At 52.2% G+C, this 87,306-nt stretch carries 79 protein-coding genes; 12 read left to right on the top strand and 67 right to left on the bottom strand.

The features are described from left to right. The first annotated feature begins 147 nt into the window (after positions 1-147). Entirely contained in the window at positions 148-459 is a 312-nt protein-coding gene (locus tag ACI7RC_RS19210) for a winged helix-turn-helix transcriptional regulator (protein WP_408109825.1), read from the top strand. A 135-nt stretch (positions 460-594) separates the two neighbouring features. Here ACI7RC_RS19210 and ACI7RC_RS19205 read toward each other — a convergent pair whose 3' ends face one another. Genes ACI7RC_RS19205 through ACI7RC_RS19185 form a run of 5 tightly spaced genes read right to left on the bottom strand, consistent with a single transcriptional unit; the run spans position 595 to position 5,154 of the window. Continuing rightward, a complete protein-coding gene (locus ACI7RC_RS19205) occupies positions 595-1,101 on the bottom strand; it encodes a DUF4358 domain-containing protein (RefSeq protein WP_408109824.1) in 507 nt (168 codons plus the stop codon). A 2-nt stretch (positions 1,102-1,103) separates the two neighbouring features. Further along, positions 1,104-2,258 (bottom strand): DHHW family protein, encoded by a 1,155-nt coding sequence (locus ACI7RC_RS19200; RefSeq protein ID WP_408109829.1) that lies wholly within the window; start codon positions 2,256-2,258, stop codon positions 1,104-1,106. Between the two features lie 47 nt (positions 2,259-2,305). Continuing rightward, on the bottom strand, positions 2,306-3,712 hold the full coding sequence (locus ACI7RC_RS19195) for an MBOAT family O-acyltransferase (RefSeq protein ID WP_408109823.1): 1,407 nt from the start codon (positions 3,710-3,712) through the stop codon (positions 2,306-2,308). A gap of 48 nt (positions 3,713-3,760) precedes the next feature. Further along, positions 3,761-4,432, bottom strand: a complete 672-nt coding sequence (locus ACI7RC_RS19190; RefSeq protein WP_408109822.1) for a GDSL-type esterase/lipase family protein — start codon at positions 4,430-4,432, stop codon at positions 3,761-3,763. A 29-nt stretch (positions 4,433-4,461) separates the two neighbouring features. Next, positions 4,462-5,154 (bottom strand): N-acetylmuramoyl-L-alanine amidase family protein, encoded by a 693-nt coding sequence (locus ACI7RC_RS19185; RefSeq protein WP_408109821.1) that lies wholly within the window; start codon positions 5,152-5,154, stop codon positions 4,462-4,464. 217 nt (positions 5,155-5,371) lie between these two features. On the opposite strand from ACI7RC_RS19185, the gene ACI7RC_RS19180 reads away from it, so the two are divergent. Further along, entirely contained in the window at positions 5,372-5,818 is a 447-nt protein-coding gene (locus ACI7RC_RS19180) for a methyltransferase (RefSeq protein WP_408109820.1), read from the top strand. 49 nt (positions 5,819-5,867) lie between these two features. Here the strand turns inward: ACI7RC_RS19180 and ACI7RC_RS19175 are convergent, their stop codons facing one another. The 9 genes from ACI7RC_RS19175 to ACI7RC_RS19135 all read right to left on the bottom strand — a co-directional run bounded on the left by ACI7RC_RS19175 (position 5,868) and on the right by ACI7RC_RS19135 (position 16,810). Next, positions 5,868-7,691 (bottom strand): sensor histidine kinase, encoded by a 1,824-nt coding sequence (locus ACI7RC_RS19175; RefSeq protein ID WP_408109819.1) that lies wholly within the window; start codon positions 7,689-7,691, stop codon positions 5,868-5,870. Further along, positions 7,688-8,365 carry a response regulator transcription factor gene (locus tag ACI7RC_RS19170; protein WP_408109818.1) on the bottom strand — a complete coding sequence of 226 codons (678 nt, stop codon included), beginning with the start codon at positions 8,363-8,365 and terminating at the stop codon, positions 7,688-7,690. The genes ACI7RC_RS19175 and ACI7RC_RS19170 overlap by 4 nt, the downstream gene beginning before the upstream one ends. A 194-nt stretch (positions 8,366-8,559) precedes the next feature. Continuing rightward, positions 8,560-9,912 (bottom strand): M20/M25/M40 family metallo-hydrolase, encoded by a 1,353-nt coding sequence (locus tag ACI7RC_RS19165; RefSeq protein ID WP_408109817.1) that lies wholly within the window; start codon positions 9,910-9,912, stop codon positions 8,560-8,562. A 28-nt stretch (positions 9,913-9,940) separates the two neighbouring features. Next, positions 9,941-11,053, bottom strand: coding sequence for an o-succinylbenzoate synthase (gene menC / locus ACI7RC_RS19160; protein ID WP_408109816.1), 1,113 nt, complete (start codon positions 11,051-11,053; stop codon positions 9,941-9,943). A gap of 32 nt (positions 11,054-11,085) precedes the next feature. Beyond that, positions 11,086-12,342 (bottom strand): MFS transporter, encoded by a 1,257-nt coding sequence (locus ACI7RC_RS19155; protein ID WP_408109815.1) that lies wholly within the window; start codon positions 12,340-12,342, stop codon positions 11,086-11,088. Between the two features lie 188 nt (positions 12,343-12,530). Further along, positions 12,531-13,892, bottom strand: a complete 1,362-nt coding sequence (locus ACI7RC_RS19150; RefSeq protein WP_408109814.1) for a helix-turn-helix domain-containing protein — start codon at positions 13,890-13,892, stop codon at positions 12,531-12,533. Positions 13,893-13,992: 100 nt separating this feature from the next. Continuing rightward, the gene (gene menC / locus ACI7RC_RS19145) at positions 13,993-15,099 is read right to left on the bottom strand and encodes an o-succinylbenzoate synthase (RefSeq protein ID WP_408109813.1); all 1,107 of its coding nucleotides are present in this window, start codon (positions 15,097-15,099) and stop codon (positions 13,993-13,995) included. Positions 15,100-15,110: 11 nt separating this feature from the next. After that, positions 15,111-15,944, bottom strand: coding sequence for a GNAT family N-acetyltransferase (locus ACI7RC_RS19140; RefSeq protein ID WP_408109812.1), 834 nt, complete (start codon positions 15,942-15,944; stop codon positions 15,111-15,113). A gap of 23 nt (positions 15,945-15,967) precedes the next feature. Continuing rightward, on the bottom strand, positions 15,968-16,810 hold the full coding sequence (locus tag ACI7RC_RS19135) for a MurR/RpiR family transcriptional regulator (RefSeq protein ID WP_408109811.1): 843 nt from the start codon (positions 16,808-16,810) through the stop codon (positions 15,968-15,970). 206 nt (positions 16,811-17,016) lie between these two features. Between ACI7RC_RS19135 and ACI7RC_RS19130 the strand changes: the two genes are divergently transcribed. Together ACI7RC_RS19130 and ACI7RC_RS19125 are read left to right on the top strand one after the other, a co-directional pair. Further along, on the top strand, positions 17,017-18,429 hold the full coding sequence (locus ACI7RC_RS19130) for an MBOAT family O-acyltransferase (RefSeq protein WP_408109810.1): 1,413 nt from the start codon (positions 17,017-17,019) through the stop codon (positions 18,427-18,429). Positions 18,430-18,441: 12 nt separating this feature from the next. Continuing rightward, positions 18,442-19,794, top strand: a complete 1,353-nt coding sequence (locus ACI7RC_RS19125) for a DHHW family protein (protein ID WP_408109809.1) — start codon at positions 18,442-18,444, stop codon at positions 19,792-19,794. A gap of 12 nt (positions 19,795-19,806) precedes the next feature. Here ACI7RC_RS19125 and ACI7RC_RS19120 read toward each other — a convergent pair whose 3' ends face one another. From ACI7RC_RS19120 to ACI7RC_RS19045, 16 genes are all read right to left on the bottom strand, one after another. Further along, complete coding sequence (locus tag ACI7RC_RS19120) at positions 19,807-20,751, bottom strand: LLM class flavin-dependent oxidoreductase (protein WP_408109808.1); 945 nt, start codon at positions 20,749-20,751, stop codon at positions 19,807-19,809. Between the two features lie 13 nt (positions 20,752-20,764). Next, complete coding sequence (locus ACI7RC_RS19115; protein ID WP_408109807.1) at positions 20,765-21,637, bottom strand: succinylglutamate desuccinylase/aspartoacylase family protein; 873 nt, start codon at positions 21,635-21,637, stop codon at positions 20,765-20,767. A 78-nt stretch (positions 21,638-21,715) separates the two neighbouring features. Beyond that, positions 21,716-22,459 carry an ABC transporter permease gene (locus ACI7RC_RS19110; protein WP_408109806.1) on the bottom strand — a complete coding sequence of 248 codons (744 nt, stop codon included), beginning with the start codon at positions 22,457-22,459 and terminating at the stop codon, positions 21,716-21,718. Between the two features lie 54 nt (positions 22,460-22,513). Continuing rightward, complete coding sequence (locus ACI7RC_RS19105) at positions 22,514-23,212, bottom strand: ABC transporter ATP-binding protein (protein ID WP_408109805.1); 699 nt, start codon at positions 23,210-23,212, stop codon at positions 22,514-22,516. Beyond that, on the bottom strand, positions 23,209-23,601 hold the full coding sequence (locus ACI7RC_RS19100) for a GntR family transcriptional regulator (RefSeq protein WP_408109804.1): 393 nt from the start codon (positions 23,599-23,601) through the stop codon (positions 23,209-23,211). The genes ACI7RC_RS19105 and ACI7RC_RS19100 overlap by 4 nt, the downstream gene beginning before the upstream one ends. 356 nt (positions 23,602-23,957) lie before the next feature. Beyond that, a complete protein-coding gene (locus ACI7RC_RS19095; protein ID WP_408109803.1) occupies positions 23,958-24,272 on the bottom strand; it encodes a dihydrofolate reductase family protein in 315 nt (104 codons plus the stop codon). A 61-nt stretch (positions 24,273-24,333) separates the two neighbouring features. Then, positions 24,334-24,744, bottom strand: a complete 411-nt coding sequence (locus tag ACI7RC_RS19090) for a DUF4064 domain-containing protein (RefSeq protein WP_408109802.1) — start codon at positions 24,742-24,744, stop codon at positions 24,334-24,336. Between the two features lie 340 nt (positions 24,745-25,084). Further along, on the bottom strand, positions 25,085-25,792 hold the full coding sequence (locus ACI7RC_RS19085; protein WP_408109801.1) for a GNAT family N-acetyltransferase: 708 nt from the start codon (positions 25,790-25,792) through the stop codon (positions 25,085-25,087). Positions 25,793-25,884: 92 nt separating this feature from the next. Next, a complete protein-coding gene (locus ACI7RC_RS19080) occupies positions 25,885-26,457 on the bottom strand; it encodes a TetR/AcrR family transcriptional regulator (RefSeq protein WP_408109800.1) in 573 nt (190 codons plus the stop codon). A 167-nt stretch (positions 26,458-26,624) separates the two neighbouring features. After that, positions 26,625-28,199 (bottom strand): Vga family ABC-F type ribosomal protection protein, encoded by a 1,575-nt coding sequence (locus tag ACI7RC_RS19075; protein WP_408109799.1) that lies wholly within the window; start codon positions 28,197-28,199, stop codon positions 26,625-26,627. 348 nt (positions 28,200-28,547) lie between these two features. Next, positions 28,548-29,366: an SPL family radical SAM protein gene (locus ACI7RC_RS19070; protein ID WP_408109798.1), complete on the bottom strand. Its 819-nt coding sequence runs from the start codon at positions 29,364-29,366 to the stop codon at positions 28,548-28,550. Between the two features lie 58 nt (positions 29,367-29,424). Further along, positions 29,425-30,138 (bottom strand): 2OG-Fe(II) oxygenase, encoded by a 714-nt coding sequence (locus ACI7RC_RS19065; protein ID WP_408109797.1) that lies wholly within the window; start codon positions 30,136-30,138, stop codon positions 29,425-29,427. A 218-nt stretch (positions 30,139-30,356) separates the two neighbouring features. Beyond that, on the bottom strand, positions 30,357-31,463 hold the full coding sequence (locus tag ACI7RC_RS19060) for an acyltransferase family protein (protein ID WP_408109796.1): 1,107 nt from the start codon (positions 31,461-31,463) through the stop codon (positions 30,357-30,359). 258 nt (positions 31,464-31,721) lie between these two features. Beyond that, complete coding sequence (locus ACI7RC_RS19055) at positions 31,722-32,870, bottom strand: hypothetical protein (protein WP_408109795.1); 1,149 nt, start codon at positions 32,868-32,870, stop codon at positions 31,722-31,724. Positions 32,871-32,933: 63 nt separating this feature from the next. Next, on the bottom strand, positions 32,934-35,129 hold the full coding sequence (locus ACI7RC_RS19050; protein ID WP_408109794.1) for a hypothetical protein: 2,196 nt from the start codon (positions 35,127-35,129) through the stop codon (positions 32,934-32,936). A 218-nt stretch (positions 35,130-35,347) separates the two neighbouring features. Next, complete coding sequence (locus ACI7RC_RS19045) at positions 35,348-38,623, bottom strand: DEAD/DEAH box helicase (RefSeq protein WP_408109793.1); 3,276 nt, start codon at positions 38,621-38,623, stop codon at positions 35,348-35,350. Positions 38,624-39,061: 438 nt separating this feature from the next. On the opposite strand from ACI7RC_RS19045, the gene ACI7RC_RS19040 reads away from it, so the two are divergent. After that, a complete protein-coding gene (locus ACI7RC_RS19040; protein WP_408109828.1) occupies positions 39,062-40,402 on the top strand; it encodes an MATE family efflux transporter in 1,341 nt (446 codons plus the stop codon). Between the two features lie 52 nt (positions 40,403-40,454). Here ACI7RC_RS19040 and ACI7RC_RS19035 read toward each other — a convergent pair whose 3' ends face one another. From ACI7RC_RS19035 to ACI7RC_RS19005, 7 genes are all read right to left on the bottom strand, one after another. Then, complete coding sequence (locus tag ACI7RC_RS19035; protein ID WP_408109792.1) at positions 40,455-41,792, bottom strand: CapA family protein; 1,338 nt, start codon at positions 41,790-41,792, stop codon at positions 40,455-40,457. Positions 41,793-41,861: 69 nt separating this feature from the next. Further along, positions 41,862-42,656: an ABC transporter permease gene (locus tag ACI7RC_RS19030; RefSeq protein WP_408109791.1), complete on the bottom strand. Its 795-nt coding sequence runs from the start codon at positions 42,654-42,656 to the stop codon at positions 41,862-41,864. After that, positions 42,657-43,610, bottom strand: a complete 954-nt coding sequence (locus ACI7RC_RS19025) for an ABC transporter permease (protein ID WP_408109790.1) — start codon at positions 43,608-43,610, stop codon at positions 42,657-42,659. Then, positions 43,574-44,662 (bottom strand): ABC transporter ATP-binding protein, encoded by a 1,089-nt coding sequence (locus ACI7RC_RS19020; protein WP_408109827.1) that lies wholly within the window; start codon positions 44,660-44,662, stop codon positions 43,574-43,576. Before ACI7RC_RS19020 ends, ACI7RC_RS19025 begins: the two co-directional genes overlap by 37 nt. Before the next feature lie 74 nt (positions 44,663-44,736). Next, a complete protein-coding gene (locus tag ACI7RC_RS19015; RefSeq protein ID WP_408109789.1) occupies positions 44,737-45,834 on the bottom strand; it encodes an extracellular solute-binding protein in 1,098 nt (365 codons plus the stop codon). Positions 45,835-45,898: 64 nt separating this feature from the next. Beyond that, the gene (locus tag ACI7RC_RS19010) at positions 45,899-47,098 is read right to left on the bottom strand and encodes a M20 metallopeptidase family protein (RefSeq protein WP_408109788.1); all 1,200 of its coding nucleotides are present in this window, start codon (positions 47,096-47,098) and stop codon (positions 45,899-45,901) included. Positions 47,099-47,128: 30 nt separating this feature from the next. Then, positions 47,129-48,445 carry a transcriptional regulator gene (locus tag ACI7RC_RS19005; RefSeq protein ID WP_408109787.1) on the bottom strand — a complete coding sequence of 439 codons (1,317 nt, stop codon included), beginning with the start codon at positions 48,443-48,445 and terminating at the stop codon, positions 47,129-47,131. A gap of 169 nt (positions 48,446-48,614) precedes the next feature. Here ACI7RC_RS19005 and ACI7RC_RS19000 point away from each other — a divergent pair, with 169 nt between their 5' ends. Then, positions 48,615-48,869, top strand: coding sequence for an EamA family transporter (locus tag ACI7RC_RS19000; protein ID WP_408109826.1), 255 nt, complete (start codon positions 48,615-48,617; stop codon positions 48,867-48,869). A 57-nt stretch (positions 48,870-48,926) separates the two neighbouring features. Here ACI7RC_RS19000 and ACI7RC_RS18995 read toward each other — a convergent pair whose 3' ends face one another. From ACI7RC_RS18995 to ACI7RC_RS18965, 7 genes are all read right to left on the bottom strand, one after another. Beyond that, on the bottom strand, positions 48,927-49,838 hold the full coding sequence (locus ACI7RC_RS18995) for a Gfo/Idh/MocA family protein (RefSeq protein ID WP_408109786.1): 912 nt from the start codon (positions 49,836-49,838) through the stop codon (positions 48,927-48,929). A gap of 10 nt (positions 49,839-49,848) precedes the next feature. Further along, positions 49,849-51,174 carry a GGDEF domain-containing protein gene (locus tag ACI7RC_RS18990; RefSeq protein ID WP_408109785.1) on the bottom strand — a complete coding sequence of 442 codons (1,326 nt, stop codon included), beginning with the start codon at positions 51,172-51,174 and terminating at the stop codon, positions 49,849-49,851. A gap of 19 nt (positions 51,175-51,193) precedes the next feature. After that, the gene (locus tag ACI7RC_RS18985; RefSeq protein WP_408109784.1) at positions 51,194-52,435 is read right to left on the bottom strand and encodes an Nramp family divalent metal transporter; all 1,242 of its coding nucleotides are present in this window, start codon (positions 52,433-52,435) and stop codon (positions 51,194-51,196) included. A gap of 33 nt (positions 52,436-52,468) precedes the next feature. Then, a complete protein-coding gene (locus ACI7RC_RS18980) occupies positions 52,469-53,533 on the bottom strand; it encodes a dihydrodipicolinate synthase family protein (RefSeq protein ID WP_408109783.1) in 1,065 nt (354 codons plus the stop codon). A 1-nt stretch (position 53,534) separates the two neighbouring features. Beyond that, positions 53,535-54,551 (bottom strand): NAD-dependent epimerase/dehydratase family protein, encoded by a 1,017-nt coding sequence (locus tag ACI7RC_RS18975; RefSeq protein WP_408109782.1) that lies wholly within the window; start codon positions 54,549-54,551, stop codon positions 53,535-53,537. Positions 54,552-54,894: 343 nt separating this feature from the next. Next, positions 54,895-55,401, bottom strand: a complete 507-nt coding sequence (locus tag ACI7RC_RS18970) for a DinB family protein (RefSeq protein WP_408109781.1) — start codon at positions 55,399-55,401, stop codon at positions 54,895-54,897. Positions 55,402-55,489: 88 nt separating this feature from the next. Then, positions 55,490-56,449, bottom strand: coding sequence for a helix-turn-helix transcriptional regulator (locus tag ACI7RC_RS18965; protein WP_408109780.1), 960 nt, complete (start codon positions 56,447-56,449; stop codon positions 55,490-55,492). A 229-nt stretch (positions 56,450-56,678) separates the two neighbouring features. Between ACI7RC_RS18965 and lhgO the strand changes: the two genes are divergently transcribed. Then, on the top strand, positions 56,679-57,905 hold the full coding sequence (gene lhgO, locus ACI7RC_RS18960) for an L-2-hydroxyglutarate oxidase (protein ID WP_408109779.1): 1,227 nt from the start codon (positions 56,679-56,681) through the stop codon (positions 57,903-57,905). Positions 57,906-57,924: 19 nt separating this feature from the next. Then, on the top strand, positions 57,925-58,614 hold the full coding sequence (locus ACI7RC_RS18955) for a FadR/GntR family transcriptional regulator (RefSeq protein WP_408109778.1): 690 nt from the start codon (positions 57,925-57,927) through the stop codon (positions 58,612-58,614). A gap of 14 nt (positions 58,615-58,628) precedes the next feature. Here ACI7RC_RS18955 and ACI7RC_RS18950 read toward each other — a convergent pair whose 3' ends face one another. The 7 genes from ACI7RC_RS18950 to ACI7RC_RS18920 all read right to left on the bottom strand — a co-directional run bounded on the left by ACI7RC_RS18950 (position 58,629) and on the right by ACI7RC_RS18920 (position 65,318). Next, positions 58,629-59,966, bottom strand: a complete 1,338-nt coding sequence (locus tag ACI7RC_RS18950; protein WP_408109777.1) for a polysaccharide deacetylase family protein — start codon at positions 59,964-59,966, stop codon at positions 58,629-58,631. Positions 59,967-60,068: 102 nt separating this feature from the next. After that, positions 60,069-61,154 carry a GerAB/ArcD/ProY family transporter gene (locus ACI7RC_RS18945; protein ID WP_408109776.1) on the bottom strand — a complete coding sequence of 362 codons (1,086 nt, stop codon included), beginning with the start codon at positions 61,152-61,154 and terminating at the stop codon, positions 60,069-60,071. A gap of 15 nt (positions 61,155-61,169) precedes the next feature. Further along, positions 61,170-61,403: a hypothetical protein gene (locus ACI7RC_RS18940; RefSeq protein ID WP_408109775.1), complete on the bottom strand. Its 234-nt coding sequence runs from the start codon at positions 61,401-61,403 to the stop codon at positions 61,170-61,172. Between the two features lie 143 nt (positions 61,404-61,546). Further along, on the bottom strand, positions 61,547-62,620 hold the full coding sequence (locus ACI7RC_RS18935; RefSeq protein WP_408109774.1) for an ABC transporter substrate-binding protein: 1,074 nt from the start codon (positions 62,618-62,620) through the stop codon (positions 61,547-61,549). After that, positions 62,617-63,420, bottom strand: coding sequence for an ABC transporter permease (locus tag ACI7RC_RS18930; RefSeq protein ID WP_408109773.1), 804 nt, complete (start codon positions 63,418-63,420; stop codon positions 62,617-62,619). Before ACI7RC_RS18930 ends, ACI7RC_RS18935 begins: the two co-directional genes overlap by 4 nt. A gap of 1 nt (position 63,421) precedes the next feature. Next, positions 63,422-64,222: an ABC transporter permease gene (locus ACI7RC_RS18925; protein WP_408109772.1), complete on the bottom strand. Its 801-nt coding sequence runs from the start codon at positions 64,220-64,222 to the stop codon at positions 63,422-63,424. Beyond that, positions 64,212-65,318: an ABC transporter ATP-binding protein gene (locus ACI7RC_RS18920; RefSeq protein ID WP_408109771.1), complete on the bottom strand. Its 1,107-nt coding sequence runs from the start codon at positions 65,316-65,318 to the stop codon at positions 64,212-64,214. The genes ACI7RC_RS18925 and ACI7RC_RS18920 overlap by 11 nt, the downstream gene beginning before the upstream one ends. Before the next feature lie 176 nt (positions 65,319-65,494). Between ACI7RC_RS18920 and ACI7RC_RS18915 the strand changes: the two genes are divergently transcribed. The 4 genes from ACI7RC_RS18915 to ACI7RC_RS18900 all read left to right on the top strand — a co-directional run bounded on the left by ACI7RC_RS18915 (position 65,495) and on the right by ACI7RC_RS18900 (position 69,034). Then, positions 65,495-66,757, top strand: coding sequence for a copper amine oxidase N-terminal domain-containing protein (locus ACI7RC_RS18915; protein ID WP_408109770.1), 1,263 nt, complete (start codon positions 65,495-65,497; stop codon positions 66,755-66,757). Between the two features lie 392 nt (positions 66,758-67,149). Beyond that, positions 67,150-67,929 carry a TrmB family transcriptional regulator gene (locus tag ACI7RC_RS18910; RefSeq protein ID WP_408109769.1) on the top strand — a complete coding sequence of 260 codons (780 nt, stop codon included), beginning with the start codon at positions 67,150-67,152 and terminating at the stop codon, positions 67,927-67,929. A 126-nt stretch (positions 67,930-68,055) separates the two neighbouring features. Continuing rightward, positions 68,056-68,850: an inositol monophosphatase family protein gene (locus tag ACI7RC_RS18905; RefSeq protein WP_408109768.1), complete on the top strand. Its 795-nt coding sequence runs from the start codon at positions 68,056-68,058 to the stop codon at positions 68,848-68,850. Positions 68,851-68,878: 28 nt separating this feature from the next. Beyond that, positions 68,879-69,034 carry a hypothetical protein gene (locus ACI7RC_RS18900; protein ID WP_408109767.1) on the top strand — a complete coding sequence of 52 codons (156 nt, stop codon included), beginning with the start codon at positions 68,879-68,881 and terminating at the stop codon, positions 69,032-69,034. Between the two features lie 111 nt (positions 69,035-69,145). Here ACI7RC_RS18900 and ACI7RC_RS18895 read toward each other — a convergent pair whose 3' ends face one another. The 16 genes from ACI7RC_RS18895 to ACI7RC_RS18820 form a co-directional block, all read right to left on the bottom strand. Continuing rightward, positions 69,146-70,378 (bottom strand): MFS transporter, encoded by a 1,233-nt coding sequence (locus ACI7RC_RS18895; RefSeq protein ID WP_408109766.1) that lies wholly within the window; start codon positions 70,376-70,378, stop codon positions 69,146-69,148. Between the two features lie 582 nt (positions 70,379-70,960). Continuing rightward, positions 70,961-72,298, bottom strand: a complete 1,338-nt coding sequence (locus ACI7RC_RS18890) for an MFS transporter (protein WP_408109765.1) — start codon at positions 72,296-72,298, stop codon at positions 70,961-70,963. A gap of 18 nt (positions 72,299-72,316) precedes the next feature. Then, the gene (locus tag ACI7RC_RS18885) at positions 72,317-74,461 is read right to left on the bottom strand and encodes an acetate--CoA ligase family protein (RefSeq protein WP_408109764.1); all 2,145 of its coding nucleotides are present in this window, start codon (positions 74,459-74,461) and stop codon (positions 72,317-72,319) included. 40 nt (positions 74,462-74,501) lie between these two features. Then, complete coding sequence (locus tag ACI7RC_RS18880) at positions 74,502-74,894, bottom strand: Zn-ribbon domain-containing OB-fold protein (RefSeq protein WP_408109763.1); 393 nt, start codon at positions 74,892-74,894, stop codon at positions 74,502-74,504. Positions 74,895-74,896: 2 nt separating this feature from the next. Further along, on the bottom strand, positions 74,897-76,051 hold the full coding sequence (locus ACI7RC_RS18875; RefSeq protein WP_408109762.1) for an acetyl-CoA acetyltransferase: 1,155 nt from the start codon (positions 76,049-76,051) through the stop codon (positions 74,897-74,899). A gap of 24 nt (positions 76,052-76,075) precedes the next feature. After that, entirely contained in the window at positions 76,076-77,278 is a 1,203-nt protein-coding gene (locus ACI7RC_RS18870) for an MFS transporter (protein ID WP_408109761.1), read from the bottom strand. Positions 77,279-77,312: 34 nt separating this feature from the next. After that, the gene (locus ACI7RC_RS18865) at positions 77,313-77,738 is read right to left on the bottom strand and encodes a MaoC/PaaZ C-terminal domain-containing protein (protein WP_408109760.1); all 426 of its coding nucleotides are present in this window, start codon (positions 77,736-77,738) and stop codon (positions 77,313-77,315) included. 15 nt (positions 77,739-77,753) lie between these two features. Further along, on the bottom strand, positions 77,754-78,179 hold the full coding sequence (locus ACI7RC_RS18860; protein ID WP_408109759.1) for a MaoC family dehydratase N-terminal domain-containing protein: 426 nt from the start codon (positions 78,177-78,179) through the stop codon (positions 77,754-77,756). 34 nt (positions 78,180-78,213) lie between these two features. Then, a complete protein-coding gene (locus ACI7RC_RS18855; protein WP_408109758.1) occupies positions 78,214-79,383 on the bottom strand; it encodes an acyl-CoA dehydrogenase family protein in 1,170 nt (389 codons plus the stop codon). A 44-nt stretch (positions 79,384-79,427) separates the two neighbouring features. Continuing rightward, complete coding sequence (locus ACI7RC_RS18850; RefSeq protein ID WP_408109757.1) at positions 79,428-80,186, bottom strand: beta-ketoacyl-ACP reductase; 759 nt, start codon at positions 80,184-80,186, stop codon at positions 79,428-79,430. Between the two features lie 5 nt (positions 80,187-80,191). Next, positions 80,192-81,232, bottom strand: coding sequence for an MBL fold metallo-hydrolase (locus ACI7RC_RS18845; RefSeq protein WP_408109756.1), 1,041 nt, complete (start codon positions 81,230-81,232; stop codon positions 80,192-80,194). Positions 81,233-81,396: 164 nt separating this feature from the next. Next, positions 81,397-81,579, bottom strand: a complete 183-nt coding sequence (locus ACI7RC_RS18840; protein WP_408109755.1) for a hypothetical protein — start codon at positions 81,577-81,579, stop codon at positions 81,397-81,399. Positions 81,580-81,594: 15 nt separating this feature from the next. Continuing rightward, positions 81,595-83,271, bottom strand: coding sequence for a sigma-54 interaction domain-containing protein (locus ACI7RC_RS18835; RefSeq protein ID WP_408109754.1), 1,677 nt, complete (start codon positions 83,269-83,271; stop codon positions 81,595-81,597). A gap of 120 nt (positions 83,272-83,391) precedes the next feature. Continuing rightward, positions 83,392-84,240 carry a hypothetical protein gene (locus tag ACI7RC_RS18830; protein ID WP_408109753.1) on the bottom strand — a complete coding sequence of 283 codons (849 nt, stop codon included), beginning with the start codon at positions 84,238-84,240 and terminating at the stop codon, positions 83,392-83,394. A gap of 14 nt (positions 84,241-84,254) precedes the next feature. Continuing rightward, the gene (locus tag ACI7RC_RS18825) at positions 84,255-86,402 is read right to left on the bottom strand and encodes a YhgE/Pip family protein (RefSeq protein ID WP_408109752.1); all 2,148 of its coding nucleotides are present in this window, start codon (positions 86,400-86,402) and stop codon (positions 84,255-84,257) included. Positions 86,403-86,564: 162 nt separating this feature from the next. Beyond that, a complete protein-coding gene (locus ACI7RC_RS18820; RefSeq protein WP_408109751.1) occupies positions 86,565-86,873 on the bottom strand; it encodes an FAD-dependent oxidoreductase in 309 nt (102 codons plus the stop codon). Positions 86,874-87,306: the final 433 nt, after the last annotated feature.

Genomic DNA, 87,306 nt, shown 5'->3' with positions numbered 1-87,306 from the left:
AGCCTGTAGCTCCTGTTCCTTGCGGAACTTTGTCTACAGGCTGAGTACGGTAAACCGTACTTAGTATGATGAATCATCGTACTGTCTTCATTCCGGATACCATGTTAAAATGACGATGAAGAACATCATGTAAACGGAGATGGTGGGATGCAAGAGGAAATTCGCGATTCCAATAAAACTCAGGGAATATTGGCCACTCTGCAAGCGATTGGCGGAAAATGGAAACCGCTCATTTTGTTTATTTTACTGCATGAAGGCACAAAGCGGTTCGGGGAATTGAGACGACTGCTTCCGAATGTGACGCAAGGAATGCTCACCAATCAGCTTCGTGAGTTGGAACGGGACGGGCTGATCGTGCGCCAAGTGTACCAAGAGATTCCGCCCAAGGTTGAATATTTTTTATCCGATCACGGCAGATCGCTAAGTTCGGTTTTGACCGACATGTGCGGGTGGGGATAAAAGCATATCGAATATCTAAAGAATGTGAAGAAGGATAACGCATACACCGTTTGATCATGTCAAGAGCTCGCGGCAGCTTCTTGACTCGTTCGAGGGAGAAAAGCAGACCCTTTGCCAGGTTTCGGTCATGCTGTATTACTTAAGTGCTTTGTCAAACGCCGTCTCAATCTGATCAACGTCCGGCGACACGGCAAACAGAATGTAGTTCCCCTTTGTTTTGACGATGTGATTTTCGATGAAAGCATATTCATCCGGGAGGTAGTCTCTAAATTTTTTCTCTTGTGCGTCTACTCTTTTCATGATGCTGTCGTTTATCTCCTCCGCCTGATTTGCATCTTTTACTTTTACGACGAGCACTTCATCTGCTTTCACATTGGAAGGAGCGAGGTAGAGAAGAAAGTCCTCCACTTCCTCTGCGTTTATGTGATACAGCTTTTGAAGTTTGTCCCCGTCCCCTCGTTTCATCTCATCCAGAGGAACCGCTTGGCTGATCTTTTCGCCCACCTCTTGGACAGTGATGTTCCTCGCTTCCTCTGCTTTGCCGGAACAGCCCGCAACAACTGCGGACATAAGGGCAAACGCGATGAACGCCGGCAATAATGTACAGTTGATGGTACGATCTTTCTTCCACACTTGTCTCACTCCTACTCCTCCTCATCCGATTCAGCTAGACTTTGAATCGACGGATCTTCAAAAAAAGTATTGGCATTGTAGAGAATCAGCATCTCATCGATGTGATTTGATTTGATGAGCATTCGCAGATCATCCTCGTAATACCTCAGGTCGACGACGTAGATTTCGCTAAAATGCGCTGTCAAAAACGGGAGAAAGCTATTGGCGTACGAATCTTTTACCACCAACAGTTTTTTTCCTTCCGGATGGCGGGTGGCGATTTTGATCAAAGCGCGGTTGCCATTCAAGAAAACTGTATATTTATCTTTTTTCTTGAGATTCTCCCTCTCATAAAGAGACTTCGCGCTTTTCTGTTCATCGGCGTACTCTACCTGCAAGGTTTCGCCGTGTTTTGGTATATATATTGAAATGCTGTCTGGCTGCAGGTGCCGAAATCCGCTTTTGGAAGAGAGCGAACCGTAAAATTCACCGGTCACCTGTTCGATGCGATACTCCGACTCTTCTTTCGGTACAAACCCCATCTGTTCGGCCAGCACCCGGTAGGCCAAATAAGCGCCTTTTGTCGTCCAATGGTGGTCTGTTTTATAGAAGATATTCGCCGACCTGTTAGCATGCAGTGCTGGATACACGTCTACATAGCGGATGTCCGGATTCAGCTGTTTCCGAACCATGTCCAGGTACTGAAGCTGCTCTTCGCCCGAGACATATTCCGGCAGTTTCTGCTCCAGTACGCTAACCGCTGTCGGCACCAGCATCAGGTATTTCGGCAAATCAGGGACAGCGCGATCGAAGCGGTTGAGGGCATCTGCCTTCTTTTCCGCCTCCCCGGCTTTCGGCCGAATCCATTTTTGAATGAGATAGCCATCTTTCCCCAAATAGACGTCGTGATTTTCCTTCTTTCCAAGCGCCCGGTCGACGTCCGATTTGACGCCGATCCAAAAGTCTCTAAATGCAAACTGGTCGGACAGGTACCTTTCAAATACGGAAGCAAATCGGCCGCGAATCAATTTTTCCATCGAGAAAGCCGGCGGCTGCTCCAAGGTCCGATTCTCCGATTCGGAAAACGCCTTTTTCGGCGTGAGGATGCTAAGTGCGGCCATCCCCCCGATAAACAGGCAGAGGGAGACGGCCATCAGGTATTGATGCCATTTGTCATGACGATTCAGGAACACCACCTCCTTTCAACGGACGCCGTCTTTTTCGACCCCCGTGTTTAGAATCTGAAGTATAAAAAGGGATTGTACGTATCATTGACCAGATAAGCCGTAGAAAGCAGCATGAGACCGATGTAGACCGCCGGAACCGCGAGGACACCTGCCAGTCTCAGCTTTTCTTTCAGGTAAGAGAAGGCTTTGGCCGGAATCGGGGTCGAGCAGATGGCGAGTACGATCAACAAGACGAGATTTGTCGACAGGTAGTATAGCGTCTGGTTGTCGAAAAGCACATGTGTACCCAAGCCAAACATCGTACCGAGGAAGCCCATAGCCTCGGCAAGACTATCGCATTCAAACCATACCCACCCTACGATCACGATCAAGAGCGTGTACACATGTCCGACAATGGCCGCTCTCGCATGGAGCCATTTCAACAGGAAGAGCTTTTCGATCGTGACAAACAAGCCGAAATAAAGTCCCCAGATGACGAAGTTCCAGCTTGCCCCGTGCCATAATCCGGTTAAAAACCAGACCACGAGCAGATTTCGGAGCTGCAGTACCAGGCCTCTGCGGTTGCCGCCAAGCGGAATATAGACGTATTCGCGAAACCAGGAGCCAAGCGAGATGTGCCACCTGCGCCAAAACTCCGTAATGCTTTTGGATTGATAGGGATAATCGAAGTTCCTCATAAAATCAAAGCCAAACATTTTTCCCAGTCCGCGAGCCATGTCCGAATACCCGCTGAAGTCAAAATAGATCTGAAAGGCAAACGCGATGATGCCCAGCCATGCCGAGAGGACAGTCAAGTCTGCCGGCGGCGTCGCTTTTACGCTCATCCACAAGAGACCGATCTGGTTGGCGAGCAGCACTTTTTTTGCCAGTCCCCTGATGAATAGTTCCGCTCCTTCGCCAAACCGGTCCAGCGTCACTTTTCTTTGCGCCAATTGTCCTGCAATATCGCCGTATTTGACGATCGGTCCGGCGACAAGCTGCGGGAACATCGCGACATAGGCCCCAAACGAGATGATATTTTTTTGCACCGGTACCTTGTCCAGATACACATCCACGATATATGACATCGTTTGGAACGTGTAAAAGGAAATCCCTACCGGAAGCGGCAGCTCCGGTGTCTGTATGTGCAAATGAAACAGGCTGTTGAGATTCTCCACGATAAATCCGGCGTATTTGAAAAACCCGAGAATCCCGATGCTAACGGCAAGGGAACTGACCAATACGGATCTGGCAGCGGCCTTGCGTCTTCGGTACTTCGCTATCAAGAGGCCGTTGGCATAGTCAAATACGGTGGAAAAGATCATGAGGAGAATGTACACGGGCTCTCCCCAGGCGTAAAACACCAGGCTTGCCAGCAGCAGGACCGCGTTTCGAAGCCCCTTCGGCGACAGATAGTAAAGGGCAATCGTCAGGGGCAAAAACAGAAAGAGAAAAATGAGACTACTGAAAACCAACGTCAGTTCCCCTCCCCGCAACCGGTTTATCCAGAAAAAGAGGAACCGTCAGCTTTTCAGGTACTCTTTCAAATAGTCCAGCCAAAGCGGATAAAATTCCGGCTTAAAATGTATGCCATCGGTGTCGAACAGATCAGGATTGTCCGCAAAGATCGGCGCCAAATCGATCCATTCCACCTGTTCCTTTGCAGCCAGTTCTTTTAAGCCCGCGTTAAACTCGGCGATGTTTCGGTAACGCGGCTCTTCCTGCTCCGCTGCTGCTGTTACCGGTGTCAAAGACAAAACGCGGATTTTCGCTTTTGGCAGCTTCCCCTTTATTTTCCCAATCAGTTTCGCGTACTGGGTCAAAAAGTACTCCTTCGGATCGTCTACCGGCATGTAGAGGTCGCATCCTCCTAACAGGATAAATACGTCATCCGGGTGCTTGCTTGCCAGATTATCCACTTCGTCTTGCGAATATTCGGCCGTTGCTCCTGCATTCCCGATTACATGCGCTTCGTCCAGTACATCGTGGTAGGACAGCCCTTCTGTAATCGAATCTCCTAGAAACACGCTTTTTTGGAACAGTGTTTTATATGGCACGTCCGCTTGTTCTGCGGATGGGGTTCCGCTTTCGTTTGCCCCGGCGGCAGCTTCTTTCCCGCCCTCCGGCGCTCCGCAAGCTGCCAAGGATAGTGCGATGATCCCTGTAAACAGGATCGAAGTCATTTTTTTCTGCATGGTACTCTTCCTTCCTCAACCTTTATTCTTTAAAAACGCTTCGGGTTTTCCGTAAAATACTGCTTGAATCCGTCTACAATTGCCTCTGCGGTTCGCCTTTGGCCATCGGCACTCCACATCACTGCTTCCTCGCCGGGATTTGTCAGATAACCGACCTCGGTTAAAACAGCCGGAACCTCGCTGTATGTCAGCACGGTCCAGTCGTATTTGCCCACGCCGCGGTCGCGAGAGCCCTGCGCTTGGATCAGATGTTCATGCAGTGCTTGAGCCAATGGCTTGCTGTCAGCGGAAAAATAATAGGTTTCCGTCCCGCCCACATCCGGATCAGCGTACGTATTGCCATGGATCGAGATCAAGGCGTCAGCATCCAAGTCGTTGGCTAATAGCGCCCGATCTTGCAACGCGATAAAAGTATCATCACTTCGGGTTAGATAGGGGTCAAACATTGGTTCTTGTTTGAGCAGCTCGTATATTTGCTGTGAGAGAGCACGTGTGAACTCCTTCTCCTCTCGCCCGCTGGCACCGGCAGCACCTGGATCTTTACCTCCATGTCCCGCATCAATGACGACCTTGTAGACATGTTCTGGACTTGCCATTTGCGGTGACTTTGCCATCGTTTCCAATGCGTCCGGAAACATCGCTGCCGCGGCACAGAGCCCAAAGACTATCGCGAAAAGCAACACCAAAGACCGGAATTGCCAAAAACGCTTCGTGCGACTCATCCTCTTCTACCTATCTTTTGTGTGATCATGATGTTTGCGTCAATTCCTCCTTTTTCTTTAGAACCCGTCTCTCACAGAAAATAGTGTAAGGGGGACAGATAAATATCAGATGCAGATCAGATCGAATTCTCATAAAAGAAACGCTGAGCCTGAGTGTTTCGTCTTAACATCAGGAAATAAAAACCAATTGTCGATGTAAAAAAGGAGAGAACATGCTATGAAACACTGGTACCTCGGATTGTGTTTGGCCATTTTTTCGCTTGGTTTCCTGCAAGCCTGTGCGAACAGCAGCGGGGATGCCCAAACCACTCTGTACGAAAACACGAGCTATCACTTCACGCTGCAGCTTCCTGCCAGCTGGGAAGGAAAGTATGACGTGGATGAAACGGATAGTGCGATTACCTTTTCCAGTACGGCAAATAAACCCGGGGGCGTGCTGCTTCAGATCGGAATATGGACGAAAGAAAAATGGAAGGAGGAAGGAGAAGAACTGACCCAGATTATTCACATCGCCAAAATAGGAGAAACAGAAGACAAGATATTTTCGTTCAGTACGCCGACAGACGTGCAGTACATTCCAGATGATGAGGCGAAGAAGCAGGAATACCTTCGGATGACGGAGGATATCGAAAAGATCAAAGCCTCCTTCGAGATAAAAAAATAACGGTGTGACCTGTTTTATCAGGGAAATGAAAAAGTGTAGAACCGCAGCTCTACACTTTTTTCGGCAGGGTGAAGAAGAACAAAACGCCTGCTTCTGTATTGGTAACGCCGTACGCTGCCTGGTGCAAATCCAGAATCTTTTTGGCGATCGCCAGGCCAAGTCCGGTGCCCCCTGTCGAACGCTTGCGGGAAGGTTCGCCGCGATAAAAACGATCCCAGATTTTTTCCAGCTGTTCTGCTTGGATATGAACGCCGGTATTTTCCACGCACACCTTGACAAACTCGCCTTCATCGATGGCCGAAATGGAGATGGATTCTGCTTCCGGCGAGTAACGAATCGCATTCGTCACGAGATTGGTGATGACCTGTTCAATCCGATGCTGATTCGCCACTACTTCGACGGCAGCGAGCCGGGTGTGCAGATGCAATCGCTTGTTTGCCATCTCCAAGGCCAGCTTCTCGCAGATTCTCTCAATGACCGTGTCGATAGGAAATGAATCGACTTTCAGTTTATATGTGCCGGACTCGTATTTTGCCAGCTCAAGCATATCGACGATCAAGAGGTCCATCCGGTCCACTTCCTGTTCCATCGCGGCAAAATAATACTCTTTTTTATGGCCGGCAACCCCGTCTTTCAAGATCGAAATACAGCTTTTGATCACACTGAGCGGCGTCTTCAACTCATGCGACACGCCGGCGATAAATTCTTTCCGCGTATGCTCCAGCTGCTTTTCCTTTTCGATGTCTTGCTCCAGCCTGGAGATATGAGAATGCAGCCGCTCGGAAAGCTCGTTGATGTTGCGGGACAGGTCGCCAATCTCGTCCTTGGTCATGATCGGAATTTTCTCGGAAAAGTCCAAGCCGGCCATTTTTTGCGTCGTACGGTTGATTCGCAGCAGCGGCCGGGCAATCCGGCGGGAATAGTAGAACGAGGCCAGCAGCACGAGCAGCAGCGTGGCGATGACGACGTACACATAGTAATCTTTCATCACTTCCGCAGCTTCGTTCACTGGCTGCAGCGATGTCATTGCGAAGATGTATGCGGGATTCCCGTCCGGATCTTCGAAGCGGTCCACGAATATTTTGTAGTTGACGTTGTTTTCTTTAAAATCCATGATCTGATTCGCATTCACGTTGTGATCATAGTCTCCGTACAGAAGATCCGCTTGAAAAGCTTTGACCCGATCCAGAAATAGATGGTTCGTATAACGCGCTACACCGGCGCCTTCCGGTGTTTGGACTTTTGCAATCGTACCAGTGACAAGAACAGAGGGATACTTTTCGTGATATTTTACCGGATTCTCAAACCTGGGGACGACTTCATACTCTTTGTTCACCATCTGATGATTTTCCAGACGGCCTTCCTCTCTCAGTTGGGAACCGCTCCTTCCCATTCGCTGCGCAACCAGCTGATTCTGCATGAGTAGGCCTTCAATCGCGATCCGTCCCCCTGTATTCACCCATGTCTCGAGAAACGGATTGTCTTGGCTAAAGTCTTCCACATTCATGACACTGTACAGCGGGATGGCAATTGTTTGATGGGAAAGAGCCGGGGTATCGTCAGAACGATCCAGACTGACCTCCATGTAAAAATCATCGGTATTCTTCAAGTTGCCCCTGGCGTCCAATTCTGTGACCCAGGTGTTGTATTTTTGATAAAAATCCTGTTCCATCCTGGACACGGCCTGAGCATCCCCGGCCCGTTTCAGATAGTCCTGTTGATAAGCTTGCAGGGCTGCCTGCACATCCCCCACCTTTTTATGCACATAAAATTGTTTAAAGAATACGGTTTGTCCCATAAATATGAATGCAAGAATGAACATGCACAATCCGGTCGTCAATAGAAACAGCTTGAGTACGATGCCTCGTTTCATGGCCGATCCTCAAATTTATATCCGGAACGAACGACGGTGACGATGTACTTGGCATGTTCCCCCAACTTGGATCGCAGATTGCGAATGTGACTATTCACAGTGCGGTCATCGCCCACGAAGTCATAGCCCCAGATTTTGGTGATTAATTGCTCTCTTGTGATGATCATCCCTTTGTTTTTCATTAAATACGCCAAAATTTCAAATTCGGTATGCGTCAAATTAACCAGGTTTCCGTCAATGGTGACGTTCCGGGAAGGAATATGAAGTGCAATGCCGCCTCCGGATATGAAGTCTTGTGCCGCCTCGTGAATATGCCGGCTCTCTAAGAGCCTTTTCGCTCTTGCCAGCAAAATGGGCGGACTGTACGGTTTGGTGATGTAGTCGTCGGCCCCCAGTTCAAACCCAAGCAAGGTGTCGTCTTCATCCGACCGTGCCGTCAGCATGATGATCGGGACATTGGAACTCTTGCGAATCCGCTTGCAAACCGACCAGCCGTCCAATTGCGGCAGCATGATGTCCAGAATAATCAAATGCACGTCATATTGGTGAAACAGCGACAAAGCTTCCTTTCCGTCGCTCGCTTCCAGCACTTCGTATCCTTCGTTCAGGAGGTAATCTTTGATAATTTCGCGCAATATGTCTTCATCTTCTACAATCAAGATGGTTTTAGGCATAGCTGTTCTCCTATAGTCGTTATTCATTATTAGCATCCTACCACGAGTATGAACTGGGTTCAAAGGGAAAGACAGGATTACCGGGAGCCCGACTCCATTTTACCAGCCGCAGATAAAGATAAGATGCAGATGAGAACAAAAATCCCGCTCTTCCTCTGCTTCGCATCGGAAAAAACGGGATGATAGACGTGTTTTTATAGCTGTGACAATTTGTGAATCACATAACAGGTACTCTTGATGCCCGTAAAAAAGTTCTCCAGCTTGATATTCTCATTGGGGGAATGGTTCCCCTGATCAAAATTGGCATAAGGAGCGTTGATCGACGGCAATCCTAACAGCTTTGTCCAGATATAATCGGGCAGACTGCCTCCGAGGCTTGGCTGAATGATCGGTTTCCTTCCGGTTGAAGCCTCCGCCGCTTCTGCCACCACCCGCACGCAATCCAGGTCGGACGCAGTTCGCGAAGGCGGCACGGCGTAAAGCGGTTTACTCAACTCAATGTCGGGAGCATGCTTTTGAATATGGCGGCTGATGCAGTCGTAAATATGGTCGGGGTCCTGATCTGGCACCAGGCGAATGTCGATCTTTACGGTAGCTGTAGAAGGAATGATAGTTTTTACGCCCTCTCCCGTATACCCGCTGTGAATCCCGCAAATGTTGAACGTAGGCTCAAACATCAGTTTTCGCTGATACGTTTCTCCGTCCATGTTTAAAGCGGGGTAGCCGATCTTTTCTTTTACTTCGTGCAAGTCGAAGGGAATCGCTCTCATCAGCTGCTTGTCTAATTCAGAGGGCTGCCGAATGCTGTCATGGAAGCCCTCGATTAAAATGTCTCCCTTTTCGTTTCGCATCGTGCCCAATAGATCGATCAGCTTCCAGACGGGATTAGGGACGATGTTGCCCTTATTCCCCGAATGATTGTCCCATTCCGCTCCTTTGGCGGTCATCTCCAGGTAAAGCAAGCCTCTGACGCCAAGCAGCAGCGACTGTGCTCCGCTTTCATGGGAGGATCCATCTGCTGTATAAACGAGATCCGCTTTGAGCATATCCTGGTGCTCTTTCACGAAGGTAGGAAGGTTGAGGCTGCCGATCTCTTCCTCTCCCTCGATGATAAATTTTACATTAATGGGAAGGTCTCCATATACGTCCAAGTATGTCCGGATTGCCAACAGGTGCGCCACAAACTGTCCCTTGTTGTCCCCCGCCCCGCGACAATAGATCCTGCCTTCGCGGATTGTCGGCTCAAAGGGATCGGATAGCCACTTTTCCAGCGGTTCTGGCGGCTGTACATCGTAATGGCCGTATATGAGAAGCGTAAACCTGTTTTCCGGTCTGCTGATCTCCCCGTAAACGATTGGCATCCCTTTCGTCTCGTAAATCCGGGATGGAATGCCGCATTCCGTAAACAACTGCTGCACCAGGCTTGCGCACTCCTTCATGCCGATGTTCTGGGCACTGATGCTCTTTTGGCGCAGCAGTACAAATAACTTTTCCAAATACGCTTCGCTTCTTTCCCGTATCAGTGCTTCCACTGTACTGAGATTCATTTCTCTTCCCCCCGTTCTATATTGTTTCTCACCGCACAAATTCTTTTTTGTCATAAGTGAAGCGGTCCAGCAGTTCAGGTACCGGGTCAAAGCCGATGCCCGGTTTCGCGGGAACCTGGACCATGGAATCCCGGCTGATGGTTACCTGAGGTGTGACAAAATCCTCGTTCCAGTAACGGTCTGACGCCGGAATGTCGCCGGGAAATCGATAGTTTGGCAATGTCGCGATCGCGATATTGTGAGCCCGGCCGATTCCTGTATCCAACATCCCCCCGCACCAGACGGGAATGCCGTGTGATTCACACAGATCGTGAATTTTCCTGGCTTCTGTCAATCCGCCAACGCGGCCTACTTTTATGTTGATCGTTTTTGTGCTGCCCAGTTCGATCGCTTTTCTCGCGTCATCCACGGAGTGAATGCTTTCGTCTAGACAAATTGGCGTCTTCATTACCCGCTGGAGCTTCGCATGATCCACGATATCGTCGTGGGATAGCGGCTGTTCAATCATCAGCAGATTCATTTGATCCATTTCCCGAAACAAGTCGATGTCAGACAACGTGTAGGCGGAATTGGCGTCGGCCATCAGCGTAATATCGCCAAACCGCTTCCGTACCGCTTCTACATACGCAATGTCTTTGCCTGGCATGATTTTTATTTTGATACGGCGATAGCCTTCTTCCAGATGGTTCTCGATCACTCGCAGCAGGTCATCCGGACTTTTTTGGACCCCGATGCTGACACCTGTTTCGATTTGTTCCCTCGTTCCTCCCAGTGCTTTGGATAACGGAATGCTTCTCTCTTTGGCATACAGATCCCAGACCGCACAATCAAGGGCAGCCTTCGCCATTTTGTTTCGCCGAATGTGGGAAAACAGCGAATGAACTTCTTCCGGATGTGAGATGACATCTTTGCTGTAGAGCAAAGGAATCAGGAAATCCTCCATGATGTGCCAGGCAGTTGCGTTGGTTTCCTCGCTGTAATAGGGAAAAGGAAAGGCTGAACAGTCACCATACCCGACGAAATCTTTTGTATGCACCTCTGCCAATGTAAAATGTTTTTCTTTCATTTCAGCGAAACTGGTCTTAAAGGGGGTCTTTAAAACCATTTTCATTTTCCGCAGGACAATTTTTTCTATTTTCATGTCGTTCTCTCCCCTTCTTTTCCTAAAAAAGCTTAATTAAGAGCTGCATCCAAGTCGGATGAGCGGTCGTTTGTTTTGCGTGACCGAATCGTCAGGCTGGCAGCAGCAGACAGGCAGGCAGCGCCGATCAGAAACCAGAACGCTGCATCGTACGAACCGCTAAATGCCGTGATCATGAACCCGATGATAACAGGAGATACAAATCCGGCAGCTTGCCCGCCGAAATTAATCATGCCCGCCGCCGTTCCTACGACTTTTTCAGCGAGCATTTTGACTGGCAATGCCATGCTAGCCGCAAGCACGAAGGATTTGAAAAAATAGACGATGCTCTGGAAAGTGATCACCATCGCTACGGTTTGGGCGGTGTACATAAAGTACAGAAAAAACGCGGTTAAAGCAGCACTTATCACAAGCAAGTACTTTTCTTTCCCGTTAAAATAGCGAATCATCACCCAGCCGCCAATCGCCGTCGATATGCCCGCAGCAATGAACGGCAAAGGTGTAAGAATCCCAATCGATTTCAAATCAAGGTGCCGCACTTGCAATAAATACGTCGGCATCCATGAATCCAGCCCTTTATTCACAAGGCTGAGACCGAACCAGGCGATGACGAGCTGCCACATAATTGGCATTTTCAGCAGTTCTTTCATTTGCTGTTTTTGGAGCGCTTTTTCTTCCGCTTTTTCCGTTCCTGCCGCAGTCCGTTCCTGCGTTTTTGCGGGACGGACAATCAAGCCGTAGACCAGGACAAACAAAACCCCGGCAACACCGATGACAAGGAACATCGTTCTCCAGCCAAAGGATATCAACATAGGGGCAATCAATAATGGAGCAAGAGCGCTTCCGATATAGTTGGAAGACAGGAGGGCTGAAGTCATTTTCGGACTATCCTTTTTCGGAAAGACTTCGGCAACGCCTTTAATACTGGCTGCCGGAAAAGCGCCTTCCCCAAGGCCAAACAACAGGCGGATCACAATCAAAGAGGTTAAGGACCAGGCAAGGCCGGTGGCAACCGTAAAAATCGACCACATCAAAATAGCGATCATAATCACTTTTTTTGAGCCGTATTTATCGGCCAACCATCCGCCCGGTATCTGCATGATCGCATATCCGACAAAAAAGGTGCTTAATACAACACCAAGCACAGAAGCATCTAATTGAAACTCTTTTCCAATCGAGGCCAGAGCAATGCTGATAGCCGCTCGATCGATGTAAGAAATACACCAACTCAGATACAAAAGGATAAATATGACATACTTCCCGGTTCCTTTCCTCGAGGCAGCCTCCATCCTTTTACTCCTCTCCTTCGCCTTTTATCGGTCCGCCGAACCGTTTGCCCTGGTTCAAATTACGGCCACTATTATTAAGTTTGATATATAGACCGTAATTAGAAAGTATAGTAGATTCATTATTTTGTCAATTGAAAATTAAAAATTGTCGGTAAATGTAAAAGGGTACCATGTACGGCACCCCGATCCTATTTATTCAGTTCCTGATACAGCTCTTCCGGTAGGGAAAGCCGATACAACTGCCGCGGTCTGCCGCGTCCGGGAGGCTGCTCTTCCCCTACCACCCGGGCTAGCCCCGAAGTTTCAATCTGCCGAAGAAGCCTCCTGGCACTGCGAAGCGATATGTCAAAAGCTTTGGCCACATGATGAACGCTAATATCGGCCCTTGGATGATGGCTCTGTAAGGACAGAAGTCGGGTGAGGGTTACGGCGCTCAGATTGGTTTGCTCAGCCAGTTTCAACAGAGCCGGATGATCGGCACTGGTTGAAAACTTGAGCGGCATACGATCAGACTGAAGCAATGGCCCCAGAAGCTGACCATCCGTAAACATCACATAAGCACATGGATTGGCTTTCGCATCGGTAAACTGAATCGCTTGTTCGGCATTGTACTCTGCCTTCAGCGCATCCATGCCGATACCGATACCTGCAAAGACTTTATTGCCCGTTTGCTCCCCCAGGGATTGAATGAGTGGAAAATAACGGAAATTGTTGGTGATCTCTTTGACCACAGACATCGTCGTATAAATGATAGCCTGGTTATCTGTTGAAAAGGTTAGGGAAGCTTCCCAAGACTCGCAGAAATCAATGATGCTCTCTTGCAGCTTTAAGTTCGCTCTGTAAGCGCTAAAGCGGTTTTTGGGACGCCTGTCAGGCAGACGCCACTTCAGAAGAATAACCGCCATTTGAGATTGGCTTTGTACCAGATTCTCCACTTTTGCATAGACGATCTGCAATGCAGACTGAATGGACGAGTAAGTCGGAACCACTCTTTTAACCGGGACAGAGCGAAGTGCCAGTTCATTCGCAACGCTTGTCAAACACGTAATGGCATACTTGCTGTGACCCGCAAGAAAATGCTGTTCGTGGATATCGCTCCAATCATAGGTGGAAGAAGACGCAAGCTCATTGATGACGATCACTTTTTCGTTCTGCAGCTTTACCTCTTGGAGTGTTTCGTTTATTTCATCCGGAGGCAGCCGATCGATTGTAAATGGGGTAAATCGACTGGGATCCCCTCCGCTCTCGATCGCCAATTCATACAGAATCCGATAGAGTGCTGACCCGTCGTACCGGACGTAGACCGAAACGGGTGGCATTTCCAGGTTCATTTTCGCCTCTTCCGACTTGTAGAGTTCGTAAGCACCCGGTCCGGTAAAAAGCAAAATGTCACAGGATTCCGCAAGTTCCTTAGCAAGCTGCTTTATTTCTTCAAAGAGATGCGTGTGAAAGGGTTTGATTTCGATGAGTACCGCACTGGTAGACCGTACTTGCTCTTGAACTCGTTTTACCAGGTCTTCTGGGCCAACGATTCCTAAAATGATTTTCATCAAACAACAAATTCCTTTCCCTGTTAAAGCTCGTATTCCACATACTGATTCTACAGGGATTGTACCACACCGATTGTCCTTCGATCGAATGATTCATGGATTATGCATATAACTTGCTGTACAAGGTCCTCTCTTCGATACGCTCGCGATTCGGTTCATATCCGATGCCGGGCTTATCAGGAACGGTAATTACGCCGTTCTCGACCGTCACCTCGGGATCGATGATGTCCTCCTTCCAGTAGCGCGAAGACGCGGCCGTATCGCCTGGCAGCACGAAACCCGGCAAGGTGGTGATGGCGATATTGTGGGCGCGGCCAACTCCCGCCTCCAGCATGCCGCCGCACCAGACGGGGATATCGTGGGCCTGGCACAAATCGTGAATCCGCTTGGCCTCCGATAAACCGCCGACACGCCCGATTTTGATGTTGATCACCTTGCAGCTCCCCAGCTGAATCGCTTTCCGCACGTCTTCCGCCGAGTGGATGCTCTCATCCAGACAGATCGGCGTTGTCAATCTCTTTTGCAGCTCGGCATGGTCGATGATGTCATCATGGGAAAGCGGCTGCTCGATCATCATCAAGGAAAATTCATCCAATTGAGCCAGCCGATCGATATCCTTCAGGGAATAGGCACTATTGGCATCGGCCATCAAGGGGATGGACGGATAGTGCTGGCGAATTTCCCGTATCACCTCTACATCCCAGCCAGGCTGAATTTTCACTTTGATGCGCTTATATCCTTTGACGAGCGCATCTTCGACGAGATGGAGCAGATCCTTGACCGACTCCTGGATGCCCAGGCTGATGCCGACATCGATCTTCTCTTTGGTGCCGCCCAGCGCCTTGGCCAGTGACATGCCCTGCTGCTTGGCGTACAGATCCCACATCGCTCCTTCCAAAGCGGACTTCGCCATATAATTGCCGCGGATATGGCGAAAACGTTCGTACACTTCGTCCGGGTGCTGGACAGGTTTTTGCAGCAGCAGCGGAATCAAAAAATCCTCCATGATGTGCCAGTTGGTCTTCACTGTCTCCTCTTTGTAAAGCGGATCGATCGCCGCCACGGACTCGGCCCAGCCGGAGATGCCCTCTTTCGACTTTATCTCAACGAGAATAAAGTCCTTATCGTATTCCGTCCCCAGGCTGGTGGTGAATGGCTGCAGCAGCTCCATCTTCATGTGGCGCAAAATGATGTGTTTGATTTCCATATGAACCTCCCCTACTCGCTTTTTTGGAGCAGATAATAATGTGCGGGTGCCTGGCCATCGCTTTTGACAAATTGGACGACCTGCCAACCCTGTTTAAAATAGTGGGAAAACACGGCGCGCGTCTGCAGGCGCCAGCGCAGCGCCAATTCCATGTCCGCCACTTTCACGTTTTGAAAATTCGCCGGTACGGCTACGGCCAGTGTCCCGCTGGGCTGATCAAATCTGAGATCGATGTCCACCGGAACGGCAAAACCGCGATCATCTACGGCCAGTTGAACGGCTTGCGGGAAGGAGACGATATCTTCCTGCCCGTTTCGATCGCCCTGCATCCTTCGGCTGACATGTTCGCTTTGAATCCGCCACTCGACTTCAAACCGGTCGGAAGGGATGCCGGCATTGAGGATGTCGGTCATCTCGCCGTAGCAGTTCTCGATGTACTTGGAGCAGACAGCGCCTAATTTTCTGATGTTTAAATTTCCATTGACGGTTTCCAACGGATCGTATGTCCAGGTGATCAGGTCGTAGCCGATTCGCAGGGCTTCTTCCCGCTGTACCCGTTTTAACTGCTCGCCGATACCGCTTTTCCGGTAGTCGGGGTGAATCCCCAGCGTGTGGGAGCAGAGGTAGGGCTTTTTCCCGTCGAAGCCGGCAAAGCTGTACTGAAATCCAATCAATCGCTCTGCGTCAAATGCCCCAAGTACCATGCCGCCGTGCTTGACGACGGTCATGGTCTGGTGGACAGGCACCGGATCGTCCGATTCCCATACCAGACATTCCAGGTCTCTCACCATGCCGAGCTCTTCTGCCGTGTGTAATGATCTGATCGTAAACGAGTTTTTCTCCAACGTTCACTCCCCCTTCTCATTGCTTATTCAATATATACTTCGTTCCTGGAGTAGATCTGTTCCAATCGCTGCTGACGGGCACGTGTCTTGTCCTTGTATTTCAGATGGATTCCGGTGATAACCGCATAAAGCAAGCTCATCACGGGTGCAAAGGAATTGGCGTCTTCGGTTGTCAGAATGTAATCGGATATCCGCCCGATCGGCGAGAGGATGCGGTCTGTAGCGGAAATTAACGTCGCTCCTAGTTCTTTTGCTCCCTTCGCAACCTGCAGGGTTTCCTTCGAGTAGCGCGGGAACGAGATGGCGAAGACAACCGATTTCTCCGTGAGGTCGCACAGCTTTTCCATGACATCGCCTGCAGGGGCATTGCCTTCTACATTGTCACGCAGTGTGCCAAGCGTAATGGAAAACCAGTAGGCCGCCGCGTAAGATGTCCTCGACCCAACAACCAGCACTCGATCGGCCTGGATTAACGCATCCGCTATTTTCTCGATTTCCTGCACATCCAACTGAAGCATGGTCTGGCGCATGATCTTGATGTCATGCTCAACTGCCCTGGCGTATGCGCTTCTTCCATCTTCGACATCTGCGATGCGGTCCGGACTGCTTGGGGCGTGGGGATAGCTGTTGTTCAGGATTTGTTTTTGTATGTTCTCCTGCATTTCCGAGAAACCGCTGAAGCCGAGCGCATAGGACAGCCGGATCACCGTGGTTTCGCTGACGTCTACTTTGCGGCCGATTTTGACGGCAGTGCTGAATGCCGCTTCCTCCAGCTGCTCGATCAAATACTCCGCCACTTTTTTCTGTCCGGATGACAAACTGTTAAACTTTTCCTTTACCAGATTCTCAAATGTTTTCTGATCCATAACCCTCTCCACGAAAAAGAAGAAGTAAATTCTTCATTATTATAAAATAATGCAGGTACTCCGTTGATTCATTTTTAGCATGACTCTCAAAAAAATACAATGAATTTTTATAAAGGTCCCCTGGCTGGGTATTTTTGCAAATAACTTTTTCTCTGTCTGGATATCCTATGTATCGCGTATAGCGGGTAGATGTGAGGTGGCGTGGTGTGGTTTTTTCGAGCTTTGTGTTTCTTTTCGGATTCCTTCCTCTGCTTCTGCTGATCTACTTTACGGTCCGGGGCAGAGCCAAAAATACCGTACTGCTCGTCTTTTCCGTCCTGTTTTACGCCTGGGGCGAGCCTTTGTGGGTCCTGATCCTGCTCTTGAGTGTATTCGTCGGGTGGATCGGCGGCAGGCAAATCGAAAAACACCGCGGCCGTCCGGGAGCTGCGGCAGCGATGGCGCTGTCTGTGGCCTTTCAAATCCTGCTGCTCTTTCACTTCAAGTATACGGGGTTTCTTTTGGAGACAGTGCGGTCCCTGACTTCGATCGACATCCCTTTTTGGGATCCGGGACTGCCGCTCGGCATCTCCTTTTTCACTTTTCAGGTGATCTCTTATTTGGTTGATGTCTACCGGAGGGAAGCTCCCGCTCTCTCCTCCTATACCAAACTGCTGCTCTACATCTCTCTGTTCCCGCAATTGGTTGCCGGTCCAATCGTTCGTTACGCAGACATTCAGCAGCAGTTGACGGATCGCCGCGTCACGATGGAAGGATTTAGTCTGGGAATCGTCCGCTTTGCCGTCGGACTGGGGAAGAAAGTGGTACTGGCGAACTCCCTGTCTGAAGGCTCTTCGCTGTTTTTGGACGGCAGCCTGCACGATCTCTCCTTGCTCGGCGCCTGGCTGGGAATCGTTCTGTTCGCGCTCCAGATCTATTTCGACTTCTCGGGTTATTCCGATATGGCGATTGGCCTTGGGTATATGTTCGGCTTTTCATTCCGGGAGAATTTTGACTACCCGTACCTCTCGCGAAGCGCCACGGAGTTTTGGCGCAGGTGGAACATCTCTGTCGGCCAATTCTTCCGGGATTACGTCTACATCCCGCTGGGCGGCAACCGGAGCCGCCCCCTGCTCAATCTATTCATCGTCTGGTTCTTGACCGGGCTGTGGCACGGCGCCAGTTGGAATTACGTGTTGTGGGGACTGTATTACGGACTGTTCATCGCCATCGAGAAGAAGTTTCTGCTTCGGGCCTTGTCCCGCCTGCCGGGAGCAGTCTCCCACGTCTATTTTACCGGGATTGTTTTGGTGGGGTGGGTGTTGTTTTACTTCGAATCATGGGATCGCGGTGCCGCATACCTGAAGACGATGTTCGGGCTTGCAACGGTGCCGCTGGTCAACACAGAATTGTTGATCAACCTGCAGAATCAGGCGTTTTTGCTCGCTGTCGCCGTCTTGGCCGCAACGCCGCTGACACGTCGGCTGCACCGGGCGATGTCCGGCTCCCTGCGCCTGCCCCTTGCCGGCTCGCTTTACGCGAATGTCCTTCTCCCCAGCCTGTGTCTTGGGGTATTGGCTGTATCCACCCTGCTACTCGTTGGGAAAACGTATACACCGTTCTTCTACTTTCGATTTTGACGGAGGGGAAGCATGATGCGCATGCGCCATCTCATTCACATCGTCTCGTTTCTTGCTTTTCTCTACACGGGGATGTTTTTGAACGTGGCCTTTGGCGGAACCGGTTCCGTTGACGAAACCGAAAACCGCGCTCTCGCCCCCTTCCCTGTCTGGTCGGGAACGGCGCTTTTGTCGGGGACGTATCTGCAAGCATTGGAAAACTACCTGGCTGATCATGTGGCGTTTCGCGATAGATTGGTGCGGGCCAGCAAGTTGCTCACTTCCTGGCGGGGTCTTGCGGGGAGTGACGCGACGCAAATTGTCGCTTCCGCGGCAAATAACGATGCCCAGTCGTCGGGCCAAACCGTCCCGGAGGCAGGTCCGGATATCGAAGCAGCTCCCTCCCAGCCGCTGCCTCTGCCACCGTCGGCCAGCCCGGGACCGGCAAGCAAAGCGGCCAAGCCCCGGCGCCAAGAAGAGGGACGGGTGATCGGCAAGGTACTCTTGACCGGTGATCGGGCGATGTTCCTGTATTCGTACAATCCGGCGGCGGGCAAGGCGTATGCCGGCGTGATCAATGCTTTCCAGAAGCAAGTCGCCCGCCGTTTCGCCGATCCAGTCCACGTCTCTGTTCTCCTGGCGCCATCGGCGATCGAATTCGTCGAGAATCCTGCATTAAAAGGCTTGTCCGCCTCGCAGGAAAAAGCGATCGCGGCGGTGTACGAGCAGATCGACCCGCCGGTGACAAAAGTAGAGGCAGTGCCCTTCCTGCGCGAACATGCCGCCGAGGAGGTGTTTTTTCGCACGGATCACCACTGGACGGCAACCGGCGCTTACTATGCCTATCAAGCGTTTATGAACGCCCGCGGATTGACGCCCCTCCCGCTGTCCCGCTACGAGACGGAGAAGGTACCCGGCTTTCTCGGTTCGCTCTACTCCGCGACGCTGAACAAAAAATTGGCGGCCCATCCGGATACGATCGTCTTGTACAAGCCATTTATGCAGCACGAATACGTCGTGTACTACCAAGGGCCCTTAAAGATGAAGCTGCTCGACAAGTACCACGCCGACAAGAAGAACAAATACCGCATCTTTTTGAGCGGGGATCGTCCGTGGGGCAAAATCACCACCGACGCCGCATACGACAGGCGGATTGCCGTCATCAAGGACTCCTACGGAAACGCATTTATTCCGTTTTTGCTTCCCCATTTCAAGGAGATCTACGTGATCGACCCCCGCCAGTTTCATCAGCCGCTGTACGATTTTATTGAAAAGCACCGCATTGACGAGGTCTTGTTTATCACCAACATGACGATCACCACCTCCGACGGCTTTACCAGGCTGATCTACAAGCTGATGGACGGCGATGCGAAGCAGCCGCAATGAAAAGCCTTGATGCTACAGAAGGACTGCCTGTGCCAGCAATTCATAGGAGCGAATTCGCTTGTCATAGTCAGGAATGGTCGTGACGACGATAAATTCATCTGTGCCGTATCGCGACTGCAAGTCGGAAAGCTGCTGTTTTACCTGTTCGGGATTCCCGACGATCACCTTTCGGCCCTGGGTTGGCTTGTCTGCGGCACTGCTGCTGGACACTGGCGCAGGGGACCAGCTCCGGGCTTCTTCGAGCAGGCGCTCTGCCTCCGCCGTTGTCTCTGCACAGATCACCCCGACGGCTGCGATTGCCTTTGGCTGCCGCTGGAGAGCCGAGCTCCGAAATTCGCGCCGGTAGGCCGCCATCACCGCTTGTCCGTCCTGTTCGCTCATAAAGTGGCCAAACACGTATCCGGTTCCGAACTGGGCGGCGTACCCGGCGCTTTTCATGTTGGTGCCAAGCAGCCACAATTCCGGCTGAATCGGGGGAACCGGCCGGGCTGTCACGAATTCTCCCTCGACCCGGAAGTCACCGGACAATAGCGCCGTCAGATCTTTGAGGAGCGCAGGCATTTGCCGGACCTGTTCCAGATACCGTTCGCTCAAGGCGAGTGTCGCATGGGCCGAGCCGCCGGGAGCGCGTCCGATGCCCAAATCGACGCGCCCCGGATACAACGTGGCCAACAGCGAGAAAGCTTCCGCCACTTTGTACGGTTTATAGTAAGGCAGCAGTACGGCACCCGAGCCGATTCTGATCTGCTTCGTTTGTGCGCCGATATGGGCGAGCAGCACCTCCGGACACGAGGAAGCCAATTGCGGCATGTCGTGATGTTCCGCGACCCAGTACCGCGTATACCCCAGGCCTTCTGCCGTTTGAGCCAGGAGGACGGCTTGCCGAAGGGCCGTTTGCGCCGGGACGCCTTGAAAAATCGGGGTAAGATCCAATACCCCCAGCTTCATCGATGTCATCTATCCTTCTCCTTCAATTCTTCTCCAGTGGCGCTACACCGGCCAGTCTTTCTCCGGCAAAACAGTAGCTAGCCTGCCGCAGCGTGGTGATGACGCCATCGAACGGTGCCGTCACCGGCGCTTCTTCCAGCGTCCCCAACACCTCTCCTTGCACACAGTGGCTGCCGGGCTTCGCTCTGGGCAGGAACAAGCCTGGCCGAGGTGCACATAGGGTGGAAATTTTCCCGTAGAAGCGAACCGGCGGCCGAGACGCTTCACCCTCCAGTACACCGAGATGGATCAGATACCGGAGCACAGCCTGACAGCAATCCTCGGCAGCCTGAAGATCAATCGTACCCCCGGGTTGTCCGCCGGGCAGCTCGATGATCAATGCATCCTGACCAGTGCGGCAGGATTCGACGAAAAGCTGCCCAGATGTACCGCCAGATTGAACGACGACAGGAATGCCTAGTGCCTCGGCAGCTTTTCGCAGATGCGGGTACTCCTCGTAGAGAGCCAGCGTATAAGTGGAACCGCCAACGCCGCAGCAGTGAAGATCGATCATGTGGCCAAACCCGCGTGTCTGCTGCCACAGCGACTGGGCTAATTGCTCCGTCGGGCTTCCTTCAGCAGAGCCTGGAAAAATCCGATTCAGATCCAATCCGTCAAATGGTGACCAGCGCGTTCTGTTTCGAAAGGCAGCGGGGTTGCAGACCGGAATGATTTTTACGCGTCCGCGGACATTCCGGCTCTCGATCGCCTTGACAAGCAGAAAAGAAGCATGGACCGCCGTCTGCTCATCGCCATGCACAGCGGCAGTAATGGAGACGCCGGGTCCGTCCCCCTCGCCGAACTCATAGACGGTATAACTGGTGACGCTGGTCGGTTCGAATGTGATCTCCCTCATATCAAAAACCTCCTTAGCAGGTTCGTCTATTATGAGTTCGTCACTTTCTCTTTCAATCCTTGGGCCGAGCTGGCGTGCTTACAATCTTAATTGCTTCTCGATAATCTTCGCTGACGCAGCCAGCATCAGCCCTGCTGCCGCAAAACTGGCAAGGATCCCCCACCAGCTCCAAGCTTGAGGAGCGAAGTGCAGCGGATTAGGCCCGTCTTTAAAAGCCTGCCAACTAGTTGTCAGCCAGATAAACACGTTTCCCGACAGGCCAAAGCCAACCCACATGAGGGGAACCAGCGGTTTTAAGTAGGACATGCTCACGAATGCCGTCAGCAGGCCGTACGCTGCCATAAACGGGATAAAACAGAGAAGGTATCCGTACCAGACAAACTCCGCTTTGAAAAACTGTTTGAAAAAATCTCCCCCGAACATGGGATTCAAGAAGGTGGCATACCCCGAGAACAGCGTAGTCAGGACAAAAGCGATCAGGACGAAGAAAATACCGTATAAAACGGAGGCTGTATACTTGGCAGATACGAGCAGAAAGCGTGAATACGGAAGCGACAGCCACCATCCGAAGGTGCCGTTCTGCTTCTCCCGATGGGTCCGCGTAAAGGCGATCATAAAGAAGCCGTACGGCAGGGCAAATGTCCAGAACAGCAAGTACTGCGGCTGAAACTCTCCGCTCGACACGTAAATCGTGAAATAGATAATGCCCACCAGAGCGGCAAGTACTGGATATGCCAACCACCAGCGGCTGTATTCTTTCGACCTCGCCCGACGTTTGATCGTGTCGTGCTTGACAAGATACATAAAAACATTTTGGGCCATCTTGATTCCTCCCTATACCATTTCAAGTGCTATCAGTTGAGCCAATCGCCGATTTTACCGGTACAAACTGCGGTACAGCGTTTCCATCGATCCATGCTCTGCCCGCAGCACCTCGGCTTCTCCCGCCAGCCGCACCTGTCCGTTCTCCATAAATACCACATGGTCGAACAAGCTTTCCGCTTCATCTATTTCATGGGTACTGAGCAAGATCGACTGCTTCGTTTCGCTGATGTTGTCGATCAGCGTTCCGATGATGTGCTCCCGCGAAATGATGTCGATACCGGAGAACGGTTCATCCAACAAGATCACCGGCACGTCTCGCGCGATGCACATCAATAGCATCAATCTCGCTTCCTGGCCGAGCGACATGCCGGCCACTTTCATCGAACGATCCAAGCCCATAAAATCGGCCAGCTTCTCTGCCCGCTCCCGGTTAAATCCTGGCAAGAGATTTTCCGCCCACTGCATCGCCTTCACAACCGTATGATCGGCATACCAGCGGGCGCGGTCCGGCAGGTAAGCGATATCTTTGTTTGTCTGCCACCCTGGTCTGCTGCCGAGTACTTGCATGCTGCCTTGATCGGGACGAATCAGCCCCATGACCATGCGGAAGAAAGTGGATTTGCCCGCGCCATTCGGTCCGAGTACGCCGGTTACTTTCCCGGCTGGTATCGATACAGTGAAGTCGTTTAAGGCAAACTTGGAGCCGTATTTTTTTACGATATGCTGACATTCGATCACGTGGTTGCTCATCGCCGACTCCCTCCTTTTTCTTCGATCAGCGCCTGAATGTCGGGCAGGTAATACCCCAAGCTGTTCATCTTGTTCAAAAATTCCTCAATGGCTTTTTCCGCCAAATCCTGCCGAATCGTCTGCACCTGTTCGGCCTTGGTCGTAATAAACGTTCCCTGCCCTCTTCTCGTTTCCGTCAATCCGTCCCGCTCAAGCTCCTGGTACGCCCGCATGACGGTATTGGGATTTATTTTTAACGCTTGTGCAAGCTCCCGCACGGAAGGAATTTTCTCTCCCAAGTCAATCTCTCCTTTCGCGATCGAACTGCGAATCTGATCCAGTACTTGCTCGTACAACGGTTGGCTTAAATCGATCCGGAACCGCATTTTGCCCACTTGTGCCTCATTCAAACGACTCCCTCCTTCCTATGGACCGTTCGGGGAAAACAATGTCGATGTTTTGTTTCTCTATGTGTATTATATCACTTAATACACACAATACAATAGGACTATAAAAAGGGATGATAAAAGCGTAACTGTCACGAGAAGCAAATGTATGGATATAAATGCAAAAACCCTCCGACTGGAGAGTTTTAATCTAAAGTGTGTTTCACATGAACCATTTGGCAGAAATATCGGTCTGAAAGCGGAATGTTTACATAATAATAGTTATGGTTACTATATTCACTTTCCTTACATATCAATCTACTTTTCTTGGAATGTACAAGCAAAGCCGGAACAAATGATACCCCGTTATCATCTATTTTTTACTTATTATGGGTTTCGGACCGATGAGGCTGATAAGTTAAGACAGTAACACCTGAACAGAATGTCTTTGTTTCAACATGTTTTAAAACCTTCCTAACATTATCGTCTCTAAAAAGTCGTTTTCCATTCCCTACCACAATAGGAAACACCATGAGTCGAAACTCATCTATAAGATCATGTTGCATCAACGTGTTTACTAATTGACAACTGCCGGCGACTAAAATATCCTGACCGGGCAGCTGCTTTAACTTAGAAACTTCCTCCACGAGATTTTCCCTTATCAGCCGGGAATGATTCCACGAAACCTCTCGCAAAGTCGTGGAAACAACAAGTATGCCAGTCTGGTCACGCAGGACGGCCTGACTTTATCATTCCTTACCTAATGGCTTGTTTCTGTCTTACATTTGGGTTTCTAACCAACGCCATAATTCCGGCTAAAATAAAGAACATGGCAGGGATGCACCCGAACACCGAAATCATACAAACCGCCACTGATACAATCATCAGCATCCATCCTGTGAGCTTCTGGCTACCTTTGCCTTTCAATAAAATCATGGCAATAATACCTAGAGCAGCGCCGATAATTCCGGGGAGTACCCACATCGTTCCAGCTTGGTTCATCTGATCGAGTGTAGCAGCAACTTCACTATCACTCCAATTCGCATGCAGATAGTTCAAATAAGCTTCATTATCTTTGCGGTATAAGAAAACTAAGCCAATCACAACCATGATGAGACTCGTTGCAGTTCCCATGATGTTTAACACGATTTCCCCTGTTCGTTTCATGTTTGACCTCCATTGTAAAATATTGATATTTTTCCCACGGCACCAGTTTCACGGCTATCCGGAGTCTTAATGGTGTTCCAAAAGCATTGTCGATGACGCAATTTTAGAACCTTTGATCTATCCTCCAATTTGGATGATAGTGATGTATAAGATTCACTTGAATCACCCCCTTTTTTCATCCTCACAGGATGCTTGGAGTATCTTTGCCCGGTAAAGTATCTTGGTCTTGGATAATCCCCAACATGAATGAATATTTTATAATTCATTCATGTTGGGACAAAAAAACTGCGTATCGATGATGTCGAGTTTCGAAAGATTCCATTGTTGTGATCTCCACACGTTAGCTAAAATGTAAATCTATACCGTACTGTCTCAGATTCAACTTTTTTGCTACAGCTTGTGAGGCAAGATTATTCCATGCTGTGCTATATAAAGCAATCCGCCCCTGATTTTGTATCTCGGCAGCCCAGGCTGTCGATACTTCCATACCGTAGCCGTTGCCACGGAAATCCCGAGCGGTGTGCAAACTCGCTTCAGCAGCAATAGATGAGTTTCTGGCACTGCAGCACAAGGACACAGCAACTTGATTTTGAACAATTGCGAAAACAGGTTGCCCATGGGTAACATCATCGACAAAATCAGAAAAATACTGTCTTAAAAGTTCTATGTTCTTATGCGTAATTCGTACCGCTTGCGTAGAACGACCTCTCAAGTCAGGGAATACATAAGCCGGGCCTAAGTAGACACGATCAAGTGGTCTGTCCTTACTTAAAACTTGTATAATTTCAGCCATATTCACTTGATTGGGAGCATCCAACCACGATGCTTTTTCGACAAACTGTTCCAATTCATTGATAACACCTTCATCAAGTGTTTCATGGTACCTTACAACATTACCCTGCTTGGTGATACCAAGGAAAAATCGAGGTGCGCTCCCAGCACTAGATTCGTTTATCGTGGTCATGCGACCTACCTCATTGTGCTTAAATAGGACGTTTACTTGCGTTTCCATAAGTTCATGGTCAGACTGTAGAAATGGATTATTCAACTGAAAGTACTCCTTTTTGAGGGGAAAACGCTGGTTTGTAGGCTAGTAGGCGCTATCCCCTGTGAATGTATTCGTTTCCCGATGTATTCATCCTATTTTTTGAAATCCGTTAAGCCTTTCATGATAAACTCCGCCAAATACTGTATCAACTGTGGAAAATGGCGAAGCCCAATTTCTTCCTTGTGTGCATCGATATAGGCTAACGAGTCGAAAAAGGCGGGCAAAAGCTCATCATCAATATCGTCTCGTATTGCTCCTTCCGCTTTCCATTTTTTAAATAATCCAGAATATAGGCTGCGGATGGAATCATCATCCCCTTTGACTTCTTCATAATAGTGTTCCAGTTCCCGGAAGAGATCCTGGTTGTACCATTCTTTAAGTATTTTATTTGAGTTCATAGCACTGATGTTCTGCTCCACGATTTGTCTCACAAGCGTTACGGGATCTTGATTCATGTCAAGGGATTCGAAAATACGCTTTTTAAATTTCTCGTTTTCTTTCATATAAATCTCAAAGAACAATTTCTCTTTCGAGGAATAGTAGTTATAAAAAGTACCTACCGCTATTCCCGCCATTTTTGCAATGTCTGAGATATTCGTGTCTTTGAATCCTCTGGAATGGAATAATTCCCAACCGCAATCAAAGATGATCTTTTTTTTATCCATTTAATAACGAACCTCTCATGAATGAATATTTTTTAATTCATTCATATTAGATCATAATTGTAATTTCTTGTCAAGGTTCTGATGCTGCCATACATATTTAAAAGGGCGATTCTCCTGTGTCGAGGCAAGAAGAACCGCCCATTGTCATTTAGGACATGTTTGTTAACCTATCCAGACGTGTTCAGTTTCCGTTTTTCTTCTAAAAGGAATTGAAACTCCTTTTCCAGTTCTTCACTTGGTTCGATACTTAATCGACTGAGAACTTCTGTGATTCTCGTTTCGAGCACGAGCCGTTTATCTTCGGTTGTATTTCGGTTTTTTTGAGGTTCATCCTGTTTATATTGGGCATAGGTTCCTTCGAAAAGCCCAACCTCTCTATTGCGAATGGCCAAGATCCGTGTAGCGACATTTTCGATGAGTCGGCGGTCATGGGAGACGAAGATCACGGTTCCTTCGTACTCTTTCAAGAGCGATTCCAAAGCGCTAGCAGCTTCAATATCAAGAAAATTCGTCGGTTCATCCAAAATGAGCGTATTGCTGTCACTCAAAAAGATTTTCGCAAGTGCTACTTTTACCCGTTCTCCCCCGCTCAAAACCCCAGCCAGCTTATATACATCGTCCCGAAAGAAATGCAGTCTTGCAAGGACCGTTCGAATGGTTGTTTCATCCTGTTTGGAAGTGGAGCTGACATTTTCCAAAATCGACTTTTCAACATCCACTATGTTTACGTTTTGGCTAAAGTAACCCATTTTCACGGCCGGAGAGATCGCGATACCTTCTTCTTGATCGATGACCTTTTTCACAAGCGTGGTTTTTCCGCTTCCATTCGGGCCGATAATCGCCAGTTTATCGCCGCCGCGCACATGAAAACTCGTTTTGTTCCAAAGTACTCGTTCGCCAATGGCACCAGAAACATCTTGCACGCGGAGAATGATGCGGTCTTTAAACGCGTCTTTATTGGACAAATTCATTTTAATTGCGGGGATTTCTTTCGGTTTCTCCACTTTTTCCAGCTTTTCTAATCTCGTTTCAATGGCCTTTGCCGTTTTTTGCAGCTTCTTTTGTTTTTTGGCAAAGTACGGCTTGGCACCCGTTATTTTGGATTCCGATCTGCTTACCTGTTTTGGAGCCTTTGTCGCTTTGTCGGCTTTTCTCTCCTTTAATTCCAATGCATCTTCCAACTGTTTTTTCTTCAGTTCATATTTTTCATAAGCTGCTAACCTTTGACGATGCTCCAGCTCTTTTTGGGCTGCGTAATCGCTGTAGCTGCCCTTATACTCTTTGACCTGGCCTTCACTGACCTCCCATATCGTGGTGCAGAGGGCATCCAGAAAGGCCCGGTCATGAGATACGACGACGAATGCCCCTTTCCACTGGTCCAGTTTCTTTTCCAGCCATTCGATATGCTCCGTATCGAGATTGGTGGTCGGTTCGTCTGCAAATAAGATTTCCGGCGCCTTGACGATGGCCTCATTGATGTAGGCCTGGGTCACTTCTCCGCCGCTTTTTGTCGTATCCGTTCGTTTTAGCTGGGGCAATAGCTCACATTGAGCATGGCGGACCACTGTCCCGTTATCCGGAGATAACGTTCCGGCCAATACGTTTAACAACGTCGTTTTTCCGCTGCCATTGCGGCCAACCAATCCGATCCGGTCATGTTTATGAATCTGCAATTGATCGATATTCAGCAACAGACGGTCCTTTACATAGTGCTTGATGTTGCGCGCTTCTACTAACATCATACGGATCACCCCTATTTTTACCAATTACAGGGGCAATAAAATTGCCCCCTATCTGCATTCAGAATAGGAGGCATAAGTATAGGTGAACGCCAAAAAGAGACTGCTCCTTTTGGGTTCAACTACAGAAATCCAATCCTATTCCGAAGCGCTGATCGAAGGCATCAAGAAGAAAGCAGAGACGTTCATCTGCTAAAAAATGCCTTCAATGGTTGGCTTGCGTAAATAGGATTAGCACTTCATCGTAGTCGTTTCACCCTTCCGTTCTTCGTATTACCTGCAACTTTACACGATCTGTGAAAAATAGTCAAATCAAACCTTTGCTACAACAAAAGCTGGCTAGAAAGTTCGCTATGGTGCGAAACCCTGCCGGCTAACATAGATCTGCTCCTCGGGAAAAACGCGTTTCAGCCTGTCGTACACGATCTGATAGGCAAAAGGATCATACCATTCTTCCAAGCCCCACTCTTCGTACAGGGAGCGGATCCCCAGATTGCGCGTGCGCTTGCCGCCGCTGCCGTCCCCCATAAAATAATCATCCACACAGACGCGATCGACCAGCGGCCGCAGCTTGTCTGGAAATGCTTCACTGCTCGGCAATACCGGTGCGATGGCAGCCTGCGTAGCGATGCCTGCATCAGCGAGCAGTTGAAGCGTCTGCAACCTTGCCGCAATGGGCGGCGCATTCGGGGTAAATCGCTTGCGGATCTCGTCCAGGTCCGTCTCTACAGTCATGCTGACGCGAACTTTATCTCCAAGGAGCTGCAGCAGGTCAATATCTCTGCGGACGAGCGGGCTCCGGGTCTGAACTAACAGTAAGTCGGGCGGATCTTCTGCCATGACCTCGAGCAAAGATCTGGTCACCTTCTCTTGATGCTCAATCGGCTGATAAGGGTCTGTACTGGAGGACATAAAAATTGTGACCCTGCCTTTTACCTTGGCTCTGCGTAGTTCTTTGCGCAGCAGTTCAGCTGCTTCCTGCTTGATGTCGACCCACGTCCCCCATTCCCGCTGGCGAAAAGTGGATACCGGCATTTGCCGCACATAGCAGTACGAACAGCCGAAGGAACAGCCTGTATAGGGATTCAGGGAATGGCTGTAATCCGAAAGAAATCCTGTACCTTTATTCAGAAGCGTCTTGGGCTGCTTGTAAAATAACTCGCTATTCATGCTGCTCCCTCGCCTTTGCCTGTCCGGTATGTGATCTCACGCCCATCCTCAAACGCTGTCACTGCGCATCGTGAAAAATAATCCCCAAACTGTATCTCGTTCCCGATGTAATCGTGCTGACTCCGTGTCGAAGCGTGGTCTTGTAGTAACCGCGCGACCCCAGTACCGGACGGTGGTTGGTTGGAAAGATAAGGCCTGCGCCTTGTTCCAAGTTTATCACATGACCCCTGCTTTGTGCCCTCGGACGCTGTTCCACAAGCAAAAACTCTCCGCCAGTGTAATCCGTCTCCCGTTGATTCAAGGCGAATACGACCTGAAATGGAAAGAAGACCTCGCCGTACAGATCCTGATGCAGACAATTGTACCCGCCCGCTTCGTATTTCAAAATCAGCGGCGTTGGACGCAATTGCCCCTGCTCGTGGCAGCGGTCGAGAAAGTCCGGCAGTCCAGCGGGATACATGGCATCTTGCCCAAGCCGCTCGCGCCAACGATTTGCCGTTTTCGCAAGATCGGGATAGAAGCCTTCGCGCAGCTGCTGCACGATATCCGGCAAGGGTGCTTTGTAGTACTTGTATTCTCCTGCGCCGAACCGGTACCTGGCCATATCGATGGTGCTCCGAAAAAGCGCTTCTTCCTCGTAGGTGCCGATGATTTCCCTGCATTGATCAGTATCTAATAAAGCCGGAATGGCGGCATATCCCTGCTCGTCCAGCGCCTGTTGCAGCGAATCCCAGTCCAGGGCGGCAATGCGTTCAGACAGGCGGTCAGGCATACAGCTTGCTCCCTTCGACTGCAGCAATGTTTACGTTCCCATAATCGCGGTCCAACGGCGTCCCGTAAATCGCCGGATTCCATTTTGCTTCCATCTTGTGACACCTCTGTTTACTGATGAGTTGAACGTTGAAATTCGGTTCATCCCCAGTATACCCCTGGCAGGGGCTCTGTGTACTTGATTGCGAATGTAATAGCAAGATATCGAAATGTAAATGATTATAACACGCGTCTTGTCCCTGGTATGATGCGAATCAAAGCAGAAACCGCAAAACAGGATATCGTCGCCAGCAGACCGACTATAAAAAACTTCAACCCTGCCGGACTTTCGACTTCTTTCATTAACAGACTAATTCCCACCACGATCGGCGGGTGAATGATGTATACCGTAAAAGCGTGGTCGGACAGCCACTGGGACAACCGGCTTGCCCGATTGAACCGCTCCCTGAACCAAACAAGCAGCCCCATGATGATGCCAAACGCGATAAAAGGTTCCCACAATGCATAGATGAATGCTGTCAAATTGACTCCGCCATTCAGTTCTCCCGCACCGAAAAGCACCCCCATCGGCAATGCAGGCAGAACGGCCAGAGTCACCCATAGCCACCTTCGCGCCATACGGGCCGAAAGCTGCTCCAGCCATTTATTCCGGTATGCGATGACTCCGACCGCGAACAATAGAATGTAGGCTGAGAAATAACCGATCTGCAAACCGAGGACTTCGGTCCCGACAGGAAAAACAAGTCGAATGATGAATGCAGCAATCCCAACCGCAACTGCGGCTATCAGGATCTCTGTATGACTCGGGACCTTGCGTATTTCTGTGTACGCGTTGCTCTTTTTTCTATACCAGCGATAACCGACATAGATGATGGCAAAATAAAGCAGCGCCTCCGCAAACCATAGCGGACCAAAGTTGATTAGCTTAAACGTCAATACCCATTTCTTGTAAAAAGACCAAAATGGTGTTGTATCTGCAAAATTCAGCGCATAAACCAACCCAGGACCGATCACCGCCACATAAATAAAAAGTGGAATACCGAGACGGATGAATCGATCTGTCAAAAATCGCGCCGGTCCCTTTCTGTCGTATGCGCCAGGCGTAAAATAGCCCGAAATCATAAAGAAAAATCCCATAAAAAAGGCCTGGTTCACTCCCGTAAATAAACTCAGCAACGCTTTGGTCGCCGTCAGATCGCCGCCAACCGCCTCAACGTAATACCAGCTCCCCTCTCCCCCATATGTAATGGACGTATGGTGAAAGACAACCAGAATCGTCAAAAGGACCCTTAAGCGATCGATATAATACAAACGAATATTCTCCATCTTATTCCCCCTCGTTAGCTGTAAGCCTATTGCTCCGAGCTTTTCGAAAAAGAGGCGGCAGCATAAACCAGTAGCCTATTGCGGGCGTTTACATGGCAGGTATAACTGTCGGCAATTTTTTGAGCCCATATATTTATATGTAGGGGTACCGCCAACTTTTTCACCTTTGTTGGCGGTACCCCTTGAAGGACAACCGTATGCAGATTGTATCAGCGAAGCGGGCATCCCTTACTCCCGGATTCGAGATCAACGACCGGTCTATGGTTTGCCTGGGCCTTGTATACGATTCGGTCCATGCCATGTCATTTTCTCATCACGCCAAAAGAAATCGAATCCGTGCTGATTACGCTGCCGCGCAATCATCTCCAGGTTGCCATGATTCGTCGAAGAGAAGTTGCTCTGGATCAGCGAGACCTCGTCATACCGATCACCGGGGATTCGGACCGGCCCCGACCATTTCTCATGAATCGGTTTGGGAATATAGTATGGCGCACCGCAATCTCTCCAGAAGTGGAGAATGCCGCCGCGGTTGCTGGGGACCACGAGTTCCAGGTTTCCGTAATGGCCGTAGTCAAAAGGGCGGTTGCTTGGCTCTCTATATCCGTAATCTCCTTGTATCAGACATGGACGCCCAACGAATTCCCCTGCCACTTCCGGAAATATATCACGCCCGATTACCGTTTGATCGATCCAGCCGCGGAGTTTCACCGATGCGCTGTCCACACCGTTGACGTAGAGACACAGCCATCCAAGATGGGAGGCTACACCAGCTACGATGTGATTGCCCCCCGGACCCGTATACTTATACCCGGCACTCGCGCTGGCGGCACCGATCGTCGTCATGACGAATCCGATTCCATCCAGCTTGACGGAGCCTGTTCCGCCCAAGTCCAACCACTCGATGCGGCCTGTCTCGCTATTGCGGCGCTGCCAGTAGGCGAAACCGGCATATCGATTCGGCGCCACCGCGTAGAAGCTGCTCCCCCCGTGCTGTGTGCCTCCCAGATTCACAGCGCCGGTATAGGCCATACTTGGATTGCCTCCGGCACCATCGAACACCCGATAGGGTCCGTTCCACACGTATTGCCCGCCATTCTCGCGCCAATAATGATCCACCGTCCCGTCGGAACGGGTGGCCAGCACTTCCAGATTGCCAAGCCGACCGGAGAAGGCGCGAAAATCGGATTCGATGACCGTTGCGCCGACATAATCGCCGCGGCCGAAGAATGTCGGACCATGCCAGCGAAATGCGGAATGATCGTTTTCGCGCCAGAAATGCGCGAGTCCGCCGGAAGGCCAAGCGATCACGACTTCGAAGTTGCCGGATTTGCCTGCCCGGCTCTGAATCAGAAATCCGCCCAGAGGCGATAGCATCGGTCTTTCCCGCCAGTCCAGTTCATATCCCATCAACCGAACCCTTCTTTCATCGCTTACTTGCTCGCAGCCTATTTCGTCAAGCGTACACTTCCGTCAGCGGATCAGCGGCGGACGGAAGTACCTGATCTCCTCGGCAACCAATTCCGGCTTTATGCGCATTGCTTCCTGGATAAAGGCAACGCCGTTCTCGATCTCCAACGCCCGGCGGTTCCAGGCTGGATGGGGGTCCGGTTCGAACGTATCGGGCACCAAGTCCTTCAGGGAAAACTTGTCGTCGATGCCGTTGATCGTCTGAATCATCCGCAGCAGCGCCTTCCAATGGTCATCGAGGAAGTCCTGCCCGACGATCAAATAACTCGGAGTCATATGGATCGTCATCGAGTCGGCTACGGACTCGAAAGGTTCGCCGTCAAATCCGATGATCGTTTCAAAAACGGTTGCATTTAGAATGAATGCATCTGGAAAGGCGTTCGGTTCGAGATTGCGGATCTTCACGATTGCTTCCCCTGCATGGGCATCGCCGGCGCCGCCAGCGAGCGGTTCGAATTGAACGGAGATCCGAATACAACCGCGGCCGGTCCGTATATTGTGGAAGATCCGTTCACCGTCTTCACCATCCCTCTCGAAGCGATCTTCGTCACTGGCGCTAAAGTGGCGGATTTGACAGCAATCATAGACCTTCGTATCAAAACGGTGCTCCACTTCGATCGGCGTACTCGGAAACGGCACTGATGGGGCTCCTTCAGGCGGTCGCGCCGAGAAGGGACACAACACCAAGTCCAGGTCGGCAATCCTCAAGCGATAACCGAGCTGGATCCGGGACATCTCGGTTCGGCGGGCCATTCGGAACCGGAAAGTCTTCTCCATTTCGCGCCGGTAGCGCACGGCAGGATAAGTCTTGTTCGGGTCTGTTGCGAAATCTTTGAGATTGCCGAGATCGATCGTCTCAGGGGTACCGGTCAGCACGGCGTCAGGGAGCCCGGCAAAACGGAAGCGGGCATCTGGGAGCCTGACGAATTGGGATTCCGTCGGTGGCGAGGCTGCAATTCTGAACTGTGATTCCAGCCTGGCAAGTGAATTGATGCCGCAGGCGCGGATCACGTTGTCGACCAAAGCCGCATGCGCGCTCATGGCCGCAGTAAGGGCTTTGTCGGGTTCAACGGCTCGCGACGTGTCCCAAATACCGCCCCATGCCGCCCATGGTAAACTGGTCCTGGAGTATTCGATCTTAAAGCCGCCAAATGTCTGGATAGACGAGATCCCCGTGACCGGATCGACAGCGCCGATGAGAATGCCGTCGGCAGCTGTGTCCGGTTGGGTGAACGGATTATAGAGCGCCTTCCCGCCGTTGATCCCTGCGGCAGGATTCGCAACCAGCAGCGCAGCTCGCCACGCTGCAATGAATGAACGTAATCCATTAGCGATGTCAAGGAGTGCCGGGCGATCGTAGCCAGTCGAGCGAAAGGCAGGCTCCAGTGCCGTGGTCAGGATCAGCCGTTCCCGGAGCGCTAAGAACAGTACGTCGATATAGTGCCCGGCATCCCAAATGCTGGTCTGGAGCTCCTGATTCGGATTGCTGTAGTTTGGCAATGTACCGCCGTCAGCGCGAGCCATGACCGATCCTTTGACCGCATCGATCCAGTGATTGGTATTCTTCTTGTAGCCGTAGGCCGCACGTTGGAAGGCGATCTCGGCATTTCCCTTCGCCAGCATTGCCCTTATGGCATTATCCAGTTCGCCCGCTCGCCGCTTAAGCGCCTCCAGATTGGCTGGAGATCTCGAGAGCCTGACGTTCCATTGCTCGGCCCGCGCCCCTTCATACGCGATGCGCCAGGCGAGCGATTCCTGATAAAGCCCTCGTCGGTTCGCCTGTGCCAGATAGCCGTAGATCTGCTCGATTCGCTCGCCGAGCTCCTGCAGCCTCTCCTGGGTTGTCTTTTCCTTCGACCCGAACAAGCCGAACTGCTTCGCCAGTTCCGCGACGGAGCTGACGATCCCGACAACAGTAACGACACTCGACACCAGCTTGATCGTCCCGCCGATAAGATTGTAAAGTTCCTGCGCTTCTTCTTCGGAGTATTTCAAAAATTGCAACCCCTTGCTTAGTGCCTTGAATTCGTCTTTGTCCGGTTTTAAGAAATCCATAAGACCGATATCTTCTTCCTTCATCCCGCCTCCGAGGAACGGCATTTCATCGTAATGAGCTAATCGTTCGGTCTCGAAAAGCGGGTCTCCCTGCCGGAAGGGGATCAGACCTGCGTCCCTTGCCTGGAAGCTTCTGGGCATCACTGGCCAACCTCCAATCTTTTTATATCGGAAAATTCTGACTTCATCTTATCATAATCGTAAAATCTGTGTGTAGAATTTTTCCTTGCCGCATCCGCCAAATCAGGAATTTGATCGGTCACACCTAAAAACAACCACGATCTTCCCCTGGTCAAGAAGATCGTGGTTGGCAGCAGGCTAGCTGGCTATCTTGCTGGCAAATCTACAGGTCAAGTCGTCATTTACCCGATCATCAGAATCTCCCGGATTTCCTGCTCCGTCAATGCGGACAATGCTTCGCGGCCTGGTTGGATCACTTCCTCGATCAGATTCCGCTTTTTTTGCTGAAGATCGTACATCTTCTCTTCTACCGTATCCTGGGCGACGAGGCGGATCACTTGCACGACGTTCTTCTGTCCGATGCGATGAGCACGGTCCACCGCCTGATCCTCCACGGCGGGGTTCCACCAGAGATCGTAGAGGATGACCGTGTCCGCTCCCGTCAGGTTGAGTCCCGTGCCTCCGGCCTTTAAGGAAATCAGAAACAATTCCCGTTCGCCTTCGTTGAACCGGTTGCACATCTCTACCCGTTCAGAGGAAGGAGTACTGCCGTCCAGGTAGAAAAACGGAACTCCCCGATAGCCCAGCTCCCGCTTGATCAGACCCAGCATTTCGGTAAATTGCGAGAACACCAATGGACGCTTCCCTGCGCTTCGGCAGTCCTCCAGAATATCCAGCAACTGTTCAAACTTGGCCGAGCCGCCTGTATATCCTTCAACAAACAGGGCAGGGTGGCAGCACAACTGCCGGAGCCGGGTCAGGCCGGCCAGTATTTTGATCCGGTTTTCCTGAAAGCTGTCTTCATTCAAGTGCTTGAGTGTTTCCTGCTGAAGCTTTGCCAGATAAGCCACGTAGAGTTTTTTCTGGTCGGGAAGCAGCTCTGAGGCCTGTAAAGACTCGATCTTATCCGGCAGCTCCCCTGCTACTTCGGTCTTCAACCGTCGTAAGAGAAACGGACGGACGCGCCCTGCTACGGCCTCCCGGGACAAGTTATGAAATGCTTTTCTGCCCCCGAACAAATCAGGGAACACGGCGTCAAAGATGGACCAGAGCTCCTCCAGGGCGTTCTCTACCGGAGTTCCGGTAAGGGCAAAGCGGTTCTCGGCCTGCAGCATTTTTACTGCCTGCGCGGTCTGCGTGGCATGGTTCTTGAAAGCCTGGGCCTCATCCAGGATCAGCGTGTGGAATGATCGCTTGGCGTACAGCTGGATGTCCCTGCGCAGCAGCGGATAGGAGGTGATGATGACATCGGCCGGAAACTCATCCTGCAAAGCATGGATGCGTTCCGCTCTGCTGCCGTCGGCGATGACCGCCCGAATCTGCGGGGCGAATTTCTTCAGTTCATTGCGCCAGTTGTACGTGACGGAAGCGGGCGAGACGACCAGCACGGGCTGTTTCCGCTCTCTGATCTCGGGCAGCACGGAGACGATAAAGGCAATGCTCTGCAGCGTCTTGCCCAGGCCCATATCGTCAGCCAAAATGCCGCCAAAACGGTAGCGGGCCAGCGTCTTCATCCACTGGAAGCCGTACTTCTGGTAATCGCGAAGCACAGGAGCAAGCTGATCGGGCAGGGCAAATTCCAGATGATCCGGATTCCTCATATGTTCCAGCAGACGGCGCAGCGCTTTCCCCAGCTCTACACCGGTTCCCTGTCTCTTCGTATCAATGAAATGAAGCGCGCGGGCAGCCGGAAGGCGGATCTCCGCTCCCTTTACGTCCCCTGCCCGGATGCCCAGATCTCCCATAAAGCGGCTGATCTCCTGAAAAGGCTGACTCTCCAGGGGAAGCAGCGCCCCGTTGGGCAGACGGTAGTATCTGCGCTTCTCTTCGAGCGACTTCAGCAAGCTGCGGATGTGGGACTCGGGAATCCCGTCCAGATCGAACCGCAATTCCAGCCAGTTGGTCCGCTCATCCACGTTCGCTCTCACCTTGACTGGGGCATGTCCCGTGTGAAGTCTGGCTTTCACTGACGAGGTAGCGTACACTTTTACCCATTTCTCCAACTGCGGGACGATATGATAGAGAAAATCGTACTCTGCTTCCTCGTCATTCAGGAAGTATCCGCTCTCCGTTTGGGTAAAAGCGCTTTGCTCCATCAGCTCCAGGATTCTGCGCTCCTGATCCCCGTCCCGCAGCAGAATCCGGTCGGTACCCCGCTTCTGCTCGTCCCCCTCCAGCGGATTGATGACGATATCACCGTACTGAAACTCCAGCCCGGCAAGCAGCCGGTCCTTCACCCGGTCCAGATACAGCCTGGCCTTCAGCTGTGTTTGCACGACACGCTCAGAAACACTCCGGGCGATGCTGACCCGGCCCAGCTTCATCAGGCCGGGAATGACATTCACCATAAAAGGTTCCATTTGCTCCGGTGCAACCAGAACGTGATTGGTGCGATACGCCTCCAGCATGCGCTTCAGCTCTGAGAGGCGCTTGCACTGATCGACTGGCAGCTTTACCAGCTTCCCGTCGATCAGCACCATACCGTACGACTCCATCACTGTAAGCTGCTCCAGGCCTTGGACGTCTAATCGATAGCCGGTCGCCTGGGCTTCGTCAAATGCAAAGTGGAGCGGAACCGGTTCGTCGGATAGACGGATTCCTTCGAAGACACTCTCCCCCTGGACCAGCCGTACCGCCGGAGCTGCAGTGAGCAAGGGCAGAAGCTTTTCCCATGCAAAAGGGGGGATTGGGAGAATTCGCTGCTCCCCCCTATTTTTTGTCTGAACGGGGTAGGTGTTAGATGTTTCCATGTACATCTTTTCGTAGCGGCAGATTTGGATGAACTGCCGGATAAGGGCATCATTTTCGCTTTGAAAGCAGTGCAGCCCAGGATCATAAGTAAAATGCCGGGAAAATACGACGGACTCCCGCCGGTCGATCCGTTCGAGAAACTCCCGGATGTTCTTTACGATGTACAAACGTTTGGGTCCGGTCTTTATCTCGACGCCAAACATATACTTTCCATGGCCGTAGGGATAAGGGCTGAGCGTAAACTCCACATCGAGGAGTGCCCTCGTGTCAAAGCGGCTGCGGCTGCTGCCGGGGCGCTGCGGCCGTTCATTGAACAGTCCCAGCACGTTGGCGGTCAGCTGCCTGTCCCCTGCCAAGGCATCACCGCTTACGCCAAGCTTTGAGGGAACGGTACGTATCGGCGGCAAGCTGTCACTGTGCTGCCTGTCAAGAAGACAGTGCAGCACCGCGGCGATATGCTGGCAGTAATTGTCATATGAATGAAGAGCCGGGCAGGTGCACTCCGCCTCCACTTCCCCGCTGCGATGGATTTCGATGCGAACCTCATAGCTGACACTGGCGCCCTTGACCGCGGCTTCATAGACATTCATGTCTGGATCAAAGTACGTGAGGGTTACCTTTCCTGCTCTGTAGTGTGTCTTGCCTCTTTGATCGGAAGTGTGGCCGCACAGTGACTTAATGATCCGATGGTTCAACTGAACGTTCATTTTTTGATCCGTCCTTTGATATCAAATGTGCTGCCGCAAAAAGGACCGCTTCATCGAACTGACTACCTGAAAATGATAAAACAACCGCCGCAACAGAAGCAACCATCTGAAGCATACAGGAAAGAAATACAGTTGCTTGTTTATTTTTGATACAGTTTTTGGAAACCTATTGCCTACTTCCTCCGTCATAATTGACAGGGGGTTGTGTCGACTGTCTAACGCGCAAAGAAAAACTTGAATTTTGTTAGACCAAACAGTAAAATGTCTATTGTGATCTAGACAAAAAGGGGATGTGTTTGTTTTGTGAAAATGTAACCTATTTGACGAACACCCTGCTAAAGGCATTCGCTTGAAAAGGAGAAATGGAATTTGAACTCATCCAAACAGATAAACAATGATGGCGTGAATTCGCAGAGTGAGCGATTAGGCAGCCGGCCCATGTGGCGGACGATGCTGCTGTTTTTGATCCCCTTGCTGCTCAGCAATGCCCTGCAATCGATCGGGCAACTGGTCGGGAGCATCTTTGTCGGCCGCTCGCTTGGCGTAGATGCCTTGGCGGCCTTATCAGCCTTCTTCCCGCTTTTCTTTCTGCTCGTTTCCTTTGCGATCGGCATCGGTTCCGGCAGTTCGATCCTAATCGGCCAGGCGTATGGGGCGGGCAATCAGGAACGTTTGAAAGAGATAATCGGAACGACGCTTACGTTTACCTTTTTGATTGGACTCTTTCTGGCCATCGTCGGCGGCATTTTCACCTGGGATGTGCTCCGCCTGATTGGAACGCCTGATAACATCATTGACGTCAGCGTCCACTATGCGCGCATCTTGTTCTGGTCCTTGCCGGTCATGTTTTTGTATTTGGTCTACACCACATTTTTGCGCGGTACAGGCGATTCCAAGACCCCGTTTTACACGCTTGTTGTCAGCACGGTGCTCAATATCGCGTTTTTGCCGCTGCTGATCTTTGGCTGGTTGGGTCTGCCGAAGCTGGGTGTCTACGGGGCGGCGTACGCATCCGTGTTTTCAAACGTAATCACCTTCGTGCTGATGCTGATCTACCTGCGCAAGGTGAAGCATACGCTGCAATTCGATGCCTCCGTCTGGAGACATCTGAAAATGGATGGAGGATTATTAAAGCTGCTGCTTCGTCTCGGCATCCCATCCAGTGTCAGCATGATCCTCGTATCCCTGTCGGAAATCGCCGTGATCTCTTTTGTCAACAGCTACGGCTCCGATGCGACGGCGGCATACGGGGCGGTAAACCAGGTGGCCAGTTACGTGCAGATGCCGGCGATCAGCCTCAGTATCACGGTCTCCGTCTTTGCCGCGCAATCCATCGGGGCAGGTCAGCTTGACAGGCTCAAGCAAGTGATCCGCTCAGGTGTCGTGCTCAACTATATCATCGGCGGCATCTTTGTCCTGCTGGTCTACGTGTTCTCAAAAGGGATTCTATCCCTGTTCCTGACGAGTGAAAATACGCTTGGCATCGCACACAGCCTGCTTATGATCACGCTGTGGAGTTACTTGATTTTTGGCCATGCCCAAATCATGGCCGCTACCATGCGGGCGAGCGGCACTGTGCTGTGGCCGATGTTGTTTGGAGTTATCGCGATTTGGGGCGTAGAAGTTCCTGTCGCCTACCTCCTCTCCCATTACAGCAGCCTTGGCATCAAGGGGATCTGGATGGGGTATCCAGCGGCTTTCATCGTCAGTTTTGCCCTGCAGTATGCGTACTACCGCTTCTCGTGGAAGAAAAAGCGAATTGTCCGCCTCGTCAACTAAAAACATGGGAAAGCCGGTATCTATGCTCTCGATACCGGCTTTTTCTGTGCGTTTATAGTTTTACGTTTCCCTCTTGGTCAATCTCAATCCCGTACTCCATGGAGAGTTGGCCGAATTTGCCGATAATATCCTCTGCCTGGGTGCCCATGGCCGCATAGGGTCTGCCTCGTTTGTAGGGTGCATCTCCCTTCGTCAATGCGACCGGCACAATCTTGATTTCACGCAGTTTCCCCGCCTGAAAGCGGCAGATCGGCATCACAGTCTGCCAGTAGAGCTTGTCTCCGGGAAACCCTTTCTTCCCGTCCTGGCTGCGCAGCCGGAATACTTCACTCGGCGTCAGAGTCGGATCGATGTTGAACCGCTTGTACGAATCGTTGGGAAGCTTGTAAACCAGCTCATTTTGGCCGATGAAATTGCCCAGACTGTAGAAGATCGGCCTCCCGCTGTACATCTCCATGCCGCGGAGCAAGTGCGGACCGTGTCCCACGACGATGTCTGCCCCCTCATCGACGATCCGGCGGGCAAAGCTGCGAATAAATTCGGCCGGATGCTCCCTCGTCTTGCCCTGTTCGTGCGCGTGCAGGCTGACGATCACGATGTCCGCTCTCGACTTGGCTTCCCTGACCCATTTGCAAATTTCTTCCTGATCCTGTTTGTTGGGCTCCGTTCTGATGGCGGGGGTATCAGCGGCGCGGAAGTTGGCATTTAGCGTGCCCGCTACGCGCAGATTCGTATCGGACAGCGGCAGGATAGCAGGGTCCTGCGGATCCGAGGCAAATCCAAGCCGGACGAACTCCTGACGCTGGCTTTCCAGCCCTAAGTCCAGCGCGATCTTTTTTAAGACTTCCAGCTGGTCTGCTGTGACCTCATAAATGGTCTCGAAACGCAGCGGATTGATTCCCGGACGGCCTTGGACATCAGGTCGCTGCTCTCCCGCAGACTGTTCTTCAAAAAAGGTAGAGGCGCAGGACAGCATGGCAATCGTGCCTGCGTCGGTATCGTAGTACACTGGCATGCGGGCTTCCGTGAGACTCCTTCCTACCCCTGCATACGCCAATTTTCTGCGCTCCAGTTCGCCGATTGTCGTAAGCAGGCCCTCCACGCCGTAATCCAGCGCATGGTTATTGGCACAGGAATACAGCCCAAATCCCATGTCCATGAGCTCATCGAGCACCCAAGAGTGGGCTGCAAAGTGAGCTCCGTCACTGCGGGCTGCCGGGTGGCCGATAAAATCGTTGGGCAGAACTTCCAAATTGGTAAACGCCACGTCCGATTCTTTGATCAGCCGGACCAGCTTTTTTGTCGGCTCGTCGTTGTAGACAGAGATGCGGCGGGCAATAATGCTGTCACCAGTGAGGGCGATGCTAAGGTTATCTGAGTGATTCGACATGTCTACCACCTCTTTTTGCTCTATGCTTTGTTTTGGTTGTATGCGATGTTCCTTGCGTTACCCGCTTTATTACTGCGAGCTGCCAAACAAACGCCCTACCCCGTGGATTTTCTCCAGGATGAGTATGATGATGACCGAGATAAAAATCACTACGCTGGATACGGAAGCCACGAGTGGATCATACGCGTCTTGCATGTGCGAGAAAAGTTCGATCGGCAAGGTGCGCATCCCCGTCGAGACCATAAACAGCGATACCGTCACATTGTCAAACGAGGTCAAAAAGGAAAACAGCGCACCGGACAGGATCGCCGGCCGGATCAGCGGCATGGTGATCCGCCAAAATACTTGCAGCGGATTGGCGCCGAGGATCATGCCCGCTCGCTCCAGCGTGTAATCAAAGCCGCTCAATCCGGTCAGGACAAACCGCATGACGTAAGGAACGCTAATCGTAATGTGAGCGATTAACAAGCCCGTAGACGTCCCGGCCAGCGCCACAGGTGTGAGGTAGATCAACAGGGCTACGCCAAGTACGATCTGCGGTACCGTCAGCGGCGCGGTCAGAAATGAGATCAGGTACGACTTTCCGGGCAGCTCGTATTTGGCCAGCGCAACAGAAGCCAATGTCCCTAACACCACAGAGAAGAGCGCCGTCAACAAGCCGAATTTGACACTCACCCAAAAAGCGCTGATAAATTCAGGCCGGTCAAGCAGCTTGACATACCACTCCAGCGAAAATCCCTTAGGCGGAAAACTCGGATAACTCTCCGCAGTAAAAGAGGCCGGAATCGTGACGAGTATCGGGATCAGGATGTAGAGCAAGGATAGAACGGTTACCAACAATCTCAATTTTCCCAGCACTCGCATTTAACGGAACACCTCCTTGAAACGTCCGGTCTCCATCAAGCGGGTAAAGATCGTAACAAGCACCATTGTGATAGCGAGCAGGACGTAAGAGATGGCCGAACCGTACGTCCACCGAAGCAGGTTGAGGATCTGGTCATAGGCAACCACGGGCAGCATCGGTACGTTTGCCCCGCCCATTAAGGCTGGCGTGACGTAAGCGCTCATGGATAAGCTGAAGACAAGGACCGTTCCCGAGACAATCCCCGGCAGCGTAAGGGGAAACGTAATCGACAAAAACGAACGGATCGGCCCGGCACCCAAGATCGCCCCGGCCTTTTCAAGCGATGGATCGATATTGTACAAGCTCGTCGCGATCGACAGGATCATAAACGGCAAATAGGCATTGGACAACCCGATCACAACCCCTGTCTGTGAGAAGAGAAACTTGATCGGAGAGCTGATGAGGTCCAGGGAGACGAGCAGCGTGTTGACGACTCCGTTTGGCAGCAGCAGCAAAAACCATCCAAAATTTCGCACGATGATACTGACCAACAAGGGTGAAGCGACAATAAGCGCGATGTAACCTCGTATGCGAGGGGAACATTTGGCCATCGTCAAAGCGACAGGATAACCGAGCAACAAGCAGACGACCACCGTATACAGGCTGATTTTGATCGTCAACCACAGCGAAGACAAGTAGTATGTATCTGTAAAAAACTGGATGTAATTTTGCAAACTGTAAACGGCACCCGCTGTATCCAACCCATCTGTGTCGATAAAGCTTAAATACAAGATATACAGCATCGGGACGACGAAAAATCCGACAATAAACAGAAGCAGTGGCGACAGGAGCAGAAGGGCCGGCAGGTGCTTGAGCCACTTTCTGCGCGCCGGCGCAGGCTGCTCGTCCAGATTGGGCGACTGCTGCACAAGTGGCGTCACTTCTTGATCAACATCATGTCTGGCGATTGCCATCCCGCATACACCTCGCTTCCAACCGACCACGCAGGATTAACCGCGGGGCATAGTGACTGGATCGCCTCCCCTGATAGCGAAACTTCGACTTCCCACGCCGAGCCCAAATAATTCATTTGTGTAATCATTCCCTTGTGAGCGTTGTCAAGACTCGGCTGATCTGCTGCCATGTGCAGGCTGATTTTTTCCGGTCGGATGTACAGTTTTACCTCATCCCCTGCCTGCAGGCGGCGGTCTTCACCCATGATGTTGTTGGGATCGGCTGAAACTTGCAAGCCCGTTTGGGTTTGAACTTGGATAGACTGGCGATCGATGGACTTGACTACCCCATCCATACGAGTTGATTTCCCAATAAAGTGGAAGACGAATTCCGTTTTTGGATGCTGATAGATTTCGCCGGGAGTGCCGATTTGCTCGATGTTTCCCTTGTTCATCACGACGATGCGATCAGATAGAGAGAGCGCTTCCTCTTGGTCATGCGTGACGAAGATCGTGGTCACGCCCAGTTCTTTTTGCAGGCGTTTGATTTCGATCCGCAGTTCATGGCGCAATTTTGCATCGAGATTGCTCAGCGGCTCATCCAGGAGGAGCAATTTGGGCTGGACGACAAGTGCGCGTGCGATCGCGACTCGCTGCCGCTGTCCTCCCGACATCTCTCGCGGGTAGCGCCCTTCCAGTCCAACCATTTTAACCAATTCCATGGCATAGGCGATCCGCCGCTTCCGCTCCGCTTTTTCTACCTTGTGCAGGGAAAGTCCGAAATTGAGATTTTCATAGACGGTCATGTGGGGAAAGAGCGAATAGGTTTGAAAGACCATGCCTAAATCCCGCTTATAGGGAGGCACCTTGTTCATCTTCTTTCCTTTGATGTAGACTTCGCCCTGATCGATATCGAGAAATCCTGCGATCACGTTTAAGGTTGTGGTTTTGCCGCACCCCGAAGGGCCCAGCAACGTGAGCAGCTCACCTTGCTGGATATCGAGGTCGATGCCGTTGAGAACTACATTCGAACCAAATTTTTTATAAGCCCCGCGAATCTCTACATCTGGCATGCTGACCGTTTCATTATGTGTAGGAGCCAAATGACACGAACCTCCCTTTCGCAAATCGTTTTTAACGAGGAATGTTACGGTTTGACCTTCTTCCCGAGCTCTGGCGTCACTTCTTTGGCCCAACGGTCCGTCATCGCTGCGCGGATTTCGGACAGCTTCGCAAAGTCGGGTTTAAACAGGGGATCACTCTCGTTCAGGCTGGTGACAGATGCGTATTTCTCCGGAACTTTTGCTCCCTTCAACACGGAGTAAAAACCGCTTTCGGCAACCTGGAGCTGAGCCTCTTCGCTCAGCAGGTAATTGAGAAATTCCTCCGCTTCACTCTTTCGCGGCGTGTTTTTTACAACCGTTGCGTTCATCGCCTGCATCGGAGCTCCCTCTTTGGGAATGACGAGTTTCAACGGCACGCCGGAAACAGCTACCTGAGCGATATCCGCACTGGACATCACAGTGACGTCGGCTGCCCCCTGCTGCAGTGCCGGTCTAATCTGGGTCGAATTCTTATAAAAAGTGTCGGAGTAAGCGGCCAGCTCCTTCGCTTTTGCGATACCCGGTTCCATATCGTCCAGGCTGCCGCCATTTGCCGTTGCCAGATTGTACAGAATCGTAAATCCGTTGTCGTTCGTGATGTCGGCATAGGCTGTTTTGCCCTTGTATTCCGGGCGGATCAAGTCGTTCCAGGAAGCGATCGGGGCGATGCCGTTCGCCTCGAACGATTTCGTGTTGTAAGCAGGGGCGATTACATACCCAAACACGGGGACCCCGACTTTCTCAAAAGCAGTGTAGCGATCATCTACCTGAGAAATATTAGGGATGATCGTATCATCCAACGTTTCGGCCAGGCCTTTTTGCGATGCCCGTTGAACATCCAGCGGCACATACAAAGTCAGATCAATTTGCGGCGCATTCTTCTGAAGTTCTACCTTTGATAAAATTTCACCAGACAGACCGGCCAGGTAATTGACCTTGATTCCTGTTTTCTCCGTAAACTTGGGGCCAATCTCGTCGCGGATCGTCTTCTCGATGACACCGCCGTTACCGGCAACGGTAATTTCCCGGGCGGCTCCTCCCGAAGATTTTTGTTCTTTTCCTGGTTCGGAAGGTGCAGGTACTCCACATCCCGCAAGTGCTGCCACTGAAAAAACAAGCAAGGTACTGACAAATCTTTTCATCGCTTTTCCCCCTGTACACTTTTTATGTATTTGATTGATCGCGAACCCTCTGACACCCGCAGCGTCAACGGATCGGCGGCAGTGCTTGCGCTACGCGCTGGCAGTAAGCGAGTGCGACGTTGCCCATCGTTGTGTAACCGATTTTCAAGGCGCGTTCATCGAGGTCAAAAGCAGGGTCGTGCAAGGCGGGAAAATCCCCCTTGTCTCCGCCTACCCCAAGCCAATAGTAGACGCCCTTGTACTTTTCTAAAAATCTAGCAAAATCTTCGCCGGCCAAACTGGGCTCGATGTCAGGACAACTCTCGGATCCATGCAAGCCGATGATCGTCCGCTTGACGAAGGCGGCCGTGTTCTCGTCATTAACTGTACACGGGTAACCGCGGGTGTACGTCAACTCAGATTTTGCTCCCATGGCTTGGCAGGAATAGGCGACGATTTCTCCTAAACGTTTTTCGATCTGCGCTCGCACCGCCGGGTCAAAGGTTCGGACCGTCCCCTCCAGATAAGCCGTATCGGCGATGACATTGTACCGGTAACCGGACTGGACCAGGCCAATCGTCACCACCGCTTGCTTCAGCGGATCAACATTTCGGCTGACGATCGTCTGGATCCCGCTGATAACCTGGTTGACCGCCATGATCACGTCTACACTCTGGTGCGGCATACTGGCGTGTCCGCCGCTGCCAGTAATCGTGATCTGGAATTTGTCGGATGCCCCCATCACGTAACCCGGTTTGACGCCAAATTGACCCACCGGCAGTTTGGGCCAAACATGCTGGGCAAACATCACATCCGGTACATATTTGTCGAAAACACCCTGCTCCATCATCGGCTGCGCCCCGCCGATGGGTGAAACCTCTTCGGCAGGCTGAAAAACAAGCAGGACTCTTCCGTTCAATTCCTTGCGTCTGCCCATGATGTAGTGGGCTGCGCCAAGCAGCATAGCGGTATGGGCGTCGTGTCCGCAGGCATGCATCTTGCCCGGAACGACGGATATGTAATCGTGTTTTGCCCGCTCGTGGATAGGCAGGGCATCCATATCGGCGCGCAGGGCGACAGTGGGCCCTGGCGATTCACCCTCAATGACTCCGAGGACCCCCGTCTTCGCGAATCCGGCTTCAGAGGGAATCTCCAGCTTCGCGAGCTCCTGTTGCACGATCGCGGAGGTCCTTTCTTCCTCACCTCCCAGTTCCGGGTTTCTGTGAAAGTCTCTTCTTAGTTGAATCACATATTCTTCCAAGGCTGTTCCGTTCAGTGGTTCCATGTTCCCACTCCCCCCCGTCATTTTTGGCATCTAAAACGTGAGTTTGTACAGCGAACGCGGTCTGCCTTTTTGATAAGGCTGTTCTTCCCCTGTGACCTGGGCATAATTTTCTTCCAACAGTTTCTTGATCGTCCGCTCCCCGCTCCTGCGCCCGACTTGCAGGTAATCGGCCAGCTCATTTGCGGTAAAACTGGCAAAGCGTTTCAACTTGTAAAACTCGGAAATTTTACTGATCGTCGCGACACTGATGCCTGTTTTTTCCGAGATAGCAAGCAGCTTCTGGTCATCGCTTCTGAGCGAAAAGCTCTGCGGTTCATCCTGCAGCGGGCCGATGACCACTTTCTTTTCGGTGACGATATAGGCGGATCCGGATGATTTCCTGGCGTGAAACAGCGCAATTTGCGCATTCTGCTCTGCTTCATTCGCCGTCAGGCCGTAGCCGAATCCCATGCTGACAGTGATGCCCAGCTTTGTTTTGATCTCAGACAATATCGGCATCTCGCTGCTGTGATTGGTGATGTGATTGATGCTGCCCCTGGTTCCGTAGATAATAAATTGATTTTGGCCCAGATACTGGATGGATGCATTGATGCTCTTCCCGAACTCCAGCAACAGCTGGTGCAGTTTTAAAATCACCTCCTTATCAGCGTAGTCCAACCCTGACTTGCTGTCGTTTTCAAACTGGTCAATCGAGACGAATCCCACACAGATTTGCGAGCTTTTGCTGATCATGAGTTCCCCGCGTGCCATCGCATCTTCGAGAGCGTACTTGATGTTTTTTTCGGGGAACAACATGCGAAAGGAGTTCACCCCTAATTTTTGCAGCTCGAGATGAACCGCTTGGATACTGGTCAACACGATGTCAATTTTCCCTGATTGCCACAGGTCAAAATGAAATTTGACCAGTTCATTCGTATCAAACCCTCTCTCCTCCCCGTGCATTCCCAGCCTGTAGTCGCAAACATAAACCGGTGCCGGATCGATGTTCAGCTCTTCAAACACTTTTATGGCATGATCTGCGTTTGGCAGGTCAATCGAGAGGCGCATGGAGTGCTGGTCCAGATGATAGCGAATATGGAATAACGAGAGCACGAACATGTACTCGTCAAATGGGATGTACACAGCCGGCAGCCCTTTTTGGGCAATCTCTTCTTCGGCGAAGAAATACGGAACCGGACCCGTAAAAAACAGGACGTCGCAATCGGCAGCCTCTTTTACAAGCTGCGGGCTCTCTTCCGGTTTGGAGTAGATGTATGGGATGATTTCTATTTGCGGCAGAGTCTCTTGATATTGAAGAATCCGTTTTATTAAATGGAAAGAACCAAATGCAGCTAGGCGTATGACCATGAATTATCCTCCTGAATATCCGCAGAATACGGCGCAAACGAACTAATCAATTAAGCGACATGACGTTATATGGTCGTTTAATAATGACAAAGACAAGTTTATACCATGGGAAATATTTTGTCAATTGGGTCAGTTTAAAATTATCCTATCAATCGCAAGGGTATGAAAAATAGTTGGGCTGAGGCTGGTTCGCCCGGCGTTTTGGGAGAGGGAAAAAAGAATTTTTCAACGAAAAAAATATCCTTGGCTGAAATCCAAGGAATGGCGTCCTCTCATTCTATTAGGTTTATTCAATACAACGATTTATTTAGGAGCCACCTTTTGGGCATTGCATGATGTTTCGGCAGGTTTATTTTATTTATTTGTCACAGCCAATCCGTTCGTTGTCGCTTTTCTTTCCTATATATGGTTAAAGCGAAGGTAACATCGGCAACCTTCCGATCAAAAAGATCCAAGGCATCATGCGAAGAGTTAGTGATGACTAAAGCATCACGGTCCGCCCCGTCTGCCGGCTTTCGTTTGCCGCTTCTATAAAACGCATGATCGCCAGTGTCTCCATACGGTCCACCGGAGATTGCCCGCTGTGAAAAAAGCGCATGACATGCTCGATGAGACAGGCGTAGTAAGGCTTCACGTCGGCCTGCACGTCGATAAACTGCACCGTATCCCGATGGTGGATGACAGCGCCAAATGCCTTGTTCCACGTGCGGTCGCCCCGGATGACACCCAAACGTCCATCTGCCCAAAGACCCGTGATCACGTCGCCCTCTTCGCTGCTCACAGCAGTTGCATTGACGCAGTCTTTTCCCAAGACGGCAAACAGCATTTCGACCGTGTGGATTCCATACCAAAAAAGCCCAGGGAGTGCCGGCTGAAGCGGCATGGGACCGAAACAGTACGCACCGGTAATGGGGCCATTCTCCTGCCGCTGCATGGCATTGACCAACCCGTCGGCAAAGCGAAGGGACGAACAACTCATCACCGGTACGCGATGCCGACGCGCCAGTTCAAAGATCCGCAGCGCTTCAGCGAAACTGACTGCCAACGGCTTATCGATAAACACCGGTTTGCCAAAAGAGGCGACAGCAGCAAACTGCTGCAGATGGATGCGGCCGTCGACCGAGGTCAGCAGTATGGCATCCGCTTGCTCCGCCACCTCCGCGATCGAATCTGCGATGCGAACTCCGAACCTCTCTTGCAGCGCATGCGTGATCGTGCCGACTCGTGTTGCGCTCAAGGGGAAATCAGGCGATCCGCCCGGATAGGCCACCGTTACTCTCCCGCCTGGAACGTGATAGGGATGGCTGTGATCCTGGATGATTTCTGTGAAGGCTTCGCAATGTGACGTGTCCAGGCCGATCATCCCGATCTGAAGTTCAAGTTTCCTGTTCACATGCTCCCTCCTATCTGACCTTTTCTAGTTCGTCGACAAAGCTGAGCCGATATACCTGGCGCGGTCTACCTTTGGATGAGATCTTCTCAACACCGACGATCTCCACCAGTTCAGCGTCGAGCCACTGAAGCAGAATCCGATGGGAACTGCGCAGCGTGACCCCGAGGATTGAGGCCAGTTCCTGGGCAGTGTACTCCATTTTTCCCAAGCGCGAGACTTGGGCCATCAGCTTGCTCATGTAAGAGGCAGTCATCCCCGCTTTCTCCGCCCGCATGAGCAGCTCCTCGTCTGTCACCGACAGCTCGTACACCATCGGATGGGCCATTTCTACCGGTCCGATGACGCTGCGATCTTCGCGAACGATAAAACAGATGTCGCCGCCAAATTCTTTCGCTTGGCGCAATGCCAATCTGGCATGCGTGCCCGCTTCGTTCGCCGTCTGGCCGAAGCCGATGCCGATGCTTAGCGAAACGCCCAGCGACCTTTTCGCGTCGATCAGAATCGGGATGAATTTGTATCCCCTCGTCTCCCGCTCAAAAATCCCCCGCGTCGTCACAAACATGTACTCGTCCCCTCCGAGGCTGGTCAGGTGGCCATCCAGGCAGCCGGCGTAGTCCAAGAACAGCCGATGAATTTCCAGCTTTACTTTCTGAACGTCATGTTCCGAATGGCTGCGCTCTAACAGCTGGTTGTAATCATCAATCTGGATCAGGCCAAAGACGATCTGCGACTCCTTGTTGCGCCGTTTCTCGGTCGAGAGCAAGGCGCGTTCCAAAGAGACAGAAATGTCCTGGGCCGTCGGGATTACCCACTCGTTGGGGACGTTCCGGCGGGTCAATTCATCCGCTACTGCCTTCACGCCAGTCAGCGCTCCGGCGCTTTTTCCTTGTTGATACGTTTGCAGGTGGAACTGGATCATGTCCTCCAGGCGATAGGGAACACCGTCGTAGTAGTGCATGCCCGAAGCGGGTACGCCTAACTCTGCCAACACCTTCTCCACCGCTTGGTTTGCCAGCAGGTCGATGGACAATCCCCCGATCTTGCCGGATCGGTACATGCGGAATAAAGAGCGGTAGAGGCCGGTTCCGGTCAGCGGGATATAGTGTACGGGGACGGTGAAAGACACCTGTTCCTTCGCTATTTTGTACGGGTAATAGCCGGAAAAAAGCAGGACTTCCACCTGTCCCATGATTTCCGCAGCGAAGACGGGGGCATCCCCGATCCGATTGGATGCCCGGATGACCGGGGAAAAGTTGGGAAACGATCTGAGGGTTTCACGGATCACCTCTACAATGGCCGGAGGGCCAATTACGCCAATCTTGATCGAATTATGCATCCGATCCACCCCCTTACTGTTAAAAGAACAGGTCCTTCACTGTCTTTCCGGCGAGGATCACGAGAAAAATGAGCGCCAATGCGGTAATCACGTTCTTGATCGGCGTATTTTTCAGGTCACCCATGATTTGCTTGTCGTTGGCCAGGGCAAACAGGGCCAGTCCGATCAAAGGGACGACGATGATCGTGACAGGCTGTGTGACCAGGATCAGCTGCACCGGGACTTTCCCGAACACGAGTGCAACGATGCCCCCAAGCACCATCACGGCCATAATAAAGTAGCGGACCGACTTGCTGCTCAATTGGCTGCCAAAACCGAGTGAATCTGCCAGCATCACCCCGCCGATAGCCGCGTTTCCCGTTAAGGATGAAAATGCCGCGCCCCACAGACCGATCATGAAGATGATAGTTGCTCCGTTCCCGAATAGCGGCTCCAGCGCCTTGCCCATGTCTGTCGCCGTATTTACCTCGATCCCTTGCGGCTTCAGCACCGCAGCTGCGCTAATCATGATCAGAGCAGAGATCAGTCCGAGCAGGATGATACCCGCGTAACTCTCACGCGAGCCTTCCTGCACGTTGGCAGCCGTCCATCCTTTCTCCTGCACGAGATACGATTGGTAGAGGGCACCGACGACTGTGAAGGTGGTGGCAACCAGGCCGACGATCAGCATGGCAGAACCGGTTGGCACTTGCGGGACAAGTCCGGAGAGAATGCCGCCCAGGCTTGGTTTTACCATGATGACGGTACATAAAAACGAGAACAGCATGATGGCCACCAGAACCAGCATCAACTTTTCAAGAATTCGGTAAAAATTGCGGAAGAATAATAATGAAATGGCCAAGAGCGTAAAAATGACTCCCCATGCCTTTGTCGAAATGCCCGTCAAACTGGACAGAGCCACACCGGCGCCGATCACATTTGCTCCCTGAAAGGTGGAAGTGACCAGAAAACAACTCAAGCCCATGACGATTGCGGCCGCCTTTCCCCATTTTTGCCTGATCGTGGCCAGCAGAGATTGCCTTGTCGCCATGCCGATTCTGGCGCTCATTTCGGTAAAAGCCATCATGAACAAGACGGAAATGACGACGACCCAGAGCATATTGTAACCGTACATGGCCCCCATCTTAGAAGTAAGTGTCACACTGCCGGGGCCGACGACCAGGGCGGCCGTGATGATGGCCGGCCCCAGTGAGGTGATCCACGATTTCGCTGATTTCTGCATGTGCACGGGTGAATTGGATTTCACTTGCGGCTGTTCCATGAGAAGCATCCCCTCTCTTAAGTCACTGGATGATTAATCAGAAAGCCATTTCTCCAAGTGTCGTTTGACGAATTCATCGTCGTTCAACTGCGGATATTCGCAGTACACGCGGTCGATCTCCTCCATTTGGCCTGGCGAAAGATCTTCCTCTGGATTGAGGCACCAGCGCCCCGCAAGCAAGCCCTGCCGCCTGAGCACCTCATGTATCCCGGCGATGCAGCCGTGAAATTCATGCGCCGGATCAAAGAATGCGGCGTTGGCGTCTGTAACCATCACGCCCTCTTGAAGCAGTTCATGCACCCCCGCACCGCTTTTTTTCGCGGCTTTGATCCGCTCTAGCAGTTCGACGGCTTTTCCCGTCCACACGGCCCAGTGGCCAAGCAATCCGCCGACGATGCTCTTCTCTACCGGTTTCCCATTTACCAGAAACCGAAAAGTGGTCAGCAGATCCGCGACGATATTGTCGTCATTGCCGGTGTAGAGGGCAATTTGCTCCACACGGCTGGAATGGCAGACCGCTCTTGCGACATCGAGCGTCTGATAGCGGTTAAAAGGCGCCATCTTGATCGCCATGACGCCGGGAATTTCGGCAAACTCCCGCCAAAACGAGTAGCTGAGCGGTCTTCCTCCTACGGAAGGCTGGAGGTAGAACCCGAAAACGGGAATGACCTTGGCGATTTCCTCCACCCTGTGAAGCAGCTCAGACTCCGTCCAACCATGCAGTCCGCCCATGCTGACAAGTCCCAGATCATAACCCAGCTTTACCGCCAGCTCCGCTTCGGCCAGCGCCTGATCCGTCGGCCCGCAGATCCCGGCCACCTTGATAAAGGAACCATCTGCTCCGGCCCGCTCAACTTCTTCTGCCGCCATCCTCAGAACAGGTTCCAACAGGTTGATCTCCTTGTCCCTGATCTCAAATTGTGTCGTGTGGACGCCGACAGCCACGCCGCCAGCGCCTGATGCGAGGTAGTAGCGCGTCAATGCCCGCTGCCGATGTTCGTCCAACCGGCGGGAGGCGTCGAGTGCCAGCGGATGGGCCGGGATAACCACTCCTTCATGCAGGCGCTTGTAGACGGCAGGACGCAGTTCGCAGACCATGTCAAAATTCCCCCTTTCGCTCCTGGAAGTGCGTCGGCTTGTCAATCGTTATTCCTCCTGCGGCCACCCACTCTGCCGTCCAGTCAATCATCTGTCCCAGCGAGACGCGCGGATAACCGAGAAGTTGATGGGCCTTGGCCGCATTGCTGAGCAGCGCGGTCTCCTGTTCTTGGTTGACAAACACGGGTTCAACTCCAAACCTGTCGGCGAACTGTCCTGCCAGCCAGCGAACGGAAGCCGTTTCGGGCCCCGTTACATTCAACACCCGCGGCGGTGTGCTGCAAAGCGCCAGGCAGCGGAGGGCCATCTCGTTGGCGTCTCCCTGCCAAATGACGTTGACGTGACCCATGCCAAGATCAAGCGGACGCTGTTCAAACACAGCCTTGGCAATTTCCAGCAAAACGCCGTAACGCATGTCAATGGCGTAGTTCAGCCGGAAGTGAAGCATTGGTATATTCAGTTTTTGCGAAAAATAGGTGAAGATCCGTTCCCTGCCCAGGCAGGACTGGGCATACTCCCCGATCGGCTCAACCGATGCCTCCTCAGAAGGGCCGCCTTTTTGCAGCGGTGACAGCGGATACAAATTGCCGGTTGAAAACGAAACGATTCGAGAATCGGAAAACTTTTCTGCCACTCGGCCGGGCAGATACGTGTTCATGGCCCAGGTAAACGGCTCTTTGCCAATGGTTCCAAACTTATGGCCCGCCATAAAAACGACATTCTTTACGGCTGGCAGCTGGTTGAGCTGTTCCTCGTCAAGCAGGTCGGCGGCAATCGTCTCAATGCCGTTCGCCTCCAGCTCGGCTTGCAGCCCTCTGTCGGAAAAGCGGGAAACGCCGAACACACGTTTCGTCACCCCCGCCCGTTCGATCGCCCGTTTTGCCAGCTTGGCCAGACTCGGCCCCATTTTTCCTCCGACTCCCAGAATGACGATATCGCCGTCCAAGTGGGTCATCATGTCAATCAATCGTTCGGATGGTTCTGTCATCTTCAGCTCAAGTTCCTCAATCGTCTTCATCTCTGCTCCTCCAAACGTTTTTTTCAAAACAGTCTAACAACAATTGATGTAGGTCTATTTTATGTGGGCGGTCTGCTTGGAGACAAGTCTATAAAGCGTCTAGAATTCAGAGGCTGGTCCGCTTGTTCGCAAATAAAAAAGGTCCGATCGTCAAATGATCGAACCCATTGCCTTGCCAAACGCTACCCAATCGAACCAAGCTGTGCTTCTTTTCCTTTTTTTCATCGCGTAAGCCCCGAGCACTCAGATGTAATTGTCCACTTCGGAAAAGGAGACGCCCGGTGGCGAGCTCTTGTGCCCCAATAGTGAAGAACGGATTTTGTCGCCATCCCCAGGGTGCGGCTTACGAATTTCTCTCATACAAGTAAAACACATAGTCAGTCGGAACGCCTGCATACCCCAGCTGCCGCAGCATCGCGGTTATGTTCCCGCGGTGATACGTTCCATGATTGACCAAGTGCTGGATGATGTCGGCATAGCTGGCCATCAGCGTTCCGAATTGAGGGTGCGGATACGCTTTGACGGCATCCAAATCCTTATCAGCGAAAAACGATTGGTACCGATCGGCGATCCCGGCAAACAACTGCTCGATTTCCTCCAGACTCTTGCCTTCGGTCTCCTCTGTGATGCGGTTGTTTACAGCGACGATCTCCTCGTAGCTGGCACTCGACATGCCCAGGAGCCAAACGTTTTCCACCCGGTATATATGGACGAGCGCAGCAAACAGCGTGGGAAACACGCTTTGGATCTCTTGGTGAAGGACTTCTTGCGGCAATTCCTTTAGGTGCTGAAATACTTTTTGGTTGGCCCAGAGGTGGTAATCATACAACTCAAGCGCGTTGTGCTTCATCAAAATATCCCCTTTCACTTAGACATGTTCTCGGACATCCTCACCCTCATTATAACCTGCCTTCCCTGACAGCCGCGGTCAGGAAAGTTCAATTCTGATAGTATTGCAGCAGCTCAGAAGCAACGGCCACTAGTCTTTCTTTCAGCAGTGGCGGTTCCAGCACTTGTATCGCCTTGCCATATGGCATCAGAAAGTAAGGCAGAAAAGTGCGGATGGCCTGCTCCTCCAAACGAAAGTGGGCATGCTCCAAAGAGCGCTCCACCAGGGCATGTCCGAGCAGCCAATGCTCGCATAGATCGTTCAAGGCCTGTTGCCTGCCTTGTATCCGGATCGAAATGAGCTGTTCCGGGTTGTCTGGATCCGGCAACAAGTTTTTCAGGAAATCGCGCCTGGCCGAAAACTCTGCTGGTCGCTCAAAGGTAGAGTCTGTCCGGCACAGCTCCTGGATGCGGTCCACCCGAAAGCTGCGCACTTCCCCGCGAAGGTGACAGTACGCCATCACATACCATCTCTGTTTCCAGTAAACCAACCCGTAAGGATCAATCCGGCGTGTTTTGGCTGGTTCGCATCCTCGCTGGTAAGCCATTTGCAGCGTACGGCCATTTGCTACTGACACTTCGAGTTCCTTTAGGGTAGCTTCCAACTCCGTACGAACCGGGGGCTGGATGACGTCAAATCCCATCGTGTGCCGGTTGATTTGGTTTAATTGTTCTTGGTTGGCGTACATCTTCAGCTTCGTGACGGCACGAGTCAAGGCATCGCTAAAGGGATAGCCTGCCTCCTTGGCAAAGGTGGCGGCATGCATAATCGCTTTTTGTTCCTCCAGGTCAAAAACCAGCGGGGCTTCCGCAAAGTGATGGAGCAAACTGTATCCGCCATTGTGACCGGAATCGGACACGATCGGAACGCCGCTGGCGCACAACGCGTCAATATAGCGGTAAACCGTACGGACGTTTATCTCCAGCTCGTCGGCGATCTCACTCGCGGTCATTCGCTTTCTTTGTTTGAGTAACCATAAAATGGATAACATGTTATCAGCTTTTGCCATTCACCGAAATCCCTTCCCATATGCTTCAAATTGCCTCTGCCCCTTTCCTCCTCAGGCAGTCTCCTCTGATACTTATTGTATTGGCAATGGTAAAAAGATTCAATCACCGCCTCTTCTGCTGAGCCTCCCTCACAAAAGTTGTAAGACGATTTTGCATTTCTATTGGATTTATCGGTCGTCGCTGTTATACTTGTATTACAAATTCTATTTTTGAAAAGGAATGAAGAGCGTGACGATTCAATACGATTACCTCATCATTGGCGGCGGAATCGTCGGACTTTCCACCGGCTACTCCCTGCTGCAAAAATACCCGGCGGCCAAAGTTGCCATTCTTGAAAAAGAACCTGTACTCGCCTTCCATCAAACCGGACATAACAGCGGCGTGATTCACTCAGGGATTTATTACAAGCCGGGAAGCTTAAAAGCGCGCTTTTCCAGAGAGGGAGGAGAATTGCTTCGCGCCTTCTGCACACAGCATGAGATTCCCTATGAAATGTGCGGCAAAGTCATCGTAGCAACGGAGCAAAGCGAGCTGCCGCTGCTGCAGAACCTGTACAACCGCGGGCGGGAGAACGGCATTTCCCTGTCCCTGATCAACCAGGAGCAGCTGCGGGAAATCGAGCCCCATGCCTCTGGCTTGCAAGCCATTCACGTAAAAGATGCTGGCATCGTGAATTACAAACAGGTAGCCCAAGCATTTGCCAAAGTGATCCAAGAAAAGGGAGGCGATATTTTCCTTGGGACGAAGGCGGAGCAGATCAACGAAGGAACAGATGCGATCGAAGTGGAATGCAGTGGAAAAATTTACCGTACCCGCTACCTGATCAATTGCGCGGGCCTGCACTGCGACAGGATTGCGGCCATTCAGGGCCTGCAGACGAAGATGAAGATCGTCCCCTTCCGCGGAGAATACTACGAATTGAAACCGGAGAAGCAATATCTCGTCAAACACCTGATCTATCCCGTCCCCAATCCCCATTTTCCGTTCCTGGGCGTGCACTTTACCCGGATGATCGACGGGCACGTACACGCCGGTCCGAACGCTGTCTTAAGCCTGAAGCGGGAAGGCTATCGCAAAACGGATTTTGATTGGAAAGACTTTACCGAAGTCATGATGTATCCGGCCTTCTGGAAAATCGCCCGCCAAAACCTCGGAGAAGGCTGGAAGGAGATCGTCCGTTCCTTCAGCAAAACCGTGTTTGTGAGAAGTCTGCAAAGGTTGATCCCCGAAGTGCAAGCAGAGGATTTGGTCCCCTCGGAAAACGGTGTGCGGGCACAAGCGCTCACCCATGACGGCAAATTGGTCGACGATTTTCTCATCGTCTCCAGCAAACGCTCTATCCATATCCTGAATGCTCCATCACCGGCGGCGACAGCCTCTCTCTCTATCGGACGTTCGATCGCCGGGCAAGTTCCGGAACCGAACCATGCGCCAATATTACAGCTTACCCGTTAAGCGGAAGAGAGGCAGGCAGATGATGCAAAAGAAAGAGAAAATCTCGCAAAAAATTACGCGCGAACTGCTGGCCATGATTGAGTCGAACCAATTCCCCCCGGGGTCCAAGCTGCCTACAGAGCTTGAATTGGCCGGATTGTTTGGAGTCAGCCGCGTTCCGATCCGCGAAGCGTTAAGCGTGCTGCAGGCCCTGGGCGTGGTCACCTCCAAACAAGGGGGAGGCAGTTACGTCGAGGATGTTCTCCCCTCCCCGCTCATCCAGCATTTCTCCCTCCAGCACGCCGACATGGAAATGATCCGGCATTTATTTGAGATGAGGAAAATCCTTGAGCCGGAAGCAGCCGCTCTTGCTGCCTTGAGGCGGACATCTGAAGAATTGGAACGCATGCGTGAAGTACTGGAGTGGCTGGCAAGCGATTTTACCAGTGAGGATCGAACGGGGCAGGAAGCTGATTTCGAATTTCACCGTACCATGATACTGGCGACCGGCAATCCCATCCTGATCGACACCTTTGAGAGCCTTTCCTCCCTGTACAAAAAAGCCTTGTCACTCACCTTGCAGCAGAACATCGGGCTGGTGCGGAAGCGGCATATCGTCTTCAAGGAGCATGAAAGCATTTTTTTGGCAATCGAAGCGCAGGAGCCTGAACTGGCCAGGGTACAAACGGTTATTCACCTGAAAAATGTGGAAAAAAAATTGCTGTACTAAGCCGCATGCCAGCTTCAACTGGATGGGGATAGGGAACAATCCTGCTCGACACCCGAAGGATTCTCTATCTCCCTGCTGTACCTTCGCAGCAGTTCTTTCGTCGACATCGCGATCGTCTTGGGGATCAATTGACGGGCATTGGTTTGCAGGCGCTGTTTTCCCGATGGATGAAGCACAAGCAGGAGCATTCGCAGGTACATCCTGGTAAAAAAGGAGAGGATCCCCTTCGGCAATTCCCCTAAGGTAAATCCAAATTTTTTTGCCCCGCGATGGATCAGGGAAACTCCATATACGCCTTTGATATCGGGAAAGCTTGGATGCTGAAGGATGTAGTACAGTATTTTCGGCATGACCTGTTCGGTTGCGCGGATCATTTTGATGGCGAGCTGTACCGGCGATTGGGAACCCGTTGCCATCGCGTACAGCAAGCCATTGTCAAAATGAAGCTCCACGATCCGGTCTCCCCTGCGAATCTCCTCTCCATCGGACAATCGAATCGTCTCTCCCCGATAGACCCGGACTCTGACGTGTAAAAAACGGTTCTGCACATCAATGGGCTTCACCCGGAAAACCAGGTGAAATGCTTTCTCCCACTTCATCCACGCAAAAAGCAGCAAGCGCTTGCCCATATGTACCTGTGTCTCCCTCCCCTGTTCATGCAGCTGCATCATCTCGTCAACTCTCACACATTGATTGTCTTGCAGGGAGATCTCTTGAAAGACCTCCTCTAACGCCTCTATGGTATACTGCGGAGCATCGCGATCCGCTCCCCATGTGGTGCCGCTGTCATGCAAAAGGATGACGGCTCCTCCCCTTATCCTTTTCAACAGCCTTTTTTTTACAGCAAGGCTTCCCTTGCTTTTCCAATCCCTCGCCATCGTCGACCACAGCACCATGCGAAACTGTCTGCGCAAGCGAAAGTCAAGCAGCGTCAGCAGCCCCCATGGCGGACGGTAATAGATCGGTCTTTCGCCAGTAATCCGCTCGACAATCTCAACGGAGCGGTTTATTTGTCTGCGGACTTTCCAGGGAGCGAGCAGCCAATTTGGCTGGTGTACGTAGTTGTGAATCCCGATTAAATGCCCTTCTCGATGGATGCGGTGAATCAGCTCGGCATGCTTTTCTGCTTTTGAGCCGAGCACGAAAAAAGTGGCTTTGATCTTGTATTTGCCAAGGAGGTCCAATAACTGCGGCGTATAGTCCGGGTCGGGTCCGTCATCAAAGGTAAAAGCAACTTCGCGGCGAGCACGAGCCTTGCGAAACACACCGAAGCCGAAAACGAGCGACATGACTCCAGGAATCAAGCAATACGCGCATAACAGGAACAAAGATATCCACAGCACTTTCTCCATGATACCCCTTCCCCCTGCGATGTTGTTTATCTAACCCCTCTAACACAAAAGATATTTCTCGGTTAGAGCTTTCATGAAAAAAAGACCGGGCCTGCACTCGGGTCACTTGCGAAATTTTGCGATCCCGAGCAGGAACAGCGGAAGGAACAGCCCAACGGAAAATATGTACGGTATCCAGGTTTTCGTATCCCAATTTTGTTCGTAGGGTACATTGGGGAATATCACCAGGGAGAAGACGACCAGAATCATCCCCAGAGGAGGGACGAGGGGGCGGTAATTATTCAGTTCTAGAATTTGCGCCGCAGCTACAGCGATCCCGTACAGGTAAATCGTCAATCGAAAGAAGAATGTGATAAACCACATGATGGCTACGATCGCTTCGATTCGCTGCAGAAAATCCCCGATTTTGATTTTTTTGGCCAATGCATAGCTGGGAAACAGATGCCTCGTCGAAACATCAGGGCCAAGGACCAGCAGGCTCAACGTCACAATAAGCGTCAAGACGAGTCCGCCAATCAGATTGCCAAAGAGGAAAGCCTTACGAGCGGCGTTACCTTGATGTACGTAAGGAAAGATCATCAGCAAGATGATATCGGGCAGAATAGCGAAGCTCAGAAAGGAGATGACAGCCGTTATGATCGGTTTCACGCCATTATCCAATACGGGCTGCAGGTACTCAAAATGGATTTGCGGAACGGTAGAAAAAACCATGGCTCCGAATAATACGGCGAAGAAAGGAAACAGGATTTCGGCAGAACGAGCCAGGGTCTCAATTCCCAGGCGAGTTCCCAAAACAATCACAGCGACAAACAGGATATTCAGAGCGTGCACCGGAGTTAGCGGCATGACATGTGTCGTGAGAAAAAAGCCGACATAATACAGAGCGGTTGCGGCACCGGCAAAAAACAGACTGAGGATGAGCAAAAAAGAGACTGTTTTCCCCGCCCATTTCCCCAAGAGTTTTTCATTGATTTCCATCAGGCTCTTGCCCGGACAGATGTTTCCCACCGCACTGTACAGCCATACCAGGAGCAGACTTGCTCCCACCCCGATGAGCGCCGCAATCCAGGCATCTTGATGGGCAAACACCGACAAACTGGCAGGCACTACGAGAATGGAGCTGCCTATGGTAAACAGCGTGACGAGAACCGCAAATTGCCATGCAGATATTCTGGCTTTCTCAAGCATGGGTTTCCCCCTTTCCTACTTCAAAATTCCGAAAAGGAAATCGCTGAACGGTTTGTAGATGACAGCCATCCAATCAAGCGGGTTGGGAATGTGAATCTGCAACGTTTTGGCAATGCCCAAGCCGGTGCCTATGAGGAGTAAAAAGGAAAAAACGCACAACTCCCTTTTCTGCCCGCTTTTCCAAAGAGAGGGGACTTCGATAAATCCGATCGCGATGGCTGCTGCCAGTATCCCGATGATTATCCACATGCTGCAAGATGCTCCCCAAAAGTTTCCGCGAATTTTTCTTCATGCTTTGTAGTATAACCCGGGTTCTTGTTCGAAATCCGTTTGTTCGTTACGCTCCGCGGGAAAAAGCAAAGACTGGTGAGCAGCCACCAGTCCCTGATCTTTTATTTCTTATGCATTTTAAATTCCAGAAACAGCTCATTGTAATGGGCCAGCATCCGCTTGCCCAGGTTATCGTATACCTCCAGTTTGTCAGTTACGCTTGGATCCGGGTAAAACCGTTCGTCGCCGGCGATTTCTTCCGGCAGGTACTCCAGAGCCTTTTCGTTTGGCGTGGAATAGCCGACGTACTCGGCATTTTGGGCCGCATGCTCGGGATCGAGCATAAAGTTGATAAATGCGTGGGCTCCTTCGATGTTTTTCGCCGTTTTGGGAATCACCATATTATCAAACCACAGATTGGACCCCTCTTCTGGGACGACGTAATCCAGCTCATCGTTTTCGCTCATGATCTCCGAAGCGTCACCGGACCAGACGACGCCGACAGCCGCTTCTTCGTTGGCGAGCAGCATCTTGATCTCGTCCCCGACGATCGCTTTGACATTTGGCGTGAGCGCATTCAGCTTGTTTTTTGCTTCCTGCAGATGGGCTTCGTTCGTGTCGTTTAGCGAGTAGTGCAGACTGTTGAGGCCCATCCCGATCACTTCGCGGGCGCCGTCTACAAGCAGAATCTGATTGCGCAAATCCTCGTCCCAAAGGTCATTCCAGCTCGTAATCTCCTTGCCTCCGAGCAGCTTGGGGTTGTAGACGATGCCGACGGTCCCCCAAAAGTACGGTACGGAGTACTCGTTCTCTTTGTCGAACGACAGGTTTAAGAAGCGCGGATTGATGTATTTCAGGTTGGGAAGCTTGGAATGATCGATCGGCAGCAGCAGGTTCTCTTCCTTCATTTTGCTGATCGCATATTCGGAAGGGATAGCCACGTCAAATGTAGTGCCCCCTTGCGCAATCTTCGTCATCATCGCTTCATTCGAATCGAATGTCTGGTAAATGACCTTGATGCCGGTTTCCTGTTCAAACTGCTTAAGCAGGTCGGGATCGATGTAATCCCCCCAGTTGTATATCGTCAGCGTATTCCCGCTCGAGTACCCTTCGGTCGAATTGAGCTGGAAGGTCACGTATATCAGGACGAATGCGACGAGAAAAACCGCTGTGAACATCCGAACGAGCTGCTTCATTTTCTGACCTCCACTCCCTTCGGCCGGCTGTTTCGCTGATTAATGAAGTAGTAACCGATCACGAGTGCGATCGTGAACAAGAAGAGCAGCGACGAGAGCGCATTGACAGACAGGGAAATCCCCTGCCGCGCCCGCGAATAAATTTCGACCGACAGCGTAGAGAAGCCGTTTCCCGTCACGAAAAAGGTGACAGCAAAGTCATCCAGGGAATAGGTGAGCGCCATAAAAAATCCGGCAAAAATGCCTGGTGTGATGTATGGAAGTACCACTTTTGTCAATACATCCCATCGGCTCGCTCCCAGGTCGCGGGCGGCGTCGATCAAAGTCGAGCTCATCTCCTGCAGCTTTGGCAGTACCATGAGTACGACGATTGGGACACTGAACGCGATGTGGGACAACAAGACCGAGATAAATCCCAGTTTAATCCCGATGATCGTAAACAGGATCAGGAAAGAAGCGCCGATGATCACATCAGGGCTGACGATCAGCACGTTGTTCAGTGTCAACAGCGTCTGCTTTACCTGCCGGCGTTTGACCTGGTTGATTGCCAGCGCGCCTATCACCCCTAAGATTGTGGAGATTGCCGCCGACAAGAGGGCGATCACAAACGTATTTAAGACGATGATCAACAGGCGGGTATCGGCAAAGACTTCCTCGTACCACTCCAGCGTAAATCCCTCAAAATCGTGCATGGCACCGCCGCTGTTGAACGAGTAATACATCAAATAGAAAATCGGAGCATATAAGATGATAAAGACGACGACTAGATAAAGATTTGCAATTTTCCCTTTGATTCCCACCTTACATTCCTCTCCTCCGATTTCCTGTTGCAATCATGAAGACCGCCATCGCAATGATCAAGAAGACGGCAATTGTGGAGCCCATCCCCCAATCCTGCGTGACGAGAAAGTGTTGTTCAATCGCTGTGCCAAGCGTAATCACGCGGTTTCCTGCGATCAGCCGGGTGATCATGAACAAGGACAGAGCCGGAATAAAAACCGCCTGACAGCCCGCCTTTACCCCGTCCAGCGTCAGCGGGAAGATGACGCGGCGAAAGGTCGTCCAGCTAGATGCGCCCAGATCCCGGGCCGCATCGACGAGCGACGGATTCAGCTTTTCGAGCGCATTGTAGATGGGCAAAACCATAAACGGTATGAAGATATAGACAGAGACAAATAAAAAGCTGAAGTCGGTAAACAGGATTTGTTTTGTGCCAATTCCGAGCACTTCCAGCAAGGCATTCGCCGGTCCGTACGTGCCGAAGATGCCCAGAAAAGCATACGCCTTGAGCAGCAAGTTAATCCACGACGGCAAAATGATCAGCAGCAGCCATAGCTGCTTGTGCTTCAATTTCGTCAGCAGATACGCAGTCGGATAAGCGATTAGCAGGGAAAAGGCCGTAATGAGAAAAGCGTACCAAAAAGAACTGAGCGTCATTCTCAAATAGACCGGTGAAAAAAAATCGAAATAATTGCCCAGCGTAAGCTGTCCTTCTATATCAAAAAAAGAATAGTAGAGAACCAGCAGAATCGGCCCTATCACGAAGAGCAGGATCCAGAACACATACGGAATCAAAAACAGGTTGCGCGTTTTATTTTGCATGGCCGACCTCGTGATAGGCTTCCAAGCGCTTGTCGAACTCTTCTTCCGTTTCGCCGAAACGCATCACGTGGATGGCTTCCGGATCAAAGCGCAGCCCGATTTCATCGCCGACGGTGACTTTTTTGGTAGAGTGGACAAGCCATTCGTTCCCGTCCTCATCGTAACAGCAAATCTCGTAGTGAACGCCGCGGAATAGCTGCGAGTCCACGCGTACTTGAAGCTTGCCCTGGTCGCGGGAGGTAATCTCCAAATCCTCCGGACGGATGACGATCTCGACCGGCTCGCCCGGATGAAAGCCTTGGTCGACACATTCGAATTGTTTGCCGGTAAATTCGATCAGAAAATCTCTGATCATGTTACCCGGGATAATGTTGGACTCCCCGATAAAATCGGCAACGAAACGGTTGATCGGCTCGTCATAGATATCGGTCGGGGTTCCGCTCTGCTGGATTTTGCCTTTGTGCAGCACAAATATTTCGTCCGACATCGCAAGCGCTTCTTCCTGGTCGTGCGTGACGAAGATAAAGGTGATGCCGAGACGGCGCTGCAGTTCGCGCAGCTCATACTGCATTTCAGTGCGGAGCTTCAAATCGAGCGCAGACAGCGGCTCATCGAGCAGTATCACTTCCGGTTCATTGACGATCGCCCGGGCAATCGCTACCCGTTGGCGCTGTCCTCCAGACATTTCTGTAATTTCCCGGTTTTCGTAGCCGTCCAGATTGACAAAGCGGAGGGCCTCCTTCACCTTGGCGCTGACCACGTCGTTTTTCAATTTTTTTATTCGCAAGCCAAAGGCTACATTTTCAAACACATTTAAATGAGGAAACAAAGCGTAATCCTGAAACACCGTGTTCACCTGACGCTGGTTGGCCGGGAGGTGGTTGATCAGCTTGCCGTTAAAATAGATATTGCCTTCAGTCGGTTCGGTGAATCCGGCGATCAAACGGAGAATCGTCGTTTTGCCGCATCCGGAAGGTCCGAGCAGCGTGTAAAATTTGCCCCGCTCGATCTCAAAGCTCACGTCATCCAGGACAGCCGGATCGTTATCATACCGCTTGGTGACGTGCTCAAAGCGAATAATCGAATGTTCTTTCATCTAGCCCTGCTCCTTGTTGAATAATAAAGTGCTTCCACCCTGATGAATGTATGAAACCCTCATTATTATAAATGATAACAGCAAAACTGCAATCGTAAATTTTCAGGGAGATTTGTTTGTTTCTCATTCACGTATTAAAATGGAAGGATATCCTCGAAGATTGGAGCAGTCAATCAATGAGAAAATGGCCATTTATCGTCGTCTTGACGATCCTCATCATCACAGCTCTATTCGTTCCCGCACTCTCCGCTCCTTACGTCCAAGTGGCCGTGGATGGGCAATACGTGTCATTCCCGGATGAACTGCCGTACCTCGACACCCATTCCAGCCGCACGATGGTACCGGCCAGATTTGTCGCGGAGAAGCTGGGGGCCCGGGTCCAGTGGAACGGACAATTGAATCAAGTGATCTTTACATACAAAGACCAGACGATACTCCTGCCGATCGGCCAAAACCGCGCGCAAGTCAATGGTAAAGAGAAGTCCTTTGATGCCCCCGCAGTACTTAAGAACGGGAGAACCATGGTACCCCTGCGCTTTGTCAGTGAAGTCTTCGGGGCCAAGGTCAGCTGGGTTGAGCAACGAAATCTGGCTGTCGTAACCACGGCGGGGCATGCGGAAGTGGTTCCGTCCGCCCCTGAAAAAGGCACCTGGATCTGGAATACGAAAATCATTGAAGCGGATCAAGACAGCTTTTTCCGTTTTGCCCGTGACAACGCGATCACCGCGATCTACCTTCACGTCGACAAGGATGTGAATCCGAAGGCGTATCAAAGCTTTATCAGCCGTGCAGACGCGCAGCAGATAAAGGTAGAAGCCCTTATCGGCACCCCCCGGTGGGTTTTTACCAGCAGTCAGGACCAGATAAAGGACTACATGACCTGGGTGAAGCAGTATAATGCATCCGCAGATGCCAACGAGAGATTTGTCGGGCTGCACTTCGATATCGAGCCCTATTTGCTGGACGAGTGGAAGAACAACCAGCGAATGGTGATCGAACATTGGATGGACAACATGCGCTTCATCGAGAGCGAAACCAAAGGGACCGGTCTGAAAGTAACGCTGGATGTGCCGTTCTGGGTTCACAAGATCAAAATTCCCGACTCCACCTACACGTTGAGCGCCTGGCTGCTGGAGAAGTTTGACTGTCTGGTGCTCATGGATTACCGGAATTTCGCCTTGGGGAATGACGGGATTGTCGAAAATGCGAATACGATTTTAAAGGAAGCTTCTACTTTGAAGAAGCAAGTGATCGTCGCAGTGGATACCGCAAAAAGCACGGAAGGGGAAAGGACGACATTCTTCTCTTTGAACACAGATGCGATGGAGCGGGAATTGCAAATCGTCAGGGGGCAGCTTTCACGGTTTGCCAGCTTTGCCGGAGTCGCTGTCCACGACTACAAAAATTGGACGGCACTGGATCAACAGCCCCGTCCATAAGCTCCCTGTTATATCCCCTCCCTCTCCTGTGCTTACGGGTCATCCGGATGAATCTGGACGGACAGATCTTCGTTCGCCTCCAGCTTCAACCCGTGCCCGCCCCAAATCCGCTCAAGGGTACATCTGAACTTGCCCCCTCTAATGAAAATGGAGCGCTGCTAACCCGTCTGGGAATCAGCAGCGCTGCTGTTTTGTATATGTACAAAGCTGTTGCGTCCGTTTGGAGACGAAAGCTGTTCTCCGCTATCCGCCAATAGGAGCTTCTCCCCGCATTGAGACCCGGGAGGAGGCTCTTTCTTTTTTGAAATGCGCTTTTCCCGTGTTGACACAGAGAAATTTTATGTAGTAGTATTCTGTTATACCACTAATGATCAAGAAAGGAGGATCGTGATTTGATCGATGAACTTCGTAAAATTGGTTTGTCGGATTTGGAAGCGAGGTGTTACATGGCGCTTCATAAAGAACCAAACCTTTCCGGTTATGAGGTTGCGAAACGGGTATCCGTGTCACGAACCAATGTTTACGCAGTGCTGCGCTCTCTGACTGAACAAGGTATTTGCCGGGCGATCGAGGGAGATCCCGTGCTGTACGATGCGGTTCCGATTGAACAATTGGTTCGAGCGCTGAAATCCGATTTTGAAAAGACTGCCCAAAAGCTGCTGCAAGAGCTGAAAAGTCCCCCCCGGACTTCCTCTTCTTTTTACACCTGGCAGGGTGAAGAACCGTTGAAAAAGACCATTCATCGGCTGATTGCCAATGCAGATCAGCACATCATCGCAGATATCTGGTCGGAGGATGTGCACTGGGTCGAACAACCGCTGCTCGAAGCCCAGCAGCGCGGGGTTGCCGTCACGATCATCACCATCGGTGACAGCCACACTCCCCTGCAGGATGTCGTCGTCCACCAGCGCAGCGAAGAATGGCAGCAAATGGCATCGCGCAAGTTTTCCCTTTTATGTGATGCCAAACATGCGCTGATCGGCAGCTTTACAGCCGGACTGAAGCTTTCGGCGCTGGAAACGGATCATCCGGCGGTCATCGAACTGTTGCAGAACGCATTTTACCACGATGTCGTGATGGAACGAGTCGAACGTGACTTCGGCGACGACCTGATCGGCAAGTATGGAATCGGTTATCACAATATCATTGAGAAGTACAGGGAAAGGTTCTAGCTTATCCCCTTGTTTTCGCTCAATTTTTAGTAGTATTTAATAATACGACTTATTAACTTTTGGCGATCCCCTGACCAAATCGGTCTTAGGACAAACGACAACTTTCATAAAAGGAGCATGATCAAAATGACACAATTCAAAAGGGAAGTATTCCAGGAACTTTTCTCACAAGTTGGCGACAGGCTGCTGCAAGATTACGGACATCGCGAAGCCCCGCTTGACCGGCAAGAGATGTTTGCGCGGTTTTTGGCGGCGAATGCCTGGGCCGCCGATGAAGTAAAGGCAGTCCTGCAGCGGGAATATCCTGAGGTGCAGCGCTTTTATTCAGACCTCGATGCGGATCGGCAAGACCCGCAGCCCCTGGGTACTTGTTGGGTCCTCGACCTGATTGACGGCGGGTTTCATTTGCAACAGGGATTTGCTTTCTGGTCGATGTCCCTTTGCCTGGTTGAAGACGGGACGCCGGTCTTCTCGCTGGTGTACGATCCGAACCGCCGGGAGTTCTTTCACGCGATCCGGGGCAAAGGCGCTTACCTGAACGGCAAGGCCATCCATGTCGCCGGAAAATCCGACTTGCACAACGCCTTGCTGATGACGGCCCCGCCTAGTTTTGCAGAGGAAGAGCCCTTGCTAACCAAGTCCACCATTGACGGAATAGGCAAGCTGCTTCCGCGGGTATTCGCCATAAGGATGTTGGGCTCTGTGGCCCTTCAACTGGCCTACGTGGCTAGCGGCAGAATGGATGGGTATTGGGAATTCGGCGAGGATAACTACGATCGGTTAGGAGGAGCCCTGCTCATCTCTGAGGCGGGCGGCCGCGTAACGGATATCTCGGGCCGAGAGTTTGCCCTGGGGAGTTCAGGTATTATCGCGAGCAATGCCTCGTTAAGCGGACAAATCCGAAAGGTACTGCAAAGCTGATTCGATCCGTCCTTTCCGATATAAAGCCATGAGCGATCACGAGCCAAAAATCCGGGACTCCCTGTATACAGGAGCTGTCCCGGATTCCGTCGTTCTCGACGCCATTTCTGCCGACAATCCCAATCCGGCTGCGAGTAGCGACGCGGAGCTGTTCCGCGGAAAACAGCAAACGGTCTCCGACTGATTTTTCGAATTGTCTAGGTTCCAATAACATAAAGAAAGCCTCCTTATCCTTTTTCTGGACAGGAGGCAGAGGAAAAGACACAGAAGTTTGTATTCACGTTACCGTTTGACGCTATTCCCTCTGTGCCGCCGGAACTTTCAGCAACGGCAGCATGATGATGACGCCAACGATAAACAACACCGTGGCGGCTTCAAACATCGCCATCAGCGAGAATACCGATTTCAGCCAGCCGGAGACGCTCATCGTCAGGATCATGGTGCCCATGAAAACAGGGTTTAAAATGCCGTTGACCCGGCCGACGAAATCGGATTCCGTATTTTTTAGAATCATCGTGTTGATGCCGATGGAGATGCAAGGCATGGCCAGGCCGCCGATGAATTGCGCCGTCAGCGTCAGCCACAGTTGTCCTGACAGCCCCATCACGAGGAAACCGAAAGCACTCATCGTCATCCCGATCATGAGCAGCTTAAGCGGCGAGACCTTTTTGGCCAATCCCATCACCAGGATTCCTCCCAGGATCATCGCTGCCCCATTCGCCGCCATCAGCCATTGAAGCTGTTCTTTTGGCAAGCCGAGCCGCTCGGTGACAATAAAGACGGACAACGGTTGGATCAGGCCGATCGCCAGACCGGCCGCCGCAAAACAGCCGCCTAGCAAGGTCAGGGTACGGCTTTGCAGCACATAACGGAATCCCGCCTTCATTTCCTCCCAGATCGTCTTCTCTTCCCGCTGCTCGTGGGTCCGGTCAGGCGGAAGCAAGAGCAGCACGACAGCCGACAGTAAAAAGGCAATCCCCATGGCCCCGATCGCAATATCAATGCCGTAATGCTGGTAGACGAACGTGCCGATGACAGGTCCGAGGATCATAAACAAGGCGAAAATCGTCTGGTACATGGACATTCCCATTTGTATCAATGTTTCCGGAACATGCAGCTTGAACAACTTCATCCCCGACGGCTGGGAAAACTGCGACAGGATGGACGAAACCAGTGTCGCAAAGAATATGGCTTTCCAACTTCCGAATACGAGCGTCAGCAGCACGGCAAACACCGACACGGCGCTGAGCAGATCACACCAAACCATCGTCCGCTTCGGCCGCCAGCGATCGGCGAATGTGCCGCCAATAAACGAAAACAAAAAGATCGGCGCATATTCAGCCACATAAATGAGCGAAACAGCTACCGGATCGTGGCCGCCTGTCTTTTCCATGACAAATAACAAAATAGAGTAATTGCGAACCCAGATGCCGATCTGCAGAAAAAAGACGGAAAGCAAGATGGTGCGGACGACTCGGTTGCGAAACAAGTCAACCATTGAAGCTTTTGATTCTGTATTTGCTGTCATACGATTCCCCTCTCTTTTTTAAGCCGGATCGGAAGCTGTCCCTCGATCCAGCCGGTAAATATTTGATGCGCCGTTTTATGCAAGCATCGTCAGCCCCTCCTTATTCCATGACACAAAAAGACGTCGGATGATCCGACGCCTGTTTCCGTGAAAAAAGACGCCGGTATCATTCCCGGCGTCTCTTCACAATCAAAAAGACGCCGGCTTCCCGACGTCTGTCTTTGCGGATTCACATACTTTGTTAGGCTCGCAGCGTCCGCAACTGATCAGTCAAGTCGCAGACACGAAGCGTACACCAAAGGCACAGAGTGATCGGGATGGTTTTTTTGTATGTGGTTGTCGGTAAAAGCTGCATCTGTGATGTGAATAAAACCAAAATCCCAAACCATTGTCTGTTACCTCCTTCTTTTGGTGTAAAAAAAAGTTATTACTTGGTAATGCAAAGTATAGTATGACCTTTGGTTGTGTGTCAACAAGAAATCCATAAAAAATTTCACCTTTTTATCAGGAAACCGGCTGCAAAATCCAGGGAGGAGCGCCGCGCCAGGCCCTTCCTCCCTGTTCACCAACGATACACAGCCGTCATGGCGCCGGGGTAAACGTGATCTTCTCCTCCTTTCTGCGGAACCACGGTCCCCTGCCGGTAAACAGGAACGGGATGTAGACGATGACACCGACGCCGACAGCAATCCACAGCCAGGTTTCCCAACTGTGTGCGGCCACGACGATCGGTGCGGCGAAGTAGACGGTAAGACTGACGACCCGGCTGGCAAAGCCGAACAGCCCCCAGGCCGACGACTGCAGGGAAGCCTTGACGTCTTCGGCGTTTTCCGAAAACAAGGCGCACCACGGTCCGTAGGCGATTCCGATCAATCCGCCAAGCAATGACGTATAGATCATCATCTGTCCTTCCGGCACCTCCGTACCGAATAGGGAAATGAAGAAGATCATGTAGATGGCAAACAGTACAGCGCCTGTCAGCGAAACGATTTTCCGCAGTTGGAGGCGGTCGGATATCCATCCGGCCAGCAGCAGCGTAAATAGGTTAAAGAGCCAGAAGTATTTGGCGATCGAGGCAGCCTGATGGGCGTCGTAATGGAAGGCGTCGACGAGCAGCTTGGTGCCGAAGCTGGCGATTGTCATGTAGGTGAGCAAAAACAGCGTGATGCCGATACAGAGTGTCCAGATGTGAGGATAGCGGAGAATTTCCCGCATTTTCGGGGTATTCTCCGTGGAGTCCGTAGGCGAGGGGCTTTTTTCATTTTGTGCTTCCATTTCTTCTGTGCTATGGATAATTCGCGAACGCAGCTTCGGCGACAAATCGGCAATATTGAATAAGATGACGATCGACGAGAGCAGGGCGATCGTGCCGCCGATGACAAATTGGGACTGCCACACGTGAAAAATCGGAAGGGTCCAGCCCGCCATCGCGTTGGCGAAGAAGTTGGAACCGACCGGACCGAACGTCCAAAAACCAAAGGCAAGCGCTCGGCCCAGCCGCGGCGAAAAATCGCGCACCAGCCCTGCCGTGGTACCGACTGCAATTCCATCGACGAAGGCGAGGATGATCCGCAGAACCAACAGGTGGGACAAGGTTTCCACCAAAACCATGGCGTAGACGCAGACACAGGTCAAGAACAAGCTGGGCACCAGAAATTTGACCCGTCCGTAGCGGTCGGCCAAGGGAGCGAAGAGCAGCGCAGACACCGCAGATGCCAGTACGGAGCACGCCGAGACCATCCCGTACTGTGCCAAACTGATGTTGAGATCATTTAAAAGAAGCGGCAGCACGGGTGCGATTTGTGCCTCGTAGGAAGCGATAAAGTTCGCCAAAATCGCGATGAACAACAGCCATACCCGACGCCCGCCTGTTGGATATACCGTCAGTTCCCGGGATAACAACCCAGAAAAATTCGCCATTCACACCGCCTCCTGTTATCAATAGGTCGCCTTCCCCCATTTGATGAGCGCGTCCAAAGCTTCCACCTCGGCACCGTGAACCCGCAATGGATTAATTTCCAGCTCCTGCAGACGGTCGGAGACGGAGAGGGCCGCCCGGGTGAGCCGGTAGATCGCATCTGCGACCTGCTCCACATCGGCTTTGACTCCGCCCCGCACGCCTTTCAACAGCGGAGCGCCGCGGAGTTCCTCCAGCATGGCCACGATCTCTGATCGGTCTACGGGAAGCACGCGCAGGCTGGTATCCTTCAACACTTCGACAAAAACCCCGCCAAGTCCGACTGCCAGCACCAATCCCCACAGCGGGTCTTTGACCACCCCGACCAACAGCTCTATACCTGCCTGGCGCATGGGGCTGACCAGGATTCCCTCTACCCGGCTGCCTGGGACCCTCCGTTCTGCATTCATTCGAATGGCGCGGTACGCTTCCTCTACCTCCTGCACCGTCCGCAGGTGCAAGCGGACACCGCCGATGTCGCTCTTGTGGGGAATGTCCCGCGACTGCACTTTCATTGCTACAGGCAGGCCCAGCTCCAGCGCGGCCTCGATCGCTTCGCGGGGACTGTTGGCCAACAGGCCGGGAACGACCGGCACCCCGTGCTGCTGCAAGAACTGGCGGGCCTGATACTCCGACCACTCCCCAGTCCCGTACCAGTCATCGCTTGTTTTGCTGACTCCTACCTGCTCATCGTCGGCGGAATCCCGACTTGCCCGGTACTTCTCATGCCACCAGAGCGCCTTGCCGAGCGCAGTCATGCCATGCTCCATCCCGCCGACAAAGTGTAGGCCGCAGTGATCGACTACCTCGCGCCCAAACGGGGTGATGTCGATGCCGGTATTGGTGACAAGGACGATCGGCCGTTTTGACTCCTTGACGATTTGCGCCAATCCCTCGTACTGTTCGTAGACAGGAGCGGTGTCCTCCGGAGGCACCCGGGGCGGATCGGTCAAGCAGAGAATAAAGTCGAGGCCGGGATCGTTCGTGACAGCCTGCAGAGCTCGCGGAAGCAAAGTCCTGTCGACGACAACGTACCCGGTCACATCCAACGGGTTGTGAACGGTAGAGAAAGCCGGAACGATCTGCTTCAACTCATCCACAATCTCCGGGGCGAACGGTGGCAGGCCGATGCCCTCGTCCTGGGCGCGATCGGACAGGATGTCGCAAGCCCCTCCGGACGGGGTCACCACACCCATCCGCCGACCGGGGAGCGGCCCTGTATAACCGAGCAATCCGGCAGTCGTGACAAGATCTTCAAGCGAGCTGACCCGGATGACGCCAAGCTGCCGGAAGACGGCATCGTTGACTGCGTCGTCGCCCACCAGGGCCCCCGTATGTGCCATCGCCGTTCGGGCGCTTTCTTCACTCCGCCCAATTTTCAGCGCGACGACCGGTTTTCCGCACGCCAGGGCTTTGCGGGCGACGCGGGCAAACTCGTCGGGCTGGCGGATCGATTCCAAAAACAGGGCGATCACCTTGGTCGCTTCGTCTTCGATCAGATAGTCGATCACGTCTGTTGCCGAGATCATCGTTTCGTTCCCCATCGCAACCAGGAAGCTAAGGCCTACGTTGCGGGCCTGCGCCAACGTCATGATCGAGCTGGCGAGGGCTCCGCTCTGCAGCACGACTCCGACAGGGCCTGCCGAAAGCGGCGGTGTGATCGGCAGCCCGTACGGCGTCAACTGTGCGGTTACGTTGATAAACCCGTTGCCGTTTGGCCCCAGGATGAGCTGGTCATGCGCCTCGGCAAAAGCGAGCAGCTCGCGCTCCAATTCGCTTCCTTCGTCTCCGATCTCGCTGAACCCCGAAGTTAGCAGCACCAGGTTGCGGATGTTTTTTTGCGCGGCTTCGTTCATCACCTGCATGATCTGACTCGTCGAGACCATGACGTAAGCCAGATCGACCGGCCCCTCGATGTCCAGCAGCGACCGATACGCCTTTTGACCGTGAACGATATCTCGATTGGGATTGACGCAGTAAACCTCACCGGAAAATTGCAGGCTCTTCAGGTTGCCAAACGTAAACACCGACCAGCGGGACTTATCCGTCGCGCCGACGAGAGCGATATGTTTCGGGTTGAAAAACTGGCGCAATCGCTCTGGGGAGACGGCCACCTTCGCTTTCAATCCAATCACCTCCGTTTTAATCCGCAATATTCAAACAACTTCAGGCGAGCTGAAAATACGGCAGCGTCAGGTCATCGTCTACCTGTTCAAATGTGACTTCCACCCGGTTGTCAATGGCGATCTTCTCTCTATCTCCAAGGATGCGGGTCATCATTCTGACCCCCTCTTCCAGCTCGACGATCGCCACGACATAGGGAGTCTCATAGGGGCCAAATGCCCGATGTACGACGGTATAGCTGTATATCCGCCCACGGCCGCTTGCCTTCTCCCATGAGACGCGCTCGGAAAAACAATGCGGACAGAGCGCGCGCGGATAGAAAATGGACTGATTGCAGTCGCCGCAGCGCTGAATCAGCAATTCTCCCCGCTTCAGCCCCTCCCAATAAGGTCTTGAATCGTCGTCGATCAGTGGTTTTGGTATCTGCCCGGCCACGTTTAATCCCTCCCTAAAATCAAGGTAGAAGTAGACGAGAGCACTCCGCCTGTTCCGTTGACAAGTGCCAGCTTGGCATCGGGCACCTGGCGTTCTCCGCATTCGCCCCGCAGCTGCCGCGCAGCCTCGATCAGCAGGAAAATCCCGTACATACCCGGATGGCAGTAAGAAAGCCCGCCGCCATTCGTGTTCATCGGAAACGGTCCGCCCGGTGCCGTCCGCTGGCCGCTGACAAACGCGCCGCCTTCTCCCGGTTTGCAAAAACCCAGTGCTTCCAGCGTCAACAGCACTGTGATCGTAAACGAATCGTAGATCTGCGCTACGTCTATTTCATCGTGTCCGACCCCGGCCATCTCAAACGCCCGCCGGCCCGATTCCCTCGCACCCGTCATGGTGAGGTCCGGCATGTTGGAGATCGTATTGTGCGTATGCGTCTCGCCGTGGCCGAGGATCCAGACCGGCCGCTTTTTCGCGCGGGCCGCCGCCCGGCGGGAAGCGACCACGACGGCTCCTCCGCCGTCCGTCACCAGACAGCAGTCCAGCAGGTGCAGCGGCTCGGCGATCCACCGTGAAGCCAGTACGTCGTCGATCTCGATCGGTTCGCGCATGAACGCCTTCTCGTTGAGTGCCGCCCATTTGCGCGTGGCGACGGCGATCTCCGCCAACTGCTCCGAGGTCGTGCCGTACAGGTGCATGTGACGCATGGCCGCCAGGGCATAAGCGCCGACCGGAGTCGGCAAGCCGAAGGGCCGCTCGTACTGTTCCGTCAGCGGCACAACAGGCATGGAGCGATTTCGCGAGCGGTCCGTCCGCTGCGTGCTCCCATAGGTGATCAGCGCTACGTCAAACAAGCCCGCCTGGATTCCGGCAACAGCATGGCAGATGTGCAGTTCAAAAGATGATCCGCCAATATTGGTGCCATCGGTATAGGACGGGCGGATTCCCAGGTATTCCCCGAGCATGAGGTTAGTCGCCCACGCCCAGTTTCCCGCAGTGAATAAGGCATCGACATCATCTTTGGTAAATCCGGCATCATCCAGGGCCGCCCGAGCCGCCTGGGCCTGCAGCTGCAACACATTTTTTCCGGGTGTTTCGCCCAAGTCCGACTCCGCGACGCCGACAATCGCCGCTACCCGTTCTGATTTCACTTCGCTCATCCCTCCTATAAAACGTCAAGTATGCTATTTATTTCCTTGCAACGGCCGATCGTGCCTGCGGGCCGCATACACCCATGCCAGGTAAACGCCGATCGTAAGGAACATCAGAGCAGCCGAGAAAAAATAGGGGACTGGTTCTTTTAGCGTAAACAACCAGCCCGCGATCAACGGTCCGATCGTTCTCCCCAAACTGTTAAAGGTAAACTGTGCCCCGAAGCTGCTGCCCTGCGCATTCTGCGAAGTCCGGACCGATATGGCCGTCGTCATCGCCGGATAGGCGAATCCCCGGCATAAAGCCAGAAGGGCGATGGCAGCGAATGCCCAGGCCAGCCAGTTCGCCATTCCCAGCGTAAAATAGCCGAGCGATCCGAAGGCAAAACCGAGTACAATGGTCGCCGTTTCGCCATACCGGCCGTATACCCTGGAGAACAATAACCCCTGCGTAAGCGCTCCCATTCCGCCGTTTACCATAAATCCCCATCCAGCCATGGTCTGGGTCGAGTGCAGGTGCCCGGTCAAGTAGTAGGCAAGTGTTGCCGTAATGCTGGCATCCGCCAGGGCGAAGACAAACGTTCCGAACAGAAACGGTGCCGTCATCCGGCTCCCCAGCGCCCCTGCCCGCCTGCTCGGCCGGGGTAAAAGCGCAGCCTTTGTATTGCTGCCGACGGGATCTTGCCTCAAGGGCTCCTCGCGCGGCAGCAGCCGCAGGGCAATCAGGCCGTTTGCCACTGACAACAGGCCAACCGTGAAAAAAGGAACCTGAAGTCCGATCACACTTAAAAATGCCCCGACCGGCGGTCCGAAGATAAAGCCGATGCCGTTTATCGCCCCCATGTAACCAAGTGTCCGGGCGCGCTGCCCCGGCTTCGTCCAATCGGCTGCAAGCGCCAGTGAAGCCGGCATCACAGCCGAAGCGAAGAGCCCGGAGAGGAAGCGCAGGGTGAGCAGCACCGCGACATGGGGGGCAAATCCCAAGAGAGCTGACGAGACACCATAGCCGACGATGCCGCAGATAAGTACGGGACGTCTTCCGAGGCGATCGCTTAACACGCCCCACAGTGAACTTGACAAGAGCTGGGCAATTGCAAATACCGATAAGGCTAACCCCATCTCAAACGATGTGGCCCCAATGTGCCGGGACAGAAACGGCAGAGTTGGCAGGATGACTCCGTAGCCGATATTGGCGATAAACATGGTGGACATCAAAAACAAGATGGTTATCGACACGGGGGCTCCCCTCATCTTCCGATTTTCCCCCGGACTACCTCTGCTTCAGAAAGGTGATCGTCGCTTCGCCGTGCGTGACAGCTTTGCCCTCCTCTTTCTCCGCAGAGATCTCAAAGTCGACCGTACGCGCCTCTTCGTTCTTTCCGGTTACCTTGGCGCGGCAGGTCAAAACGTCACCCGGCCGAACCATTCCGGCAAAACGCACCTGCAATCGGCTGACAAATCCATTCGGACCGGCCATCCGTCCAGTGTATTGACCGAGGAATCCCATGCTCAGCATGCCGTGCGCGATCACCCCCGGCAGCCCTACCTTTCGGGCGGTTTCGTCATCGGTGTGGATCAGGTTAAAGTCCCCTGAGGCTCCTGCGTACTTCACCAACTGCACTTTTTCAATCGCAGGTTTGACAAGCGGTTCCACCTCCAGTCCGACCTGCAGTTCCTCCCAGTTCAAAGCCCGCATGCGGTTTGCCTCCTGTCAGCGTAGGATAATGGTGCTTTTTCCGCGAAACACCAAGCGGCCGTCCAGATCTTCCCCCCGCACCTCCGTGACGAGGAAGGTCATCGCCCCCAACTTGCCTTTTCGTTCATACACGTCAATCACTTTGCTGACGCAGCGCAAGACGTCGCCGGCGACGATCGGTCTTTCGTAGGCGTATTCCTGCTCGCCGTGAAGCACGCGGCTCAATTCAAATTTCACCCGCGGATTAGGCACCCTGAGCGTTGTCGGAAACGTCGGCGGTGCGACAAGGCTGGCGTAACCATGCCGTTTGGCAAACTCCTCGTCATGGTACAGCGGATTATCGTCGCCAATCGCCTGGGCAAATGCGCGAATGGCCCCCTTTTCGATCTCATGCACCTGCGGTTCGCTGGCGCTTCCGATCACACTGCGGTCGATCAGCATCAGTGCCCCCTCCTTTGGAGAATATGTCTCATGGTCATCCCATCAGCTCGCCTACCTTGACGTGTCCTTTCAACAGGTTGCGGGCAATGGTCCGCCGCTGAATTTCATCTGTGCCTTCAAAAATCCGCCACAGCCTCGCTTCGCGGTACCAGCGTTCGATCGGCAGCTCCTTGGTGTAGCCCATGCCGCCGTGAATTTGCAGCACCCTGTCGACCACCTGGTTGGCCATGATGGCTCCGTGCAGCTTCGCCATCGAGGATTGGTGACGGGCATCCAGCCCCTTCTCGGCCATCCACGCCGCCCGCAGGACGATCCACTTGGTCGCCTCAATCTCGACGGCCGAATCGGCGATCATCCACTGGATGGCCTGCCGTTCGGCGATCGGCTTTCCGAAGGTGACCCGCGTTTTGGCGTAGTCAATGCCCATCTGCAGCAGCCGCTCTGCTGCCCCGACCGCTCTGGCAGGGATGACCCAGCGGCCCTGGCCGATCCACTTCATCCCCAAGGCAAAGCCTTTGCCAAGCTCGCCCAGGATGTTTTCTTCCGGAACGCGAACGTTTTCGAAAATCAGCGAGGCCGGCCCCCATTCTCCCATGGTATGGATGTATTCGGAGCGCCATCCCATGTCGCGGTCGACCAGGAAACAGGTTACCCCGCCGTCTGCCCCTTTCTCCTTGTCCGTCACGGCGAAGACCATGGCAAAATCCGCTTCATTGCCGTTTGTGATAAAGATTTTCTCTCCGTTGAGCACCCAGTGGTCGCCGTCTTTTACCGCTGGCATCCGGATGTTTCTGGCGTCCGAACCGGCCCCCGGTTCCGTCAGGGCGAAGCAGGAGCGGCGCTCACCATTGATCAGGGGAATCAAATAGCGCTTTTTCTGTTCTTCATTGCAGTGGTAGAGGATATTGTCGGCCGAACCCCCGAAAGAAAACGGTACAAACGTTCTGCCAAGCTCCATCGTGATCAGCGCGGTCATGATCGGTCCCAGGTTGGCCCCGCCGTACTCCTCGGGTGTGTTGATCCCCCAAAAGCCCATCTCTTTTGCCTTCAGCTGCAGACTGCGGATCTCTTCGCGGGTAATGCCCGGCTTGCCTTCGCGCTCGTTGCGCAGTACCTGTTGTTCCAGCGGCATGATTTCGTTTTGAACGAATTCGCGCACCGTCCGCTGCACCATTTTCTGCTCGTCACTCAATGTAAAATCCATCGTCAGGCCTCCTTTGGAATAAATGTTTTTAAAGGGAATAAAAGTTAACGACTTCCTCCGTTGACGTAGATCACCTGACCGGAGACATAGCTGGCATCATCGCTGGCCAAAAAGGCCACGACATTGGCGATATCCTCCGGTTGGCCCACCCTTCTCAGAGGGATGCGCCCGGCTGCAAGCTTCTGGTTTTCCGCAAAATCGACGCCGACGCGTTCTGCCGTCTGTCTGGTCATGTCTGTCACAATAAAGCCGGGAGCTACCGCGTTTACATTGATGTTAAAGGGCCCCAGCTCGATTGCCAGCGTCCTCGTAAAACCCTGCAGGCCCGCTTTCGCTGCGGAGTAGTTCGCCTGGCCGCGATTGCCCAGTGCGGAGGTGCTGCTAGTGTTGACGATTTTCCCATATTTCTGTTGGACCATGTACTTCTGTGCGGCCCGGCTGCACAAAAAGCTTCCCTTTAAGTGGATGTTCATCACGGTGTCCCAGTCGTCTTCCGACATTTTGAACAGGAGATTGTCACGAAGGACGCCCGCGTTGTTCACCAGGATATCGACCCGCCCGAACTGTGCCGCCACTTCCGCTACAGCCCGCTCCACCTGCTGGGCATCGGCGACGTCACAGCCGATCCCGACCGCTTCCCCGCCATCCGCTTGAATCGCCTGCACGGTATCGCGGCAGAATTCCTCCTTCAGATCAAATACGCCAACCTTCGCTCCTTCCCGGGCCAACCGCTTTGCCGTAGCGGCGCCGATCCCTCGTCCTGCCCCTGTGACAATCGCTGCCCTGCCATCCAACCGACTCATCCTCATCAACCTCCTGAAAGATTATCACAATGCCGCTTGGCGCTGCCCTGCCCCTCACAAGCCCGGTACAAGATGACATCGCCCTGCTGGGCGGCGGCCACCAAGCCCCGCGACTCCAGCAGATCCAAATGCCCTTGTATCTCCGACAGGCCCAAGAAGACGGCCCCCGCCTTCAACCAGGGAAACATGGCGCAGCTCAACTCGTAAACCGTCCGCGGTCCGGCTTGCAGGAGCCGCCGGATTTGCTCGCATCGCTCGTGCTGTTCCAAAAAACGCTGATTGATCACCTGGCGATGCCCCAGATACGGATCGCCATGCCCGGGATAGATCATTTTCCACGGCAGATCGCGGGCACGATTGAGTGAATCGCGCAGCTGCAAGAGCGGTTTTGGCCGTTCACGATCGCCCGGCTCGGGCGGGCTGATGAAAGCGTTTGCCGAAATCTTCTGCAGCAAGTAGTCGCCGACAAATACGTCTCCTGTCCCAGGACTCCACAGGCAGAGATCGGTTTGACTGTGACCTGGCACCTCCAGCACGTGAAATCGGTCACTACCCGCCAGTACTGTATCCCCGTTTTTGAGGTAGCGGATGTGCTTCCAGACTTCTTCGCGGTACTGCCGGCTGCGATTCAAAAGACCGACAGCTCCGCACTGCGAGACAAACGCCTGCATAAACGCTTCTGTTCGGTCAAACTCGCGGCGGCCCCCAGTGAGAACTGTCTTCGCCCGTTCGTGAACAAATACAGGGACATCTGCCTCGCTTTGGATCGCCATCACTCCGCCGCAGTGATCGAGATGCATATGTGTGACGATGATTTGGCCCACATCCGAAAAGGAAAGACCGACTGCCGCCAACCCGTCGCGCAGCTGCTGTACGGATTCTTCTGTCGGAAGCCCCGTATCCACCAGGGTGACAGGATCGCCCAATATTACGTAGACATTTACATCCCCTTCCGCAAAGTGAGTTTTGATGTTGATTTGAATGATCTTTGCAATGTCGATTTCCCCCTCTCCTTGTAGGTGTTGCTGAACTCCGCCGTCTGGCAAAAGGTTTTAGCAAGTTGCATACCATAGAGGAAAGGAAGCGTCCCGACGGGTCATCGGCGGCCGGAACAAAGCGCTGCAGTTCACGCATGATGCACGGATGACTTACTCCTGCAAGATAGCGGGAGAAAGGCAAGTTTTTTTTGTATCAGTAATTCATTTTTGTATCACTTCCCGCTGTGCACCCAAAAAAACAGACACTGCACAACTGCAGTGTCTGAGTTCATCTTATCCATGATTACTTGATTACCTTCACGAAGCGAACGCGTGATTGTCCCCTTCCGTCTCCTTCCCCACCACTCATCTATGACGGAGATCACTTTTCCATAGGTTACATTGCGTATGTCCATCGCTTTCCCCCCAAATTACAACTTGTATTTTTTCAATTTTCTCACGATCGTAGCCTGGCTGGTTCCCAGCTCTTCCGCCATCTTATAGGTGCTGTTGTACTTCCGCATCGCGATGGCGAGTATCTCCCGCTCCGCGATCTCGGCCGCTTCCTTTAAGGTCATCACTTTGGTATGGGCAGAAGCCGCTGCCGATCCCGGCTCATCCTGCTCCCGGTACTCGGTGGGCAGGTCTGCCAAGCCAATTACGTCTGACGGGACCGTCAAGATCAGCCGCTCGATCAGGTTGGTCAGCTCCCGGACATTGCCCGGCCAAGCGTATTGATAGAAAAAGCTCTCTACCGCTCGATCCAGTTTTTTCGCGGTGTTGTACTGTCTGTTCAGCTTATGGAGCACGGAACGGACGAGAGGCAGGATATCCTCTTTTCGCTCTCGCAGCGGAGGGATAAAGAGCGGGATGACATTGAGCCGGTAGTACAAGTCCTCGCGGAACGAGCCCTGCTTCACCATCTGTTTGAGATCGCGATTCGTCGCGGCGATCAGTCTCACATCGATGTCTTTTGGCTTCGTTGCTCCGATCCGCTGAATCTGCTTCTCCTGCAGAACCCGCAGCAGCTTTACCTGTAAGGGAAGCGGCAGTTCGCCCACCTCGTCGAGAAACAGGACGCCTTGGTGGGCAAGCTCGAACAGTCCGGGCTTTCCCGTCCGGCTGGCGCCCGTGAACGCGCCCGCTTCGTAGCCGAACAGCTCCGATTCCAACAGATCATGGGGAATGGCGCCGCAGTTGATTTTAATAAACTCGCCTTGCTCGCTCCGGCAGCTGACACGGTAGATATGCCTGGCCAAGACGTCCTTGCCTGCCCCGGTTTCCCCGAGGATCAATACCGTGGCGTCAACGTCGGCGATCCGATCGGCTACATCGTATATCTCAAGCATGCTTCTGCTGTTGACGATGACATCGGGATCGATCCGTTTCGCTTTCAGCTTTTCCAGCTCTTTTCTGTACTGCTGATTCAGCTCCAGCGCTTTTTTCAATTCATTGTAAAACTGGTTGAGCTCGGTCAGGTCGCGGACATTCGTGATTACTTTGGCAATCTCGCCCGCTTCGTTTAAAATTGGCATGCCCGTCGCAAAACGCTTGTTGTCGGTGAGATAACTTGACGTATAGATATAATTCACCGGCTTCTTCTGCTCGAGGACTTTCAGCGTAATCGATGTCTTCATCAGTCCCCGCGCTATCAAATCCTTGACATTGTGGTTGATATAGCACTGCTTGGGGTAGCCGGTGAAGCGCTGGATGGCCGAATTTGTCTTCAGCGTGACGCCTTCCCGATCGGTAATATAGATCACATCGTTGGATATTTCCATCACTGCATCCAATTCCTGCTCCAAATCGCTGATTTGTTGCTGCATTCGCTGCACGAAAGATCCGTCGAAGACGACGTATGCGTGACGGTCCTGTTCTCCGTCCCCCGGATCACTGGCGAACAGGAGAAAGCAGCGATCTCTGAAGAAGGCTGTAACGAGCCTGTCATCAAGTGCCTCCCATCGTTCGAACAGCGATTCTATCGCAACGCCGGAAATAGCGCCTTCGATCAGCTTGGCAAAGAGGAGATTGCAATCTTCGATGATCCCGCCGGAACTGACGAAGACGATCGGAAATGGCAGGGAGTCCAAAAAACAGGATCGTTCCACCGATTATCCCTCCTTTAGCCCTCTAACAAAAACCACAATGGTTCTACTACAGGTATAACGATAATCATCCGCGAATATGACAAAAAGTCGAATGTCTTTCTCCAGCCCGCAGAAAGTCCCTTACTGTTTTAGCAGCAGATCCCCACGAAGCGCGTAACGCGCTGAAGGCGCCGGCGTCTCTGGACCATCCTGTATCGTTATGACCAGATACCTGTTGTCAGCCAAATAAACAGATGACAGCCGAACCGTATCCGCTTGTTTGGCCCGCAGGCTGTTTTCCATGGAATCGTTGACGCTGGCAAGCTCAAAACGGTCGCTTTTCCAGCGAAGGATCTCCACATTCTCCCAGGTCAAGTGCACGGCTGGAGATTGGAGGATAATTTCCGCAGAGTCTTTCCCGCTTCCGCCGGTCAGCAGAGGAACGCCAAAACTGTGGAAGCTTGACCAGGCCCGAGAAGAGAGATCGTACATGATATATTCAAACCCGGTGTGAGTGGATCCTACCCCGCCGAGCAGGATCCGCTTGCCGTCTTTCGCCGCAAATGTCTGCCCGATCATATGTGTCTCGATGTCTTCTAAATGAAAACCCAATTCGTAGAAGATGATGCTTTGCTTTTGAAAGCGCAAGATGCCGTGAATGCGCTCAGGCATATTCCCTCCTTCGCTTGGCTCCAGATAGAGGTCTACGGTGACAGGAGTCCCAGCAATCTTACCGAAACGAAGCGTTTTTTTCTTTTCCCACCGATCTGTTGACAAGTCCTGTCTCCACTGACTCGATTCTACCGGGTGAAAACGCAGCAGTACCTTCTCGGGGAAATCCGGAAAAACAGTCGGTTTCGGCGGGTTAGTCACTTCCAGTGATTGCGTCATTCGCACCAGCATTACGTCCGTCTGGATTGCTTGGTGAAAGCCGGCAACCGCGATCATAGAGCCCATGATCAAATGTACGAGACATAGCATGTGCAGCATCTTCCCCTCCCCTTTTAATGGATCAGCTTGCTCTCTTTCGCCTTCTGCATCAGCGGTTCGGTGACGCGATTGATGTGCCTCTTCAAGGCCAGTCCGATGATGAGCGTCACTGCCACATAGACTCCCATCACCAACAGGTCTTTCCCGACGATATCCCAGAGCATTCCCCCCACCGCTTCCCGCATCATGCTGATCGCGTAAGTAAACGGCAGCAGGGGGTGAATGGCTTGGAAAAACGGAGGCGTCACCTGAATCGGAAAGGTGCCGCCGGAACCGGCGAGCTGCAGCACCAGGAGGACAATCGCCATCGCTTTGCCGACATTTCCAAATACCGATACCAGCGTGTAGACCATGAGCATAAAGACCGCGCTGATGAGCATGCCGAAGAGCACGAACCAAAGTTTGTCCACGACATACGTTCCCAGAATCCAGATGTCGCCCAGCGTGACCATCAGTGATTGCAAAACCGCCAAGGTCAAAAACGTCAGGTAGCGTCCAAAGTAAATCTGGTAGCTGTGGTAACCTGCCCGATCATGCACTTCCACCGTAAGCAGGGACACGAGCAGCAGCGCGCCTACCCACAGTGACAGGGTCGTAAAGAACGGCGACATGGCGGACCCGTAATTGGGGATGGGAAACAGCTTGTTTTCTTTCAAGAGAACCGGTTCGGAGAAAAATTCACTCTCTTTTTGGACATTGTTTTTCAGCAGATTGATCAGTTGGTCGAGCGTTCCTTCTTTCTCCAGCGTGCGGATCAGATCAGCCAGACTGGTGATGTTCGCCTTGATCGCGGGCAAATTCTTCTGGATCGCGAGCAGTTCCTGATTGCCGATTGTCAGACCTTTTGCGGCATCCTGCAGCAGCTGCTGCACATCGGGTATCTTGTGAAGCGAGTCTGTCAGTACGTCGTAAGCGTTGTGCGCTGAGGCTTTCGCCCGCTCCACCCCGTCTTGGATGCGGGGCAATACCTCGTCGTCAAACCGATCCAATAGATCCCCGATCACTGCGGAAGCATCCTTCGACAGCTGATGGAGGTGATCGATCACTTCATCTGCCGGACGTTCGCCTCGGTTGACCACATCTTGCAGCGTGCTGACGACAGACAATTGCTGCTGCAGATTGCCGTTGATTCGTTCCAGCTTATCTATCACGAAAGCGAGATTGTTTCCCCCTGTAAGCTGATTCAAGCGGTCAAACAGCGACAGCAGCCTCCCTGTCGCATCGATTGCAATCGTCAGATGGCGGGCAGTCCTGTCCAGCGCCGAAGTCAGAATAGCAGAGTCGATTTTGACATCCTGCAGCATCGCTGTCAGCTGCTCTGCAGCTATCGCGGTTTGCTGCAGCAACACGAGATTTTGCTTGACATTGGGAGCGATCTCGGTCAGCGCCTCTGAGCTCTGGTCAAGAAATTGGCCCAATCGCTCGGTGAAGTGTTGTCCGTCGACAGCCAGCTGCGTCACGATAGGAAGATTGGCCTGTGCTGTATGGATGATTTCATTCGCTTTCTTCGTATCGTCCAAGGCAACCGTGGTGATTCGCTCTATTTCGGGAATCGTCGACTCCAGCTTGAATACCAGATCCCTCACCCTTTCAATGGTGGGCCGCTGCGATTCCAAGCCGATCCCGATCTCATTAAAAATAGAAAAAATAGTCCCATTCGCCGTTTTGACAAAGTTGCGGCTGACTTCTTCCACAATGCCGCTTGCACCTTTGGCTGTAATCTTCGGGGCGATCGCATTGATTTTTTCGTTGACGGTGTAGATGATCTCCGCCTTCTGGGGGTTATGAGTTAGCACAGTCCCGATTTTTTCCGAAAAGTCAACAGGGATCAGGATGCTTGCATAATAATCTCCATGCATCACCCCCTGCATCGCCTGTTGCTCATCTACGAAAATCCATCCGATATTCTTGTTTTCCTTCAAGGAGGATTGAATCTCATTCCCGATGTTGATCGGAGTGCCTCGCAGGGTTGTTCCTTTGTCCTGATTGACGACGGCAACCATGAGACCTCCCGTTTGTCCGTAGGGATCCCAGGAGGCTTCAATGTTAAACCAGGCGTAGAGCGAAGGCAAGAAGACCAGCCCGAGAATAACGACGGCCGCCACCCAATTCGTTACAATATTTCTGCAATCCTGTGTAAAGATCATCCCTATCTTTTTCATGTTCATCTCCGGGTACGTTGCTGTTTTTTATTGTTGCCCATTTTCTTCCTTATTTTTCGCTTTCCTTCCGATATAATCCCTATTCGACAAAAAAATCCCCGTTCCCCCCTTTCATATGGCCGAAAAGGGGTGACCGGGGTCCCAAGGGTTACAGGTTGTCCATCATTTTCTCTTTGCTTCCGCTTTTAAGTCAGCCAGTATTTCCTTTGCTGCCCGCTGGCCTGTCTCGACAGCGCCATTCAGATATCCCTGGTGATCGATTGAAGTGTGCTCTCCGCAGAAAAAACAATTGCCTTCCCGCTCACCTTCGGCGCCGAAGAACTTCGTATACTGACCGACGCGATAATAGCCGTATGAACCTCTGGTCCACTTGTAGCCCGCCCAGTAATCGACGGTTGCCTTGCCGTTCCACTTCGTTGTAATCCCAGTGTATGCTATCAACATATCCTGCAAAACTGGTGTTTTTGCCATTCTATCATACCCACCGAGAGGACTCCCTCTTCAAGCGCCACAGGAAGCTAGGGGGGAGGTGAATTCATGTCCGATCATCACTACAATACGTTTCAAATCTGCATCAACAAACGGCCTCGCTTCTCTCCTTATTGTAAACAGATGTGTCAACAAGCTAAGCATTTATATAACACTACAAATTTTTATATCATACAATTTTACTCTGCACTCCGTCAACAAAAACCCCTGAAACCCCTGCAAAAATAAGTACTGAACAAGATCCATCTACATATCGACGCGATGAACGAACGACAACGCCAAGCCTATCGGTTAAAAGTGGAAAAGGAACAGCAAAAACCTATGGAACAACGAAAAGAGATTCGATGCAATGAATTCGTCTTGCCGTCTGAGGAAAATCCTTTAATCGACTATCATTTTCTGGATAGCCTATTCA

This window comes from Brevibacillus sp. B_LB10_24 (genome assembly GCF_046036945.1).
Taxonomy (GTDB): domain Bacteria; phylum Bacillota; class Bacilli; order Brevibacillales; family Brevibacillaceae; genus Brevibacillus_C.
The sequence above is the reverse complement of the archived record's forward strand: the minus strand, read 5'-3'. Positions and strand labels throughout refer to the sequence as shown.

What these genes read in the sequence shown, in the direction of transcription:
- ACI7RC_RS19210 (WP_408109825.1), top strand. Translation starts at nt 148, where the DNA reads ATGCAAGAGGAAATTCGCGATTCCAATAAAACTCAGGGAATATTGGCC.
- ACI7RC_RS19190 (WP_408109822.1), bottom strand. Translation starts at nt 4,432, where the DNA reads ATGCAGAAAAAAATGACTTCGATCCTGTTTACAGGGATCATCGCACTA.
- ACI7RC_RS19185 (WP_408109821.1), bottom strand. Translation starts at nt 5,154, where the DNA reads ATGAGTCGCACGAAGCGTTTTTGGCAATTCCGGTCTTTGGTGTTGCTT.
- ACI7RC_RS19180 (WP_408109820.1), top strand. Translation starts at nt 5,372, where the DNA reads ATGAAACACTGGTACCTCGGATTGTGTTTGGCCATTTTTTCGCTTGGT.
- ACI7RC_RS19175 (WP_408109819.1), bottom strand. Translation starts at nt 7,691, where the DNA reads ATGAAACGAGGCATCGTACTCAAGCTGTTTCTATTGACGACCGGATTG.
- ACI7RC_RS19170 (WP_408109818.1), bottom strand. Translation starts at nt 8,365, where the DNA reads ATGCCTAAAACCATCTTGATTGTAGAAGATGAAGACATATTGCGCGAA.
- ACI7RC_RS19165 (WP_408109817.1), bottom strand. Translation starts at nt 9,912, where the DNA reads ATGAATCTCAGTACAGTGGAAGCACTGATACGGGAAAGAAGCGAAGCG.
- menC (WP_408109816.1), bottom strand. Translation starts at nt 11,053, where the DNA reads ATGAAAATAGAAAAAATTGTCCTGCGGAAAATGAAAATGGTTTTAAAG.
- ACI7RC_RS19155 (WP_408109815.1), bottom strand. Translation starts at nt 12,342, where the DNA reads ATGGAGGCTGCCTCGAGGAAAGGAACCGGGAAGTATGTCATATTTATC.
- ACI7RC_RS19150 (WP_408109814.1), bottom strand. Translation starts at nt 13,892, where the DNA reads ATGAAAATCATTTTAGGAATCGTTGGCCCAGAAGACCTGGTAAAACGA.
- menC (WP_408109813.1), bottom strand. Translation starts at nt 15,099, where the DNA reads ATGGAAATCAAACACATCATTTTGCGCCACATGAAGATGGAGCTGCTG.
- ACI7RC_RS19135 (WP_408109811.1), bottom strand. Translation starts at nt 16,810, where the DNA reads ATGGATCAGAAAACATTTGAGAATCTGGTAAAGGAAAAGTTTAACAGT.
- ACI7RC_RS19125 (WP_408109809.1), top strand. Translation starts at nt 18,442, where the DNA reads ATGATGCGCATGCGCCATCTCATTCACATCGTCTCGTTTCTTGCTTTT.
- ACI7RC_RS19120 (WP_408109808.1), bottom strand. Translation starts at nt 20,751, where the DNA reads ATGACATCGATGAAGCTGGGGGTATTGGATCTTACCCCGATTTTTCAA.
- ACI7RC_RS19115 (WP_408109807.1), bottom strand. Translation starts at nt 21,637, where the DNA reads ATGAGGGAGATCACATTCGAACCGACCAGCGTCACCAGTTATACCGTC.
- ACI7RC_RS19110 (WP_408109806.1), bottom strand. Translation starts at nt 22,459, where the DNA reads ATGGCCCAAAATGTTTTTATGTATCTTGTCAAGCACGACACGATCAAA.
- ACI7RC_RS19105 (WP_408109805.1), bottom strand. Translation starts at nt 23,212, where the DNA reads ATGAGCAACCACGTGATCGAATGTCAGCATATCGTAAAAAAATACGGC.
- ACI7RC_RS19090 (WP_408109802.1), bottom strand. Translation starts at nt 24,744, where the DNA reads ATGAAACGAACAGGGGAAATCGTGTTAAACATCATGGGAACTGCAACG.
- ACI7RC_RS19080 (WP_408109800.1), bottom strand. Translation starts at nt 26,457, where the DNA reads ATGGATAAAAAAAAGATCATCTTTGATTGCGGTTGGGAATTATTCCAT.
- ACI7RC_RS19075 (WP_408109799.1), bottom strand. Translation starts at nt 28,199, where the DNA reads ATGATGTTAGTAGAAGCGCGCAACATCAAGCACTATGTAAAGGACCGT.
- ACI7RC_RS19070 (WP_408109798.1), bottom strand. Translation starts at nt 29,366, where the DNA reads ATGAATAGCGAGTTATTTTACAAGCAGCCCAAGACGCTTCTGAATAAA.
- ACI7RC_RS19065 (WP_408109797.1), bottom strand. Translation starts at nt 30,138, where the DNA reads ATGCCTGACCGCCTGTCTGAACGCATTGCCGCCCTGGACTGGGATTCG.
- ACI7RC_RS19060 (WP_408109796.1), bottom strand. Translation starts at nt 31,463, where the DNA reads ATGGAGAATATTCGTTTGTATTATATCGATCGCTTAAGGGTCCTTTTG.
- ACI7RC_RS19055 (WP_408109795.1), bottom strand. Translation starts at nt 32,870, where the DNA reads ATGGGATATGAACTGGACTGGCGGGAAAGACCGATGCTATCGCCTCTG.
- ACI7RC_RS19045 (WP_408109793.1), bottom strand. Translation starts at nt 38,623, where the DNA reads ATGAACGTTCAGTTGAACCATCGGATCATTAAGTCACTGTGCGGCCAC.
- ACI7RC_RS19040 (WP_408109828.1), top strand. Translation starts at nt 39,062, where the DNA reads ATGTGGCGGACGATGCTGCTGTTTTTGATCCCCTTGCTGCTCAGCAAT.
- ACI7RC_RS19035 (WP_408109792.1), bottom strand. Translation starts at nt 41,792, where the DNA reads ATGTCGAATCACTCAGATAACCTTAGCATCGCCCTCACTGGTGACAGC.
- ACI7RC_RS19030 (WP_408109791.1), bottom strand. Translation starts at nt 42,656, where the DNA reads ATGCGAGTGCTGGGAAAATTGAGATTGTTGGTAACCGTTCTATCCTTG.
- ACI7RC_RS19025 (WP_408109790.1), bottom strand. Translation starts at nt 43,610, where the DNA reads ATGGCAATCGCCAGACATGATGTTGATCAAGAAGTGACGCCACTTGTG.
- ACI7RC_RS19020 (WP_408109827.1), bottom strand. Translation starts at nt 44,662, where the DNA reads ATGCCAGATGTAGAGATTCGCGGGGCTTATAAAAAATTTGGTTCGAAT.
- ACI7RC_RS19015 (WP_408109789.1), bottom strand. Translation starts at nt 45,834, where the DNA reads ATGAAAAGATTTGTCAGTACCTTGCTTGTTTTTTCAGTGGCAGCACTT.
- ACI7RC_RS19010 (WP_408109788.1), bottom strand. Translation starts at nt 47,098, where the DNA reads ATGGAACCACTGAACGGAACAGCCTTGGAAGAATATGTGATTCAACTA.
- ACI7RC_RS19005 (WP_408109787.1), bottom strand. Translation starts at nt 48,445, where the DNA reads ATGGTCATACGCCTAGCTGCATTTGGTTCTTTCCATTTAATAAAACGG.
- ACI7RC_RS18990 (WP_408109785.1), bottom strand. Translation starts at nt 51,174, where the DNA reads ATGCATAATTCGATCAAGATTGGCGTAATTGGCCCTCCGGCCATTGTA.
- ACI7RC_RS18985 (WP_408109784.1), bottom strand. Translation starts at nt 52,435, where the DNA reads ATGGAACAGCCGCAAGTGAAATCCAATTCACCCGTGCACATGCAGAAA.
- ACI7RC_RS18980 (WP_408109783.1), bottom strand. Translation starts at nt 53,533, where the DNA reads ATGGTCTGCGAACTGCGTCCTGCCGTCTACAAGCGCCTGCATGAAGGA.
- ACI7RC_RS18975 (WP_408109782.1), bottom strand. Translation starts at nt 54,551, where the DNA reads ATGAAGACGATTGAGGAACTTGAGCTGAAGATGACAGAACCATCCGAA.
- ACI7RC_RS18970 (WP_408109781.1), bottom strand. Translation starts at nt 55,401, where the DNA reads ATGAAGCACAACGCGCTTGAGTTGTATGATTACCACCTCTGGGCCAAC.
- ACI7RC_RS18965 (WP_408109780.1), bottom strand. Translation starts at nt 56,449, where the DNA reads ATGGCAAAAGCTGATAACATGTTATCCATTTTATGGTTACTCAAACAA.
- ACI7RC_RS18955 (WP_408109778.1), top strand. Translation starts at nt 57,925, where the DNA reads ATGATGCAAAAGAAAGAGAAAATCTCGCAAAAAATTACGCGCGAACTG.
- ACI7RC_RS18950 (WP_408109777.1), bottom strand. Translation starts at nt 59,966, where the DNA reads ATGGAGAAAGTGCTGTGGATATCTTTGTTCCTGTTATGCGCGTATTGC.
- ACI7RC_RS18945 (WP_408109776.1), bottom strand. Translation starts at nt 61,154, where the DNA reads ATGCTTGAGAAAGCCAGAATATCTGCATGGCAATTTGCGGTTCTCGTC.
- ACI7RC_RS18940 (WP_408109775.1), bottom strand. Translation starts at nt 61,403, where the DNA reads ATGTGGATAATCATCGGGATACTGGCAGCAGCCATCGCGATCGGATTT.
- ACI7RC_RS18935 (WP_408109774.1), bottom strand. Translation starts at nt 62,620, where the DNA reads ATGAAGCAGCTCGTTCGGATGTTCACAGCGGTTTTTCTCGTCGCATTC.
- ACI7RC_RS18925 (WP_408109772.1), bottom strand. Translation starts at nt 64,222, where the DNA reads ATGCAAAATAAAACGCGCAACCTGTTTTTGATTCCGTATGTGTTCTGG.
- ACI7RC_RS18920 (WP_408109771.1), bottom strand. Translation starts at nt 65,318, where the DNA reads ATGAAAGAACATTCGATTATTCGCTTTGAGCACGTCACCAAGCGGTAT.
- ACI7RC_RS18915 (WP_408109770.1), top strand. Translation starts at nt 65,495, where the DNA reads ATGAGAAAATGGCCATTTATCGTCGTCTTGACGATCCTCATCATCACA.
- ACI7RC_RS18905 (WP_408109768.1), top strand. Translation starts at nt 68,056, where the DNA reads ATGACACAATTCAAAAGGGAAGTATTCCAGGAACTTTTCTCACAAGTT.
- ACI7RC_RS18900 (WP_408109767.1), top strand. Translation starts at nt 68,879, where the DNA reads ATGAGCGATCACGAGCCAAAAATCCGGGACTCCCTGTATACAGGAGCT.
- ACI7RC_RS18895 (WP_408109766.1), bottom strand. Translation starts at nt 70,378, where the DNA reads ATGACAGCAAATACAGAATCAAAAGCTTCAATGGTTGACTTGTTTCGC.
- ACI7RC_RS18890 (WP_408109765.1), bottom strand. Translation starts at nt 72,298, where the DNA reads ATGGCGAATTTTTCTGGGTTGTTATCCCGGGAACTGACGGTATATCCA.
- ACI7RC_RS18875 (WP_408109762.1), bottom strand. Translation starts at nt 76,051, where the DNA reads ATGAGCGAAGTGAAATCAGAACGGGTAGCGGCGATTGTCGGCGTCGCG.
- ACI7RC_RS18865 (WP_408109760.1), bottom strand. Translation starts at nt 77,738, where the DNA reads ATGCGGGCTTTGAACTGGGAGGAACTGCAGGTCGGACTGGAGGTGGAA.
- ACI7RC_RS18860 (WP_408109759.1), bottom strand. Translation starts at nt 78,179, where the DNA reads ATGCTGATCGACCGCAGTGTGATCGGAAGCGCCAGCGAACCGCAGGTG.
- ACI7RC_RS18855 (WP_408109758.1), bottom strand. Translation starts at nt 79,383, where the DNA reads ATGGATTTTACATTGAGTGACGAGCAGAAAATGGTGCAGCGGACGGTG.
- ACI7RC_RS18850 (WP_408109757.1), bottom strand. Translation starts at nt 80,186, where the DNA reads ATGAGTCGGTTGGATGGCAGGGCAGCGATTGTCACAGGGGCAGGACGA.
- ACI7RC_RS18840 (WP_408109755.1), bottom strand. Translation starts at nt 81,579, where the DNA reads ATGGACATACGCAATGTAACCTATGGAAAAGTGATCTCCGTCATAGAT.
- ACI7RC_RS18830 (WP_408109753.1), bottom strand. Translation starts at nt 84,240, where the DNA reads ATGCTGCACATGCTATGTCTCGTACATTTGATCATGGGCTCTATGATC.
- ACI7RC_RS18825 (WP_408109752.1), bottom strand. Translation starts at nt 86,402, where the DNA reads ATGAAAAAGATAGGGATGATCTTTACACAGGATTGCAGAAATATTGTA.
- ACI7RC_RS18820 (WP_408109751.1), bottom strand. Translation starts at nt 86,873, where the DNA reads ATGGCAAAAACACCAGTTTTGCAGGATATGTTGATAGCATACACTGGG.